118 protein-coding genes, 3 riboswitches and 2 other annotated features (1 of these 123 only partly in view) are annotated in these 113,604 nt (G+C 52.7%); of the genes, 72 read left to right on the top strand and 46 right to left on the bottom strand.

From position 1 onward, the window contains the following. The 3 genes from EVJ20_RS12255 to EVJ20_RS12245 all read right to left on the bottom strand — a co-directional run. Positions 1-1,199, bottom strand: the 5' portion of a protein-coding gene (locus EVJ20_RS12255) for a hypothetical protein (protein WP_131508323.1). Its footprint begins 25 nt before the window's first position; only the first 1,199 of its 1,224 coding nucleotides appear in the window; it begins with the start codon at positions 1,197-1,199; the stop codon falls past the left edge of the window. 14 nt (positions 1,200-1,213) lie between these two features. After that, a complete protein-coding gene (locus EVJ20_RS12250) occupies positions 1,214-2,476 on the bottom strand; it encodes a hypothetical protein (RefSeq protein WP_236636408.1) in 1,263 nt (420 codons plus the stop codon). 287 nt (positions 2,477-2,763) lie between these two features. After that, entirely contained in the window at positions 2,764-3,660 is an 897-nt protein-coding gene (locus tag EVJ20_RS12245) for an aldo/keto reductase (protein ID WP_070329277.1), read from the bottom strand. A 151-nt stretch (positions 3,661-3,811) separates the two neighbouring features. Here EVJ20_RS12245 and EVJ20_RS12240 point away from each other — a divergent pair, with 151 nt between their 5' ends. The 4 genes from EVJ20_RS12240 to EVJ20_RS12225 all read left to right on the top strand — a co-directional run bounded on the left by EVJ20_RS12240 (position 3,812) and on the right by EVJ20_RS12225 (position 5,865). Continuing rightward, a complete protein-coding gene (locus EVJ20_RS12240; RefSeq protein WP_070329276.1) occupies positions 3,812-4,423 on the top strand; it encodes a serine/threonine protein kinase in 612 nt (203 codons plus the stop codon). Positions 4,424-4,504: 81 nt separating this feature from the next. After that, on the top strand, positions 4,505-4,834 hold the full coding sequence (locus EVJ20_RS12235) for a four-helix bundle copper-binding protein (RefSeq protein WP_070329275.1): 330 nt from the start codon (positions 4,505-4,507) through the stop codon (positions 4,832-4,834). Between the two features lie 113 nt (positions 4,835-4,947). Continuing rightward, positions 4,948-5,460 (top strand): GNAT family N-acetyltransferase, encoded by a 513-nt coding sequence (locus EVJ20_RS12230; RefSeq protein WP_070329274.1) that lies wholly within the window; start codon positions 4,948-4,950, stop codon positions 5,458-5,460. Between the two features lie 66 nt (positions 5,461-5,526). Beyond that, positions 5,527-5,865, top strand: a complete 339-nt coding sequence (locus tag EVJ20_RS12225) for a zinc ribbon domain-containing protein YjdM (RefSeq protein WP_070329273.1) — start codon at positions 5,527-5,529, stop codon at positions 5,863-5,865. 40 nt (positions 5,866-5,905) lie between these two features. Here the strand turns inward: EVJ20_RS12225 and EVJ20_RS12220 are convergent, their stop codons facing one another. Continuing rightward, positions 5,906-7,363 carry an aldehyde dehydrogenase family protein gene (locus EVJ20_RS12220; RefSeq protein WP_131508321.1) on the bottom strand — a complete coding sequence of 486 codons (1,458 nt, stop codon included), beginning with the start codon at positions 7,361-7,363 and terminating at the stop codon, positions 5,906-5,908. A 166-nt stretch (positions 7,364-7,529) separates the two neighbouring features. On the opposite strand from EVJ20_RS12220, the gene EVJ20_RS12215 reads away from it, so the two are divergent. The 3 genes from EVJ20_RS12215 (at position 7,530) to EVJ20_RS12205 (ending at position 9,744) form a co-directional block, all read left to right on the top strand. Continuing rightward, positions 7,530-7,883 carry a PadR family transcriptional regulator gene (locus EVJ20_RS12215; RefSeq protein WP_070329271.1) on the top strand — a complete coding sequence of 118 codons (354 nt, stop codon included), beginning with the start codon at positions 7,530-7,532 and terminating at the stop codon, positions 7,881-7,883. Beyond that, complete coding sequence (locus tag EVJ20_RS12210) at positions 7,852-8,613, top strand: HAAS domain-containing protein (protein WP_070329270.1); 762 nt, start codon at positions 7,852-7,854, stop codon at positions 8,611-8,613. Before EVJ20_RS12215 ends, EVJ20_RS12210 begins: the two co-directional genes overlap by 32 nt. A 180-nt stretch (positions 8,614-8,793) precedes the next feature. Next, entirely contained in the window at positions 8,794-9,744 is a 951-nt protein-coding gene (locus EVJ20_RS12205; RefSeq protein WP_070329269.1) for an alpha/beta hydrolase, read from the top strand. A gap of 92 nt (positions 9,745-9,836) precedes the next feature. Here the strand turns inward: EVJ20_RS12205 and EVJ20_RS12200 are convergent, their stop codons facing one another. Continuing rightward, on the bottom strand, positions 9,837-10,685 hold the full coding sequence (locus tag EVJ20_RS12200; protein ID WP_161567017.1) for a GNAT family N-acetyltransferase: 849 nt from the start codon (positions 10,683-10,685) through the stop codon (positions 9,837-9,839). 72 nt (positions 10,686-10,757) lie between these two features. Here EVJ20_RS12200 and EVJ20_RS12195 point away from each other — a divergent pair, with 72 nt between their 5' ends. Next, positions 10,758-11,435, top strand: a complete 678-nt coding sequence (locus EVJ20_RS12195) for a YjjG family noncanonical pyrimidine nucleotidase (protein ID WP_131468408.1) — start codon at positions 10,758-10,760, stop codon at positions 11,433-11,435. A 3-nt stretch (positions 11,436-11,438) separates the two neighbouring features. Here EVJ20_RS12195 and EVJ20_RS12190 read toward each other — a convergent pair whose 3' ends face one another. Further along, a complete protein-coding gene (locus EVJ20_RS12190; RefSeq protein ID WP_131490311.1) occupies positions 11,439-11,885 on the bottom strand; it encodes an NUDIX hydrolase in 447 nt (148 codons plus the stop codon). Between the two features lie 54 nt (positions 11,886-11,939). Here EVJ20_RS12190 and EVJ20_RS12185 point away from each other — a divergent pair, with 54 nt between their 5' ends. From EVJ20_RS12185 to EVJ20_RS15255, 3 genes are read left to right on the top strand one after another with little or no spacing between them, the layout of a single operon-like run. After that, complete coding sequence (locus EVJ20_RS12185) at positions 11,940-12,542, top strand: pentapeptide repeat-containing protein (RefSeq protein WP_131504975.1); 603 nt, start codon at positions 11,940-11,942, stop codon at positions 12,540-12,542. Beyond that, positions 12,539-13,378 carry an aminoglycoside 6-adenylyltransferase gene (locus tag EVJ20_RS12180; protein WP_131504974.1) on the top strand — a complete coding sequence of 280 codons (840 nt, stop codon included), beginning with the start codon at positions 12,539-12,541 and terminating at the stop codon, positions 13,376-13,378. The genes EVJ20_RS12185 and EVJ20_RS12180 overlap by 4 nt, the downstream gene beginning before the upstream one ends. A 47-nt stretch (positions 13,379-13,425) precedes the next feature. Continuing rightward, positions 13,426-13,578 (top strand): hypothetical protein, encoded by a 153-nt coding sequence (locus EVJ20_RS15255; RefSeq protein WP_167615759.1) that lies wholly within the window; start codon positions 13,426-13,428, stop codon positions 13,576-13,578. An 11-nt stretch (positions 13,579-13,589) separates the two neighbouring features. Here the strand turns inward: EVJ20_RS15255 and EVJ20_RS12175 are convergent, their stop codons facing one another. Beyond that, entirely contained in the window at positions 13,590-13,985 is a 396-nt protein-coding gene (locus EVJ20_RS12175; RefSeq protein WP_131508319.1) for an ion channel, read from the bottom strand. Between the two features lie 108 nt (positions 13,986-14,093). On the opposite strand from EVJ20_RS12175, the gene EVJ20_RS12170 reads away from it, so the two are divergent. The 14 genes from EVJ20_RS12170 to EVJ20_RS12105 all read left to right on the top strand — a co-directional run bounded on the left by EVJ20_RS12170 (position 14,094) and on the right by EVJ20_RS12105 (position 28,395). Further along, a complete protein-coding gene (locus EVJ20_RS12170; RefSeq protein WP_236633714.1) occupies positions 14,094-14,933 on the top strand; it encodes a putative glycoside hydrolase in 840 nt (279 codons plus the stop codon). A 66-nt stretch (positions 14,934-14,999) separates the two neighbouring features. Further along, entirely contained in the window at positions 15,000-16,247 is a 1,248-nt protein-coding gene (locus EVJ20_RS12165) for a GAF domain-containing protein (protein ID WP_131504973.1), read from the top strand. Positions 16,248-16,251: 4 nt separating this feature from the next. Beyond that, positions 16,252-17,190: a tetratricopeptide repeat protein gene (locus EVJ20_RS12160; protein WP_070329470.1), complete on the top strand. Its 939-nt coding sequence runs from the start codon at positions 16,252-16,254 to the stop codon at positions 17,188-17,190. Continuing rightward, positions 17,172-19,019 carry a DUF2194 domain-containing protein gene (locus EVJ20_RS12155; protein ID WP_070329469.1) on the top strand — a complete coding sequence of 616 codons (1,848 nt, stop codon included), beginning with the start codon at positions 17,172-17,174 and terminating at the stop codon, positions 19,017-19,019. Before EVJ20_RS12160 ends, EVJ20_RS12155 begins: the two co-directional genes overlap by 19 nt. Further along, positions 19,016-20,434, top strand: coding sequence for a GT4 family glycosyltransferase PelF (pelF, locus tag EVJ20_RS12150; protein WP_131464805.1), 1,419 nt, complete (start codon positions 19,016-19,018; stop codon positions 20,432-20,434). Before EVJ20_RS12155 ends, pelF begins: the two co-directional genes overlap by 4 nt. Continuing rightward, complete coding sequence (gene pelG, locus EVJ20_RS12145) at positions 20,415-21,863, top strand: exopolysaccharide Pel transporter PelG (protein WP_070329467.1); 1,449 nt, start codon at positions 20,415-20,417, stop codon at positions 21,861-21,863. Before pelF ends, pelG begins: the two co-directional genes overlap by 20 nt. Positions 21,864-21,924: 61 nt before the next feature. Continuing rightward, positions 21,925-22,029: riboswitch (TPP riboswitch) on the top strand. Between the two features lie 81 nt (positions 22,030-22,110). Then, the gene (gene tenA / locus EVJ20_RS12140) at positions 22,111-22,785 is read left to right on the top strand and encodes a thiaminase II (protein WP_131464803.1); all 675 of its coding nucleotides are present in this window, start codon (positions 22,111-22,113) and stop codon (positions 22,783-22,785) included. Continuing rightward, complete coding sequence (thiM, locus tag EVJ20_RS12135; RefSeq protein WP_131464801.1) at positions 22,782-23,573, top strand: hydroxyethylthiazole kinase; 792 nt, start codon at positions 22,782-22,784, stop codon at positions 23,571-23,573. The genes tenA and thiM overlap by 4 nt, the downstream gene beginning before the upstream one ends. Next, positions 23,570-24,400, top strand: coding sequence for a bifunctional hydroxymethylpyrimidine kinase/phosphomethylpyrimidine kinase (gene thiD / locus EVJ20_RS12130; RefSeq protein ID WP_131464799.1), 831 nt, complete (start codon positions 23,570-23,572; stop codon positions 24,398-24,400). Before thiM ends, thiD begins: the two co-directional genes overlap by 4 nt. Next, positions 24,339-25,010, top strand: coding sequence for a thiamine phosphate synthase (thiE, locus tag EVJ20_RS12125; protein WP_370252133.1), 672 nt, complete (start codon positions 24,339-24,341; stop codon positions 25,008-25,010). The genes thiD and thiE overlap by 62 nt, the downstream gene beginning before the upstream one ends. A gap of 23 nt (positions 25,011-25,033) precedes the next feature. Then, positions 25,034-25,669, top strand: coding sequence for an SDR family oxidoreductase (locus EVJ20_RS12120; protein ID WP_131508317.1), 636 nt, complete (start codon positions 25,034-25,036; stop codon positions 25,667-25,669). Between the two features lie 129 nt (positions 25,670-25,798). Beyond that, complete coding sequence (locus EVJ20_RS12115; RefSeq protein WP_071398520.1) at positions 25,799-27,364, top strand: GGDEF domain-containing protein; 1,566 nt, start codon at positions 25,799-25,801, stop codon at positions 27,362-27,364. Between the two features lie 43 nt (positions 27,365-27,407). Continuing rightward, complete coding sequence (locus tag EVJ20_RS12110) at positions 27,408-27,857, top strand: OsmC family protein (RefSeq protein WP_016509231.1); 450 nt, start codon at positions 27,408-27,410, stop codon at positions 27,855-27,857. A 97-nt stretch (positions 27,858-27,954) separates the two neighbouring features. Further along, the gene (locus tag EVJ20_RS12105; protein ID WP_236636406.1) at positions 27,955-28,395 is read left to right on the top strand and encodes a GNAT family N-acetyltransferase; all 441 of its coding nucleotides are present in this window, start codon (positions 27,955-27,957) and stop codon (positions 28,393-28,395) included. Here EVJ20_RS12105 and EVJ20_RS12100 read toward each other — a convergent pair whose 3' ends face one another. Beyond that, positions 28,396-28,842, bottom strand: coding sequence for a DUF4385 domain-containing protein (locus tag EVJ20_RS12100; protein ID WP_131508313.1), 447 nt, complete (start codon positions 28,840-28,842; stop codon positions 28,396-28,398). It lies immediately after the preceding gene. A 68-nt stretch (positions 28,843-28,910) separates the two neighbouring features. On the opposite strand from EVJ20_RS12100, the gene EVJ20_RS12095 reads away from it, so the two are divergent. The 7 genes from EVJ20_RS12095 to rbsB all read left to right on the top strand — a co-directional run bounded on the left by EVJ20_RS12095 (position 28,911) and on the right by rbsB (position 35,282). Further along, complete coding sequence (locus EVJ20_RS12095) at positions 28,911-29,474, top strand: GNAT family N-acetyltransferase (RefSeq protein WP_131464791.1); 564 nt, start codon at positions 28,911-28,913, stop codon at positions 29,472-29,474. 163 nt (positions 29,475-29,637) lie between these two features. Further along, a complete protein-coding gene (locus tag EVJ20_RS12090) occupies positions 29,638-30,621 on the top strand; it encodes a LacI family DNA-binding transcriptional regulator (RefSeq protein ID WP_131508311.1) in 984 nt (327 codons plus the stop codon). After that, entirely contained in the window at positions 30,618-31,502 is an 885-nt protein-coding gene (rbsK, locus tag EVJ20_RS12085; RefSeq protein WP_070329457.1) for a ribokinase, read from the top strand. Before EVJ20_RS12090 ends, rbsK begins: the two co-directional genes overlap by 4 nt. After that, positions 31,502-31,891: a D-ribose pyranase gene (rbsD, locus tag EVJ20_RS12080; RefSeq protein WP_070329456.1), complete on the top strand. Its 390-nt coding sequence runs from the start codon at positions 31,502-31,504 to the stop codon at positions 31,889-31,891. The genes rbsK and rbsD overlap by 1 nt, the downstream gene beginning before the upstream one ends. 11 nt (positions 31,892-31,902) lie before the next feature. Continuing rightward, on the top strand, positions 31,903-33,381 hold the full coding sequence (locus tag EVJ20_RS12075) for a sugar ABC transporter ATP-binding protein (protein ID WP_131508309.1): 1,479 nt from the start codon (positions 31,903-31,905) through the stop codon (positions 33,379-33,381). Between the two features lies 1 nt (position 33,382). After that, complete coding sequence (locus tag EVJ20_RS12070; RefSeq protein ID WP_070329454.1) at positions 33,383-34,348, top strand: ABC transporter permease subunit; 966 nt, start codon at positions 33,383-33,385, stop codon at positions 34,346-34,348. 22 nt (positions 34,349-34,370) lie between these two features. Then, positions 34,371-35,282, top strand: a complete 912-nt coding sequence (gene rbsB / locus EVJ20_RS12065) for a ribose ABC transporter substrate-binding protein RbsB (RefSeq protein ID WP_131488947.1) — start codon at positions 34,371-34,373, stop codon at positions 35,280-35,282. A 40-nt stretch (positions 35,283-35,322) separates the two neighbouring features. Here rbsB and EVJ20_RS12060 read toward each other — a convergent pair whose 3' ends face one another. Continuing rightward, positions 35,323-36,720 carry a 6-phospho-beta-glucosidase gene (locus EVJ20_RS12060; protein WP_131464785.1) on the bottom strand — a complete coding sequence of 466 codons (1,398 nt, stop codon included), beginning with the start codon at positions 36,718-36,720 and terminating at the stop codon, positions 35,323-35,325. Between the two features lie 204 nt (positions 36,721-36,924). Between EVJ20_RS12060 and EVJ20_RS12055 the strand changes: the two genes are divergently transcribed. Beyond that, positions 36,925-37,809, top strand: a complete 885-nt coding sequence (locus EVJ20_RS12055; protein WP_131508307.1) for a MurR/RpiR family transcriptional regulator — start codon at positions 36,925-36,927, stop codon at positions 37,807-37,809. Here EVJ20_RS12055 and EVJ20_RS12050 read toward each other — a convergent pair. From EVJ20_RS12050 to EVJ20_RS12010, 9 genes are all read right to left on the bottom strand, one after another. Continuing rightward, entirely contained in the window at positions 37,802-40,330 is a 2,529-nt protein-coding gene (locus EVJ20_RS12050; protein WP_131464781.1) for a YfhO family protein, read from the bottom strand. The two genes, EVJ20_RS12055 and EVJ20_RS12050, sit on opposite strands and share 8 nt — an antisense overlap. Then, positions 40,327-40,638 carry a GtrA family protein gene (locus EVJ20_RS12045; RefSeq protein ID WP_328591042.1) on the bottom strand — a complete coding sequence of 104 codons (312 nt, stop codon included), beginning with the start codon at positions 40,636-40,638 and terminating at the stop codon, positions 40,327-40,329. Before EVJ20_RS12045 ends, EVJ20_RS12050 begins: the two co-directional genes overlap by 4 nt. 25 nt (positions 40,639-40,663) lie before the next feature. Next, positions 40,664-41,650, bottom strand: coding sequence for a glycosyltransferase family 2 protein (locus EVJ20_RS12040; protein ID WP_131439439.1), 987 nt, complete (start codon positions 41,648-41,650; stop codon positions 40,664-40,666). A gap of 132 nt (positions 41,651-41,782) precedes the next feature. After that, the gene (gene kynB, locus EVJ20_RS12035; RefSeq protein WP_131508305.1) at positions 41,783-42,409 is read right to left on the bottom strand and encodes an arylformamidase; all 627 of its coding nucleotides are present in this window, start codon (positions 42,407-42,409) and stop codon (positions 41,783-41,785) included. A gap of 12 nt (positions 42,410-42,421) precedes the next feature. Beyond that, positions 42,422-43,261, bottom strand: a complete 840-nt coding sequence (gene kynA / locus EVJ20_RS12030; protein WP_131464779.1) for a tryptophan 2,3-dioxygenase — start codon at positions 43,259-43,261, stop codon at positions 42,422-42,424. Positions 43,262-43,272: 11 nt separating this feature from the next. Further along, a complete protein-coding gene (gene kynU, locus EVJ20_RS12025; protein WP_131464777.1) occupies positions 43,273-44,550 on the bottom strand; it encodes a kynureninase in 1,278 nt (425 codons plus the stop codon). A 64-nt stretch (positions 44,551-44,614) separates the two neighbouring features. Next, positions 44,615-45,313 (bottom strand): DUF3169 family protein, encoded by a 699-nt coding sequence (locus EVJ20_RS12020; RefSeq protein WP_070329444.1) that lies wholly within the window; start codon positions 45,311-45,313, stop codon positions 44,615-44,617. Next, positions 45,310-45,516 carry a helix-turn-helix transcriptional regulator gene (locus EVJ20_RS12015; RefSeq protein ID WP_070329478.1) on the bottom strand — a complete coding sequence of 69 codons (207 nt, stop codon included), beginning with the start codon at positions 45,514-45,516 and terminating at the stop codon, positions 45,310-45,312. Before EVJ20_RS12015 ends, EVJ20_RS12020 begins: the two co-directional genes overlap by 4 nt. Before the next feature lie 130 nt (positions 45,517-45,646). After that, on the bottom strand, positions 45,647-47,161 hold the full coding sequence (locus EVJ20_RS12010) for a BCCT family transporter (protein WP_131508303.1): 1,515 nt from the start codon (positions 47,159-47,161) through the stop codon (positions 45,647-45,649). A gap of 166 nt (positions 47,162-47,327) precedes the next feature. Here EVJ20_RS12010 and EVJ20_RS12005 point away from each other — a divergent pair, with 166 nt between their 5' ends. After that, complete coding sequence (locus EVJ20_RS12005) at positions 47,328-48,176, top strand: Cof-type HAD-IIB family hydrolase (RefSeq protein ID WP_070329442.1); 849 nt, start codon at positions 47,328-47,330, stop codon at positions 48,174-48,176. Positions 48,177-48,782: 606 nt separating this feature from the next. Then, the gene (locus tag EVJ20_RS15250) at positions 48,783-48,944 is read left to right on the top strand and encodes a hypothetical protein (protein WP_167615757.1); all 162 of its coding nucleotides are present in this window, start codon (positions 48,783-48,785) and stop codon (positions 48,942-48,944) included. A 17-nt stretch (positions 48,945-48,961) separates the two neighbouring features. Here the strand turns inward: EVJ20_RS15250 and abc-f are convergent, their stop codons facing one another. Beyond that, positions 48,962-50,797: a ribosomal protection-like ABC-F family protein gene (abc-f, locus tag EVJ20_RS12000; RefSeq protein WP_131508301.1), complete on the bottom strand. Its 1,836-nt coding sequence runs from the start codon at positions 50,795-50,797 to the stop codon at positions 48,962-48,964. A gap of 328 nt (positions 50,798-51,125) precedes the next feature. On the opposite strand from abc-f, the gene EVJ20_RS11995 reads away from it, so the two are divergent. Beyond that, complete coding sequence (locus tag EVJ20_RS11995) at positions 51,126-52,043, top strand: DMT family transporter (protein ID WP_070329172.1); 918 nt, start codon at positions 51,126-51,128, stop codon at positions 52,041-52,043. Between the two features lie 37 nt (positions 52,044-52,080). Here the strand turns inward: EVJ20_RS11995 and EVJ20_RS11990 are convergent, their stop codons facing one another. The 4 genes from EVJ20_RS11990 to EVJ20_RS11975 all read right to left on the bottom strand — a co-directional run bounded on the left by EVJ20_RS11990 (position 52,081) and on the right by EVJ20_RS11975 (position 54,548). After that, positions 52,081-52,266 (bottom strand): hypothetical protein, encoded by a 186-nt coding sequence (locus EVJ20_RS11990; RefSeq protein WP_070329171.1) that lies wholly within the window; start codon positions 52,264-52,266, stop codon positions 52,081-52,083. Between the two features lie 16 nt (positions 52,267-52,282). Beyond that, a complete protein-coding gene (locus EVJ20_RS11985; RefSeq protein ID WP_131464771.1) occupies positions 52,283-53,194 on the bottom strand; it encodes a Gfo/Idh/MocA family protein in 912 nt (303 codons plus the stop codon). Between the two features lie 83 nt (positions 53,195-53,277). Then, the gene (locus EVJ20_RS11980) at positions 53,278-53,991 is read right to left on the bottom strand and encodes an anti-sigma factor (protein ID WP_131464769.1); all 714 of its coding nucleotides are present in this window, start codon (positions 53,989-53,991) and stop codon (positions 53,278-53,280) included. Then, positions 53,988-54,548: an RNA polymerase sigma factor gene (locus EVJ20_RS11975; RefSeq protein WP_131457549.1), complete on the bottom strand. Its 561-nt coding sequence runs from the start codon at positions 54,546-54,548 to the stop codon at positions 53,988-53,990. The genes EVJ20_RS11980 and EVJ20_RS11975 overlap by 4 nt, the downstream gene beginning before the upstream one ends. Before the next feature lie 169 nt (positions 54,549-54,717). Here EVJ20_RS11975 and tnpA point away from each other — a divergent pair, with 169 nt between their 5' ends. Both tnpA and EVJ20_RS11965 read left to right on the top strand, forming a co-directional pair. Next, a complete protein-coding gene (tnpA, locus tag EVJ20_RS11970; protein ID WP_083274143.1) occupies positions 54,718-55,116 on the top strand; it encodes an IS200/IS605 family transposase in 399 nt (132 codons plus the stop codon). A 4-nt stretch (positions 55,117-55,120) separates the two neighbouring features. Next, positions 55,121-56,197 carry an RNA-guided endonuclease InsQ/TnpB family protein gene (locus EVJ20_RS11965; RefSeq protein WP_131508299.1) on the top strand — a complete coding sequence of 359 codons (1,077 nt, stop codon included), beginning with the start codon at positions 55,121-55,123 and terminating at the stop codon, positions 56,195-56,197. Between the two features lie 251 nt (positions 56,198-56,448). Here EVJ20_RS11965 and EVJ20_RS11960 read toward each other — a convergent pair whose 3' ends face one another. Continuing rightward, positions 56,449-56,700, bottom strand: coding sequence for a hypothetical protein (locus EVJ20_RS11960; RefSeq protein ID WP_070329166.1), 252 nt, complete (start codon positions 56,698-56,700; stop codon positions 56,449-56,451). A 64-nt stretch (positions 56,701-56,764) separates the two neighbouring features. On the opposite strand from EVJ20_RS11960, the gene EVJ20_RS11955 reads away from it, so the two are divergent. After that, entirely contained in the window at positions 56,765-57,562 is a 798-nt protein-coding gene (locus EVJ20_RS11955; RefSeq protein ID WP_161568112.1) for an HAD-IIB family hydrolase, read from the top strand. A gap of 15 nt (positions 57,563-57,577) precedes the next feature. On the opposite strand, the gene EVJ20_RS11950 is transcribed toward EVJ20_RS11955, so the two are convergent. Next, the gene (locus EVJ20_RS11950) at positions 57,578-57,841 is read right to left on the bottom strand and encodes a hypothetical protein (protein ID WP_131464765.1); all 264 of its coding nucleotides are present in this window, start codon (positions 57,839-57,841) and stop codon (positions 57,578-57,580) included. Between the two features lie 174 nt (positions 57,842-58,015). Then, entirely contained in the window at positions 58,016-58,231 is a 216-nt protein-coding gene (locus tag EVJ20_RS11945) for a zinc-ribbon domain-containing protein (protein WP_236633483.1), read from the bottom strand. Positions 58,232-58,359: 128 nt separating this feature from the next. Here EVJ20_RS11945 and EVJ20_RS11940 point away from each other — a divergent pair, with 128 nt between their 5' ends. Next, on the top strand, positions 58,360-58,593 hold the full coding sequence (locus EVJ20_RS11940; RefSeq protein ID WP_070329164.1) for a hypothetical protein: 234 nt from the start codon (positions 58,360-58,362) through the stop codon (positions 58,591-58,593). 294 nt (positions 58,594-58,887) lie between these two features. Further along, positions 58,888-60,402 (top strand): UDP-N-acetylmuramoyl-L-alanyl-D-glutamate--2,6-diaminopimelate ligase, encoded by a 1,515-nt coding sequence (locus EVJ20_RS11935; RefSeq protein ID WP_328591040.1) that lies wholly within the window; start codon positions 58,888-58,890, stop codon positions 60,400-60,402. A 61-nt stretch (positions 60,403-60,463) separates the two neighbouring features. Here EVJ20_RS11935 and EVJ20_RS11930 read toward each other — a convergent pair whose 3' ends face one another. Then, positions 60,464-61,459, bottom strand: coding sequence for an MDR family oxidoreductase (locus tag EVJ20_RS11930; protein WP_131490294.1), 996 nt, complete (start codon positions 61,457-61,459; stop codon positions 60,464-60,466). 145 nt (positions 61,460-61,604) lie between these two features. Between EVJ20_RS11930 and EVJ20_RS11925 the strand changes: the two genes are divergently transcribed. Further along, positions 61,605-62,048: a hypothetical protein gene (locus EVJ20_RS11925; RefSeq protein WP_070329160.1), complete on the top strand. Its 444-nt coding sequence runs from the start codon at positions 61,605-61,607 to the stop codon at positions 62,046-62,048. Positions 62,049-62,066: 18 nt separating this feature from the next. On the opposite strand, the gene EVJ20_RS11920 is transcribed toward EVJ20_RS11925, so the two are convergent. The 6 genes from EVJ20_RS11920 to mgtE all read right to left on the bottom strand — a co-directional run bounded on the left by EVJ20_RS11920 (position 62,067) and on the right by mgtE (position 67,958). Beyond that, positions 62,067-62,276, bottom strand: a complete 210-nt coding sequence (locus tag EVJ20_RS11920) for a hypothetical protein (RefSeq protein ID WP_070329159.1) — start codon at positions 62,274-62,276, stop codon at positions 62,067-62,069. Between the two features lie 89 nt (positions 62,277-62,365). Continuing rightward, positions 62,366-63,070 carry an SDR family NAD(P)-dependent oxidoreductase gene (locus tag EVJ20_RS11915; protein WP_070329158.1) on the bottom strand — a complete coding sequence of 235 codons (705 nt, stop codon included), beginning with the start codon at positions 63,068-63,070 and terminating at the stop codon, positions 62,366-62,368. A 12-nt stretch (positions 63,071-63,082) separates the two neighbouring features. Next, entirely contained in the window at positions 63,083-63,472 is a 390-nt protein-coding gene (locus EVJ20_RS11910; RefSeq protein WP_070329157.1) for a GNAT family N-acetyltransferase, read from the bottom strand. Continuing rightward, positions 63,472-64,485 carry a serine hydrolase domain-containing protein gene (locus EVJ20_RS11905; protein WP_131508295.1) on the bottom strand — a complete coding sequence of 338 codons (1,014 nt, stop codon included), beginning with the start codon at positions 64,483-64,485 and terminating at the stop codon, positions 63,472-63,474. Before EVJ20_RS11905 ends, EVJ20_RS11910 begins: the two co-directional genes overlap by 1 nt. 186 nt (positions 64,486-64,671) lie before the next feature. Beyond that, complete coding sequence (locus EVJ20_RS11900) at positions 64,672-66,456, bottom strand: solute:sodium symporter family transporter (RefSeq protein ID WP_131508292.1); 1,785 nt, start codon at positions 66,454-66,456, stop codon at positions 64,672-64,674. A 143-nt stretch (positions 66,457-66,599) separates the two neighbouring features. Continuing rightward, positions 66,600-67,958: a magnesium transporter gene (gene mgtE, locus EVJ20_RS11895; RefSeq protein ID WP_131490291.1), complete on the bottom strand. Its 1,359-nt coding sequence runs from the start codon at positions 67,956-67,958 to the stop codon at positions 66,600-66,602. A gap of 335 nt (positions 67,959-68,293) precedes the next feature. On the opposite strand from mgtE, the gene arcA reads away from it, so the two are divergent. The 8 genes from arcA (at position 68,294) to cydC (ending at position 79,975) form a co-directional block, all read left to right on the top strand. After that, the gene (arcA, locus tag EVJ20_RS11890; RefSeq protein WP_131464961.1) at positions 68,294-69,523 is read left to right on the top strand and encodes an arginine deiminase; all 1,230 of its coding nucleotides are present in this window, start codon (positions 68,294-68,296) and stop codon (positions 69,521-69,523) included. Between the two features lie 16 nt (positions 69,524-69,539). Next, a complete protein-coding gene (gene argF, locus EVJ20_RS11885; RefSeq protein WP_070329153.1) occupies positions 69,540-70,568 on the top strand; it encodes an ornithine carbamoyltransferase in 1,029 nt (342 codons plus the stop codon). A gap of 53 nt (positions 70,569-70,621) precedes the next feature. Then, positions 70,622-72,097, top strand: coding sequence for an arginine-ornithine antiporter (gene arcD, locus EVJ20_RS11880; protein ID WP_131439395.1), 1,476 nt, complete (start codon positions 70,622-70,624; stop codon positions 72,095-72,097). Between the two features lie 15 nt (positions 72,098-72,112). Further along, positions 72,113-73,075, top strand: coding sequence for a carbamate kinase (gene arcC, locus EVJ20_RS11875; RefSeq protein WP_070329152.1), 963 nt, complete (start codon positions 72,113-72,115; stop codon positions 73,073-73,075). 181 nt (positions 73,076-73,256) lie between these two features. Further along, on the top strand, positions 73,257-75,599 hold the full coding sequence (locus tag EVJ20_RS11870) for a glycoside hydrolase family 31 protein (protein WP_131490290.1): 2,343 nt from the start codon (positions 73,257-73,259) through the stop codon (positions 75,597-75,599). 121 nt (positions 75,600-75,720) lie between these two features. Further along, the gene (locus EVJ20_RS11865) at positions 75,721-76,410 is read left to right on the top strand and encodes a Crp/Fnr family transcriptional regulator (protein WP_131464751.1); all 690 of its coding nucleotides are present in this window, start codon (positions 75,721-75,723) and stop codon (positions 76,408-76,410) included. Positions 76,411-76,538: 128 nt separating this feature from the next. Then, positions 76,539-78,263 carry a thiol reductant ABC exporter subunit CydD gene (gene cydD / locus EVJ20_RS11860; RefSeq protein WP_131508290.1) on the top strand — a complete coding sequence of 575 codons (1,725 nt, stop codon included), beginning with the start codon at positions 76,539-76,541 and terminating at the stop codon, positions 78,261-78,263. Then, positions 78,260-79,975, top strand: a complete 1,716-nt coding sequence (gene cydC / locus EVJ20_RS11855) for a thiol reductant ABC exporter subunit CydC (RefSeq protein WP_131490289.1) — start codon at positions 78,260-78,262, stop codon at positions 79,973-79,975. Before cydD ends, cydC begins: the two co-directional genes overlap by 4 nt. A 261-nt stretch (positions 79,976-80,236) precedes the next feature. Here the strand turns inward: cydC and EVJ20_RS11850 are convergent, their stop codons facing one another. The 3 genes from EVJ20_RS11850 to EVJ20_RS11840 form a co-directional block, all read right to left on the bottom strand. Continuing rightward, the gene (locus EVJ20_RS11850; RefSeq protein ID WP_070329148.1) at positions 80,237-80,761 is read right to left on the bottom strand and encodes a hypothetical protein; all 525 of its coding nucleotides are present in this window, start codon (positions 80,759-80,761) and stop codon (positions 80,237-80,239) included. Between the two features lie 148 nt (positions 80,762-80,909). Continuing rightward, positions 80,910-81,977 carry a diguanylate cyclase gene (locus EVJ20_RS11845; protein WP_131508288.1) on the bottom strand — a complete coding sequence of 356 codons (1,068 nt, stop codon included), beginning with the start codon at positions 81,975-81,977 and terminating at the stop codon, positions 80,910-80,912. A 77-nt stretch (positions 81,978-82,054) separates the two neighbouring features. After that, positions 82,055-82,390, bottom strand: coding sequence for a hypothetical protein (locus EVJ20_RS11840; protein WP_131508286.1), 336 nt, complete (start codon positions 82,388-82,390; stop codon positions 82,055-82,057). 88 nt (positions 82,391-82,478) lie between these two features. Between EVJ20_RS11840 and EVJ20_RS11835 the strand changes: the two genes are divergently transcribed. The 6 genes from EVJ20_RS11835 (at position 82,479) to EVJ20_RS11810 (ending at position 86,564) form a co-directional block, all read left to right on the top strand. Then, positions 82,479-82,658, top strand: a complete 180-nt coding sequence (locus EVJ20_RS11835) for a hypothetical protein (RefSeq protein ID WP_016510109.1) — start codon at positions 82,479-82,481, stop codon at positions 82,656-82,658. An 82-nt stretch (positions 82,659-82,740) separates the two neighbouring features. Further along, on the top strand, positions 82,741-83,691 hold the full coding sequence (gene msrA, locus EVJ20_RS11830; RefSeq protein ID WP_131508284.1) for a peptide-methionine (S)-S-oxide reductase MsrA: 951 nt from the start codon (positions 82,741-82,743) through the stop codon (positions 83,689-83,691). A 13-nt stretch (positions 83,692-83,704) separates the two neighbouring features. Further along, positions 83,705-84,997, top strand: a complete 1,293-nt coding sequence (locus tag EVJ20_RS11825) for a DUF2252 domain-containing protein (RefSeq protein WP_131508282.1) — start codon at positions 83,705-83,707, stop codon at positions 84,995-84,997. Between the two features lie 70 nt (positions 84,998-85,067). Next, positions 85,068-85,340: a DUF5327 family protein gene (locus tag EVJ20_RS11820; protein WP_131439374.1), complete on the top strand. Its 273-nt coding sequence runs from the start codon at positions 85,068-85,070 to the stop codon at positions 85,338-85,340. Between the two features lie 107 nt (positions 85,341-85,447). Further along, positions 85,448-85,813 (top strand): rhodanese-like domain-containing protein, encoded by a 366-nt coding sequence (locus tag EVJ20_RS11815; protein WP_070329175.1) that lies wholly within the window; start codon positions 85,448-85,450, stop codon positions 85,811-85,813. Between the two features lie 118 nt (positions 85,814-85,931). Next, entirely contained in the window at positions 85,932-86,564 is a 633-nt protein-coding gene (locus tag EVJ20_RS11810; protein WP_131464741.1) for an HAD family hydrolase, read from the top strand. Positions 86,565-86,601: 37 nt separating this feature from the next. Here EVJ20_RS11810 and EVJ20_RS11805 read toward each other — a convergent pair whose 3' ends face one another. Both EVJ20_RS11805 and EVJ20_RS11800 read right to left on the bottom strand, forming a co-directional pair. Further along, positions 86,602-88,014 (bottom strand): NAD-dependent succinate-semialdehyde dehydrogenase, encoded by a 1,413-nt coding sequence (locus EVJ20_RS11805; protein WP_131464738.1) that lies wholly within the window; start codon positions 88,012-88,014, stop codon positions 86,602-86,604. A gap of 115 nt (positions 88,015-88,129) precedes the next feature. After that, positions 88,130-89,767 (bottom strand): ABC1 kinase family protein, encoded by a 1,638-nt coding sequence (locus tag EVJ20_RS11800; RefSeq protein WP_016510103.1) that lies wholly within the window; start codon positions 89,765-89,767, stop codon positions 88,130-88,132. Between the two features lie 94 nt (positions 89,768-89,861). Here EVJ20_RS11800 and EVJ20_RS11795 point away from each other — a divergent pair, with 94 nt between their 5' ends. The 3 genes from EVJ20_RS11795 (at position 89,862) to EVJ20_RS11785 (ending at position 92,885) form a co-directional block, all read left to right on the top strand. Further along, positions 89,862-90,467: a trimeric intracellular cation channel family protein gene (locus tag EVJ20_RS11795; protein ID WP_131490285.1), complete on the top strand. Its 606-nt coding sequence runs from the start codon at positions 89,862-89,864 to the stop codon at positions 90,465-90,467. 12 nt (positions 90,468-90,479) lie between these two features. Continuing rightward, positions 90,480-90,845: a DUF423 domain-containing protein gene (locus tag EVJ20_RS11790; protein ID WP_016510107.1), complete on the top strand. Its 366-nt coding sequence runs from the start codon at positions 90,480-90,482 to the stop codon at positions 90,843-90,845. A gap of 462 nt (positions 90,846-91,307) precedes the next feature. After that, positions 91,308-92,885, top strand: a complete 1,578-nt coding sequence (locus EVJ20_RS11785) for a murein hydrolase activator EnvC family protein (RefSeq protein ID WP_131464736.1) — start codon at positions 91,308-91,310, stop codon at positions 92,883-92,885. A gap of 87 nt (positions 92,886-92,972) precedes the next feature. On the opposite strand, the gene EVJ20_RS11780 is transcribed toward EVJ20_RS11785, so the two are convergent. After that, on the bottom strand, positions 92,973-94,340 hold the full coding sequence (locus EVJ20_RS11780; RefSeq protein ID WP_370252057.1) for an amino acid permease: 1,368 nt from the start codon (positions 94,338-94,340) through the stop codon (positions 92,973-92,975). A 189-nt stretch (positions 94,341-94,529) separates the two neighbouring features. Next, positions 94,530-94,760 (top strand) — a binding site (T-box leader). Positions 94,761-94,815: 55 nt separating this feature from the next. After that, positions 94,816-95,041, top strand: a binding site (T-box leader). A gap of 56 nt (positions 95,042-95,097) precedes the next feature. Between EVJ20_RS11780 and trpD the strand changes: the two genes are divergently transcribed. Genes trpD through trpA form a run of 5 tightly spaced genes read left to right on the top strand, consistent with a single transcriptional unit; the run spans position 95,098 to position 99,323 of the window. Next, complete coding sequence (trpD, locus tag EVJ20_RS11775; RefSeq protein ID WP_070329136.1) at positions 95,098-96,087, top strand: anthranilate phosphoribosyltransferase; 990 nt, start codon at positions 95,098-95,100, stop codon at positions 96,085-96,087. Beyond that, positions 96,084-96,845, top strand: coding sequence for an indole-3-glycerol phosphate synthase TrpC (gene trpC, locus EVJ20_RS11770; RefSeq protein ID WP_131508280.1), 762 nt, complete (start codon positions 96,084-96,086; stop codon positions 96,843-96,845). Before trpD ends, trpC begins: the two co-directional genes overlap by 4 nt. Then, positions 96,821-97,393, top strand: a complete 573-nt coding sequence (locus EVJ20_RS11765; RefSeq protein ID WP_131508278.1) for a phosphoribosylanthranilate isomerase — start codon at positions 96,821-96,823, stop codon at positions 97,391-97,393. The genes trpC and EVJ20_RS11765 overlap by 25 nt, the downstream gene beginning before the upstream one ends. After that, a complete protein-coding gene (trpB, locus tag EVJ20_RS11760) occupies positions 97,375-98,559 on the top strand; it encodes a tryptophan synthase subunit beta (protein WP_016508329.1) in 1,185 nt (394 codons plus the stop codon). The genes EVJ20_RS11765 and trpB overlap by 19 nt, the downstream gene beginning before the upstream one ends. Then, positions 98,556-99,323, top strand: coding sequence for a tryptophan synthase subunit alpha (gene trpA, locus EVJ20_RS11755; RefSeq protein ID WP_131439350.1), 768 nt, complete (start codon positions 98,556-98,558; stop codon positions 99,321-99,323). The genes trpB and trpA overlap by 4 nt, the downstream gene beginning before the upstream one ends. A gap of 36 nt (positions 99,324-99,359) precedes the next feature. Here the strand turns inward: trpA and EVJ20_RS11750 are convergent, their stop codons facing one another. Then, complete coding sequence (locus tag EVJ20_RS11750) at positions 99,360-100,856, bottom strand: potassium/proton antiporter (RefSeq protein WP_131464728.1); 1,497 nt, start codon at positions 100,854-100,856, stop codon at positions 99,360-99,362. 154 nt (positions 100,857-101,010) lie between these two features. Here EVJ20_RS11750 and EVJ20_RS11745 point away from each other — a divergent pair, with 154 nt between their 5' ends. Further along, entirely contained in the window at positions 101,011-101,946 is a 936-nt protein-coding gene (locus EVJ20_RS11745; protein WP_131508276.1) for an ATP-grasp domain-containing protein, read from the top strand. A gap of 228 nt (positions 101,947-102,174) precedes the next feature. On the opposite strand, the gene hemQ is transcribed toward EVJ20_RS11745, so the two are convergent. Continuing rightward, positions 102,175-102,948: a hydrogen peroxide-dependent heme synthase gene (gene hemQ / locus EVJ20_RS11740; RefSeq protein ID WP_131490282.1), complete on the bottom strand. Its 774-nt coding sequence runs from the start codon at positions 102,946-102,948 to the stop codon at positions 102,175-102,177. Positions 102,949-103,285: 337 nt separating this feature from the next. Between hemQ and pta the strand changes: the two genes are divergently transcribed. The 4 genes from pta (at position 103,286) to EVJ20_RS15180 (ending at position 105,571) form a co-directional block, all read left to right on the top strand. After that, entirely contained in the window at positions 103,286-104,275 is a 990-nt protein-coding gene (gene pta / locus EVJ20_RS11735) for a phosphate acetyltransferase (protein ID WP_070329128.1), read from the top strand. Positions 104,276-104,352: 77 nt separating this feature from the next. Continuing rightward, positions 104,353-105,072, top strand: coding sequence for a DUF2711 family protein (locus EVJ20_RS11730; protein WP_131490281.1), 720 nt, complete (start codon positions 104,353-104,355; stop codon positions 105,070-105,072). 35 nt (positions 105,073-105,107) lie between these two features. Next, positions 105,108-105,407 (top strand): rhodanese-like domain-containing protein, encoded by a 300-nt coding sequence (locus tag EVJ20_RS11725; RefSeq protein WP_016508292.1) that lies wholly within the window; start codon positions 105,108-105,110, stop codon positions 105,405-105,407. Next, a complete protein-coding gene (locus EVJ20_RS15180) occupies positions 105,404-105,571 on the top strand; it encodes a hypothetical protein (RefSeq protein ID WP_161567604.1) in 168 nt (55 codons plus the stop codon). The genes EVJ20_RS11725 and EVJ20_RS15180 overlap by 4 nt, the downstream gene beginning before the upstream one ends. A 38-nt stretch (positions 105,572-105,609) precedes the next feature. Here the strand turns inward: EVJ20_RS15180 and folE2 are convergent, their stop codons facing one another. Continuing rightward, a complete protein-coding gene (gene folE2, locus EVJ20_RS11720; RefSeq protein WP_016508342.1) occupies positions 105,610-106,518 on the bottom strand; it encodes a GTP cyclohydrolase FolE2 in 909 nt (302 codons plus the stop codon). A 252-nt stretch (positions 106,519-106,770) separates the two neighbouring features. Here folE2 and EVJ20_RS11715 point away from each other — a divergent pair, with 252 nt between their 5' ends. Beyond that, positions 106,771-107,601 carry a TerC family protein gene (locus tag EVJ20_RS11715; protein ID WP_131458846.1) on the top strand — a complete coding sequence of 277 codons (831 nt, stop codon included), beginning with the start codon at positions 106,771-106,773 and terminating at the stop codon, positions 107,599-107,601. Positions 107,602-107,644: 43 nt separating this feature from the next. Here EVJ20_RS11715 and EVJ20_RS11710 read toward each other — a convergent pair whose 3' ends face one another. The 4 genes from EVJ20_RS11710 to EVJ20_RS11695 are packed head-to-tail and all read right to left on the bottom strand — an operon-like array spanning position 107,645 to position 110,607. After that, positions 107,645-108,178: a cupin domain-containing protein gene (locus tag EVJ20_RS11710; RefSeq protein WP_131508274.1), complete on the bottom strand. Its 534-nt coding sequence runs from the start codon at positions 108,176-108,178 to the stop codon at positions 107,645-107,647. 13 nt (positions 108,179-108,191) lie between these two features. After that, complete coding sequence (locus EVJ20_RS11705; RefSeq protein WP_131464717.1) at positions 108,192-108,809, bottom strand: methylthioribulose 1-phosphate dehydratase; 618 nt, start codon at positions 108,807-108,809, stop codon at positions 108,192-108,194. Further along, a complete protein-coding gene (locus EVJ20_RS11700) occupies positions 108,806-109,456 on the bottom strand; it encodes a 2-hydroxy-3-keto-5-methylthiopentenyl-1-phosphate phosphatase (RefSeq protein WP_131464715.1) in 651 nt (216 codons plus the stop codon). Before EVJ20_RS11700 ends, EVJ20_RS11705 begins: the two co-directional genes overlap by 4 nt. After that, positions 109,453-110,607, bottom strand: coding sequence for a 2,3-diketo-5-methylthiopentyl-1-phosphate enolase (locus tag EVJ20_RS11695; RefSeq protein WP_131508272.1), 1,155 nt, complete (start codon positions 110,605-110,607; stop codon positions 109,453-109,455). Before EVJ20_RS11695 ends, EVJ20_RS11700 begins: the two co-directional genes overlap by 4 nt. Positions 110,608-110,678: 71 nt before the next feature. Then, positions 110,679-110,781: riboswitch (SAM riboswitch) on the bottom strand. Positions 110,782-110,986: 205 nt separating this feature from the next. Continuing rightward, positions 110,987-111,089, top strand: a riboswitch (SAM riboswitch). Positions 111,090-111,170: 81 nt separating this feature from the next. Between EVJ20_RS11695 and mtnK the strand changes: the two genes are divergently transcribed. Beyond that, positions 111,171-112,325, top strand: coding sequence for an S-methyl-5-thioribose kinase (gene mtnK / locus EVJ20_RS11690; RefSeq protein WP_131508270.1), 1,155 nt, complete (start codon positions 111,171-111,173; stop codon positions 112,323-112,325). Continuing rightward, positions 112,322-113,356 (top strand): S-methyl-5-thioribose-1-phosphate isomerase, encoded by a 1,035-nt coding sequence (gene mtnA, locus EVJ20_RS11685; protein ID WP_131508268.1) that lies wholly within the window; start codon positions 112,322-112,324, stop codon positions 113,354-113,356. The genes mtnK and mtnA overlap by 4 nt, the downstream gene beginning before the upstream one ends. The last annotated feature ends 248 nt before the right edge of the window (positions 113,357-113,604 follow it).

The raw sequence follows: 113,604 nt of genomic DNA, 5'->3' as shown, positions 1-113,604 counted from the left end.
GTGGCGCTGTCCTCGGAACTGAGTTTGTAGTGGTTACCTTTGGTCGTGACATAGACGTCCGTCTTTTTGGAACGTTCATGGAGCGTCACGTCGAACGTTTGGGACTTAACGCCTTCGGCCAAGGTGAATAGCGGATATGCGGCCGCCTCACCGTTCCGGTTGACGCGTTCGGCCCGCTGCAGCATCTGTTTAAGCGTTTCTCCGTCGGCAGTGGTCGTCTGGATGGCGTCCAAATGATGAAGTTCGGTCTTACCGGAGAGCGACGTCTTATGGAAATAACCGATGGTCGCTTCCTCGACTTCTTCTGTCGTTGCTGCGTCGACTTCTGACTGTGTCATCATCACCGGCGGCTCATAAGACAACGAGACCGTTTGCTTGACCGTCTCACCGTTGACATCATACGTCAACTCCCAGAGCGGATACATGTTGCCGAATTGAAGCTCGTCAGGGAGAGGATAGACGGTTGAAAGTGTCGGGATGCCGCCATCTGGAACAGAATCGAGCGACCCGTATGCCATGTTGTTTTCAGAAGATTGAATCAAGAGTGGTTGGAGGACCCCCTCCATCTTGACGAGATAAAGCGACAGCGCCATCGTCTTCATGTTCGGGTCAAACGGATGAAAGGATGTCATCGCCTCTTCGCTCGTCTTCACTTCGAGAGCGAGTGAGGCGAAGAGGGGAGAATGCAGCGCAACAAACGGTGAATCGAATGGGATCAATTCGAAAAACGGATCGTCTTCAAGCTTGGTTTCGGTCGTTTGACGCATTGCATCGGACACGCCCACAGAACGCGGTCGGAGCGGTTCGGGCTCCGCTTCACGCCGAGCGGCCGGGAGGAGATCGGCATCGATCAGTTTCACATATTGGCTAACGTCAGTTTGACAGTAAGCGTATGTCGCCTCGTCGTCATGGAACACGGACATCGTCGTGAAGTTTGACGAAAAACGTGAGAAACTGCGATACGTCGCGTCATAGACGAACGGTCGGTCCGAGATGGAAGCGGCGCCGGTGTCGTCACAAATCGTATGCACGGCAATCTGTTCCGTTTCGTCGAGCTGCATCGACTGTTGGTCCGGTTCATAATGATAGCCGTCGAATAGGATGGGGCGAACTTTGAGGTCGAGCGCGGACTCTTGTTCTGTGCAACCGGTCAAGATGATTGTCGCCATGAGCAACGTTGTGATGCCGATGGTTCGCACGCCATTTGCCCCCTTTACTCCATGAATTGGGCCTGCCACTTGGCCGCATCGTCGCGGAGTAGCTGGAAATGAGACCCAGTCTTCGTATTCGTCAAAAACACGTCATTTCCTTCATAGCTGACGTCGAACGTTTGTGCACATATGCCTTCGAAGACGGTCAAATAAGGGGTCGAGGCAGGTGTGCCGGCTTTCGAGACGGCTTTCGCGCGCTCGATCGCATTGAAGATGAATTGCGTATCGTCAGCTGTGGCGTGGCTTAAAAACGGCTCGTCTTTCGATTCCGTACCGATCAAGGCGAGCTCGTGAAAGACGACGTGCCGGCGGTGGTCGAATTGTTGGCGCATTTTGTTCTTCAAGCTATCCCCGCGCAACAAGGTTTCTTCTTTATAGGTGATCGACACGACTTGTTTATGGGCTTTTCCATCGCGGGTGAACGAGAAGCTGAACAACGGATAGCGTTCGTTCGCTACGAGTGTCGATGGGAGCGCACTTGCTTGCCGGACTCCTAGAAAACGGTCGAACGTCGCGTCAGGTGGTCGGACTACATCGTGATAGAGCTCTTGGTTCGACGAGGTGTAAATGCCGTAGCGCTGTTCGCCATCAGCCGACTCGGTACCAAATCCAATCGAGAGAAACGGCTGTCTAGAAGATAAATCAATAGGGACCACGAGGGTCTCGGCTGCATCCTTTGACTCGAATGTGAACTCATATGAACCGTTGAACGGCATCGTCACGTGGACGAGCGTTTGCTCGAGAGCAGTCCGGAGCGGATACGGTTCGTTGCCGACCGGTTTGTCCATCTCGTTTAGAAATTGAAGTCGTTCGTGCGGTTGAGCGTTTCGCAGTTTCGAGATGGACGGATAAGTGACGGACAAGTCTTGAAAAGCGGTGAGACTGTCGGGAACGGATGCGACTTGTTTGATATAAGTGATTGTGCCTGCCTGACATTGCACATAAGACTGATTCTCCACTTCAAAGAATGTAGCGGTCGGGAACGCTTCGGTTGACGTTGTCGTCGTCAACGGCTGCGTCAACGTGACCGTTCCGACTAAACGGCGATCGCCGGCGGGAACGTTCGTGATCGCATCTTCTGGATAACAAGCATCGAGCACGTTCGTCCGGTCGGACTCGGTCATCTCGATCTGTTGCCCCGAAGGAAGCGTAGCGCGACCTTGATAATACTCTGGAGCTGTATGTAAACGAAAAGCATGTTCTTCCTCACATCCAAATAGGAATGACAAAATGGCAAGCGTACAGAAAAGCAGGTACTTTTTCACAGCGGTGCACTCCTTCGATGAATAACTTTCATCATTTTAGCACCAATTTTTTGTGACTTTAGTCTTAGGAAAACTAATGTGTTTTTTTAATAAAAAAGCGAAAAACCCGCTCGACTTGAACTGAGCGGGTCTGGTTTACACTTATGGATAAGAAATGGAATTTCTCGATTTGAATGTTGTCGATTTTTGACGAATGAACCTTGATATAGCGTCATTGCTAAAAAACAGACGGAAAACGTTGAAATGTAGTATGGGTTTTATAGGTATTTATTGGTTTTTATATTCCTTTAGTCGACGTCGCGACCGCGTGAAGCTTTCAAAATTTCGAACCATTCTTCACGGCTGAGCTCAATTTCAAGTGCGTCGACGCCAGTGCGGACTCGTTCAATTTTCCCAGAGCCGATGATCGGCATGATATTGACCGGATGTTTGAGCAACCAAGCATAGACGATTGAATCGATACCGCTAGCGTCATGACGGACGCGGATCTCTTCAAGCTTTTCACGAAGTGGCGCGTAGTCGTCTGCAGAGAACAACTGGCCTCCGGCGAGCGGGCTCCAGGCCATGAGCGGCATCCGCTTTTCGTGACATAGGTCGACAGAACCATCTTCGAAATGTTTCAACTGCATCGGCGAGAGCTCGAGCTGGTTCGTCACGAGTTTGAACGGTAACCGTGACTGCAGCAGTTGCTGTGTCGACGGTGCGTGGTTCGAGACGCCGAACGTCCGAACTTTTCCGCTCTGTTGCAACGTGATGAACGCCTCGGCGACTTCATCTGGATCCATGAGCGGGTCGGGACGATGGATCAAAAGTGTATCAATCTGGTCAATCCCGAGCTCGCTCAAAGAACGTTCGGTTTGGCTGATGATATGTGCTTTCGTCGTGTCGTAATGATTGAGCGTTTGGCCGGGGTTGAATGAGCCGGTCAATTTGATGCCCGTCTTCGTCACGATTTCGATTTGGTCACGAAGCGAAGGTTTGAGGCGCAACGCCTCTCCGAATAATCCTTCACACGTATACCCGCCATAAATGTCGGCGTGATCGAACGTCGTGATGCCGAGCTCGATACATTGCTCGATGAACGTGAGACGCTCCTGTGGGCTCATCTCCCATTCGGCGAGACGCCACATTCCGTGGATGATGCGTGAGAACGATAAGTCTTCCGTTAGTGCGATTCGTTGCATAATCGATTCCTCCTAATTGTCTGTCGCTTTCATTATACGGGTATTGTCCAACAGCGTCACTTTCTGCGCGCGAGCAGGGATGCTGAAACAGGGTCAATCGTGACGGAATCCGTTATGATAGACGAGAGACAAACAGAAAGAGGAGTTCTTCATGAATCGTTATGAAATTTATGCGGACGTGTCGTTCGAACAAGACGTTCACGAGACGCGTGCCACCGCTTATCACCAAGACCTCGAGCTGCATGGGATCGGACGGAGCGCCGCCGTATTTCGCGTGAAAGACACGCAACTCGTCATCAAAGTGTTCTTCCCGGGCTATACTCAAATCGCAGCGGAAGAAGCCGTGATTTATCGTACGCTCGAAGGGCTGCCCCAGTTCCCATATTTGTACGAAGTCGGGCCGAACTATATCGTCATCGATTATATCGAAGGTAAGACGCTGTTTGAGTGTTTGACCGAAGGGATTTGGATTGATGCGGCGTACATCGAGCAAGTCGACGAGGCGCTGATTAAAGCGCGGCAGCTTGGACTTACCCCGTCAGACGTACATTTGCGCAACATCATCCTCAGTCCGCAAGGCCGCATCTATTTGATCGATTTGGCCCGGTTCCGGCAAGGGCAACATATCGACCATCAATGGGAAGACTTGAAACGGATGTATCGGCTCTACCGGCTCCGCTTCGTGCCGAAACGATATTCCGAGCGGCTGTTGAACGGCATCGCCTATTTATACCGCACGTTTGTCAACGATCCGAGACGTTAGTCGAAGGTCGTTTTTCTTTTGGCGATTAGGGAACAACAGTAACGTATCGTTGTCGTGTCACTTAAAAAGGAGGACGTCCGAATGGCTCACCGAATTTATGCGAATGAACTCGAAACGTTGCATGACTGTGTGGAGACGTGTAACTACTGTCTTGAATCGTGTCTTGAAGAGCGCGATGTGAAGATGATGGTCGATTGCATCCGGCTCGACCGCGAATGTGCCGCTATGTGCTCGTTCCTCGCCGAGGCGATGACACGGGATTCGGCGTTCGTGCCCGAACTCGCACGGGCTTGTGCGGTCATGTGTAAGGCGTGCGCCCAAGAGTGCGAAAAACATAAGCACGAGCACTGCCAAGAGTGTGCGCGCGTTTGCTTCGAATGCGCTTCGATGTGCGACCGCTTAGCAGCTTGAGCGGAATACGGTCAGTCGACGCGGCTGACCTTTTTTTGTGGAAAATGCGTCGCGACGTGTGTTTTGAGAGTGAGATACGTATAATGAAGAAAACTCATGAAAGTGGTGTATGTATGATCCGTAATTGCCGTCGTGACGACCTTCAAGCCATCTTACATATTTACAATGACGCCATCGTCAACAGTACTGCCGTCTATCACTATGAACCGGTGACGCTTCAAAATCGAGTCGCCTGGTATGAAGATAAAAAAGCGTCCGGACACCCCGTCATCGTCTGGCAAGACGGCGACGTCGTCATGGGTTTCGCCACGTTTGGCCCGTTCCGTCCATGGCCAGCCTACCATTACACGATTGAACACTCTGTCTACGTTCATCCGGGCTATCGCGGCAAAGGTGTCGGCAACAAGTTGCTTCGTGAAATCATCCGCATCGCGGAAGCGCGTAACTATAAGACGATGATTGGCGGAATCGATGCTGCCAACATCGCGAGTATCAAAGCGCATGAAAAATTGGGCTTCGTTCATTCAGGGACGATCAAACGAGCCGGCTACAAATTTGGAAAATGGCTCGACTTGTCATTTTATCAATTGGATTTGACAGGTCCCGAAACACCGCAAGAAGGCTAAATGTTGTCTATCGATATTTCTGAAATACGGTATACTGGCAACAGTGAATCGAATGGAGGAATCAAGATGACAGAACTACCGAATTGCCCAAAATGTCAGTCGGCCTACGTCTATGAAGATGGCGCTTTGCTCGTCTGCCCGGAATGTGCTTACGAGTGGTCACCGAGCGAGGCGGCCGAGGCCGAGGCGGACGCTGAGGTTAAAGACGCGAACGGGAACGTGCTCCAAGATGGAGATGCGGTCACGGTCATCAAAGACTTGAAAGTGAAAGGTACGTCACTCGTCGTCAAACAAGGGACGAAAGTGAAAAGTATCCGCCTCGTCGACGGTGATCACGATATCGATTGCAAAATCGATGGGTTCGGCGCGATGAAGCTCAAGTCAGAATTCGTCAAGAAACTATGAAAAAACTGTTTCGGTCCACGGACCGAAACAGTTTTTTGTATTACGAGAAGAACGGCTTGTATTCACGGCGTTCATGCATGACAGATACCCATTGGAGCGTCGTGAACTCCTCGAGCACCCATTCGCCGTTGAAGCGGCCGAGCCCTGAGTCTTTCTCACCGCCGAACGGCAAGTGCGGCTCGTCGTTCACCGATTGGTCGTTGATGTGGATCATCCCGGTCTCGACGCGGCGAGCAAACTCGGTCGCCCGGTAAATTGAACCGTGGACGGCGCCGCTAAGACCATATGGGAGTTCGTTCGAGATATGGAGCGCTTCTTCGTCGTCTTTGAATGACAAGATGACGGCGACCGGTCCGAAGATCTCATTTTTGGCGAGCGGCATGTCGTTCGTGACACCGCTAAGGACCGTCGGCTCGAGCACGTTGCCGTTCGCTTTGCCACCGACGTGGAGCGTCGCCCCGGCGTTGACCGTCTGATCGATTTGGTCGAGGATACGATCGATTTGATCATGGTCGATGAGTGGTCCGACCTGTGTATCGGCTTCATTCGGATTTCCGAATTTAAGACCGCGGACGCGTTCGTTAAACCGTTCGAGGAACGTGTCATGAATCGATTCGGCGACGAGAATCCGGTTCGTCGACATACAGATCTGACCTTGATGGAAGAACTTGCTGTAGACGGCCGACTCGACAGCGCTTTCGATATCAGCATCGTCTAGGACGACGAAGACGTTGTTGCCACCAAGTTCAAGCGCGGTCTTCTTCAACAGACGTCCGGCCTTCTCGGCAATGCCTTTCCCGACCTCGGTCGATCCCGTGAACGAGATGAGTTTTGGGATCGGGTGTTCGACGATGGCATCGCCAATCTCAGAGCCGCGACCGACGACGATATTCAAGACGCCTTTTGGAAGCCCGGCTTCTTCAAACAATGAAGCGAACAGGAGCCCGCCTGTGACCGGTGTCGCCGTCGCTGGTTTGACGACGACGGTGTTGCCGGTCGCGAGCGCCGAGACGATCGAACGGACCGCGAGATGGAACGGGAAGTTCCATGGGCTGATGACGCCGATGACGCCGAGCGGCTTCCGGTAGACCCGATTCTCTTTGTTCGGTACGATCGATGGTTTAATCAGACCGTCCATCCGGAACGGGAACGTCGATGCCTCTTTAATGATTGCCATCGAGGCAGCGAATTCGCCTTCTGCCTTGATGCGGGTGCTGCCTGACTCTTTCACGAGCCAGTCGATGATGTCGTCTTTGTAGTGTAACGTCAGTTCAGCGAACCGCTCGATCAGGGCGCGGCGCTCTTGCGGCAGCATGACCGCCCATTTGCCTTGCGCTTCCTTAGCTACCTGATACGCCTTGTCGAGATCGGACTCGTCTGCTGACCGAATCGAGAACAGCTTCTCGTCCGTGAACGGGTTGACGTTGTCGATCGACTTGTCGCTCGAACCGTCTACCCACTGGCCATTAATGTACATCTTTGTAAAATCGGTATGCATAACAACACTCCTTTATTTTTTCTTCACCTTAAGAAGTATTCACCTGATTTAAAAAATTAAACCTTTCGATGCGCAACTATCTTGTTTTACAAAGTAGTTGCAATTGAAATCACCTTCCATTACTATTATGTATAACAAGATAGTTTGGAGAAAGTGAGGTCACGCCATGGCGATGAGTCAAATGTTGAAAGGGTTGCTCGAAGGGTGTCTGCTCGCCATCATCGCAAAAGGGGAGACGTACGGCTATGAGATGTCGGAGAAACTTCAAGCGTACGGTTTCACGATGGTGAGCGAAGGCAGTATCTACCCGGTTCTGTTACGGATGAAGAAAGAGGGGTGGGTCGAGACGGTTCAAAAACCTCTGCCTTCAGGAGGTCCGAAACGAAAGTATTACGTATTGACGGAAGCTGGGGAACAGGAATTAATGGCGTTCCGGAAGCGTTGGGCAGATGTGTCGAGCGGTGTCGACCGCGTACTAGGAGAGGGGAATGAACGTGGAACTTTCGAAAAAGAGTCGTGATTTTTTAGATGATTTGGCGGTCTATCTCATGTCGAGTGGGAAATCAGAACGTGAAGTGAAGGACGTGACCGAAGAATTGAAAGACCATTTAGAAGAAGCGGAGCGAGCAGGGAAAAGCGTAGACGATGTCGTCGGACAGAGCCCTGAGGCGTATATGCGCCAACTCGGGAGCGAGATGGCGTTTGACGTGAAAGGGGTAGTGAAAGTTGTCGGCATGATCATTCCGAGCGTATTCGCCTACATCATCATCGGAAACTTTATTCAAGGAGAGATGACGTTCTCGACGGTCCAACTGATCGGCTTCCCACTCGTCGCCGTCATACTTTTACTCGCCGTGACACAAGTGTTCCGTAAGATGTCGACCGGTTCGTCTCGCGGCAAGATGAAAACTGGGTTGACGTATGCCGCGCTCGGTGCATTGCCGATGACGCTATTCCTAGGCTTGATGACTTTCGACCTGCTCGTTGAGACACCGAAGATCACGTTTGGGACGGTCGGGCAGTTCGTGTTGTTCGGGCTAGCAGTGCTCACACTCGTCATCGTGTCGGTGTGGACGAAGACGTGGATCAATCTGATTATTCCACTTCTACTGTTTGTGCCGCAATATGTGTTCGCGCAAACGAGCCTGCCGCTTGAACAACAGTTGATTTTCTCAATGATGGTTCTGTTCGTCGGCATGGGAATCGTTATGTTCGTCTGGTGGAAAAAGAATCAACAGGAGGAAGTCTAAGACGTTTGTCATAGATGCTAGCTCGATTGTTAGGCATCGCTTGGACGGTCTTGTTCGTTATCGGTGTCGTCTTGGCATTCTTTTATCATTCTAAATTTCGAAAAGTGTGCGAGTCTGCTTAATGACGGGTTCGGCTGGGAATAGGAAACTGTACGCCAATAGAGAAAGAAGGGGTTCCCATTGCCAGTCAATCCGACGATTCAATTTTATTTGGATCAATTTAAAAATCAGATGTCACCCACATATGAGCAAATGAACCCACTCGAGTTAAGACGACAGGAAGATGCAGTGCTGACGAGGTTCCAGCATAAAGAGCACGTTCACGAAGTCGAGGACTTGGATCTCTCGCTCCCAGGGCGTACGCTCCCGATTCGGATTTATCGGTCAGGAGCAACGACCGCCCCGGCACTTGTCTACTATCACGGCGGCGGTTACGTCACCGGCAGCATCGAGACACACGATGCGATTTGCCGCACCCTCGCGAACGAGGCGGACTGTACCGTCATCTCGGTCGGGTATCGCCTCGCGCCGGAACATAAATTTCCAGCCCCGGTCGAAGACGCTTACGATGCACTCGTTTGGATCGGGGAACACGCTTCGGAATTAAACGTAGATGCGTCACGACTCGCCGTCGGCGGCGACAGTGCCGGCGGGACGCTCGCCACGGTCAGCGCATTGATTACGAGTGAGCGCGGGGGGCCGTCACTCGTTCATCAGCTCCTGTTTTACCCGGTGACCGGGACCGAAGAGAACTTGCCGTTATCTTTGATTGATTACGCTACCGGCTACTTGCTTGACGAAGGGTTGATCCGTTGGTTCCAGCAGCAATATTTTAATGACGAAAATGAGTTGACACATCCGTATGCGTCGCCAATTTTGTCCGATCGCTTAGAACAACTGCCTGCGACGACACTACTGACGGCCGAGTACGACCCGCTCCGTGACGTCGGTCGGGCTTATGCGAACAAATTGATCAGCCTCGGTGTCCCGGTGACGTATAAAAATTACGGGGGGCTGATCCACGGCTTCACGAACTACTATGCGTTCGTCCCAGAGGCGAAACGGGCGGTGAAAGAGGCGGCTCATTGTTTAAAAACAGCGTTTGAGAACCAAAAAAATATTCTTGGATAAGAGAAGAGGACCATTCTGACCTATTGTCGGAACGGTCCTCTTCTCTTATGAGTACGCTCGCACCATCAGACTCTGTTGCAAGGCGCGTTATTTCATGCTTTCGATAAACTCGGGAAGCGACAGCCTTCCGGGAAAAGGTGGCCGTCACTCATGCGGATCATCCATTGTCCGTCACGTGCACGTGCCGCACGTCGTTCGACATCGGGCAAGTCAGGTGTGAATTCAAAGACGATTTCCGCGATTCCATCAAAGGAGAGCCGTGCCACGACGTCACGCATATCGACAGGCCGAGGCGACAGTACCGCGAACAAATGCAGACGCGTGCGCTCAATAAAATAGATGACATGCACGTCGTCGAAGCGATAGACGTCCTCGTTCAGGCCTTGATAGAAACTGAACATCCAAATATGCATGTCGTCCGTCGTATAGAGCCGGGGTGAGTACGGGAGCGACTCCAGTTTGAACCGACGCCACCGCTCGGCGTCGACGTCGACGTGTTCGAGCGGGGGCGCCGAGCCCGACACGGAGACAAATAGCTCCGGTTCGCGTTGGACAGTGAACCCTTGCTTCTCATAAAACGTTTCGAGGCCCTCGTTACAAGCTAAAATATAAGGCAATCCATCGGCGTCATGTTGTTTGAAGAGGTGCTTGAAGACGCGGGTGGCGAGTCCTTGTCCTTGTCGGTCCTCGTCCGTCATGACCGTCCCGATTTGATACATCTCACGAGCGGTTCCGTCCGTCACGAGGGTCATCCGGCTCATGCTGACGTTCGAGATGATGTTCCGGTAGAACGTCAACGAATAACAGCGATAGCGGTCGGTCCATTCTCCATCCAAATACCATCCGCGAAAATCGATGCCGAACATTTCATCGGTCAAGTAGAAAAATGATTCACGTTCTTTATCTGAATACTCGAGATTGGTGATCGGTCGTTTAGCCATGGGACTCACTCCTTGTTTTGAACTTCTCGGCCTGTTCCTGTACATTAGAGGCAGAGAGGGGTAATTCAAATTATGAAACGGTATGAAGCTATTTTATTTGATGTCGACGATACGTTGCTAGACTTTAAACGGAGCGAGCACGTCGCCTTGGAGCAATTGCTCGCCTCACATAACGTCCGGATGACCGATGCGTTAAAACAACAATACGTGACGATCAACAACGGGCTATGGCGCGCGTTTGAACGCGGTGAGGTCGGACGGGAAGACGTCTTGATGGGCCGCCACACGCAACTGTTCGACACGCTCGGCATCACGATCGATGCGCATGAAGTCGAACAGCGCTATCGAGACCATTTGCACGACGGGGTGCACATCATCGACGGGGCACTCGAACTCGTGCAAACGCTCAGTGAACAGTATCCGCTCTATATCGTCACGAACGGTGTGACAGAGACACAGTTCAAGCGGCTTGAGGCGTCGGGGTTGCTCCCGTATTTCAAGGACGTGTTCGTCTCCGACGCGACGGGATCGCAAAAGCCGATGAAACCGTTCTTCGATTACGTGTTCGACCGTGTCCCGAACGTGTCACCAGAGCGTGGGCTCATCGTCGGTGACTCGCTGACGGCGGACATCGCCGGAGGACGCATGTACGGCCTCGATACGTGCTGGTACAACCCGCATGAGGTTGCGGCGACGGTCGAGACGACGTATGAGATTCAAGATTTGAACGAGTTGAAATCGATTTTATAAGGCTCAGCGGTCGATAAAGTGTGGTGGGAGCGACTGCGGCAACGCATAGAGCGTCTCCGGGAAGAGTCTCAGTTCACGGAGCGACTCGAGCGGCTGCCAACGATAGATGAGTTGATCTCCTTCTGGTCCGTGAAAGTCCCCGGTCCGGAGCGGTAGGTCACCCGATACATAAAAATACATGCCGATCTCGTGAACCGTGCGTTCTAAGTACGTGAAGAAATTTTCGGAGACGAAAGCGAACGTCGTTCCCGTCAGTGTCGCGTTGAGCTCTTCTTGCAGTTCGCGCATCAAAGCGAGTTCGGCTTCTTCGCCGATGCCGACGCGGCCGCCCGGCAATGCCCAAAAGTCATCATTCGCGTTCCGATGAATGAGCAAACGACCATCTTGGACCCAGATGCCGGCGACGCGGTAGTTGAACGTGCCTTGATCGGTCGGAAATACGATATCCATCTTTCATCACTCCATTCCTTTAGCTACAATCAGTATACGCCAAGGAGGCAGGACATGTTTCAATTAAATGAGTCTTACGAAGGACAAGATTTTCGCGAGTCCTCGTTCCGTGACCTTCAACTTTCACACGTGACGTTCGAGAACTGTCGGTTCACATACATCGACGCGACCGAGTTCGAGACCGAGCAGTGCCGCTTCATCAACTGTGACTTTACCGACTCGAAATGGAACGCATCGCGCCACGTCGGCAGTTCGTTTTTAAACTGTCAATTCAATGGGGCGAATTTGTTTTTAAGTGAGTTCGATCAATGCAAGATGACAGGTTCTTCGTTCGAGTCGTGTACGTTTGAGGGCGTGACCGTTCGTGGGGGCGACTGGTCGTTCGTCAATTTGCGTCACGCACCGCTCCGAAAAATGGATTGGTCGGATGTTCGTCTAGTAGAGGCTGATTTGTACGGGGCGGACTTGAAGGAGTCGCGCTGGACGAACGCTGCGTTGACACGTGCCGTCCTGCAGCATGCGGACTGTACGGCTGCCGACTTCATAGGTGCTGACATGGACGGGGTCGATTTCACGGACGTTGCGCTCAAAAAGACGAAACTCGACGTCATGCAGGCGGTCCAAGTCGCCCGTTCGCTCGGGGCCATCGTCGAATGAACAATAACCAGGTGCTCGAGCAGCTACTCGCTTTGGCGGAGGAGCGGGAAGACATCCGAATCATGGTGTTGAACGGATCGCTCGTCAATCCGCACGTCTCCCCAGACCGGTTTCAAGATGTAGATGTCACGTTTTTCGTTCTGGACGTATCATCGTTCATAACGGATCGATCCTGGATCGATCGGTTCGGCGAGGTGTTGATCATGCAGACACCGGACGAGTCACCGTCTCAAACAAGATACGAGCGGTTTGCGTTTCTCGTCCAGTTTGCAGCCGGTCATCGGATCGATCTGACCGTTCGTCCTGTTCGCGTCGTGCAGGAGGCGATTGCGGAAGATTCGCTCAGTCTCGTCATGCTCGATAAAGATGACACGGCAGGACGTCCTGTGCCGAGCGATGAGACGTACCGAGTCAAACGCCCGAGCGCGTTTGACTATGCGTCGTGTTGGAACGAGTTTTGGTGGGTGTCATTGTATGTCGTGAAAGGACTAAGGCGCAATCAACTGCTGTATGCGCTCGATCACGTGACGATCATGCGAGACATGCTCCGACAGATGATGGCGTGGGATGTCGGATATAGGACCGGCTTTTCCGCGAATATCGGGAAAGCTGGGGACGCTTTGGTGGACCACTTATCAAATCAAGCTTGGCAAGCATACTTACGGACATACCCGGTCGCGGATCCTGCGGCGATTGCAGCCGCGTTTGAAACGTTGGTCGAGCAGTTCTGCGTCTTCAGTCGGCGTGTTTCGGAGAAAAGTGGCAACTCATTTCGGGACGACGAGTCCAAGCGGATTCGTGACGCTTTTTCGACGCTTTGGACTTCAAACGATTAGTTTTTAGCCGAGTCGGGAAACCCACTCTATAGAAGGGGGAATGACGCTTGAATCCGTATACGACGTTCATCGCGCTCCTAGTGGGGAGTTTACTCTTATTTGTCGGCATCCGGACGAAGAAATGGCCAATCGTTGTCGTGGCCTTATTTCCGCTTGGACTCGTCGCATTTAACATGTTTTTACTTATCACCGGACGTTAGAAGACTGCTTGTCAGTCTTCTTTTTTGTACATCGATTTTACGAAAAACGCGGTCGGGAGCAAGATTCCGATTGCCGCTTCGAGTAGGGCGAACAGACGGGCCAGCCCAACCGGCAGTAAGTCACCAAATCCGATTGATAGAAGCGTGACGCCGCTGAAATAGAGCAGGTTTTGCCATGATGGCTCGACAGCGGTCATCGTCTCAAGTGACGTGACGAGAATGACCCCGTCCCACGACAACACGTAATAAACCAAGGCAAACCCAATCAACACACCTAACAAGCTGATGAAAAGGTGGCTAAATAATCGGCCGTCAAATCCGGTCTGCCGGTACGTCTGTCGGCGGAAGAAGGTATATACGTTCAGTCCGACGAATAAGAGGGCAACCGTCAGTAAAATCGTATTCATCTTCATCTCTCCTTTTTTGCTAAGTCATACTAAGTTGTTTCCCTGAACAATTGACGTCAAACGGACCTAATTGCACCATGAAGGATTCTGCGACAAGGAGGTGTCCGTGTGCGACGCTTTAGGTTGACGAGTTTAGTGCTGCTTCTGCTGCTAGGTGGATGTACCACGAAGACGCCATTTAATTTTGATAAAATCAGCTCGTACAAAATTTTTTACAACATTCCGACCGAGGCGATTATCGAGGATATGACCCGGTATGATCTCGTGATCATCGAACCGATTTGGTATACACCGGAGCAGATTGAAGCGATTCGTTCGAACGGCACGAAAGTGCTCGGCTATATAAACGTGATGGAAGCGGACACGTGGAATCGGGAACTGATCGGTCAAATGAAACAAGACGATTTTTTCTACCGGGACGGAGAGCGGATTTATTTTCCGAAATGGGATTCCTATTTGACAGATATCAGTTCGGACCATTTTCGGAAGATTTTGATGCGCGAGATTCAAAAGCAAGTCATCAATAAACACTTGGACGGTATCTTTTTAGACACGGTTGGAGATATCGACGATGTACACCTCGACTATCCCGAAGACTTGACTGAGCAATTGAACGGATTAGAAGCATTTTTAAAAGCGATTAAGCAGACTTACCCTGGGGTCCCGATTGTACAAAATTGGGGAATCGAAACGCTTGAACGAACGAGCGCTCCATACGTGGACGGGTTCATGTGGGAGGGGTTCAATTATTCGGAGATCACATCGGACTCTTGGTCGATGGAAATGTTGGACCGTATGAATGTGATTCAAGAACAGTATGGGATTGCAGTACTTACTGTTTCGGACCAAGAGGAAGCTATTAGTCGAGACTTGGCGGAAGCGAACGGGTTTATCCATTATCATGAACCGACTTATTATGATACATGGGATTTTCAGGAAGGGAATTAAGATAATTAGCAGGGGAATTTGCTGCGAGCGCCAAATAAGTAAGCATGACATTCGTGTTATGAAGCTGTGACTAAGCGTTGGGAGGGGATTATCATTCTATATGCTCAAGACCGCCCGTGGATTAAGTGGGCCGAAATTCTTGTCGTGTTTACTCTATTGATTGGAATCGATTTAGCTTTCAATTTAGGGACGATTCAAAATGATTTGAACCTATTTTATGTAGCCGCCATCTTATTTGCGCTACGTTACGGAACAACCTTTGGGTTGATCAGTTTCGCCGTCTTGCTTCTGTACAAAGTCCTCTACACCGGACTTGTCGGAGGCGATATCTTCTTACTGTTCTACGATACAAACTCACTTCTCACTCTTTTCTATTACTTCGCACTCACTGTCATCGTCGGCTTGTTTAGCACTTCATTTCGAGAGCGTTATGAAATCAGTCAGTTTCGCAACGAAGAACTGAAAGATGAAAACACGTATTTGAAAGAGACCGTCGATTTACTCAACACTTCGCAAACGACCCTTCGTCAAAAATTACTTCAATCGGAATACAGTTTAAATCAATTGTACGAACTAGCTGTCTCGCTTGACCTGCCACATCCTGAATTGATTCGTAGCGAGACGATTCGTCTGCTTAAAAAATATTTCTTGGCGAGCGACGTCGCCATCTATCATGTCGATCGATCGCAAAAGTCGATGCGTCTAATCATTCGCCAAGCCGAGAAGAAAGAGTTTCCACAAACCATTTTCTTAGATGAGGCGTCGAGCATGTTCAAACGTTTCTTCCAAGTCCAAGAGACGATGTTACGGCAACTCGATGATGACGACACAGATCCGATGTTGCTCGCTCCGATCGTGATTGACGGAGAGACGCGTGAAGTTGTCGTCATTAAGCGTCTGCCGCTCCGGAAATTGACGACAGATGACCTCCACGTATTAAATATCCTGTTCTCGTGGATCGGGACGCGAATCACAAACGCGCAAAACTTGATTCGTAAAGAGCAGCACGAGAAGCGCTACCCGGGCACATCGTTCTACAAGAAAGAGGCGTTCATCGAGATAGTGGCGCTTCAAGAACAAAAGAAACTTCATCACGATCAACCGTTCATCGTACTCGAGTATGCGCTCGATTATGAACCGGTCTCGCTCGAAAGTATTGAAGCGATCGTGCATTCGTATTTGCGAGAGATTGATATCGTCGGTTATGACCAAGACGAAAACAAGTTGTTACTCTTGCTCCCAGGAACGAGTGAGGAGAACCGTCAACGAATTTATGATCGGATCGAAGGGATTTTGATCCAGAAGGGAGTGTGAGTTCATGGAAGCCATCGACAGTTTAGTTTGGATTGGGCTCTATGTGATTCACGCAATCTTGGCGTTCGTTTTGTTAGTGGTGTTGAAGCGGAAAATGAAAGCGCTAGACTATGGGGTGGCAGTAGTCGCTTTATGCTTCGGCCTATTTTTACCTTTTGTCGCGGAAGTCGCAGTATATGCAATTTATCGCTTCGCAGAACGCTTCGATCGGAGCGGACTGATTGAAGATTACGATGAGTATATTGATTTTCGGGTCGTCAATTATGAGCAGATTCGGCACGATGCGAAAACAAGCTCTAGCCTGCTGCCGTTAGCCGATGCCATCAATTCAAAAGATCCGGCGATTCGCAAGCACTCGATTTTGACGCACGTCAACCAGTCCATCAATAACCAAGGGAAATACTTGCAGATGGGGCTTAATAGCACGGACAGTGAAACAGTCCATTATGCGGCCGCGACGATGAATATTCTCATCGATCAGTACGAGCAAGAGTTGAAATTGGCGAAGCATGAATACGATTTAGGAAACCCGGAAACGATTCGCCGGCTAGCGACAATTTACAAACGGATGATTCACAGTGAACTGATCACGGAAGTCATGTTGAAAGACAGACGTGAGGCCTGGTTAAAAGAGATTTTGACAGCGAAGACACTGTATCCGCCGTCGCCATGGATTTATGAGGATTTAAACGAAGTCTACATCACGTTAAAACGTCCTAGAGATCAGCTTGAAATATTGAAGGAGTACGTTCACCATTTCCCGGAACGCATCGAGTCCCATCTTATGCTCATCGATTTTTACTATGAACGGGAGCGGTGGACCGAGGTGAAGGCTGTCATGTTTATGATGCAAACACAATTTTCGTTAGACGATGTGCCTTATGAGCACCGGCTGTTGTTTGAAGAATGGAGTGATTCGACATCATGGAAAAACGAACTGTAATCTCATTCTCGCTCTTCATCGTGTTATTTCTCGTCGTCGTCGGTGCTATCCAATACTTGAGGATTCATTCCTTGCATACGTTGTTACCGAACGTTGCTGAACAACGAATGAATATCGACCAATTGCAAGGTGATGCTTCCGCTAAAACAGGAGAGCAACAACTTCAAGTTTACCTTGTCCGAGACGAAGGTGATTTGGCGGTCAATACGGCAGATAATTTATTGTATGGTTTGCGTTACGCCAAACTAGACGTTCGAGAAATTGATGCGGGTGCGGTCAGTTCGATCACGCCGTCTCCCTACAGCATCATCGTATTTACAGGAGAACAAACCGCGACATGGCCATTGCAAGAGACGAAACGGTTCGTCGAACAAGGAGGCAATGTCGTGTTCGCCAACCGTTTCAAAGACCCCGCTTGGAATGAAGTGACAGGTATCGAAGAAATCGGTGAATTCGTTCCAGACGTTTACGGTCTGAACTTCGAAGAAACGATTTTCCCGGGTTATGTCGACTTGAATCCACCGGACGATCTGTTCGTCCATAGTGTCGTCGACTTCGCAATTGCAGACGAAGCGAACGTTTTGCTGTCAGCGGAAGGGTTTCCCGTCCTTTGGGAATATGAGGTCGGTGATGGGAACGTTCTGTACTGGAATACAACGATCACCGATCAAAAGATGATTCGCGGACTGTTCGTCCAAACGCTCGGAACGTTACCGCCTGCGTTCGTGGGTGCCCAAGCGGCGATTAAGCTCATGTATATCGATGACTTTCCGGCTCCAGTCATGGACGGCAAGATGAAAGATGTCTCGGCGACACCACTCGATAAATCGGTCAAAGACTTCTTTGCCGAAGATTGGTGGAAAGACATGGTCGACATGGCTCAAGATGACGACGTCATTTATACGGGCGCGATGATCGGGACGTACGAAGAAGAGATGGAACTGCTAGATGATAAATTGATTAAACGCGGCGAGTTCCCGATGCTCTATTTCGGTCGAAAACTATTGGCGCAGGGTGGTGAAATCGGGTTGCACGGATACAATCACCAATCACTTGTCACGGCCGATGAACCGATCGATCCGACGTACGGATATATTCCGTGGAAAGACAAGGACGAGATGAAGCGTTCGCTGCTGCAGGCAGAGTCGGTATTTGCTAACTATTTCCCGGCAGAACAACTCAAATCATACGTCCCACCTTCGAATGCACTCAATCGTACCGGTGTCGACGCGATTGCTGAAGCGTTGCCTGAACTGCGGACGATTGCGTCACTCTATACCGGTGACCCGGAAAATGGTGATTTTGTCCAAGAGTTCGAATTTGATACGACACATACCGGAATCTATCATTTCCCGCGCATCACGAGTGACTACGGGGAAGAAAGAGGTTCGATCTTCCAAATGGTCGATGCGATCGCTAACTTTGGGGTGTTTTCACACTTTATCCACCCGGATGACGTCATCGACCCAGACCGTGCGTTCGGTCGCGACTGGGATACAATGTTCGCCAGTTTGAAAAAAATCGTCGATGATGTTAACGTCAGCTATCCCTATTTAGAGGCCTACACACAACACTATGCGACGGAAAAACTAATCACGTATCAAGAGGCAGACTTGAACGTCACGTTTGATGACGAGACCATTTATTTGACCGGGGACGGACTCGTCAATCCGTCACACTTCACCGTCCGTCTAAAAGTGGGCCAATCATTGGACACAGGCAAATTCGCATTCGGCACGGTCGAGCAGATGGAGGCGGACCGTCCACTCTATCTCGTCCAATTGACATCAGCGAACGCTGAAATCGCCATCAAGGGGGACCCGCAATGAAGATTGGGCTCGTGTTAGAAGGGAGTTACCCGTATGTGAGCGGAGGTGTCTCGAGTTGGACGCAGACGCTGATTGAAGCGATGCCGGAAGTCGAGTTTGAAATCATCTCGATTCAGCCATCGGTCAAGCGGCCAGAAGATATGAAATATGAGTTGCCGCAAAACGTGTCAGGAATCACACACCTTTATTTAAGCGATATGGATAAAAAGGCGAAGGGTCGAATGAAGCTCGACGCCGAAGACGAACGGGAAATTTCGGAATGGCTCATGTTGAAAAACCCGAACCGGCAAGCGCTTGGCATTCTCGGGAAACAAGTCCCATCAAGCCAAGCCTTCTTCTCAAGCGAGTTCTTTTGGAGAAACGTAAAATCGGCTTACGCAGAAGAAATGAACGGTGGCTCGTTCATCGATTATTTTTGGATGTGGCAGAGTATGTATATGCCGATCTTGCGTGTGTTGCATCAACCGTTACCAAAAGTCGATCTCGTCCACTCCATCTCGACAGGCTACGCCGGTGTCGTCGCATCTTACATGAAAGAGACGCAAGGTATCCCGTTCATTTTGACCGAACACGGCATCTACTCACGTGAACGCGAGGAAGAAATCCTTCAGTCTTATTGGATTCCGTCCCCTTACAAACCGAGATGGGTTCGCTTTTTCCATCACTTGTCACGCGAGGCGTATAACGCGGCCGACGAGATTATCACACTGTTTGAGCGGAATCGCGAATATCAAGAGTGGATTGGCGCGCCTAGCGAGAAGACGAAAATTATCGCCAACGGGATTGACGACCGTCATATCCACGCTACGCTTGAGCGAGCCGAGAATGATGTGTTCCAAATCGGGGCTATCGTCCGCCTCGTTCCGATCAAGGATTTGAAGACGATGATTTATTCCGCAAAAATCCTTCAAGAGCGCCATCGGCTGTTTAAACTGACGATCATGGGTCCGCTTGATGAGGACGAAGAGTACGCCGAAGAGTGTCGTCTACTGATTGAGCAGAGCGGGCTGACCGACTATGTCGAACTCGTCGGGAAAGTGAACGTACAAGACTGGTTGCCGAAATTTGATTTGTTGTTGTTGACGAGCATATCGGAAGGGCAGCCGCTTGCCATTTTAGAAGGGATGGCGGCTGGCATCCCTTGGGTGGCGACCGATGTCGGGGCTTGTTCGGAACTACTTTACGGACGCGCTGACGATCCGTTCGGTCCGGCCGGCTTCATCGTTCCTCCGGTCCATCCGGAAGCCATCGCTGACAAAGTCGAATGGATGATGGATTATCCGCGCGAACGGATGCGCTTCGGTAAAAACGGCCGCGAGCGTGTCCGTCAGTATTATCGATTGCAACAGTTCGTCGACCGCTATAAAGCCATCTATGAAGCGAGGAGGGAACAGTATGGCGGGCATCGGGTTTAAGTTACAAAAGCTGTTTCAAGAAGACTATTACTCTTCAAGACTGAAGGCGTACACGTTTTCCGGTCTCGTCACATCGGGCCCTTGGCTGATCGTCATCCTCGTTGTCGGTACGATTCAATGGTTGGCGTTTCAGATGCCGATGTTGTCACTCGAGGAACGGACACTGTTTATGCTATCCGTGTCTTACGCGTTCATTTTCTCGCAAATTCTATTTAGTTTTCAGCAGCTCGTCGTCACGCGATACGTGGCCGATTTGTTTTATGAAAAGAAAGCCCATGAGATCTTTCCTGTCTTCACCGGCATGTTAAAAGTGACGATTCTCGCTGCCGTCGTCATGTATAGCGTGTTTTGGCTGATTTCACCGCTCAGTTTCGCCTATAAGCTCGTCCTGTTCGTCTTATTCATGACCATCAACGTCATCTGGGTCATGTTCTTGTTCTTGAGCGCCGCCAAATTTTATCAAGCGGTCGCTTACAGCTTCTTGCTAGGCGGGGTTATTTCAGTCGCGAGCGTCTATTTGATCAGTCGTCTCATGGTCAACCCATCGAGCCTCGAGCTTCTGTTTGGCTTTACCGTTGGGATGGTCGTGACGCTGTTCGGGCTATTCTTCGCGATGCTTCGGACGTTTCCGCTCAGGTATGCGACGCGAGAGTTTTCATACTTCCGGTACTTTGATAAGTATCCGGACTTGTTCGCGATTGGTGTGTTATACGTGCTTGGGATCTGGGTGACCAACTTCATCATTTGGTTTGGTGAAGGTCGCATGGTGATTGCCGATTCGTTCGTGTTCAATCCGTATTATGACACGGCTGTGTTCTGGTCGTACTTGACGATCATCCCGACCCAGCTCTTGTTCGTCGTCGCTGTCGAGACAAGGTTTTACGAGCGCTACCGAACGTTTTACGGCTTGATCAATTATGGCGGGGCGTTACACCAAATTGAGAAGGCGAAGCAGACGATGACGACGGTGTTGAAAAATGAATTGATCCGACTTGGGCGAAGTCAAGGTGTTGTCACCTTGTTCGCGATCCTGATGGCGGGTGTGTTCGTCGGTTGGATTGGTGTCCCGGAAGAAGTCGGTCAAATTTTCCGGATGACGACGCTCGCCGCGTTCGCGAACGCGATGATTCTCGTACTGACGCTGCTCTTGCTTTATTTTGAGGACCGGCGTGGTGCGTTGTTCGTCAACCTATCGTTCTTCACATTGAACGCCTTGTTCACGTTGTCGTTACTATCGCGCGGGATCGATTGGTATGGGGTCGGCTTTGCGATCAGCACGACCATCACGTTCTTTATCGCAGGACTGCGCTTGATTTATTTTATGGGGAAGGTCGATTATTACGTGTTCGCGGCCTCGAACCGTCGTAAGCTCGGGACGGAACGGTTCTCGCATTTTGGGACCGCGCTCAACCGTCGCTTCTCGCGTTAAAGGGTTTGCATTTTTCAAAAAGATTGATATGATGTGGTCGAAGATGACCGAATTTCATAATGTTTGCCACTAGGGGAGTCGCTTGACGCGGCTGAGATGGACAAGGTCCAGACCCTTTGAACCTGATCTAGTTCACGCTAGCGGAGGGAAGTGGGCGAAACGTCCTTTCTCACACTCTTTGTGTATGGCCGACGCCGCTTCCGTTATGGGAGGCGGCGTCTTTTTTCATACAAAGGAGGAGAATACGATGACATTTACCGCACACATCCGCCAAGAGGCCAACGCCTTGTTTGAGGCGAGTTTCCACCATCCGTTCGTCCGCGCGCTCGGAGACGGGACGCTCGACGAGGCGAAGTTTCGGCATTACGTGATGCAAGACTCGTACTACTTGAATCAATTTTCGAAAGTACAGGCGAAGGGCGCTACACTTGCCCCGACGATGGAGCTGGCGAGCCGATTTTTGACGCACGCCCTCCACACGATCGAGGCGGAGCACGAGTTGCATCGGGAATTTTTTACGATGCTCGAGGTGAGTGACATGGAGTGGACGACGTTCGAACCAGCTCCGACGGCTTATGCATACGCGCTCCATATGCAACAAGCCGGCCCGACGCTCGGAGACGTGCTCGCGGCGATTCTTCCATGCTACTGGGTGTATTACGAGATCGGGGAGCGCTTGAAGGACGCAGAGCCAGACCATCCGATCTATTCTGTTTGGATTGCGACGTACGGTTCGGAATGGTTCCGTGAACTCGTCGAAGAGCAGATCGAGCGACTTGACGAATTGGCGGGACAAGCGACGGAGTCAGAACGGATTCGCTATCAGCAACTGTTTTTGAAAAGTTGCTACTATGAGCTCGCGTTTTGGGAGATGGCCTGGACACTCGAATCGTGGGAACTGCCGCTTGAGGTGGGACAATGAGGCCGGATCTATGGGAAGCCGTCCGGTTGAAGCGACCGCTCGTCCATAACATTACGAACACCGTCGTCGCCAACTTCTCGGCCAACGGGTTGCTCGCCATCGGTGCGTCCCCGGTCATGGCTGATGCGATCGAAGAAGTGGCAGACATGGCGACCGTGAGCGATGCCCTCGTCTTGAACATCGGGACGCTTGACGCAATGACCGAGGCGACGATGATCCGCGCCGGACAAGCCGCGAATCAGTCGGGCCGCCCTGTCGTCCTAGACCCGGTCGGTGTCGGGGCGACACCGTTCCGCCGCGACGTCGTCGAACGGATTTTGCGAGACGTCCGCGTCACGGTCATCCGTGGGAACGCCGGGGAAGTCGCCACGCTTGTCGATGCCGGTTGGACGACGAAAGGGGTCGACGCCGGAAGCGGCACACATCATCCGCAACAACTCGCTGAACGAGCAGCGAACCGATATAGCTGTGTTGTCGTGATTACCGGGGCGACGGATTTCGTGAGCGATGGTACGGTCACGCTAGAGATTTTGGGCGGTCATCCGCTCATGACAGAGACGACAGGCACCGGCTGTCTACTCAGTGCGGTCGTCGGTGCGTTCCTTGCTGTTGAACCGGACGTGATGACGGCAACCTCGACCGCGCTCACCGGATATGCACGATGCGGCGAGTTGGCGAGTGAAGCAGCGACGGGTCCGGGGGATTTCCCAATCCACTTTCTCAACGCGCTCGCTACCATGACGTCAACTGACCTGCCGAGCGACCGAATCGAGGTGTTCGCGCGATGAGGCCTCAAGTCTTGACCATCGCCGGTTCGGACTCTGGCGGGGGAGCCGGAATCCAAGCCGATTTGAAAACGTTTCAAGAATTAGGCGTATTTGGCACGAGTGTCGTGACCGCGGTGACGGCTCAAAACACGCGTGGCGTGCACGGTGTCGAAGCCGTCTCCGCCGACCTCGTCGCACGCCAGCTCGATGCAGTCGGATCAGACTTTATCATCTCGGCGTGCAAGACCGGGATGCTGTTCAATCGTGAGTTGATTGACGTCGTGGCGGACGCAATCGAGCAGCATCGATTTCAAAATGTCGTCGTCGATCCGGTCATGATCGCTAAAGGCGGTGCGACCTTGCTTGAACGGGACGCCGTCACCGCGCTACGGACGAGGCTGTTACCGATGGCGACGGTCGTCACGCCAAATATCCCTGAAGCTGAAGTGTTGACCGGCTTGACGATTTGTACGTTCACTGATCGTATGAAAGCAGCTGAGCGCTTGTTGTCTTACGGGGCAAACGTCGTCATGTTGAAAGGCGGTCATTTGGACGGTCCTCTCGCCGAAGACCTAGTCATGACGAAGACCGATACGTTTCGAATGGTGACACCACGGTTGCTGACGAAAGATACGCACGGGACCGGCTGCACGTTTTCGGCTGCGCTAACAGCGGAGCTCGCGAACGGGCATACCGTTACGGAAGCCGCGCAGAAGGCGAAACAGTTCATCCATAGTGCCATCGCCCACGGATTACAAATCGGCAGCGGGCATGGACCGACAAATCATTGGGCGTATAACAAGCACCCGAAGGAGGTGGTTTCCATTGAATCCATCGCCTATCGTTGAGCGGTTAAAGCTCTACTTCATCTGCGGCACAGCGGATACGTTTGATCTCGTTCAGACGGTCGAAACGGCGCTTCAATGTGGTGTGACATGTTTTCAATTTCGCGAAAAAGGTAAAGAGCCACTGTATGGGGATAAAAAAGAAGCGATGGCACGAGCGTTGCATACACTTTGTCGACAGTACCGTGTCCCGTTCATCGTCAACGATGACGTCGAGCTGGCAATCAAACTCGATGCGGACGGAGTTCATGTCGGACAAGAGGACGCAGCAGCCGAAGTCGTTCGTCGGCGAATCGGTTCAAAGAAGTGGCTCGGTGTCTCGGTCCACTCGATCGAGCAAGCCGCAACGGCTTCGAGATACGCCGATTATGTCGGAATTGGACCGATTCATCCGACTGTGTCGAAACAAGACGCGGCCGAAGTGAATGGAACGATGCTCATTCGGCAAGTGCGAGCCCGGTTTCAGCATTTGCCAATCGTGGGGATTGGTGGAATCATGCCTGAACACGTCGAAGCGATTCGACGTGACGGGGCTGACGGCGTAGCTGTCATCTCGGCCATTGCTTCTGCACCGGACGTGGCCATGGCCACACGGCGTTTCGCTTGTCTCTGAATTTTATTTGAGGAGGAAGACAGATGAACGTATTTGTAATTGGAGCGAATGGACAGATTGGAAAGCAACTCGTAGAACGATTGAAGCAGGATGGGAAGCACGAAGTCACCGCGATGGTGCGGAAACAAGAGCAGCTAGACGAGTTCAAAGCGAACGGCTATCAGGTGGTTCTCGGAGACTTAGAAGGTGACGTTGAGACGTTGAAGCAAGCGATGAGCGGCATGGACGCAGTCGTGTTCGCGGCCGGTTCGGGCGGCAGCACGGGAGCCGACAAAACGTTACTCATCGACCTAGACGGTGCAGCGAAAAGTGTCGAGGCGGCCCAAGCGAACGGCAACATCAAGCACTTCGTGATGCTCAGTGCCTTGAAAGCGGAAGATCGCTCGGCATGGCCCGATTCGATGAAACCGTACTACGTGGCAAAACATCATGCGGACCGTTTGCTCGAACAGAGTGGACTCGACTATACGATCGTCCGTCCAGGCGCACTCACAGACGATGCCGGTACAGGCAAAGTGAACGTCGACAACGTGTCGACGGGCGAGATCCCGCGGGCGGATGTCGCAGCGTTCTTGGCCCATGTCATCGGTCGACAAGAAGCGGCAAACAAAGCCATCGATTTGGTCAAAGGTGATACTGCAATCGAAGAGACGATATAAATCATGTGAGCGAGCGGATTCGAAAATCCGCTCGCTTTTTTGCGGTGATGTGTCAGCCCGTTCGAAAAAGGAATTGATGCGGCCGATAGAGAAAGTAAAGACGTATCTATTCAAGAAAGGGGTCTGTTCATGACCGCGTTATTTGTCTATATGGCCGCCTATTTACTGCCGGCCTTCTTGTTGAGCCATCTCGCGCTCGACGTCTTGTTACGTAACCCGCGACAAGTCGAGCATCGTCTGCTCAGCCTGTTCGTATTCGGTTACGCAATGCTGTTTTTGGCGGAGTTCGGCCGTCACTTGTCACCGATCGAAGCGAGCCCGGCGTTCGTTACCTATTGGTTCGGCAATGCCGGCATTTTGATCTTTATCTTTTCGGTCCATTTCATCGTCAAAGTGACGGGCGTCGGTGCGAAGATGCCGAAATGGGTATACCCGTATGCAATCTACTTACCGTTGATCCCGGTTGCTCTGACGTTCATTCGACAAGAGAACATCATCAACAGTCAACGCTTCGACCAAGTCGGGCTCTGGATTTATCCTGAATTCAACGTTTCTTATTTGACGACGATGACGATTGGGAACGTCTTTCACTTCCTGATTATTTTGTTGTTGGCGTATGCGCTCAAACGAGCAGAACGGCATGAACATCAACGGGTGCTGCGTCTACTCATCTTGACGGCGGTACTCGTCTTGATTTGGGACATCGTGTTCGGTTACTTCCAATTTCGTGGAGTCATTCCGCCTTATGCGTATATGTACGGCGGATTGGTCTGGACGGTGGCGCTCGTTTTGGCAATGAACCGGCTCGATTTTCTCGCCTCTTACGCCAAGCGCTACGGGACGTTGTACAACTTGAACCCGTCGGCCATTCTGCTCGTCGACGATACTGGTCGGATCGAGAGTGCGAACCCGGCCGCACGCATGTTGTTCCACACGGTCCGTGTCGTCAATGAACGGTTCGTCGACCTATTGCCGGAGAAGAAGCGTGAGGAATGGTGCGATCACTATACACAGCACTTCACGGCCCAAAAGAAGTTTTTAGAGTTCGAGACGAAGGTTCAGACGAAGACCGGACAAGAACGATACGTCGTCATCGATGGTGACTTCGTCTATATCGATCAAAAAATTCACGGCATGATTTTGATTCGCGATGTCCACACGTTCAAGGAAGCGGAGCAGTCGATTCGTTTTTTCGCCTATCATGACCCGCTCACGAAGCTCGCCAATCGTCGGGCTTTTTATGAACAAGCTGATCAAGCGTTGCTTCAAGCGGACAACCTTGCCCTCGTCATCCTCGACCTTGACGGGTTTAAAGGAGTCAACGACACTTACGGCCATCAAGTCGGCGATGACTTCTTGATCCACCTCGGCGTCCTGCTCGAAGAAGTGACACCGGACACCGGGCTCGCGTCGCGCGTCGGCGGTGACGAGTTCTACATCTATTTGACGGACGTGGAAGAAGCGGACATCGTCATGTTCGTGGAGCGGCTGCGGACGACGTTGGTGGAACGGCCGTTCAAACTAGGGCACGGGGTAATCCCGATTCGAGCAAGCATCGGCGTCAGTGTCGCGCCAGACCAAGGCATGGATTTGGACACGTTGATTCATAAGGCGGACCAAGCGATGTATCAAATCAAGCAGCAAGGTAAAAATGACTATGCGATTTACGACGACGCGTTACACGGTCCGACATAACGGGAACGGTAGTAGAGATGTGATTTCAAAAGGAGGAGATGGGATGTCAGAAAAACCATTAGTGACGATGCGGGCCGAGGGCGAAGCGACGAGCGTGAAGACGACGGTGCATGTGCGCGACCTAGAGCCGTTTATCGTCGATGAGCCGGAACGTCTCGGCGGGACCGATGCCGGACCGAATCCGCTCGAATACTTACTCGGGGCGCTATCATCGTGTACGACGATCATGATCGCCTATGTCGCGCAAGACCAGGACTTCAACTATGACGGTGTGACGTTCGCGACGGAAGGGACGCTCGACCCGCGCGGCTTCCAAGGCGTCGAAGGGGTCCGGACTTATTTCGAGAACGTGCACGTCAACATCGTGCTCGACACGACCGAGTCGGATGAACGGATCGAGGCGCTACAAAAAGGCGTCGAGGCCCGGTGCCCGATCCATAACTTGATGCATGCGGCCGACGTCGACATCACGGCGACGTGGACACGAAAATAACGAGAGGATGGGGCAACCCATCCTTTTTCTTTGGACAGAGACAGGGAAACACCAACTGTGGCACGAACAAGAACAGATGCGAGAAAGGGGGGAGGCTATGCACATTCGACCGATGACACGAGAAAACGCCCGCGCCATCCAAGCGTGGACGTATGAAGCACCCTATGATTTTTATAATCAGGACCCTTCGGCTGAAGGGTTAGACGAGTTAATGACTTATCATGCGATTCACGACGATGAAGGGTTGTTCGGTTTTTATTGCCTCGGACCGTACGCGCAAGTTCCGAACCCGACATACGCGTACGATGCCATCCATCTCGATATCGGATTGGGCATGCGCCCGGACCGCACCGGTAAAGGACAAGGTCGTTCGTTCGTCGAGACGGTGCTTGGCGCAGCAGAGCGCGAGGAGAAACCGCTGCGCTTGACCGTGGCCGCATTCAACGAGCGGGCCATCCATTTGTATGAACAGGTCGGGTTCCGTCAAGTCGCCGCGTTCATCAAAGGGCAGACGAACTTCATCGTCATGGTCCGTTGATTAGCCAAATTGTTTTTGATGGGCTTTCTTTCGCTTCAAATAATCCTTGTCCGCTCGGATCTGGTCCCAGCGCTCTTTGAAGATGCGGGCCGACTCGGCTTTCTCTTCATCGATTTGGCGGTCATGGATGTCCCCGTCGTCTTTATACTTGCGGCCACCTTTATAGTTGGCGTAACGACGGGCCCGGGTATGGCCCATCTGGATGAACTTCCGCGCCATGTCCATGCCGACGAAGTCATCGTTGGCCCGATACGCCTCGAACAAGTCCATAATCTCATCGGCGGACTGGCGGGCGATGTCCGGTGTCTTAAAGCGCCAGTGCGGCAAAATCTCACTCTTGTAAGGCTCGACGAGCAGCACACCTTGTTCACCTCGTCCGACGCGATACAGCTCGGGCTGCTCGCGAAAATCAATCGTTTCAAAATCTAAGTCGTAATCAAACGGCATCGTCATCCCTCCTCTGTTCCGTTGTTCCCGGAACTGAGGCGAGGGAAACGAGCGAAGGAGCAGCTGACATGATTCAATTAGACACAGAACGGCTAAGGCTCAGAGCGTTTCAGCTCGATGACGCCGAAGCGATGCATCGCTATGCGAAGAATAAGCGGGTCGGACCGATGGCGGGCTGGGCCCCGCACGAGTCCGTCGACGAGACGCGGGACGTCATCCGTATGTTCCAGCAAGATCAAGACGTCTGGGCGATCACGTTGAAAGCGACCGGCGAACTGATCGGCAGCATCGGTTTGCACGACCGGCGACCAGACCCGGATATCCAACACGACAACCAGCGCGAAATCGGCTACGTGCTCAGTCCGGATCATTGGGGGAGAGGCTACGTCCCGGAAGCGGTGCGTGAGCTGCTTCGTCACGGATTTGTCGACCTAGGCCTCGAACGAATTTGGTGCGGTTATTTCGATTTCAATGACCGGTCGCGTCGTGTCGTCGAGAAGTGCGGTTTCACGTATGCGTTCACGACGACGCAAGAGCTGACCCGGTTGGACGGGCGGACCGTTCGAAGTTTGGTCTATGTCATCACGCGTGATGATTATGACAACCGTTCATCTCTTAATGGAGGAATCTGAAAAACGTAAAATGACCAGGAGAACAGGAGCGCCTTCCTTGATGGGAGGGCGCTCCTGTTCTCATAATTCTTAGCTGATACAGATTAATTTTAAAAAATAGTTGATATGTAACCGGTTACACATTATGCTTGTTTTGTAAGCGTTACCAAAAAGGAGGTTCGAGATGGCGACAATCAAACAAGTTGCCAAACGAGCGAACGTTTCTGTCGCGACCGTGTCCCGTGTCATGAACAATAACGGATACGTAAGTGCAGAAGCGCGGGAAGCCGTCGAGCGGGCCATCGCCGAACTTGACTATGCCCCGAACCGAGTCGCGCGTTCATTATTTAAAAAGACATCGGGCTTGATCGGCTTGATTATGCCGGATATTACAAATCCGTTCTTTCCACAATTAGCCCGAGCGATTGAAGACGTGGCCAACCAGCACGGCTATCAGGTCGTACTTTGCAACACGGATGAGCAACTTTCAAAAGAGCAGACGTATTTGGTCGCTCTTCAGACGATGCATGTCGATGGACTGATTATTACGACGAACCATTCGGATAACCCGAACTATGAAAAGTTAGAACTACCGATGGTGGCGTTAGATCGTATCGTCAAGCCGGGGATTGATGCCGTCATCTCGAACGGGTATGAAGGTGGACGCCTCGCAGCGGAGACGCTGTTGAGCTGTGGGGCAACAAAGCTTGCTCACATCGCTGGGCCTAAGCACCTCCTAACGGTGAGACGACGGACAGATGGTTTTCTCGACGTGGCGGGTGAGCGGCTCGTCGGGATGACACATTCTAGTTTTGCATTCAAAGAGGCGCTCACGGCGGCACAAACATTATTTGACGAGTATTGGCCGTTCGATGGTGTGTTTGCCGCCAATGACGTCATCGCCGCCGCAGTATTGCAGGAAGCGGTGCGTCGCAACGTCCGGGTGCCTGAAGACTTACAAGTCATCGGGTATGATGGCATCGAGTTAGGTGAGATGACGTCTCCGCCACTCACGACGATTGCTCAACCGATCTATGAGATGGGGCGACTAGCGACCGAGCGGCTTCTTGATTTGATTGAAAAGAAAGAGACCGCTGCAAAAGAAATTTTATTGCCTGTCACACTGACAGAGCGACAGACGACGAAACGAAAGGGGCATGACGCATGAACCGAATTGTTGTCATCGGGAGTGTATCTATGGATTTGGTTGTCACGACAAATAAACGTCCGCAGGCTGGAGAGACGGTCATCGGGAATACATTTCAGACGGTACCCGGGGGAAAAGGCGCCAACCAAGCAGTGGCTGCCGCTCGACTAGGTGGTCAGGTCGAGATGGTCGGTTGCGTCGGATCCGATGAATTTGGGAATATAATCCGTCAAAATTTTAAACAGAACCAGGTCGGGACGCGTCATCTGCGAACGATTGGCGAAGAAGTGACAGGGACGGCGCATATCGTATTAGCAGACGGCGATAACTCAATCGTCGTCGTTCAATCCGCGAACAAGCATGTACGCTTCACCGACGTGGAGTTGGAGCAACTGCTTGATGACCAGACGCTCGTCTTGTTGCAACTAGAAATTCCGATTGAAACCGTCGAACAAGTGAGTACGTACTGTCATCAGCGAAACATTCCAGTCCTGTTAAATCCGGCGCCGTCTCAAGCGCTCACGAGTGAGTTACTTGAAAAGGTGACCTACGTGACGCCGAACGAGCACGAATGCCGCGATCTATTCGGCGACTTGCCGATTGAAGACGTATTGCGCCGTTACCCAAACAAATTGATTGTGACAGAAGGAGTAAGAGGTGTTCGTTTCTTCGACGGGAAGACGATTCAACATATCCCAGCCATCCTGGCGAATGTCGTCGATACGACCGGGGCGGGAGATACATTCAATGGCGCTCTCGCCGTTTCCCTCGTGGAAGGAAACAATTTAGAAGAAGCCGCGCGTTTTGCCGTCGTAGCTTCGGGCATGAGCGTGGAAGGATTCGGGGCTCAAGGCGGGATGCCGAACCGAGCCGACGTGATGAGACGATTGGAGCGAGTGTGATGAAAAAACATGGGATTCTCAATAGTCATTTGGCAAAAGTCTTTGCTGACCTGGGACATACGGATACAGTCGTCATCGCCGATTGCGGACTGCCGATCCCTAAAGGAGTAAAGCGAGTCGATTTAGCACTACGTCTAGGCGAACCGTCATTTCTTGATGTGTTGAATGCGGTTGAGGCTGACATGGTCATCGAACAGATTACGGTGGCGGACGAAGTGTTCACCGAGAACGAGCCGATTGCCAAAGCGTTGACCGAACGATTCGAAACGGTCAAGACATGCTCGCATGAAGCGTTCAAGCGTGAAGTCGAGCAGGCGAAAGTCGTCATTCGTACAGGTGAAGCGACACCGTATGCGAACGTCATTTTACACGCCGGCGTTTTATTTTAAGGAGGGGTTCGATGCACATCCAGTTGAAACGCATCCATAAGTCTTTCGGTCCGGTGAGTGTATTGAGAGGTGTGGACTTTGAATTGTTGCCTGGTGAAATTCACGCGTTGATGGGTGAGAACGGGGCCGGCAAATCAACGCTTATGAAAGTGATGACCGGACTTCACGCGCAAGACGAAGGGGAGGTCCAAATCGATGGTGCCGTGCGGCAGTTCAAACATCCGAAAGAAGCCGAACGAGCCGGCATCGCCTTCATCCATCAAGAGTTGAATATTTTGCCGGAATTGACGGTGATGGAAAACTTGTTCCTCGGTCGGGAGTTGACCGGTCCGTTCGGTGTCATCAAGCAACAAGAGATGAAGCGTCGCGCCCGAGAATATTTGGCCGAGCTGAACGTATTCATGGAAGTCGATGAGCTTGCTAAAAACTTGTCCGTCGGTCAACAACAGATGATTGAGATCGCGAAAGCGCTCATGACAGACGCGAAAGTCATCGTCATGGACGAACCGACGGCCGCCTTGACCGACCGTGAGATTCGGGCGTTGTTCTCGGTATCGCGTGCATTACGTGACCAAGGCGTGTCCATCATTTATATCTCCCATCGGATGGAAGAAATTTTTGAACTGTGTGACCGCATCACCGTTCTCCGTGATGGGGTGTCGATCGGGACGCATCCTATCGCCGAGACGTCATTTGAAGAAATCGTCAAAGAGATGGTCGGACGCGAGATCGGGGAACGTTACCCGGACCGGACCGCCACGATTGGCGACGTCGTCCTCGAAGTTGATAGTTTGATAGGTAACCGGTTCCACAACGTCTCGTTCGATGTACGGGCGGGTGAAATCGTCGGTTTCTCAGGATTGATGGGAGCCGGTCGGACCGAGGTGATGCGCGCCTTGTTCGGCGCCGACCGCACAAGAGGCGGTGTCGTCAAACTGAATGGAAAAGAAATAAAGATCAGACGGCCGGCTGATGCGATTCGTCACGGTATCGCGTTTTTGACAGAAGACCGAAAAGGCGAAGGGTTGCTCCTTGACTTCTCGTTACGAGAAAACTTGTCGCTACCAACGCTCGATAAACGGGCGAAGGGAACAATCATCTCGAGACAAGACGAGGAGCGCTTCGCGGACGGTTATTTGAAGAAGCTGCGTGTCAAACATCATTCGATGGAACAAAAAGTGAAGTCGCTTTCTGGCGGGAACCAACAAAAAGTCGTTCTAGGCAAGTGGCTTGGCGTCGAACCAGATGTGCTCATCCTCGACGAACCGACACGAGGAGTCGATGTCGGGGCGAAAAAAGAAATTTACACGATTATGAGTGAATTGGCAGAGGCAGGTGTCGCAATCATCATGGTATCTTCGGATTTACCCGAGGTGCTCGGGATGAGTGATCGAATCGTCGTCATGCGAGAAGGCATCGTCACAGGGACGTTAGCAAAAGACGAGGCGACGCAAGAAAAAGTCATGACATATGCGACAGGAGGACAATGATATGGAATTGAAAGCAACGGCTGCGCTAGGGCGACCGCAAAAGCTCGGATGGGGGCAAAAACTCGGTCCACTGTTCGGATTACTTGCTATCATCGTTGTGGTGACGGCTCTCGAACCAGGATTTCTCTCGTTGAACAACATCTTTAACGTCTTGCGGCAAGTTTCCATCAACGCCTTGATTGCGTTCGGGATGACGTTCGTCATTTTGACAGGCGGAATTGATTTATCAGTCGGGTCGATTCTCGCGCTCTCTTCGGCGTTCGTCGCCGGGATGATGGTCGATGGTCAACACGCTGTCATGGCGATCGCGCTCGGTTTGATTGCGGGTGCCGTGCTCGGTGCGTTTAACGGAGCCGTCATCACATACGGGAAAGTCGCGCCGTTCATCGCGACGCTGGCGACGATGACCATCTACCGAGGGCTGACGCTCGTATACACGGATGGCCGGCCAATCACCGGTTTAGGGGACTCGACTTGGTTTGAAATGTTAGGGCGCGGCTACTTATGGATTATTCCGGTGCCGGCGGTCACGATGTTGATTGCGTTCGGCATACTCTACTTCATCTTGAAAAAAACGACGTTCGGCCGCCATACGTATGCGATTGGCGGTAATGAGGAAGCCTCTAAACTGATGGGGATTGGCGTCAACAAAGTCAAAGTGATGATTTACTCGTTGTCAGGCATGTTGGCAGCGTTAGCAGGAATCATTTTAACGTCACGCCTCAATTCGGCACAGCCGACGGCAGGTACTTCATACGAGCTTGATGCGATTGCGGCTGTTGTTCTCGGGGGAACAAGTTTAGCCGGGGGACGTGGTTGGATTGTCGGAACATTGATTGGCGCTCTAATTATCGGCACGTTGAATAACGGCTTGAATCTTCTCGGCGTCTCGTCGTTCTTCCAACTCGTCGTCAAAGGGGCCGTCATCTTATTTGCGGTGCTACTTGATCGCAAACAAAATGCGTAATCATCGAAAGGGGAAACAGAAGATGAAAAAATGGACAGCTTGGCTACTCGTACTGACAATGGTCATGATGGCGGCTTGTTCGACGGAACAACCGGGAACAAGTTCGGAACAAGAACCAAAAGATGGGGACTTTAAGATCGGACTCTCCATCTCTACATTGAACAACCCGTTCTTCGTTGCTTTGAAAGATGGAGCTGAAGAAGAGGCGAAGCAACTCGATGCGACACTCACTGTGGCTGACGCACAAAACGATGCGGCGAAACAAGTGAGCGACGTCGAAGATATGATTCAAAAAGGCATGGATTTGATTTTGATTAACCCGACGGATTCCGAAGCGGTCGGAGCCGCTGTTCAAAGCGCGAACGATGCTGGTATCCCTGTCATCACGGTCGACCGGAACGCAGAATCGGGAGAAGTCGTCGCCCACGTCGCGTCAGACAACGCAGCTGGCGGGAAGCTCGCTGGTGAGTACATGGTTGAACTCGTCGGTGAAGGCGGGAAAGTCGTTGAATTAGAAGGTATTCCAGGAGCATCGGCCACACGCGATCGCGGTCAAGGCTTCAACGAGGCAATCGATGGAAAACTCGACGTCGTGGCCAAACAATCGGCAAACTTTGACCGGGCCCAAGGCTTAACGGTCATGGAAAACATTCTCCAAGACAATAAAGATATCGTCGCGGTGTTCGCGCACAATGACGAAATGGCACTCGGTGCGGTCCAAGCGTTGAGCAGTGCCGGATTGAGCGATGTCAAAGTCATCGGTTTCGATGCGACGGATGACGCGGTCAAGGCTGTTGAAGACGGAACGATGGCCGCAACGGTGGCGCAAAAACCGACAGAGATCGGAAAACTCGGTGTCGAAGCAGCCGTCAACTACTTGAAAGGTGAGACCGTGGAAGAAAACATTCCGGTCGACCTTGAACTCATCAAATAAGGCAACAGCCGGTACGTCCATGGGACGCACCGGCTGTTTTTTATGATTGTGTGATCGGGCGGAGCGCTTGAACGACTTCGTCTCTGATCGTAACACCGCTCGCTTCTAGTTCGGCGATTTTGTCAGCGAACTGAGGCAGATGAGCTTTATGGGCGATGAGTAGTTCATCAAGCACCCGTTTCGCGGTCTCGCCGCTCGGGATGAGCGGATTGATGATGAACGCTTGAAGAGCAAGTCCGTAATTCCCAGTCACAGCTGCTTCTTCGACGCACAGTTCCATGTTTTTCATGACTTGGAGCCAACCTTTTTCGGCTGGTGCGAGTGAACCGAAGGCGATCGGTTTCGCGCCGTTAGCACCAATATAGGCGGACACTTCGACGACGTCGTCGGGAGCAAGGTCGGGGACAGCACCGTTATTTTTCGTCGAGACGACGATGTGTGTGTTTTTATTCGCATAGATTGAGGCGATCGTCTCACAAGCCGCGTCCGAGTAGTGGGCGCCGCCCCGCTTCGACAGTTGCTCCGGCTTATGGTCGAGGTGCGGATCTTTATACAGTTCGAACAGCTCGGCTTCCGTCTGTTTCACTTGTTCGGCCCGTGTCCCGACAGCCGGATCTCGGTACTCCTCGAGCATGTGGGCGAGCATCTCCTCGGCGCGATAATAGTAACGGTGATAGCCGCACGGGATCATATTCATCTGATGCAGCTGCTCTTTGAAGAACGGCATGTCGTGGATATTGGCCGGGATGCCGGAATTACCATCGTACATCTTGTCGATGATATCGCGCGTCACATCACGACCAGTCACGTCATGCACGCGGTGCCAGTGGAAGTGATTCAATCCGGCGAAAGAGTAAATCAAGTCTCCCGGTTTCTTGCCGATCAGTTCCGGTTCGGCCATCATCGCGTTGACCGGGACGTTGCAAAGTCCGATGACTTTGTCCCACTTCCCGTAACGAATGATGGCGTCGGTCACCATACCGCTCGGGTTCGTGAAGTTGACGAGCCAGGCGTTCGGACAGAGCTGTTTCATATCTTCGACGATGTCGAGAATGACAGGAATGGTCCGGAACGCCTTCAAAATGCCGCCGGCCCCATTCGTCTCTTGCCCAACCATGCCGTAGGAGAGCGGAATGCGTTCGTCTTTGATCCGGGCGTCGAGCAAGCCGACGCGGAACTGGGTCGTGACGAAGTCGGCGCCTTGTAACGCTTCCCGCCGGTCGAGTGTGAGATGCACGGTGACGTCATAAGGTGAAGCGTCCCACATGCGTTGGGCCATCTGTCCGACAATCTCGAGCTTCTCTTTTCCCGCTTCGATATCGACGAGCCAAATCTCGCGGATCGGCAACTCTTCGTAACGTTTGATGAATCCTTCCATCAATTCTGGCGTGTAGCTGCTGCCGCCGCCGATCGTGACGAGTTTGATTCCGGTTGTCATTTCAATCTCCTCCTCATATAGTTCACAAAAAATTGAGCGGTGTGTAAATAGAATTGACTGCTTGATGTATTTTCTCATGTCCATTTCAGTATAGAATATAGAGAAATGAATACAATAGATTTACAGACAACTCCGAAAGCGTTTACAAAACAAAACAAAAAAAGAATGATTTTTGTGAATTTCATTCACGAGAGGAGACTAGATATGTTGTTGACCGAAAAGCTGAAACAAGATTTGTTCTCGCCGTCGGAACGAGGTGTCATCGATTATTTGTTCGCCGAACGCGAGCATATCCATGACCAAACGATGAAGCAGATTGCCGAAGCGACGTACACGCATCCATCGATACTAAGTCGAATTGCCACGAAATTAGATTTTTCAGGTTGGCTTGATTTGAAAATACAATTTTTAGAAGAAATTGAGTACTTGAACCGTCATTTTTCTAACATCGATGCCAACTATCCGTTCGCGGACGGGGATAGTTTGATGATTGTGGCGAACAAGATGGCGACGCTCAAACAGATGACAATCGAGGATACGCTATCTTTATTAGATCATGAGGCGTTCGAGCAAGCCGTGACGATGTTACATGAGGCCAGGCATATTAAAGTCTTTTCAATCATTCATAACTTGCTGCTCTGCCACGACTTCAAGTCCAAAATGAATCGCATTGGCAAGCAAGTCACACTTTGTGAGGTGGACGCCGAGTTCGAGGCAGCGAACTCGGATGAAACGACGTGCGCGCTCCTCATCTCCTATACAGGTGAGAGTGATTATACGGTCGGCCTCATTCCTTATTTGAAGAGCCGCCGGGTGCCGGTGCTCGCGCTTACGAGCCTCGGCGAGAACGCCATCTCGCATGAGGCGGACTGCACGCTCCGTTTGACGACGCGCGAGCGTCTCTACTCGAAAATCGGCAGTTTCACCTCGAACGACTCGATCCATTGTCTGCTCGATTTCTTATACGCCGGTGTGTTTGCGAAAGACTATGAGGAACATCTTAAATATAAGATTCAAATTTCAAAACGGTTCGATCATCGGAAAAGTTCGAGCGAAATCATGCAAGAAAAAGAGCATCCGTTCACGTGAACGGATGCTCTTTGCGGCGTAGATACAGAAGATAACCGACGAACAAGGCGAGACCAAGCAGGGTCATCGCAGTCGTGACGATGAAGAACGGCGGACGATACGTCAACGCGACCTCGTTTCGACCTTCGTCGAGAGCGATGGCGCTGAACGCGTAGTTCGCTTGCAAGACGTCGCGTCGCTCTCCGTTCACAGTTGCCTTCCACCCTCGTTCATACGGAACAGAGAGGACGGCATATGTCCCTTCGGTTGCGTCTTCAACCGTGAAGTCGATGTCAGGTCCGTCCCAAACGACCGGAATATCCGGGATAGAAGCCGATTCTTCAAGGGCGTCTTCGAGTGTCGCATAATCTTCCCACTCGATCGTCACGTCTTCAAGTACATACGTTCCTTCCGGTAGACGGAGCGGTACGTTTTTCTTGAGAGGTGTCCGGAGCGTCATCGAAGTGAGATTGGTCCGATAAATCGACGCTTCTGGTTTTCGAGTCGTCCGGTAATTCCCAAGCCGGATGAAGAAACCATCACCTTCAAGCTTGCGAATCTTGAACGAGACGTACAAATCACCCGTCGCCGAGTCTGGGACGTCCAGAATAAAGTCGACTCCGCCTTCTTCAGCGGTGACTTGGAGTGTCTCATCTTCCCATACCGCATTGACAGGCTCACTCACAAACGTAATCGTTTGCGCTGGGGACGGTGTTGCGGTTCCCTGTTCTAAGATGACACCCGACAGCATCGCTTGCTCACGCGTCAACATCGAGACATCTTTAAGCGCTTCACGATTGTACGTGTTTGATGTCGTCCGGACGAACGGCAAGCGGGTCTCGCTCTCATAAACGGCGTAACGTTCTGTTTCGGCAAGCAGTTGGAAGCCGTACGGTGCCTCGCTCGCGATTGTTTTATCACGCATCCAATAAGGAGTCGACAGCACATGATGTAAATTCGAACGGTTGCCGAGTGTCCCGTAACGGCTGACACTTTCCCGTCTCATATCAATTTCAAGGTCGCTCCAATAGAATGTGAGCAAATGTCCGTTCAAAATACTCGAGTATAGGCTCGTCCCAAGGAACGACTGGACGATTGGTGTATTGTTTCGCAACGGTATCATCCAGTCCACGCGTTCGAGCGGACCGGCTTTTTCACGGACGACGTCGATGAGTTCCCGTTGTTCAGCGCTATTGTACTGCTCACTCGTGACGAACGTCTCGTTCGTGTTGACGATCGCCATATCGTGAAGTACCAACTTCGTGTAACCGTTGAACACGATGAGACAAGACGCGATGATGAGGTACGGAGCCAACAATGGTTTAAGCCAAAACGATAAGACGGTTAAAATCATGAGGACAAACATACCGAACACGATTGGCCATGGCGCGTTACCGAATAGCCCAAAACCGAGATAAGCCAAAACGGTTACAACTGCTGTCTTGAAAAATGATGTTTTTTCGAAGCGCCAATGCGTCAAGCCGACAGCAACCATGCCGCCGATCGTGAAGCTCGCCAAATACTCCCAGCGATATTGCGGTGCCGAGAAGCCGTTGAAGAAGCTACCGACGTGCGGACTGAAATGGAGTAGGGTCAACAGTAGACTCATGCTCGCAAACAATCGGAACGTGACGTGACGGTAGAGCGGACGATAAAGAGCGAACAGTAGGAAGACGGCCGGTAGGATCAGCAGATTGCTATCGTATAACAAATTGTCGAGCTGAATCCAACGAAGCTCATGCTCGAGCGATGGTCGCTCATTTTGCAAAAAGCCATAAGTCGCCGGAATGAACGCAAACGAACTCAGAAGTAGGGCAATGACGCCAGATCCGCTATAGAGCAACCATTGCTGTTTACGACTGACCTGATCTTCGGGTAGGTGAATGAATTGTCGGAACAAGACATAGACGAGAACGAAGACTAAATTGATGTAGGCAAAGTAAAAGTTATTGATCAGCATGATGGCACTAACAACAATAAAGAAGTCGGCGCGACCGTTTCGGATGATGCGTTCGAGACCGATGACAAGGAGCGGGACCCACAAAAAGCCGTCCGCAAAAAACTCCCAAAACGTCACGTGACGGATGTACATGACCGACACACCATAAATGACGGCACCGACGAAAGCGTGGAGTGTGCGGACGTTAAACAACTGATACGCATAAGTCGCGAACACGATGACGACAGCGAGCCGGATGACGCTCACAATCAAGGCGAGACGCAACCACATGTCCAAGTCAGGTGTGACGAGTCCGAGCACATCAAATAAGGAAACGACGGCGACCGAGAGCCAAAATACGACTGACGTCGAAAAGTAGTAAGCGAGTTGTGTGAGGATACCGCCGCCGAAGCCGAAGTCCTCGGCATAGACGAGATTCCCTTTATGGAACGTTTCGTAAAGGAAATGCTTGAACGGGACCATTTGCGATAAGCCGTCATTCGGTCCGGCGATGAAGCCACCCTGTGATTGATAGTAGATGAAAAAAGCGTGGGCGATGGTCGACACGAGCAACGCAACACTGATGAGTTTGAACTGTCTCATATTGTCGATTGCTCACGTTTCAAAATTTTACTCGTGACGATGAACGTCGCCGGCACAGCGATAAAGATGGCAAACAACGGGGCAAACGTCGTCGAGACGTTCAGTTGTTCGACGAGCAAATAAATACACACCGTCGTGACTGTGAAGTTGACGACTTGCGTCAACGGAAACTGCAAAAATTTCCGTAGCGTCGGTTTGACTTTGAACGTGAAATAACTGTTCAAAAAGAAAGAGGCGATCATGCTGAGCGTGAATGCCACCACATGAGAGACCCCATAGCTGGTGTTCCATAGATGATGAAACAACATATAAATCAAATAGTAGTTAAGAGTATTAATTCCCCCAATGGCGACGAATCTTATAAACTCGGCCTTTCTCTTGTTCATTCGCACTCTTCCTTTGTATGTTAGTTTCTTGAATCAAGTAGGCCGGACGGCGTTTCGTCTCAAAATAGATGCGACCGACGTACTCACCGATGATCCCGAGGCTGACGAGCTGGATTCCACCAAGTAACAGGATGGCTGAGATGAGCGTGAAATAGCCTGGTGTGTCGATACCGTCTTGAATGATGTCAAACAGTGTCAACAGAATATAGAGCATCGACAGTAGTAAAATCAATACGCCTGAGTAAAAGCAAAAGCGCAGCGGTTTCGAATTGAAAGAGATCAACCCGTCGACACCGTAATTGAATAGTTGGCTAAACGACCATTTTGTCTCGCCGTTTTGACGGAGCACATTTTGATAAGTAATCGTCTTTTGTTCCATGCCAATCCACGAGAATAAGCCTTTTGAGAACCGTTGATGCTCGTTCATTCGTAAGAGAGCGTCGACAGCCTCGCGGCTTAGCAGGCGGAAGTCACCGACACCGTCCTCGAGTTCGACGTCGACAATTTTGTTGATAAGCTTGTAATACGTCCGAGAGGCCAGTTTTCGAGTCCTGCTTTCGCCGGCTCGGTCGCGCTTGGCGATGACTTGATCAAATCCTTGCTCGAAACCGGCAACCATGTCCGGAATCAGGGACGGCGGATGCTGTAAATCGGTATCCATCAAGATCGTCGCATCCCCCGTCGCGTGTTGTAACCCGGCCAGGATGGCTGCTTCCTTCCCGAAATTTCGCGAGAATGAGATGTAACGCACTTCAGGATGACGCTTAGCCAAATATTTAATTACATCAAGTGTACGATCCGAACTTGCATCATTCACGAATAAGATTTCATAAGAATAAGGAGTGCCGTCAAACTGTTCATGGATGGCGTCGAAGATGAGAGGAATGTTTTTTTCTTCGTTATAGGCAGGTAATACCATAGAAATCGTCTTCATACAAAAACACTCCTTTCTACACACTTCCGATGATTATCCATTCCCGAACAGTTGCAAACTCAAGCGTCAATGGTTCCTTTCACATAAAACAAAAACATCCACACCGTCAAAATGGAGTGGATGTAAGATCAGTTAGTCAATCGAGCGAAGCAATGCGCGCACCGGGCTACCGTCACCTTCCACGATTGGAAGCGGGACGGCGTTCAATTCGTAATCCCCGGGCACAATCGCATCGAGGACGAGCCCTTCGAGGATGTGGACGCCGTTCCGCGCGAGCGCGTGGTGGGCGTCCATGTCTTTACTGTCGATGGCGTCGACCGATGGCAGGTCGAGACCAATCAAATAAATACCGAGCTGTCCCAACCGATCGGCGAGGGATGGCGTCAGTTCCGGGATTTGGCTTGGAAATTCAGCTTTGTTCGGCCATCCGTCCGTCTTCAGGATGAGGCGCTCGACACCGGTCAAGTCGAATCCGTCCAAATCACTTGCTTCAATCTTTTGTCGCCCGGGCAAATGAATGACCCGGACCGGTCCGATGTAGAGCCCGGGGTCGAGGTCGATCACCCGCTTGCCGGCATCGTCGAAATGGAACGGGGCGTCAATATGTGTGCCTGTATGTAGACTCATCGTCACTTTGCCGACGTTGACGGAGCCACTGTCCGCCATCGGCCAAGCGATCTCGTAGTTGAACTTTGTGTCGCCCGGCCATGTCGTGATCGAGTCGTCGAGCGGCTGTGATACGTCAATCCATTGTGTCATCGTTATGTCTCCTCACAATTTTGTCCGGACGGTCCATAGTTCAGGGAAGAAACGGTGGTCGAGGACGCGGCGCAAGTAGTTCACGCCGGACGATCCACCCGTGCCCATTTTTTGACCGATGATCCGTTCGACCGTGCTCATATGATTGAAACGCCACATCTGTTGTTGGTTGCCGATGTCGAGCAACTTCTCTCCGAGTTCATACAAGTCCCAGTACGTGTTGACGTCCCGGTACACGGCGGCCCAAGCGTTCTCGACGCTCTCGTTCCACTCCCAGTCCTGCGTCACGTCCCGGTCGAGCACGTCCGCGTCGATATGCAGTCCGCGGCGGTGCATCTCACGGGCGGTCACGTCATAGATGCTCGGTGCTTGGAGTGATGCCTCGAGGAGCGGATAGAGTGCCTCGTCATGGGCATAGACACTGAGCGTCCGTGCGTTTTTAAAGCCGAGCGCGAATTCAATCTGGCGGTTCTGGTACGATTGGAAACCAGATGACGAGCCGAGCTCGTCACGGAACTCTAAATATTCGGCCGGTGTGAGCGTCGCGAGGACGCTCCACGATTGGATGAGCTGTTGTTGGATTTTCGAGACGCGGGCGAGCATTTTGAACGATCGTTCGAGCTCACCCGTTTCAATGGCGGTCACGGCCGCAGTCAACTCATGCAAGATCAACTTCATCCACAGCTCACTCGTCTGGTGGATGATGATGAACAGCATCTCGTCGTGGTGGTCCGACAGGCGATGTTGACTCGATAAGATCGGGTCGAGCTGTAAATAGTCGCCATACGACATGTCTTTTGAAAAGTCAGTTTGAATCGATTGCTCGACTTTATGTTCGATACGTTCACTCATCGTTAATCTCCTTAAGCTACGACTTCACGGACGTTCTCGAACGCCTCGTATTCTTTATTGTCCATTATTTCTTTCAAGATCATGACGACGTCGTACACGTCGGTGAACGTGTTGTAGAGCGCGACCGGTGCGAGGCGGATGATGTTCGGCGCTCGGAAATCAGGAATGACACGGTGTTGTTTGAGCGCTTTACAGATACGAGCCGCTTCCGGATGCTCGAGGCTCAAGTGGGCACCGCGACGTTTTTCATCGCGCGGGCTGCCGATGACGAAGCCGTGCGGTGCGAGCAGTTCATCGATCAATTCGGTCATATACGTCGTTAAAGCGAGCGACTTGTCACGAATCGCTTCCATGCCGACCTCATTGAACATCTCGAGCGCGCCGAGTTGTGGCGCGAGGCTCATGACGTGCGGTGTCCCGATTTGGAACGCACCGGCATGTTCAGCCGGTGTCATCGTGTGGTCCATGTCGAACTGCTTGTCTTTTCGTGATCCGAACCAACCGGCAAGACCTGGCGTCGTCCCGAAATGACGCTCGTGGACGAACAGCCCACCGACACTTCCCGGTCCGCCGTTCAAATGCTTGTAGTTGCACCAGTAGGCGAAGTCGACGCCCCAATCATGAAACGCGTGCGGGATGGCGCCGACCGAGTGGCATGCATCAAAGCCAATCAATATGTCGCGTTCGTGTGCGGCTTTGGCGAGACGGGCCATATCAAGAATCTGACCGCTCCGGTATAACACCGTCGGCAAGACGATGAGCGCGATATCGTCGGTCATGGCGGCGATGATATCATCCTCATTTAAATAACGACCGTCACGACTCGGCACTTGGACGAGATGTTCGGCCGGATCGAGGTCGCGTAGCAAGAGTTGGCTTTGGAGTGCGTAAATGTCCGACGGGAACGTCAGCGCATCGGCGAGAATCTTCGTCCGTTTGCCGACCGGTTTAAAGAACGTGGCGGCGAGCTGATGCAAGTTGACGGTCGTCGATCCGGTGACCATGACTTCATTGGTGCTCGCACCGATGAGCGGCGCGTTGAGTGCGGCCAGCTCTTCTGACAGATTGAACCACGGATGGCGCCCCGACATCCAGCCGTCGATTCCGAGTTCTTTCCAATCACTGAGCGATTCGAGCAACGTCTTCTCGGCTCGTTTCGATAACAGACCGAGCGAATTCCCGTCCATGTAGATCCCGTCCTGCGGCAAGTAAAACTCTCCCCGGTAGCGTGCGAGTGGGTCGCTTGCGTCTCGCGTCTCCGCATAACCGCGTGTGAAATCTTGAACCATCATGTATCCCCCTTAAATGTGTCGTTCAATTCTGTCAAAAGCGTAGCAAACCGCAAAGGTAGCGTCAATTTTTGGAGCGGATGATGTGTATATATTGAACGTTTGTAAATACCATAATCAATGTTACGACAAAAATTGAAAACAATTGTGAATCCCCCGTCACAATCGAATAGACGAGCAACAAAATAATCGCAAATGTCATAAGCGAGGTCGTCGAGATGTTTGTCTTGTACAAGCCTTGCAACATGACATGTTTCTCACCGTCATCGGAGAGGTCGAGCAATCGCTGTGCATAATCCGGATCTGACAGTTTTGGGAGGGAACGCTCTGGATACATGATTGGTAATAATGTGTTCAATGAATAGGTAAGGATTGAGCCCACCGCTAACGAGAGCAAAGTCGCGATGAGAAACGATGGCGATTGATCGGTCAATAAAATAAAGCTAGCCGAGGTGAGACTGAGGATAATCGTCAACGAGGATGCGAGCGAACCGTCACTATAGGCTTGATACATGTATCCCTCGGCCTCATCTTCTTCATCGCCGGTCAAAGGCTGTTTCGTCAGGCGACGTATACGTTGAACGCGGCTAAAACCCCAAGCAATCAGTCCGAGTAGCGAAAGAAGCAATAGCAATGTTAAAGGGAAGACAAGCTTTGTCAAATCGACTTGAATTGTTTCGTTGTTTAAATAGACATACATGAAGGTGTAACCGACCACTCCGCCGAGAAACATCTGCAGACCAAATTTGAACCATGATTTCATTGTAATTCCTCCTCGTCAAATTGAAATACTTCTTCAATGGGTTCCTCAAACACACGTGCGATTTTCACGGCAATCAATAAAGATGGCATGAATTCTTCACGTTCAATTAAACTGACGGTTTGACGTGAGATGTGAGCCCGCTTGGCAAGTTCAGTCTGATTCATGCCAAATCGAGCGCGGAGTTCTTTCAATTTTGTTTTCATAATCTTCACCTCGTTAAGGTTAATGTACACGATTATAATCAAAATGACAACTATAATAGTCAATATGAAATGTTTCATTGTCATTCATCACAAAAACCCTTTACACATTTAGAAGGTAAAGGGTAAGTGGCTATTTAATTTTTTTAAGGTTTTCTTGACGCAATAAGCTGAACAGCGTGTACACCATCAAGATTAGAATGATCGTGAACGGCAGGGCCGAGATCAAGGAAGCGGTCTGTAGCCCTTCGAGTCCGCTCGCGATGAGCAGGACAGCGGCGATGCCACCTAGCAAGATGCCCCAGACGATGCGAACGGAAAGCGGCGGGTTCAAGCTTCCGTTCGTTGTCATGCTGCTGATGATGTACGTCGCCGAGTCGGCCGACGTGATCAAGAACGTGAGAATCAATAAAATCGACAAGATAGACAGGATGAAACTGAACGGCAGCTCGGCGAACGTGACGAACAAGGCGCTCGTGACGTCCGCGTCGACTGCCTGGGCGATCGATGTCCCTTCAAACAAGTCGAGATGAAGGGCGGTCCCGCCGAACACGGCAATCCACATGAGCGCGATGAACGGTGGTACGACGAGAACACCGACGATGAATTCGCGAATCGTACGGCCTCGTGAAACACGAGCGACGAACGCTCCGACGAATGGCGACCAGGCGATGGCCCATGCCCAGTAGAAAATCGTCCAGTCCCGTACCCACGTCCCTTGTTGATAAGGTTGGAGACGGAGACTATAGCGGATAAAGTTTTGCAAATAGTCGCCAAGCCCGAGCGTGAACGTCTCTAAGATGAAGATGGTCGGACCGGCGAAGAAGACGAACACCATCAATACGAGTGCCGTTCCAAGGTTGATGTTACTGAGCCATTTGATCCCGCGATCGAGACCGGTCGTCGTCGACGTCAAGAACAAGGCGGTCAATACGACGATGATGAGGACTTGGACGAGTGCCGTGTTCGGCAACCCGAAGACGCTATTCAGTCCGCCATTGATTTGCAGGACGCCGAGCCCGAGCGACGTCGCGACACCCATGACCGTCGCGATGACGGCAAAAATGTCGATTGTTTGGTTGAGCGGTTGTTTGTAAGGCCGCTCTTTGATGAGCGGAGATAAACTTGTCGAAATCCGTCCATCTGTGTTCCGGCGAAACTGGAAGTAGGCGATGATCAATCCGACGATGGCGAAGACGGACCATTGACTGACGCCCCAGTGAAAGAACGAATAGGCCATGGCGAGTCGGGCTCCCTCGACTGTCAGTTCAGTCGTATCCGCATATGGGGGCGTGATGAAGTGACTCATCGGTTCAGCGACGCCCCAAAAGACGAGCCCGACCCCAAAACCAGCTGAAAATAACATTCCGATCCAAGTGAAGAACGGGTATTGTGGTCGGTCGCTGTCTGCCCCGAGACGAATCTTTCCGTACTTGCTGAAAGCGAGGAAGATTAAGAAGAGGACGAAAAAGAAGACGGCGAGTAAGTAGAACCAACCGAACGACCGGGTCGTGAAGTTGAAGATACTGCCGGCGATGTCAGCAAATAATGTCGGGCGAATCGCACCGAATAAGACGAGCAGGGCAATGATGCTCGCAGAGATGTAAAACACACGATTCAAACGCGGCTTTCCAGGTGAGATGTTCATAAAGAACTCCTTTCCGAACGGACAAATATTATTGAGAACTAATAATAAATTCCCTATTTTTGAAAGTGGGAAACCGGAGTTTTCATTTACTGTGCAATCTGACAGTTGAGACTGAGCAAATCAGGGAATTAGAATGGAGACAAACATGCTGAAAGGAGAGAATTAAATGAAATTGATTGCCATCGACTTAGACGGGACGTTATTGTCGCGCACCGGTGTCATCACGGAAGCGAACCAACAAGCAATCCGGCGACGCCAGGAGCGCGGTGATTTGGTCGCCATCTCGTCAGGACGCTCAATCCATGATATCGAGGAAATTTTGAAGCGGAGCGAGTTGACGTGCCCGATCCTTTCCGGGAACGGGGCGATCGCATTTTATGAAAATGAACGTATTTACTATCACGCCCTCCCGAAACAAGTCGTTCAGGAGTTATGGGACGTGGCGCATGAGCATGATACGTACGTCGAGTTTTATACGAACGCCGGTGTCAAAGTGTTGCGCACGGGTACCGACTTGTTAAAAGGCGAATTAGATGAGGTGTTGCCGCACGACCAGTCGTTCACCCGAGAGTGGGGCGAGCGGGAGATCGAGATTCAAAATGAACAGTTCGGCCTGACGTACGTCGATACGATTGATGAGATTGATTTTGAAGCCGATGAAGTGTACAAAGTGTTCATCTATTCGTTCGATCGTCGTAAGCTGCATAAGCTACGGAAGCTGTACGAGCCGCGGACTGATATTTTGATCACGACGGCGGGATGGACGAAGATTGAAATTGGACATCCGAAGGCGAGTAAAGGCATGGCGCTGAAGCAGCTCGCCGAGCATCATCAGATCCCGCAAGAAGAGATCGTTGCGATCGGGGACAACTTGAATGATATCTCGATGTTCGAGGTGGCGGAGACGAGAATTGCGATGGGCAACGCGGTCGATCCGCTAAAAGACATCAGTACCCATATTACGAAAGACGCCGAGGCGGATGGAGTCGCGTATGCGCTTGATCGTTATGTATGAGCTGAAATTTTGAAGAAATGGTGAACTAGGGTTCGTCGCTGGGCAGAACGGCTATTGTATTAATGTAGTCCTCATTCAACGTGTTGAGCTGAAAGGGGGCAACGAATGAAACAAAGATTCAGTCGTTGTTTGGCCGAGGCCGGCTCGGTGAAACGAGAGACAGCATGTCAGAAAAATCGACCTGTGTGACCGTCCTTCATATCCAATCTGTCGTCCACCTTGCGTATGTTAAAATGGCAAGGGGCAGACAAACATGATGCTTTGGGGAAGCAGACGTCAACAGGTATCGATTTTTCTGGAAACAGAGGTGAGCAGGACGAGGTTCGTGACAGATTTCATTTTTCACAGTCGAAGTGTCGGTAACATGCCAATCCGGAACCGATTTTTTGCTTCTGTGCCAGGCTATATCGACCTCTAGACGAACGCACGCTCAGAAATCATTGCGTGAATCGCGTCGATTTTCTAGCACGTATTTGACCAATCCGCTGGGACGGTCGATCGAGATGTTTCTCGATCGGGTGAAAGTCCGCTTTTTTAGAAAATGCTCACCGTTAAGCGCCACACGTGTGGCGCTTTTTCTTAGGTGATGAATGAAGGGGTGAATCTATGCCGAAATTGTACTGGCTCGGCACGTTCGTGAGCGGACTGCTGCTCATGTCAATCGGAGAGGCGAGCGCGGTGCCGCGCGTCGTCCCGTATTTTTTGATGGCGGTCGGTGTGACCGGCTTTTTAGTCCAATCCTGGTTCGAACAAAAACGACGCCGTTGACACGGCGTCGTTCGTCGTTAAATCGATTCAAGCAACTGATTGAGCAGCGTATCGATGTCAGCTTGGAGCGCATCGGCTTGTCGTTGCAGCGTCATCAGTTCCTCGACGTCGTTCGTGTCGTTCATTTGAGTGAGTAGACGCTGATGATCATCTTCGAGCTGGTTCAATCGTGCCTCGTCGGCCGCGGTATCGACGGGCCGTTGCGGTTTGGCTATTTTGGCTTTCGGTTGCGAGACGGGTTCAGCGATGTGAGGTTCAACCCGTTTTTCAAGCGCGTAGGCGACATTTCCCGGGAAACGGGTGATTGTTCCATCGAGCCAATACGTGATCGGGAACAGTTTGTTCAAGAAGTACCGGTCATGGGAAACGACGACGAGCGTTCCGGTGAAGCGGTCGAGTGCTTCTTCGAGCGCCTCGCGCGCTTCGATGTCGAGATGGTTCGTCGGTTCGTCGAGAACGAGCACGTTCATGTCCTCGTGCATGAGGACCGCGAGCATGAGCCGCATCTTTTCACCGCCGCTCAAATTGCCGACCGGTTTGAACACGCTCGCTCCATAAAACAAGAACTGGGCGAGCAACTGTCGTGCCTTGCCCTCGTCGACGGCGATCCGGTCTCGGAACGCCTCGATCAATCGATGCCCGTCGTCGAACTGGACGTGCTGGGACAAGTAGCCGATTCGGGCCCGTTCCGCCCGGCGAACATCTCCGGAAGTCGGCTCGAGCTCGCCTAGCAATAGCTTCAAGAGCGTCGACTTGCCGCTGCCATTCGGTCCAACGATGGCAATCCGTTCCCCGTGACCGGCGTAGAACGAGACGTTTTGAAACACGGTCTGATCATACGTGACAGAAGCGTCTGTCACTTCAAACACATCGCGCCCGGTTCGCCCGCTCGTGGAGAACGTGATGTCGGGCTGAATCGCCTCGAGTCGTGGTTTTTTGATCGTCTCAATCCGAGCGAGCGCCTTTTCCATTGATTTGGCGCGGCGGTAGAACTTTTCGTTCGGAGGATTGCCCTCGTTCGCCCATTGCCGCAACTGCCGGATCGTCTCTTTCATCTTCTTGATTTTTTTTTGTTGCTCGGTGTAGGCATGGAATTGGTCGAGCAACAGCTTCTCTTTTTGAGCGACGAACGAGCTGTAATTGCCGTCAAAACTCGTCAACTCACCGTCCTCGCATTCGACGATTCGTGTGGCGACGGCATCGAGGAAGACCCGGTCGTGCGAGACGAGCAGGAGCGTCGACGGGCTGTCCCGTAAGAACGACTCGAGCCAAGCCATCGCTTCTAAGTCTAAGTGGTTCGTCGGCTCATCGAGGATGAGCAGTTCCGGTTCTTGCAGCAGTGCCAAAGCGAGCCCGATCTTCGTCCGCTCGCCGCCGCTTAACGTGTCGAACGGGCGGTCGACAAACCGCGTGAGGCGGAGCCCGTCGATCATAGCGTTCACTTTGGAGTCGATCACATAGCCGCCGCTCTGCTCGTATCGGGTTTGGAGCGCTCCGTACTCATCTAATAACAGTTCAAGTTTATCGCTTGACGCCATCTCTGCCTCGAGCGCATGCATCGCCTCGCCGAGCCGAATCAGTTCGGCGAACGCGGTGTAGAGCACGTCGCGCCCGCTCTTGTCCGGATAGTCGGGCAATTGTGCCAAATAACCGATGTTGAGCCGTTGTGTTCGATAAATCGTGCCATCGTCCGGCGTCTCGGTGCCGACGATCAAGTGGAGCAACGTCGTTTTGCCGCTGCCGTTCCGTCCGACGAGTCCAATCCGTTCGCCTGCGTTCACGTGAAGATTGGCATCAGTCAGGACGGCGTGGCCACCGAATTGTTTTTGAATATGTTGCATGTCGATCAACATGTAAGTTCCTCCTAAAGTCGAGGCCTATCAAAAAAAACCGAGCGCAAACAAGCGCTCGGTAAGGAAGAGAGGCGCTTCGTCGTATTTTCAGCAATGTCTAAAACAGGACAGACGGGTCCTATGGTTAAGCAACATCGTGAAAAATCGCACGCAAAATGTACAAATGTTCAGTTGACCAGTGCGTACGTTCGACAAAGTTCACCTTTCTCCCTCCTTTCAATCATCGATACAACTAGTGTAAGCGATTTCTTGAATTTCGACAACGGTTGAAAAACAGGAGTTCATTCGATGGACGTCGTATTAGTTAGGAATCAAAGGAGGGATGAAGATGCGCAAGGAATGGCTCGGTGCCATCAGTTTGGCGCTCGCCGCTAGCATTTGGGGCGGGATGTACGTCGTCAGTAAGTATGCGCTCGGGTTCATCGAGCCGTTCACGCTCGTCTGGATGCGCTACGCCGTCGCGTTCATCGTCTTGTTCGCGGCATGGTCGTTGTTTGGTCGTGAACAAGTGAGGCGCGAGGATTTGAAATGGATCACGCTCGTCGGTGTGATCGGTTACGTCGCCTCGATCTCATTCCAATTCATCGGCACGAAGCTGTCCGATGCCCACACCGGTTCACTCGTGACAGCAGCGACGCCGGCGTTCATGGTGTTGTTCGCCCGGTTGATTTTGAAAGAGCAGCTCACACCTGTCAAAATTGGGTCACTCGTCTTAGCGACGCTCGGCGTCATCATCGTCGTCGGCTGGCACGTCGATGGGACGTATTTGCTTGGCAGCCTCGTCTTGGTCGGTGCCGCCATCACCTGGGCGCTCATGTCCGTGTATGTCAAAGTCGCCTCGCAAACGGTCTCGTCTCTGACGATCACGACGTTCGCGATTGGGATCGCCTTCGTCTTGATGACACCGCTCATGGGGCTAGAAGTCGTGCAGTCTGGCGTTCCAGACATGACGAGCGTCCTTTGGCTCAGCGTTTTATACGTCGGCATCATCTCGACGGCCGGGGCGTTCTTCTTTTGGAACAAAGGACTCGAACTGATGGATGCGAGCGTCGGGTCGTTGTTCTTCTTCTTTCAGCCGCTCGTCGGAGGTTATCTCGGTTGGCTCGTTCTCGGCGAACAGCTCGACCGAAACTTTTTCATCGGCGCTGCCTGTATCGTCACGGCCGTCACCTGGTCGACACTCGTCGAACGGCGCCAAAAGCGTCGCCTCGACGTGACGGCTTCATACGAACGAAACATTTTATAACACGAACGGTCGGCCCAATGAAGGGTCGACCGTCTTTTTAAAATCCGTGGTCATCCAATTTGTCCTGGTCGCGCTTCATCTCGAGTTCGAGCCGCTGGATCGCCAGCTTTTCTTGCTCGACTTTGAGCCGCAGCTCCTCGATGCGGGCTTTGCGCGTCTTGATGATCGTGTCCGAGGCGATGGCGATGACGGCGATGATCATGATGTAGAAAAAGAAATCCATCTGATTTTTCCTCCTCTCAGCGTCTGCTGAACAAGTCTGTGACTAGTTGTTGGGTGAGCAACGCCTCGCGTCCGTCCGTCAAAATCGGGGTATCGTCAGTCAGCGCCGTGATGAAGTGATCGATTGCTCCTTGGAAGCCGCGTTGCGTGAGCAACGTATCCCACGAACCGAACGTCTCGGTCGAATGCGAGCCGTGTTCGAAGCGATGGAGCGTCACCATTTCATCGACCGTCAACCGAAGTCCGTCCTTGATGGCGACGAGTCCTTCGTGATTGACGCCCGCCTTGCGGTGCATCGACGTCGTATGCAGGCCGTTTTCATCTTGCCAGACGTGACGTGCGAAATGGAGTCCGTTCGATGCGGTCGTCTCGATTTGTCCCGTCACGAGCCGTAAGTCGCTTCCGGCAAAATAGCGGAGCGTATCGACGACGTGCAAGTAATCGTCGAGTAACGTGAACCGGTAATCGTGTCCGCGCAAGCCGTCCCCCCGGTGCTTGACGAAGTCGAGCGAGTGGAACGGGGCCGCTGCCTTCACTTGATTATACATCGGGGCGAAGCGACGGTTAAAGCCGACCATCAGCTTGCGGTTCGTACGTTCTGCCGTTTCGACGAGCCGTTCGGCCTGTTCGACGGTTGCGGCGAGCGGCTTGTCGACGTACACGTCGACGCCTTGCGCGAGTAAGTAGGAAACGACCTCGTAATGCGTCTCGGTCGAACTATGGACGAACGCTGCATCGACGGACGAGGCGAGCGAATCGAGTCCCGTGAACGATTCCATCCGATATGCCCGACAAATTTCATCCCGTTTAGCCTGTGTCGGAGAGTAGGCGCCGACGAGTTCGAACGAGGTGCTGTTCGTCAAGATGGGCAAATACGCTTTTTGGGCGATGCCGCCGAGGCCGACGACACCGATTTTCGGTTTTCTCATATGTACCACTCCTTTCTCTCATCATAACGAAAAAAGAACCGGATGACACCTACGCTTCACGCGTAAAGTCATCCGGTTCTATGTCAGAGACTGGCACTTAACACGATGTCGCCCTCGGGTGTTTGATTGCCCCGTTCAGGCTCTTTCGTGACGGCGACCGTGTCCCAATCTGTCGCTGACTCGGTCGAGTCGAGCGTATAGATGACGGTACCGTTGCCTTTATCGTCTGTGACGAACGCACCGGTCGGAATCGGAGATCCGTCCTTGAGCAACCAGACTTGATACACTTCGTTCGCCTCGAGCGGTGCGAGGCCGTTCGTCTGGACGATGAGTTGGCGATCGCCGTCTTGTTCGGCCAAGTAGGCGACCCCTTCTGATTCGCCTTCGAGTGGCACCGTATCGGTCAAGGTAATCGCGGTCGGCTCGTCTTGATTCATCAACAGATAGCCGTTACCGACGAGTGAGAGGACGAGTGCGGCCGCGAGTGCGAGCGCTCCCCACGAAGACTTCTGCTTCTTACGGGTTTCCGTGAACGGTGTGACGGGAGCCGGTTCGGCTTTGACGAGCTTCGGTTCAGTTGTGTCTTCGGCAAAGACGTTGTCGAGGATGCGAGCCTTCATGCCGCTCGGTGGTTCGGTCGGTTCAGAGAGGAACGCGACGCCTCCGACGAGTGCCTCGAGTTGTTCGAGTTCTTCCTGGCACGTTTGGCATGTTGCTAAATGTGCCTCGAAGCGAATCCGTTCGTCTTCCGTTAAATGTTGGTTGAAATAGTCGATCAATTGGTCACAGGCGTTCATCGTTCCACCTCCTTATCTATATCGTCATGGGATAGATGTTTTCGTAACTGTTTCAGCGCTAATCGAATCCTTCCTTTTACGGTACCGAGCGGGATGTCGCACGCGTCGGCAATTTTCTGCTGGCTGAGACCTTGGAAATACATAAGCCGGACGACTTTTTGTTGCTCGACCGGCAACTCGGCCATCGCCGTCTCGATTTGGGTCCGTTCTTCTTGCCACTCGACCTCTGTCTCGACAGAAGGGGACGGGGAAGGAATCGCTTCAGCATATGATTCATCGAGCTGTAAATCGGGTTTGCGTTTTCGAATCAAGTCGATCGTGACGTGCCGGCTCATCGTGAACAGCCACGATTTGAACTTGCCTTTCGACTCGTCGTACACACCGCCGCCGCGCCACAGCTTGATGAAGACTTCTTGCATCGCTTCTTCGGCGAGGTCGCGGTCTTTCGTCAGTTGCATGACGAACGCGTACAAGATTCGTTCGTAGCGGTCATATAGTGTTTCGAGCGCTTGCTTGTCTTTTTTCCTGACGCGCTCATACAATTCAATATCAGTCATGGCGTTCTCCTTTACAGAATTTGCGAACGGGAAAGCCCAATCCTTTAGTGGTGGGATGAACGTGAGCTTGATTTCGGAGTCCCGCTAGTCGGAATTTCAGAAATCAACAAGTATGATCTTATCCCAAGAAAATGTATCACTCTAATAAAATTAATGATACGATAAACGTATGAACAATTACAGAAGAACCAAAACCACCGTGTCGATGATCCAATATCATTTCGTGTTCTGCCCGAGGTATCGCCGAAAATTATTCGATGACGATACGTTCGAGCAACGATTCAAAGAGATCGTCCGTGACGTCTGCGAAGAGCTCGACATTCGACTCATCGCCATCGCGTGTGATCGGGACCACACACATCTATTCTTGTCGGCGTTGCCATCCCTCAGCCCGTCTGACATCATGGCGCGCATCAAAGGCGTCTCGTCGAAGCGACTACGAGAGGAGTTTCCCCATCTCACACATCTCACGAGTCTTTGGACGAGATCTTTCTTCGTGTCGACGGAGGGAAGCGTCTCCAGTGAGACCATCAAGCGTTATGTCGAGGAACAAAAAACAAGGGGGTGACACCGTGTCGCAGACATTGACGGTGAACATCAAACTTCGTCCGACAAAAGAGCAACAATCGATCTTAAAGCGGATGATGCGCACCTACATCGGCACGACGAACCAGCTCGTCTCGGACATGGTGCAAGCTCGAGAAAGCTTAAAGCTGACGAGCAAAAACGTGAGTTCCGACCTGCCCAGCGCCGTCAAGAATCAGGCCATCCAAGACGCGAAGAGCGTGTTCAGGAGGGCGAAGAAGAAGGACTTCCAGGTCGTCCCTGTCCTCAAGAAGCCGTACTGCACCTGGAACAACCAAAACTACTCGTTCGACTTCGAGTCGATCTCCTTCCCGATCATGATCGACGGAAAGGTCAAGAAGACGGCAATCCGCGCCGAGATGGTCGACCCGGACAACCGGAACGCCACGCTCCTCGCCAACAAGCTCGGAACGCTCCGCATCATCAAGAAGTCGAACAAGTGGATCGCGCAGATCGCCGTCACGATCCTCACGACGGAGAAGGGGGGCACCAACGTGCTCGGGGTCGACCTCGGCCTGAAAGTCCCCGCCGTCGCATCGACAGATCGTGGCAAGGCGCGGTTCTTCGGGAACGGGCGTGAGAACAAGTATATGAAGCGCAAGTTTCGTGCGAAACGGAAAGAGCTCGGTCAACAGAAGAAACTGGATGCGATCAAGAAGCTGAACAACAAAGAACAGCGCTGGATGAAAGACAAAGATCACAAGGTGAGCCGTGAGATCGTCGACTTCGCGCAAGAGAACCATATTTCTGTCATCCGCCTAGAAAAACTGGCGAACATCCGACAGACGGCAAGAACAAGCCGTAAACACAACAAGAACCTGCACACCTGGTCGTTCTATCGCTTGGCATTGTTCATCGAGTACAAGGCAAAGCTCGAAGGGATCAAGGTCGAATATGTCAATCCGGCCTATACCTCTCAAACCTGTCCTTCCTGCGGCGAACGAAACAAAGCGAAAGACCGGACGTACGCCTGTCCGTGTGGATTCAAAAAACACAGAGATCTAGTCGGTGCGATGAACATCCGATACGCACCTGTGGTCGATGGTGACAGTCGACCAGCCTGAGAACCTATAGGGTCTGTCTCAGGAGGGGTGATGGCACACCCTCATCTGAAGGCTCGGACAAAACAGAAATGGACTGCGTTCGCACAAGCACTTCGGAATCCCACTCATCCTGAAGGGATGGGCTTGCGGCTTTAGCCGTGGGAGTGTCAATCATGAAGGGAGTCCCTTGTATTGATCTAACGGATGAAACCGTAAAATGGATGCCTATTTGATATGACTATTTTGTGAACAGTCGTATGTAACCATCGTGTTCAACGTGAACACGTGGAAGTTGCATCCCCGATTTGACGGAAGAGTCGTAAATTCAAGTAGGTGAGCAGCTGATGTGTCGCGTAGCTGAAGAGCGCCGCCGTGACGAGTGTCATGACAAGCGCGGGCCCGTTTGACAGCGACTGATGCCAGAACGGATACGTCCGCACGCCGGACAAAAAGGCGAAGACGAGGGCGAAACCGATCAGGATTCCGCTATACTGACAGTAGTACCGACTTAATCGATTTTTCATGTCGCTCATTCCTTTCGTCCTTTTACTATACGAGATGGGGTATGACGACACAAGGAGGATGACCATGAAACGATTTACGAACGAGGGGCGGACGTTCGTCTGTTTTGATTTCGACGAGACGTATTTCCCGCATGCGTGTACGGCTGAACAGCTCGAGCACTTGCGGCGGCTTGAAGATTTTCTCGAGCAGCACTCCCATCGGTTTTCGACGATGTGGGTGACGGGGAGCTCGCTTGAGACGATTGCTGAGAAGGTGAGGCGGGCCGACATGCGCTACTTTCCGCATCGGATCGCCTCGAGCCTCGGGACAGAGTTATACCATGTCACAACTGCAGGAGAACTCGAGCTAGACTCGAACTTCCAGTCACTGTTCCCGTCTGATTTCTCTCGCCGTGTCGAACAGGTCGTGACTCACCATGCGCTCACGATTGAGCCGCAGACGAACATGGGGACGAACGCGTGGATGCACAACTATTATTACTTCGGTGAAGATGAAGTCGAGCTAGAGCGTATCCAAACGGCCGCTCGTGATTTTGGGATCGCGGTCAACGTCAGTCGCTGCAATCCGCTCGCCGGAGATCCCGTCGGGGCGTATGATATCGACTTCATCCCACGCGGAGCCGGGAAGACCGCCGCGGTCGATTACGTCTGTACCCGCTGTGCATTTCAAGTGGGCGAAGCGTATGCGTTCGGTGACAGTGGGAACGACTTGGCGATGTTGAAGCACGTCGGTAACGGATACGTCCTCGGCAACGGGACGGAGCAAGCCATGTCTGAGCACGATCGTGTGACCGCGGGAAGTTATGCGGAAGGAATACTAGAGGTGTTGATGCGGTTTGTGCAGGAGACACGGTCGCACTAGTTCACTTCATGCACTTTAAGCGAAACGGAGTGCCGATTGTTGCGCGCTCGCGAGCAAATGGGACCGAACCGTTCTCGTGGAAAAATCAAATGAGACGTGACTGTGCCAAAGTTCGGTGAACACGGTCACGAGGGCGGCTTCCGCCAAGTCAGGGCGTGTCGTCAAACGCAGTGTAACGGCGTATAAGATTCGTTCGTAACGGTCGTATAGGAGTTCTAAAGCGAGGGCGTCTTTTTGTTGGATGCGTTCGTACAATTCGCGGTCGGTAATAAATGACATTGTAAACTCCTTCAGAGGGTCCAGTTCTCTCATGTTTTGGTCGCGGTGGTCAATCGGGTAAATAAGTAATGATTATATTTCACTAATCACCGCACCGTAAACGGTTACTTTGACCGCGGAGCACATTCAAAAACACCCGAAGAACCGTTTATGCGGGTCTTCGGGTGTTTTAGGTCAAAATGAATGATAGCAGTGGGGGCAAGTTTGGCTACTGCCCGGTGCCCGTTTGAACGTCTGTTTACAGTTCGGGCACGTGACGGTCTCGCTCTCTTGACCGAACAAGCTTCCGCGGTTGAATAAGACGTCTTTCAAGTTCGGCAACGCCTTGGCGGCAAAGATCATGGAAATAAATAAGAAGATGGCCAAAACGGCCAACATGACGTATGTCATGACGGGCGTACCCCTTTCACAAAAGATTCGTTTCTTCTAGCATACGGGAAATTACTCAAACGTACACCTTTAGATTAGAAATAAGAACAAATGTTCTGTATAATGAATGTAACAAAGGAGGGGGCAGGATGAAGGATGAAGTGACGCGTTGGATGCGGATGGGCCGGGTCGTCGAATTGATGTATGTGGATCGTCACGGGATCATCTCGAAGCGACGGGTCAAGTTGATGAAGCTACAAGGGGAACAAGTAATCGCATGGGACATCATGAAGCAAGCCCGGCGGACGTTTTGCATCGAGCGCATCCTCGCCTGCCTCCCGATGGTCGACCGGAAATTTGGAGGAGAAGAGGGAGTCGGATGACGCCACTCCCCAAATGTTCGGCGCCGGCAGAACGCGCACTGCCGCCTCTACTGATACGCTCGAACAACTCACGGCTTATCCGAGAATGAAGATCGCCGTGATGCATGGTGTCGGACCGAGTGTGTTTCGATTGTTAAAGAGTGCTTTCGCTGAACAAGGACTTCGGTTCACGGATAGCGAAATGAATTCCTAGTCCCGTTATGGGCTAGGAATTTTCTAGTTAGACGTATGTTTTCCTATGAAAGAGGGAAGTAATATATTTGTCATCTCTATTTCAGCCTAAAATCTAGTACCATGACGATAAGGTTTGTTAACCTAGCGACACCCATGAGAAAGGAAGTACACAGCATGAGGACGAAACATTTATCCGCCATTCTAGGAAATGAGATGGATGATATCGAATGTGATCCATGGGTGACCGGAATTGAAACAGATTCCAGAAAGGTCAGTCCAGGGAATTTGTTTATATGCATCCGTGGTTATACGGTGGACGGACATGAATTCGCCGAAGACGCTGTCTCTAAAGGAGCAAGCGCGGTGATTTCTGAATCTCCGCTTGACCTCGAGGTGCCAAACATTGTCGTTGCCGATACGAAACGAACGGCCGGAGTGGTGGCGAGCGCGTTTTACGACCACCCGTCCCATCGGATGCGAATTTACGGCGTCACCGGTACGAACGGGAAGACGACGACTGCTACGTTAACATATGATTTATTTCGTTTATCAGGACGTCCGGTCGGGATTGTCAGTACGATTGGAGCCCGTTATAAAGATAAGAAGTTAAAGACGCCTAACACGACGCCAGAAGCCGTCGTCTTGCACCGCATCTTGGCCGAAATGGCAGATGCCGGGGTGACCGACTGTGTCGTCGAAGTATCGTCGCACGCCATGATGGAAGGGCGCGTCGAAGGAGTCCGCTTCCATGCGGCGGCGTTTACGAACTTGACGCACGACCACCTCGACTACCACCGTTCAATGGATGAATACGCACGGGCGAAAGCGCGTCTATTCGAACAAGTTGAAACGACGGACGGCGACGCCATCATCTTGAACGCGGAAGACCCGGCGAGCGAGACGATGGCCGCATTCGCACCGACGCGGCGGAAAGTCATGTACAGTACGCACGCAGACGTCCCGGCCGATATTCAAGTCATCTGGCTAGGTCACACCGTCCGCATCAAAATGAACGCGATGACAATCGAAGCACCTGTTCACTTTATGGGATCGTTCAACGCTGCCAACTTGGCCGCGGCCATCGGTCTCGTCTCGACGTCGGAGCTCATGCTTCGCGCGATTATCGATAATGTTCCAGGGCTCACACTTCCGAAAGGTCGTCTCGAGCGGCTTGACACGGAAGATGCGGAGATTTATATCGACTACGCCCATACACCGGACGGGCTTGAAAAATGTCTGTCCACTTTACAAAAAGGGGAGCGGCAGCTCGTCGTCGTCTTGAGCGCGGCCGGAGACCGTGACCCGACGAAACGGGCTGAGATGGGACGCATCGCGAGCCGCTATTCGGACGATTTGATTGTGACGGTACACGATGTCCGAACCGAAAATCCGAAGCAGATCATCGACGGGCTGCTCGAAGGGGTCGACGCGGACACGCATTATGTGACGTTTGAAGCACGAAGAGACGCGTTGCACCACGCGGCCGTGCAAGCGCTCGACGGCAAGCGCATCGTCGTCGTCGGAAAAGGGCACGACCATGTCGAACGTGTCGGCAGCGAAGCGATCCCGTTCAATGAATCGGATATCTTGTTAGAAGAACTGAAAAAATTAAAAGGCCAAGAACCGGCCGTTTGAATTTCATTACCAAGCATACAGAAGAAGGGCTGAATCGTTGGATTCAGCCCTTCTTTGACGTTTAGTCGTTCATGCGGACGACGGTCCGGCCACTCAGCTCACCGCGCATCATCGCCTCGGCTTGACGCGGGACGTCATGGAGCGGGATCTCGTGCACCATCTGGTTGAGTACGTGCGGTTCGATCAGCTCGTGTAGACGCTCCCACGCCGTCACTCGTCTTGCGATCGGCTGCATGACCGAATCGATGCCGACGAGACGGACGCCTCGCAGGATGAACGGGTAGACGGTCGCAGGAAGTTCGTGCCCTCCAACTAGTCCACAAGCGGCGACGGTTCCTTCGTATCGGGTTTGGCTTAAAATATTTGCGAGTGTGTTACCACCGATCGAGTCGATCGCAGCATCGAACCGTTGGCGAGCGAGTGGTCGGGGGGTTCCTTCCAATTCACTGCGTGGTATTGTCTGTTCAGCACCGAGATCAGTTAAATAAGATGAATCTGTTTTTCCAGTCGAGGCAATGGCGTGATAGCCGAGTTTATGGAGCAAGGCGATCGAGAAACTTCCAACTCCTCCGGATGCTCCCGTGACGAGCACTTCTTGACCGGGATGAACGCCTTCGTGTTCGAGTGCCTCAATCGCGAACATGGCGGTCAGTCCGGGTGTCCCGATCGTGATGGCATCTCGCATGTTCATGCCTTTCGGTAATTTCACGAGCCAATTTCCTGGAACTTGTGCAAACTGGCTGAAGCCACCGAAATGACGCTCACCGATGCCAAAGCCGGTCGCGATGACTTCGTCCCCAGGCTTGAAATCAAGATGATCAGATTCGGTGACTTTCCCGACAAATTCGCAGCCTGGGATGAACGGATAATGGCTGACGATTTTGCCCGATCCGGTCAATCCGAGGGCGTCTTTGTAGTTGAGTGCCGAATAATGGACCTCGACGAGGACGTTGCCGTCCTCTTCTTTAGGTAGTGAGTCGAGCTCGACCTCAGTCACCTCGGAATGGAGTCGGTCGTCACGCTTGTCGAGCACGAGTGCTTGAAATGAGTCGTTCATTGTAAATTGGCCCCTTTCTGTATGGCAAATCTGTTCCCTTTGTATCATTACCCACTCTGGAAAATATATACGCGAATGTTTCGTTATAACGAGGTGTGGAATGGTACAATGTAGTAGATTCAATTAGAGTGAGGAGGAATGAAGCATGCGGCACGACGACTATGAGTTTGATGAAGAAGTAGAAGTAGAAGAAGGCGAATTGTTCAACGTATACGACATTCTGCCACCAGATGGAACTATTCTCGAAATGGCGACTGCCGAAGAGATGGTCCGCGCGGCGGAGCTTGAAGCGACACATAACGCGCTCGAGCGAATCCAAGAATCAAACTTCCAGTTGTCAGGAGTAACGTTTAAAGAGTTACTGACAGAGTTCGAACGATACGAGCAAGAATCGATGGAATTCTGGACGGGCGTATATAGCCGACTGCGCATTCCATGGGCATGGACGATTCGAATCGATGTGGCCAATGGCCCGATTCACGTCGTCAATGATCGTGACATCTTTATCGATGAGGCAGACTTCGAAGAGTACGATTTTGAAGAGTTTGCCGATGATGACTTTGAAGATGAGACCGATAACCAAAACTGAATCCAAAACGTCTTTCCCTTATTCAGAAGGGAAAGACGTTTTTTTGACTTCGCTCATGTCCATACGCATACGCATCACTTCCGTGGCACCGAACCAGAGTCCGACGCTACACAGCAGGGACACACCGCTCACCAACGCTCCGACGATCGCGATATCTCCAATCATCGTGAACGATAGCACGAGGCTGAATATCCCGAAAAACAGCAATCCTCCCGCTATAGTCTTCATACATCACGCCACCCTTTCTCATTTGATTTGACTCTAGTGTAGCCGGTCAAACGAGACAGGGTTGGTCTATTTTTATACCTGGTTGAAAATTAGATGAGGTCGTGGATGGTATACGTTTTTCCATTGACAAACGGCTTGTCGATCAACTGCTCGACGAGGACGCGGCCGACCGTCTCAGGCGAGCGGAGTTTTCCTTCCGTCTCGTAAGCTTGAAACTGTTCGACATCTTGAAACGCTTCTCGTGAAGACGCGCGGATCGTCTGTTGCATGGATGTGTCCATCACGCCCGGGTTGAACAAGGCGAGGCGATGTCTCGTTCCTTCTAGTTCGAGCGCGACGGTCTCACTAAAGTGGTCGAGTCCAGCTTTCGTGCCGCAGTAGGCGCTCCACCCCGAGATCGGACGTTTGGCGGCACCTGACGTCACGTGGATGAGCGAGACGGGCACATCGTAAGCGAGGACGGCGTTCGTGATCAGCATCGGGGCGAGCAGATTCGCCTGAACGTGAGCGGTGAGCTGCTCCGTGTCGAGGTGGCCGGCCCGATGAATCGGTTCGATCAACGCCGCATTTTGGATGATGAGTAGCGACGTGGCGTCAGCGATGTACGGCTTGATTTGGTCAAGGGCTCGAAGTGTACTCGATACGTCGGATAAATCGACTTCGATATGTTTGAACGTTAAATCGCGTGATTGCGAGCGTGATAGGTTGATGACGTCGTAGTTTCGTCTCGACAGTTCTTCAGCGACAGCACGGCCGAGACCGCGTGACGCACCGGTGACAAGGGCAAGTTTCAAATAAATTCTCTCCTATTCGTGAATCGTTTTTCGAAAACCGTAGAAGGGGCGGAAGTTCAAGCGTTCATAATACGTATGCGAGGAAGCGCTCGCGAGCATCTCGAGTCGTGTCTCAGGATAGAGTGCATGGACGTGTGTCAATAACCGTTCCCCGAGGCCAAGCCGGCGGTGCGAAGCAGCGATGAGCAACTCGCACACGTAAAGGCTGACTTTTGTGTCGGTCAAACCGCGAAGATAGGCGATCACGTGTCCCGTTTCAGACTCGATGACGAAAGCGATGTTCGAGCGGCGCCATGCTTCTTTTGTCAACTCATCTTGACGAACGAGCTGGTGCCAGCCCTCAGCTTCGTTCAACGCTTGAATCTGTTCAAAATCTCGTTCATCGTAAAGACGGATGATCATCAAGACGCACCCACTTTCACTTCAATCGCTTTCATCACATCAAACGCCCCCTCTGACTCGTTCGAACAGACGACAGAAGTGACTTCGAAAGCAGGGTAATAGGCGGAATGGAAGCTGACACCGGGATCGTAGCCCATCACGTGATATTTGAATACCTCTTCGTTAGGTTCGAGTTGAATCCAGACGCCATACCCGTAATGTCCGCCCCGGTCATTGACGGTCACGTGAGGTGTCAATAACCGCGTTGTCATCTGTTGACCGAGAAGACGATGCCTGAGCAACGCGTCCCATAGTTTGGCCATGTCGGCCACCGTCACGAACGCCCCTCCGTCCGAACCGCCTTTGACGGGAATAGAGTACTGATTTGTCCGCCATGAACCGTCCGGATTGTTGATATAGCCGAGCGCCGTATCGGCAGGCAGGGCGTCAAGCGAGAAGTAACCGGAGTCGGTCATGCCGGCCGGTGTGAAGACGAACTGTTCGATGTAATCCGAGAACGTCAATCCGCTCGCTTGTTCGACAATGAGACCGAGCAAAATGTAACCGGCGTTATTATAGTGGAATTCGCCGATTTCATGTTTCATTGACTGTTGCTGGAACATGGGCAAAAAGTCGCTCAATCGTCTTAGCTGATACATCGGACGTTGTTGCCATAACTCTTCAAAGTCGTCCATGACGGATTCATCAAAATAGTCCGGGATGCCTGACGTATGAGTGAGCAACGTTTCGACTGTCACACGTGTATCAAACTTAGGTAAATCAAGGGATAGACAGTCTCGGAGCAGCGAAGTGAACGCCAGCTTCCCTTGTTCGACGAGCTGACAGATGGCGATCGCCGTGAACAACTTACAGCCAGAGGCGATCCCGAACCGAGTCACGTCACGGTTTGGCAGTCGTTCGGAACGATTCGCATATCCTTGTTGTCGTTCAATTAATAGGTCGTGCTTTCGGACAGCGAGACATGTGCCTGAAAAAGCGGATGAGATTTCAAAATCTGACCAATTAGTATTCATGAGTGGACCTCCGACGTTTGGCTGTTCCTTTCCGTTTCTAAGTATGTAAATCATACCATTACACATTAACCTAAATAATGGAAAAATGATAGGTGTCATTCTTATGGTGAGGCGATTTTGCAGATGAAAAAACACCGTTCGAACTGATTCATTTCAGCAGGAACGGTGTTTTTGTAAAGAGGCAGGTCACCCGCCGCTCGCTTTTTCTTCGAGCTCGGTTTCGGTCGTTCCAAGGTTGTTCAAGTACACCTCGTATCTCGGGAGCCAGTACCGGTACGATACCCAGACGAGACCGCTCGTCGCGGCGAACAATGTCAGCGTCGCTGGCCAGAACCAGCCCGAGACGATCCCGTCCGCATAGGCAAGACCAATCGGAGAGAAGACGAAGTAGACGAACACCATCGAGGCGATGAGGATGATTGACGTCGAGATCGCATGACGCCAAGGTTTCACCCGACCGAGGTCGATCCGGATCGGCTTGATTTGTTGCATCGGACGCAGTTTGGCGAACAACAACATGATACTCGTCTCGATGACGAACAAGATGCCGTAGATGTGGATGAAGTTGATGCCAAGGTCAAATCCGAACCACTGTTTCATACCCCAGACTAAGAAGTAGTACGTGATGACGTGGAAGCCGATGACGATTTTAGCGGCGATCGGCGGCACGCGCTTGACGAGCATGCCAATCAAGACGACGACGAGAATCGGGATGTTGAAGAAACCGGTGAAACGGCGAATCAAGTCCCAAAGACCGTCCGGCGCGTACATCAAGTTCGGTGCGACGAAGAACGAGACGAGCGCGACGAACGTCCCGAACCATTTGCTGACCCGGATCAAGTCTTTGTCCGAGGCATCGGGTTTGAACTTCGGTTTATAAATGTCGAGCACGAACAGTGTGGCGATACTGTTCAGCAATGAGTTGAACGAGCTGAACACCGCGCCGAGCAAGACGGCGAGGAAGAAGCCCATGAGCCACGTCGGTAACAAATCGGCGATCAAACTCGGATAGGCGAGGTCTGCCTTGTCCATGTTCGTGCCGTATAAGTGAAACGCGATGATGCCTGGAAGCAGCATAAAGATCGGAACGAGCAACTTCAAATAACCGGTGAAGAGGACACCTTTTTGTCCTTCGGCGAGGTTTTTAGCCCCAAGAGCCCGTTGAATGACATATTGATTCAACGCCCAGTAGAACAAGTTCGCGAAAATCATTCCGGTGAAGATGGATAGGAATGGCACCGAGTCGTTCGATGACCCGATCGCGTTCAACTTTTCAGGGTTCGACGTCGCGATCGTCTTCATCCCTTCGACGACGCTGCCGTCACCGAGTGCGATAAAGCCGAGCGTCGGGACGAGGAAGCCGATGATGATGAGCCCGATGCCGTTGAGTGTATCCGACACCGCAACGGCGCGGAGGCCGCCGAAAATGGCGTAGATAGCGCCGATGATACCGATGAACCAAATGACGAGCCAAAGTGACTGTTCAAAGCTGATTCCGAGCAGTTCGGGCACGTCGAAGAGCTGAAGGACCGCGAGGCCGCCGGAATAGAGCATCGACGGAATCGTGACGCACATGTAACCGAACAAGAACAAGAGGACGGTCAAGCGCCGGACGTCCTCGTCATAGCGTTGACTTAAAAACTCAGGAATCGTCGTGATCCCGATGCCGAGAAAGCGTGGCAGTAGGAATAGTGCCATGATGATGGCGGCAATCCCGGCCGTCACTTCCCATGCCATCGCCGACATGTTGCCGGCGAACGACTGCCCGTTCAAGCCGATCAACTGCTCGGCCGATAAGTTTGTGAGCAGGAGTGACCCGGCGATGAAGAGACCGGTCAGCCCGCGACCAGCCAAGAAATAATCATCGGCGCTGTCGACTTTTCCTTTTGTCAGGCGATAGGATACGTAAGCGACGAGTCCCATGAATAAGGCTCCGGTCACTAATATGTATATAACTTGTTGAATCGTCACTATTTATCCCTCCTTGTATTACTTCTTATCTATAAGTACTTTTCGTAATTACCCGCCTGGCACGATAATTATTTCCCATCATCGCTTTTGTAAACAAACCGTAACAAAGCTCACACGAAAAAAGACACCTGAAACGTCAGGTGTCAGAAAAAGCGAAGCAATGAAGTGGCGACAGTGAAGTAGATGATCAATCCGAGATTGTCCACGACCGTCGTGATGAATGGACCCGAGGCCACGGCCGGATCGAGTTTCAGGCGGTTGATCAAGAGCGGGACGAGTGTACCGACAATCGTGGCAACGCTCAGTGAGGCGAAAATCGACAAGCCGACGATCATGCCGATCAAGGCGCTATCGTACAGGACCGTGATGACCCCGAAAATAACGACCATACAGGCGAGTCCAAGCAGGACACCGGTTCCGAACTCCCGGCGAATCATCTTGGCGACATTTTTCCGATTGATCGTGCCGAGCGCAATCGAACGTACGGCGACGACGAGCGACTGGGTGGCGGCGTTTCCGGCCGATCCCATGACGAGTGGCATGAAGACGGCGAGCAAAACGATCGTCTCGAGCGTATCTTCAAATCCACCGATCGTCGATGCGGTGATCATCCCGAGGAACATGAGGCTGATGATCCAAGGGGCACGTTTTTTCGCTGCCTCGACCGGGCCCATGTTGATGTCAGACGAGCCTTTCGTCGCGGACAGCTCTTCAAAGTCTTCGGTCGTCTCGCGTTCGATGACGTCCATGACGTCGTCGACGGTGATGATGCCGAGCAGGTGATCATCGCTATCGATGACCGGGAGCGCGAGCAAGTCATACTTTTGGACGGTTCGGGCCAAGTCTTCTTGATCGGCCATGACGTGGGCCGAAACGACCCGCCGCCCCATGATGTCAGCGATGAGATGGTCGAGCGGGGAAACGATCAAATCACGGAGCGACACAACGCCGACGAGACGTCGGTCTACATCGATTACATATAAATAGTAAATTGTCTCAGCTTCAGGACCGAGGTCACGCAACTCTTCGAGTGTCGCCCCGATCGTTTTGTCGGCCTGTAACACGATGAACTCGGTCGTCATGATGGCACCGGCCGTATCATCTGGATAGCGCATCAAGTCTTTGACCTCGGTCGCCTCGGTCTCGTCCATCTGTTCGAACAGTTCGTTCATGAAATCGTCCGGAAGTTCGGTCATGAGGTCGGCGGCATTATCCGAGAACATATCGTTTAAGACGCTGACCGCATACGGGCGTGGCATTTCTTGGATGAACTGCTGTTGTTCATCGAGCTCTAATTTTTCAAATAAATCGGTGTACTCTTCAGGTGATAAAGCGCTGTATACAAACGCCCGATCGGGTTGGTTAAGTTCGATGAAGATGTCGGCCTGTTCACCCGGGTGAAGTGTTAAAAACACGTCGCGGAAATCGACCGGATCCCCTTTTTGGATGAGCGCTGTCACTTGGGCTTCATGACGCGCGCGTTCTGTACGTTCGATGGCCATCGACTCACTTCCTTTTCTAAAGTCATTTTTCGTATCTTGTCGTTATCGTACCTTAATTTGAAAAGAAAAAATAATGGATTTTATTCACAGTTCATACATCGTGTATCCATCCTAACCGTTGCTCTCTCCTTGTTCATTGATTCACAACCGTTTGTTCATTCAGTTTGACTTATATTGTATCCATTTTTTTGTGAAATCGACCACAATCAGAACGTCGGAATTACCCGCCTCGGAATCGGGTAAGTTGATAATGTAAGGGTAGAAACACACCCGAATCACTAGGAGGAAGCGAGATGATATCGATGACGGATCAATTGACCGCACGGGATACAACGCTGAAACATCCGATTCACGTGTATTCAGAAATTGGTGAACTAAGGACTGTACTATTGAAGCGTCCAGGACGCGAACTTGAAAATTTGACGCCGGAGTATTTGGAACGACTCTTGTTCGACGACATTCCACATTTGCCGGTCATTCAAAAAGAGCACGACTACTTTGCGAGCGTGCTACAAAACCGGGGCGTCGAGGTGCTCTATTTAGAAAACTTGATGGCAGAGACACTATCGCTGCCTGGCGTACGTGAACGATTCGTCGCCGACATTCTTTCGGAATCAAAATCAAATATTAACGGTTCATACGAGACGCTCAAAGAGTATTTACTCGCTTATGATAACGAACAGTTGATCGAGACGGTCATGGCCGGTATCCGTAAAACCGAGATCAAGCGCGAAAAGCGCCGTCATCTGCACGAGATGATCGAGGACACGTATCCGTTCTTTCTCGACCCGATGCCGAACCTGTACTTCACGCGCGACCCGGCCGCGGCGATTGGGAACGGCTTGTCGATCAATCGCATGAAAGAACCGGCGCGTCGCCGCGAATCACTGTTCACGCAATATATTATGAGATACCATCCACGCTTTGCGAAGCATGATATCCCGATCTGGTCGGATCGTGACTATCGGTTCGCGATGGAAGGCGGGGACGAACTCGTCCTATCAAAAGAAGTCGTCGCCATCGGGATATCGGAACGGACGACCGCCCAAGGAATCGAGCGCGTTGCCCTCAACTTGCTCGCGAACGGGGGCACGTTCAAGAAAGTCATCGCCATCGAGATTCCGAAGTCGCGTGCGTTCATGCACCTTGATACCGTCTTCACGATGGTCGACCACGATAAGTTCACGATCCATCCTTTCATCCAAGGACCGGGCGGCAAGATGAACATCTTCGAGCTGACGTTGAACGCGGAAGGTGAGCTGCACATCACGCAACACACTGATTTGTTGAAAGTGTTGAAATCGGCTCTCGGCCTAGAGGAAATCGTGTTGATCCCATGTGGTGGGGGCGACCCCATCGCTGCGGCGCGCGAGCAATGGAACGATGGGTCGAACACGCTCGCAATCGCCCCAGGTGTCGTCGTTACGTATGACCGGAACTACGTGTCGAACGAGCTGCTCCGTTCAGAAGGGGTCGAAGTCATCGAAATCATGTCGAGTGAGTTATCACGAGGCCGTGGAGGCCCGCGTTGTATGAGTTGTCCAATTATCCGTGAAGATATTTAACGAGGAGGAGACACACATGTCCACAACGTTCAACTTTGATTTGAAAGGTCGTCATTTTTTATCGCTTAACGAGTTTTCGCGGGACGAACTGAACTACTTGATCGACTTATCAGCAGCGTTCAAACGTCAAAAGAAACAAGGGATTCCCCACCGGATTTGTGAAGGCAAGAACGTGGCGCTCTTGTTTGAAAAACCGTCGACACGGACGCGCTGTGCGTTCACAGTTGCGGCAATCGACCTCGGCATGCATCCTGAATACCTCGGGAAATCGGATATCCAGTTCGGAAAAAAAGAATCGGTCCGTGATACGGCGATCGTGCTTGGACGCATGTTCGACGGCATCCAATTCCGTGGCTTCGCTCACGAAACGGTGGAAGGTCTTGCACGGGATGGCGGGGTCCCGGTTTGGAACGGTTTGACGGACTTGTATCATCCGACGCAAATTTTGGCCGACTTCTTAACCGTCAAAGAACAAAAAGGTGATTTGGCTGGCATTCGTTTCGTCTACGTTGGAGATGGACGCAACAATATGGGCAACACGCTGTTGATCGGTGGTGCCAAAGTCGGCATGGACATGCGAATCTGTGCGCCGAAATCGCTCTGGCCGTCTGACGAGGTCGTCGATTACGCGCGTTCGGTCGCGGCTGAAACAGGAGCACGCATCACCTTGACGGAGAGCATCGACGAAGCTGTCGCTGATGCGGACGTCATCTATACCGATGTGTGGGTATCGATGGGCGAAGAAGCTGAATATGAAGAGCGGATCAAGCTCCTTCATCCGTACCAAGTGAATATGGACATGGTCGAGAAGACCGGAAATAAAGACGTCATGTTTCTGCATTGCCTGCCGGCGTTCCACGATTTAGAGACCGAGGTCGGGCGAGCGATTCATGAACAATATGGACTGAAAGAGATGGAAGTGACCGACGAGGTGTTCCGCAGCCGCCATTCATACGTGTTCGATCAGGCGGAAAATCGGATGCACACGATCAAAGCCGTCATGGCGGCGACACTCACCGATACGTTTGAATGGCTCGAACGCTGACGAACGAGGAGGCATGTCCTCCTCATTCGTACTAAACGGAAGGGATGAGTTATATGTCTACTAAATTAGATCATGACTCAAGTGGTTCGGCTGGTGCAAGTCCTGGCAAAAAAGATCAACGGTTAGGTCTTGGTGCACTGACAGCCCTCGTCGTCGGTTCGATGATTGGAGGGGGCGCCTTCAACTTGGCGGCCGATTTGGCCCAAGGCGCGAACGCCGGAGCTATTTTGATCGGGTGGGTCATCACCGGTATCGGGATTATCACGCTCGGTCTCAGTTTTCAGAACTTGACGATGCGTCGCCCTGACCTAGACGGCGGGGTATACAGTTACGCTCGCGCCGGCTTTGGCCAGTTCGTCGGCTTCAACTCGGCGTGGGGCTATTGGTTATCCGCTTGGCTCGGTAACGTCGCCTACGCCACACTATTGTTCAGTTCGGTCGGTTACTTCTTCCCGATCTTTGAAGGTGGTCAAAACATCGCCTCGATTATCGGCGCCTCCATCATGTTGTGGCTCGTACACTCGTTGATTTTACGAGGCATCCACGAAGCATCGATGATCAACATCATCACGACAATCGCGAAACTCGTTCCGATTTTTGCCTTTATCACCATCACCTTGTTCTTCTTCAATATCGATAACTTCACGTTCGACTTTTGGGGCCAAGGCGGCTTCTCGTGGGGCAGTGTGAGAGACCAAGTCGTGTCGACGATGCTCGTCACGCTTTGGGTATTCATCGGTGTCGAAGGGGCGGTCGTCTTGTCGGGCCGGGCCCGTAAGCGCTCGGACGTCGGGAAAGCGACCGTCATCGGCTTACTCGGTACGCTCGTCATTTACTTGCTCATCTCGATCATGTCACTCGGATTGCTGAACCCTGAGAGCGTGGCGAACGCTTCGCAACCGGCGATGGCGTACTTGCTCGAATCGGCTGTCGGACCGTGGGGCGCGATGCTGATCAACGGGGGCCTCGTCATCTCGGTACTCGGTGCTTGGCTTGGATGGACGTTGCTTGCGGCGGAAATCCCATTTGTCGCCGGTAAAGACGGTGTCTTCCCGAAATGGTTCACGAAAGAGAATAAAAATAACGCACCGGCCAATGCACTCTGGCTCACAAACGGGTTGATTCAGTTGTTCCTCTTCACCTTCCTGTTCTCAGACGCTGCTTATAACTTTGCGTTCTCACTCGCTTCGAGCGCCATCTTGATCCCGTATGCGTTCTCGGCGTTCTACCAAGTCAAAGTCGCCAAAAACGGGATTGGCTATGATGCCGGGGAACGTCGGACGCGTGACCTTATTATCGGTGCGGTCGCCTCGATTTACGGGATCTGGTTGATCTACGCGGCCGGTATCGACTATTTACTGCTCACGACACTTCTGTATGCACCAGGGACGCTGCTCTATATTAAAGCGCAGCGTGAGAACGGAATTAAGACGTTGACGAAAACCGAATGGATCGTGGCTGGTATCTTGACCGGACTCGCGATCTTGGCAGTCGTACGGATTGTATCAGGCAACATCTCAGTCATATGATCGGGGGAATCGAGCATGCGTAACAAACGAGTAGTCATCGCCTTAGGCGGGAATGCGATTCAACAAGGAAAAGATGCGACGGCGGGCGCTCAAATTCGGGCCGTCGAGGCGACGGCCCAGTCGTTGGTCGCCCTTATCGAAGAAGGCGTCGACGTCATCATCACGCACGGGAACGGCCCTCAAGTTGGAAACTTGATTTTGCAACAGGCGGCCGCGGACAGTGCGGCGACGCCGGCGATGCCGCTCGACGTCTGTGGGGCGATGACGCAAGGGATGATTGGGTATTGGTTCGAGAACGCCCTCACGAAGGCGCTTCGGTCGCGCGGCCTCGAACGTTCCGTCGCCCCGATCGTGACGCGGTGTGTCGTCGATCCGAACGACAGTGCCTTCAGTCACCCGACGAAGCCGATCGGTCCCTTCTATTCAGAAGCGGAAGCGTCGGTGCTCGAACGGTCGACAGGTCATGTGTTCAAAGAAGATGCGGGCCGCGGTTATCGCCGCGTCGTACCAAGTCCGTACCCGACAGCGATTTGTGAGCATACGGTCATCCGTGACCTCGTCGACAACGGCCACATCGTCGTCGCGTCCGGCGGTGGCGGGATTCCCGTCATCGACACGCCAGACGGATACGTCGGGGTCGAGGCGGTCATCGATAAAGACTTTGCCGCCGCGAAGCTCGCGGAACTCGTCGAAGCGGACATGTTGCTCATCTTGACGGCCGTCGAGCACGTCTACGTCAATTTCGGGACGACCGAGGAAGCCGCGTTAACCGAAACGACAAACGAGCAACTCGAGACGTATATCGCCGAAGGTCAGTTCGCACCGGGCAGCATGTTACCGAAAGTTCGGGCCGCCTTGCAGTTTGCCGAGTCGGGAACGGGACGCGTATCCGTCATCACGTCGCTCGAGCAGGCGCACGCTGCTGTCCGAGGAGACGTTGGGACGAGAGTCCGGCTCGCTGCGACGCTCCAACAATGATCAACGCCGTAGACATCTCGTCTACGGTTTTTTTTGTGCATAACGCGGACTGGCCGTTTTTGAACCGCGAACAAGGGGAAGGGTTGTTGTATGTCAAACCTGACATTGCTATCATCATCTGTGTAAACGGTTGCAATAATATGGGGGAAGGATGTGACGAAGAGCGGCAACGCTCGAACTTATGCGTCTATTTGAACAGGAGAACGTATACACAAAGCAAATGAAGCCACTTGCAGATGAACGTGCCGTCGTCCAAGGGAGCTGCTATCGCTTCACGGTATTGACGAGCCAGTTGATCCGGATGGAGTACGCCGAGGACGGTGTGTTCGAAGATCGACCGACCCAAGTCGTTTGGAACCGAGACTATGACGTCCCTGACTTCCGGATCATCGAGGACGAGAGTGAACTGCAAATCATCACCGATCACGTTCATCTGTATTATACGAAAGGACCGTTCGCGCCGAACACGCTCTACGTCGACGTGAAAGGGAACTTTAGTACGTACTATAGCCGCTACACGTTCAACGGCCCGGAACGGACGCTGAAAGGGACGGCCCGAACGCTCGATCATGTCGATGGAGCGACCGAGCTCGGGGAGGGGATCGTCTCCAAGCAAGGCTATGCCGTCATCGACGACTCGGACTCGTTTCTCATGACAGACGACCGCTTCGTTGAGCCGAGACGAAAAGGCATCCATGATTTGTACTACTTCGGCTACGGGCACGAATACAAGCAAGCGCTTCACGATTTTTATAAGCTGACAGGTCCGACACCTATGTTGCCGCGAAAAGCACTCGGCAACTGGTGGAGCCGCTACTGGCGCTATGACGAGACCGAATACAAAGGCCTCATGCGTCGGTTCAAAGAGGAAGACATCCCGTTCTCGGTCAGCGTCATCGATATGGACTGGCACGTCACCGACGTCCCTGAAGAGTACGGGAGCGGCTGGACCGGCTACTCATGGAACAAGAATCTGTTCCCGGACCCAAAAGGCTTCTTGACGTGGTTGAAAGAAGAGAACCTGCTCGTCACGCTGAACTTGCACCCAGCCGACGGGGTCCGGGCGTTCGAAGACCAATACGTGGCGATGGCCGAAGCGATGGGGCTCGACCCGTCGAACGGGGATCGCATCCCATTCGATTTCTCTGATAAACGCTTCATCCAAGCGTATTTTGAACAGATGCATCATCCGCACGAGGTAAACGGCGTCGATTTTTGGTGGATCGACTGGCAGCAAGGGTCGACATCGAAAATGGAAGGGCTCGACCCGATGTGGATGTTAAACCATTATCATGCGGCCGATATTTCCCGGGACGGAAATCGTCCGCTGATCTTCTCGCGTTATGCCGGACCGGGAAGCCATCGCTATCCTGTCGGTTTCTCGGGAGATACGCTCATCTCTTGGGCATCGCTTGCGTTTCAGCCTTACTTCACGGCGACGGCGTCGAATATCGGTTACGGTTGGTGGAGCCACGACATCGGCGGGCATTACCGAGGGTCGAAAGACGATGAGCTCGCCGCGCGCTGGGTCGCGTTCGGGGTGTTCAGCCCGATTATGCGCTTGCATTCGACGTTCAGTATCTTTAACGGCAAAGAGCCGTGGCGCTTCGGTCTCGAGTCCGAAAGGTCGATGAAGTCGTTTTTACGACTCCGCCACCAACTCATCCCGTATTTGTACACGATGAACCGGCGTAATCATCAGGATGCGCTCCCGCTCATCCTCCCGATGTATTACGATCATCCCGACGAAGAAGCGGCGTATGGCGTGCCGAATGAATACTACTTCGGCAGTGAACTCGTCGTATCACCGATCGTCGAGCCGATGAACAAGCGGCTTCACGTCGCGGCGACGAACGTCTGGTTGCCGACAGGCGATTGGTTCGACTTCTTTACGGGTCATCGCTACGAAGGTGATAAGTCGATCCGAGTGTTCCGTGGGCTTGACGAACAGGCCGTGTTCGCGAAAGCTGGAGCGATCGTCCCGCTGGCCGCTCATCGCTCTGGACGCAACGACACCGACAACCCGACCGATCTCGAAGTCGTCGTCTTCCCAGGGGCATCGAACACGTTCACGCTGTATGAGGATAACGGGACCGACCGGGCTTATGAGACCGGAGCTTACGCCGAGACGACGTTCACCCTCGACTGGGACGAGCGCAGCCTGCACGTTCATGTTACGGGTGACACGTCCGTCTTACCGTCAGACCGGACCGTCACATTACTCGTACGCGGGGTGACCGGTTCGGGTGAGTATAAACCGGAGACGCAGACGTTACGACTCGAACTCGGTAAAATTGATGAGGAAGTGACGGTGTCGCTCCCTGTCGAGGTGACGAACAACGGTCATCGACTGGAGCGCCTGTATCGCTTCATTGACCGCGCCGAGATATCTTACGATTTGAAAGACCGCCTCTACCGGATGGCGGCGTCGAAGACGAGACTCGAAGCGTGGCTGTTTGATCTCCATGCGCTCGAACTCGAACGCGATTTGCAAGATGCGATCATGGAATTGATGCTCGACTGAGGAGAGGGGGCAACCCCTCTTTTGTCTTGTCAGAAAAATGTCGGAATTTGAAAGCGTTTTCACAAGATGGGTCTCGTATACTAAAAGAAAGATGAACAGTTCGGGAAGCGAGGGATTGATCATGAGACAGCAATGGACAGTCGACGATTTAAGACAACTCGATATCTTCAATAAATGCACGAGCCGCGAGCTAGAGAGCTTGCTACCGCACGTATACTGTCGGACGTACCGCAAAGGGCAGCTTTTATTCATGGAAGGCGACCCGCGTGAGCGCGTCTACTTTTTAATCAGTGGGTATGTGAAGCTCGAGCGGTGCAATGAAACGGCGACCCATCAATACACCGACTACTTGAAGCCGAAGCAGCTGTTTCCGTACCGGGGACTGTTGACGGAAACGTATTACCAACATTCGGCGGAAGCGCTGACCGATATTGAAGTCATTTATATGCCGACGGATCGCTTTGAAGCGCTTGTCTCAAGAAATGCGACGATGCTCTTGCATATCGTCGGTCAGATGAATCGAATCCTTGACCTTCACGAACGCCGTGTTCAGGAAATCATCACGCCGAGCGCGAGCGACCGGGTGATCAATACGATCCATTACTTGATTGAAGACCTCGGAGAAAAAGAAGCCGACGGTGTGCGCGTACGTTGTCCGTTCACGACAGTTGAAATCTCGAGACTGTCGGGGACATCGCGCGAGACCGTGTCCCACATCTTGTCGCGACTGCGAAAAGAAGACATTCTCCAGTTCGACGCCCGTCAACTCGTGACGTTGCACCCTGAGTATTTCGAACAAGCGACACACTGACGCCACGCTGCATTCGTGGCGTTTTTTTTGCACGTCTCGATAAGCGAAGCGTTCGCTATGGACACTTACATCAGTTATAATTAGTGAGAATCATCACAAAGAAAAATTGTCATGCACGTTTAGAAAGGATGAACGCAGTGAAACGACTGCAAGCTCTCGCTTTGGCCGAGAAAGGACATATCGTCGGGCTCGTCATCGCCGCGGTGATGATCGGGTTGTCCATCTTGGCTCAGGCTTATTTGATCGTCGACGTCGTCGACCGAGTATTTTTAAAAAACGAATCGTTCCAAAGTGTCATCCCGTCTCTAGGTTGGCTCGTGCTCGCGTTGCTCGCACGTGCCTTGTTCGGGTATGTCTCGGGACGTATCGGTGCCAACTTGTCGGAACGGGCGAAGCGGACGCTTCGACGTCAACTGCTCGACCGCTACACATCGAATCCGATCGAGACGTCTCTATCCGGACAGTCCGGGAAGAAAGTCAGTGTCTATATGGATGCGGTCGATGAGGTCGATGCTTACTTTAGCCAGTACTGGCCCCAAGTCATCCAGACATCGATCATCCCGCTGCTCATTCTCGTCGTCGTCTTCAGTCAGCACTGGATCTCAGGTGTCATCATGATGGTGACCGCGCCGTTCATTCCAATCTTTTTCATCATCATCGGTATCGCGACCCAGAAGAAGTCTGAAGAGCAGATGGAGAAAATGAACCAGTTCTCGGGGAAATTTTTAGACGTCCTTCAAGGATTGACGACACTCAAGCTATACGGACGTGCCGAGCAAGAAGCGCAAGCAATCGAGAAGAGCAGTCTCGACTTCCGGGACGCGACGATGGTCGTCTTAAAGACCGCTTTCTTGTCAGGGCTCATGCTCGAGTTCATCTCGATGCTCAGCACCGGCGTCGTCGCTTTAGAAGTGGCGCTCCAGATGGTCGTTTGGCAAAACTTGACGTTTTTCGCCGGCTTCTTGATTCTCGTCTTGGCCCCGGAATACTATTTAGCGATCAAAGACCTCGGCAGCGCCTTCCATACGGGGCGTGGCAGCATGGGTGCGGCCGATCGCATCTTCGAGGTGCTCGACGCCCCGGACGATCGTATCGAATGGGGAGACAGACCGCTAACAAACCGGACGCCCGAACTCGTGCTCGATGCGGTCTCGTTCCAATATGAAGGGGGTCGCTTCACGCTCCACCCGCTGAGCGGGGTCATCCCGGCACGGTCACACGTCGCCCTGGTCGGCGCGAGCGGATCAGGCAAGACGACCGTGTTGAACGTGCTGTCCGGTCTTGTGAAACCGGACAGCGGCCGCGTCCTCGTCGACGGGGAGCCGCTCGAATCGTTCACCGATACGTCTTGGTACGGGACAATCGGGTATATTTCGCAAAACCCGTATTTGTTCGCCGGGAGTCTCGCCGCTAATATCGCCCTCGGTGAGACGGCGGACGAGACTGACATCATGCGGGCGGCTGAAGCCGCCGGCCTCGTCGAGGTCATCGCCAATTTGCCGGACGGGTTGAATACCGAGCTCGGAGAAGGCGGTTACGGATTGTCCGGTGGTGAGCGGCAACGCCTCGCCCTGGCTCGTGCCTTCTTGAAGCGTCCAGGTATCATCTTGTTCGATGAACCGACGACCGGTCTCGATTTGGTGACCGAGAGAATCGTTCGGCGCTCGATCGAGGAGTTGTCGCGTGACGCGACGCTTGTCACGGTCGCGCACCGTCTCCATACGATCAAGCAAGCGGACGCGATTTGGTTCATGGACGAGGGGAACCTCGTCGCGAACGGCACACATGAACAGTTACTCGCTGTCCCGGCCTACGCCGACTTGTTCACGTTACAGAAAGGGGTGAGAGGATGAACTCACTTTGGACGATCACAAAATGGATGATGAAAGAGAAAAAGGATATCATCCTCTCGATCTTCTTCGGTTATACGGCAGGCCTCGCGGCTGTCGCCTTGTTCGCGGCGAGTGGATATCTCGTGTCGCGGGCCGGCCTTGTGCCGCCCCTCTATGCGCTCATGGTGCCGGTCGTCCTGATCAAGCTGTTCGGCGTCATTCGGGCGGGGAGCCGCTACCGCGAACGCTTGGCGTCACACCGGGCGACGTTCACGATTTTAAGCGAACTGCGCGTCCGGTTTTATCGCCAGCTCGAACCGCTCGTGCCGAACATCTTCGCCAAATACCGGAGCGGGGACTTGCTCGCCCGTGTCGTCGGAGACGTCGAAAGCCTTCAAAACTACTTTTTGCGGGTGTTTTATCCGCCAATCATCTTAGTGCTCGTCTTCTTGAGCACGATCTTCTTCGTCACGTTCTTCTCGATGACGGTCAGCCTTTGGCTCGTGTTCGGGGTGTTCGTGACCGGCTTTTTGATTCCGATCTTGTTTGCCGGCATCCGAGCGAAGCATGACCAGGAAATTAGGGCCTTGCGCGGCGACTTGTCGAGCGGGGTGACCGAGATGATGTACGGGTACCGCGATTTATTGTTGCACGACCAGCTCGGCCAGACCCGTGACGACTTGCTCGCTCGAAGCGATCGTTACGCCGCCGCACAGCGCCAAGACGTGACGAACCAGTTCTTCAACTCGTCGCTCGTCGTCGCCGCGTCACTGCTCGTGTCGTGGGGCGTGCTCGCGATCGGTGCCTACCTCGTCGTCGATGGCGAACTGGACGGCCTGTTCTTGGCCATGCTCGTCATGATGTCATTGACCGCGTTTGAGAACGTGACACCGATGGCGGTCTTCCCGGGTCACTACGCCGATAGTAAACAAGCGGCAAACCGCTTGCTCGAGGTCGTCGAACCAAGTGATCACCTCGTGGCGGCAGAAGCGGCCCGTGACGACATAGCGCTTCAGACGGCACCTGACATTTCGTTTGAACGCGTAAGTTACCGCTATCCGGATACGTTCCGTGCCGTCCTAGACACAGTTGATGTGACGTTACCTCGCGGATCGAAGACCGTGATCGTCGGTCCGAGCGGGTCTGGTAAGTCGACGCTCCTGCAACTGTTGCTCGCGTTTGTAAGGCCAGAGACAGGCGAAGTACGAATCGAGGGTCAGCGCTTGAATGAGGTCACACAAACATCGGTCTGGTCTCAAGCGAGTGTCGTCATGCAAGAGAACCACTTCTTTTTCGGTACCGTCCGAGACAACTTGGCCCTTGCTGGAGACTTCTCCGATGACGAGATGGAGCTGGCGCTGCGAAGCGTCCGCCTCGGTTTCGCGCTCGATGAGCCAATGCTCGAGAAAGGGGCGAACTTGTCCGGAGGGGAACGGCAACGGCTCGCCATCGCCCGGGCGTTGTTGAAGAACGGGTTGCTCTGGATTTTAGATGAAGCGACGTCGGCGTTAGACGCGCGGACCGAATCCGATGTGTTCGCTGAAATCTTCCGGAAGGCGGACGAGGCGACACTCGTCATGGTCAGCCATCGTCTGACCGGGCTCGAACGGTTCGACCAAATCATCGTCATGGAAGCAGGTCGCATCATCGAGTCAGGGTCATACGACGACTTGATGCGCGCCCGCGGCATGTTTTATGAGTTGAAACAAATTGAACAAGATGTGTTCGCCTGAACGAAAAAAACGAGCGGCTCCGTCGGAGAGCCGCTCGTTTTTATATGGCAAATCTGGGTGCAACAAATGGGGGTCGTCGCAATGCTTTCAAAAAGAGTGTCGTGGAGGGGAATCCACGGGCCGTAACAAGTTTGGGGAACGGTTACGTCCAGCTGTGGCAGCTACAACTCGAGTATAAGTGATAACGATTCTCATTGTCAATTAGAAAAATAAAAATAAACCGCAGACGGGATGTCTGCGGTCGAGGTCATACGAGTCGAGTCAGTTTGACGGGACGCCTTTACTGAGTGTAAAGCGGATCAAGCTGAACAAATAACGGATGTAGAACAAGGCGAACGCGTAAAATACAGCGACTGCCGGTGCGTTCAATTCGACACCCGGGATGTTCATGAGAAACTCCAAGATGAGAATCGACAGCAAGAAGACGTAGAGTCCAGCATCGAGATAGAGCGGCATCAGCTTGCCGCGTTGATGCCAAAACGTCCGGACGAGCGGGGCGACGATCATCCCGATGATGCGCTCGGCGAAGCCGATGCTAAGCACGGCGATCATAAAGGCGGCTACCGTCTCGAACGTCACAAGTTTTGAGAAGGCAAACATGGACATAAGCAGGAGCGGCCCGATGAAAATCATCATCGAAAGGGACGTGCGTAAAAAGATGAGTAGGTTCTGTTTGATTGTGTCGACTCCCCCAAAGAGCGACTGTCGGAACGTCTTGCCACGTTGATAGTCGAGGACGAACGATCCCACGAACATCAATCCGAATAGCGATAACAATATTGTCATGAAATGTGTTTCCCCTTTTTCTAGTCAAATCTATGATTAATTATGTTTATTCTAACCAAAGTCTAGCCTAGTGTACCGATTCGCTAGTTGAAAGTAAAGCGGGAAAACTGTCAAAGTTAGTAAAGTTTTGAGAACGTTATCGGCTTCATCAAGCCAAAATGAAACGGTTTCGTCCAGATTCTTTTGCGTGGTATAACGCTTCGTCGGCATGCTTCAAAACGCTATCGACTTCGATATCGTTCGAATGGCAGGCTCCGAGCGAGACCGTGATGTGAAGCGTGCCTGCACTCGTCTCGAATGGGAACGTCGAGACTTTTTCTCGTATAGATTCGGCGAGACGGGTCACTTCGTCCTTTTTGGCGTTCGGCATGACGATCAGAAATTCTTCACCACCGAAGCGACCGACGAGATGTCGGTCGTCACTTTCGGTGACGAGCAACATGCCGAGCTCGCGTAGTACGTCGTCCCCGACATCATGACCGTACGTGTCGTTGACGCGTTTGAAGTGATCGATATCGACGAGGATGAGGGCGTACGCTTCCGCCTCGACGGTCAAGTTGGCCATCGCCTCATTCAACAGACGGCGGTTGGCGATGCCGGTCAAAGCGTCGGTACGGGCGAGTTGCTGCTGATGCTGAACGTTCTCAAAGTGGCGTCTCAGCTCTTGGAGCAAGCGATAAGCGGCACAAGCCCCGGCGTAGATCATAACGATATAGACGAATAAAATGGGATAGAACAGCTCGAGCGGGAGGGCATAGTAGAGCGCCGACCCGAACGCGGCGACGCTGATCGTCGTGAAGACAAGGAGCGTGTTACGGGTGTTGTCGAGCTTGAGCCGCAACAGACTTGTCGGCAGTACGAGTGCGACCATCGTCGCGATAGCTAAGTAAAATCCGACGTATTCGCCATCCGTTATCATGAAAAAACGACCGATGAGAAACAACATACCGGCGACGACACCGCTCATCCATCCGCCGAACAAGACGGCGAGCATAATCGGGATGGAACGAAGGTCGATCAATATTTTTTCGAGATGAAGCGCGTTCGCGAGCAAAATCAAGGCGATGAGACCGCTCTGGATACCGAGCAGGATACGCAACTTTAAAGGTGACTGCGGCGTCATTCGAGGCCGGTTACGAAACGGCAAGAACGAGATGGTGAACAGGGTGAACAGAATACAAAGGTTGATGAAAAAAGAGTTGATGATGGTGAGCATACACGTGTCCCCTTGTACGAGATAGAAATCATTAATTCAAGTATGACAACTGTGAATCGCGATGAATCGTCAAACTGTTACCATTCACGCCATTCCTCCGTGACGTCTTCATTGGTTTCATACCCGGCGATGGCTGCACCGGCTCGGATGAAGTCGTACAGCTCCTCACGCTCGAGCGTCTCGATAAAATGGTCGTGCTCTTCGTCGAGGCCGTTCAAACGCAGGACGACATCGCGGACTGCCGATAGGATCGAGGATTCTGTGCCGTCGGAATGGGTCAAAGCGCTCGTATAACGCCGGAGCGCGGCGTCGACAGCGAGGATTGCTGACAGCGTATAGACGTCGTCGCCTTCGTTCAGCCGGTCTTCCCACAACAAAGTCGGGCGGTTCGCCCACAACTGGTCAAAATCCATGGATGGGTCCTCCTTCTGGCCGTGATTGTATCTTCCTCTCTATAATAGCAAAAAAGTTTGGTATGATAGATGAAAAGGGGGACTGTCCGTGCGTTATTGGGATCATTTTAAACGAGCGTTCATTCCGATCGCGCTCATCTTAATCGGTTTAGCCATCTTTTACACATTATCGGCACGAAACAACCTGGTGTTGACCATACTCGGGGCAGCGATCGTCGGTGTGATTTTATTTTTAGTGATGCGCCATATGAACCGGGTCGAAGACTGAAGACGAGAACACGTTTGGGGTTCTCGTTTTTTGTTGTCGGCGTGCTTTTTTGGGTACACTACATAGTAAGGAGGGATTCATTATGGCAAAAGCTACATTTGCGGGAGGCTGTTTTTGGTGCATGGTCAAACCGTTTCATAAATACGAAGGTGTCGAACGAGTCGTGTCCGGTTACACAGGCGGACACGTCGACAATCCGACATACCAGCAAGTCTGTTCGGAGACGACGGGTCATCTAGAGGCGATCGAGGTGACGTTCGACCCGGAGGTCATCTCATACGAAGAGCTGCTTCGGATTTACTGGCGACAAATCGATCCGACAGACGGGGGCGGACAGTTCAACGACCGCGGCGAATCGTATCGACCGGCCATCTTCTATCATTCGGAAGAACAACGGGACGCGGCCGAACGCTCGAAGCAAGAAGTCGAGAATTCGGGACGGTTCGAACGTCCGATCGAAGTCGAGATCCGTCCGGCCAAGACGTTTTGGGAAGCCGAGGACTATCATCAAGACTACTATAAGAAAAATCCGTTCCGCTACGAGATGTATCGGGTCGGCTCGGGTCGCGCCAAGTTTGTGAAAGAGGCGTGGAGCGATAAGAAACAAAAACAGGAACTGAAAGACCGTCTGACACCGATGCAGTTCAAAGTCACGCAAGAGAACGGGACCGAACCGCCGTTTCAAAACGAGTATTGGGATGAGGAACGGGAAGGGCTGTACGTCGATGTGATCGATGGTACGCCGCTCTTCACGTCCCGTGACAAGTTCCAGTCGAACTGTGGCTGGCCAAGCTTCGCGCGGCCGATCGAAGAGAAGCAGCTCGATGTGAACATGGACACGACGCACCACATGGTCCGGACGGAAGTGCGTTCGAAGCATGCCGACAGTCACCTCGGTCATCTATTTGACGATGGTCCGAAAGAACTCGGCGGCTTACGCTACTGTATCAATTCGGCTTCGCTCCGATTCATCCCGAAAGAAGAGCTCGAGTCTGCGGGATACGGGGAATACAAACATCTATTCGACGCATGAAGGGGAGACAGCCATGTTCACATCCGTCAAACAACAAATTCGCCGTGATACGATCGCGACGGTTCTAGATTATTACGATCATTCGATCCGAAACCTGACCGAAACGGCGCGGCGTGAAAAGTACGACAAGATGAGTACGAGCCCGTTCTCGTTCTTTCGCGGAAGCTCGCATTTGTTCTATTACGATTTTGCGAAAGTACCGCTTGCTTTCGACACGAGCGAGGCCTATCCGACGTTCATTCAAGGGGATCTTCACTTTGAAAACTTTGGGGTGTTCGGAGACGGGGCTGGGACGATCCTTTATGATGTGAACGACTTTGATGAGGCGTACCTCGGTTCGTATTTGTTCGATGTGCTCAGAATGGCCATTTCTGTCGACTTGTTCGCCGCCGAATCGGGCTTCGATTCCAACGAAGCGATTGAAGTATACGCCGAGACGTATGCGCTCGCCATCAGACGGTACGCGAAAGGGAAAGACGAAGACGTGCAGTTCACGAAAGCGAATACGTCTAAAGCCATCAAAAAAGTGATCAAGAAGGCAGAGAAGAAGCAAGACGCGTTCATGTCGGAACGGACCGAAGTCCGGGACGAAGAACGTTACTTCGCGACGAGCGATGACTTAATACCGGTCAGCGAGAAGACGGCGACGAAAATCAAACAGGCTTGGCCTGAGTATTTGAACTCGTTGTCGGGAGAGCATCGCCATCACGCCGATCATTACGACATCAAAGACATCGCCATTAAACGCGAGAGCGGGACGGCCTCGATCGGGCTCGAACGTTACTATATCTTGATCGAAGGGGCCGACGAGGAACATGACGAGGACGTCATCTTAGAGATGAAGCAAGCGCAATCGGCCGTCCCGTCCTTGTTTTTGCCGACCCATCCGTTGTTCGAGGACGGCCTGTCCCATGAAGGTGCGCGGGTCATCGCTGCCCAACGTGCCATGGTGCATAGCCAAGACCCGTATCTCGGTTACTTCACGATCGACGGCAACGAGTATTATGTGCGGCAACGTTCGCCCTACAAACGGAAAGTGAAAGCGAAGCACATCAAGAACGAATCGTCGCTGATCGAAACGTTAAAAGTCCAAGCCGAGATCACGGCGAAAATCCATGCCCGGGCCGATGCGGACGCGAACGTTCTCGAGTATGAGGCGAGCGAACAGATTGCGGAAGCCATCGGGGACGCGCTGCCGTTGTTCGTGCGTCAAATCTCACGCTGGGCCCATTTTTACGCCAACCAAGTCCGTTTCGATTTCGAGGCGTTCACATCATGGGTCGAGACACGGTCTGAATCCGACTGAGCCGAGCAAGACACTTGCGGCGAGGGACAGGTTTGCTTCAAAATGAGAGGGAAAAGGATGTGTTCGACCTATGATCACTGAGCAACAAGTCATCGCGCAAATGAAACACGTGATGAGTCAAATCGAACAGTCGAGCGGAGAGACGCAAAAGCGCCATCTGGCCAAGTTGATGGGTTACTGTGAGCTCATGTTGGCGGAGACGACACCCGCCGCACCGGTCGCGCAGGCACCTGTCGTCTCGGCGGAGCCGAAGCAACCGTTAGACCGGCAAATGGCCGCATTCCTCGGCATCCCTCTAGAGGATGAGGACGAACCTAAAACCGATTCGCTGCTCGATTTCTAAGCTGTGCCCTCGTGGCATGGCTTTTTTTATGAGGCGTCCACATTGACTTATATACCATAGGGGGTATAATGGAGATACTAAAACTTTTAAACAACGGAGGCGTGCCCATGCTTGATTTTTTGTTTGTCGCAGTGGTGATCGGATTGATTTATTTTTGGTGGACGAAGCGAAACAGCACGAAAACAGTATCGACGGACGAGTTGAAGCGAAAGATTGCGGAAGAGCGCAACATTCAACTGCTCGATGTGCGGGAGCCGCACGAATATAAAGGCGGGCACATTAAACAAGCGAAAAACGTACCGCTCTCAGGGTTCGGTAACGCGGCAGCACAATACCCAAAAGATAAAGAACGTCCCGTTTACGTCATCTGTCAAAGCGGGATGCGGAGCCAACGGGCAGCGGCGATGCTGAAGAGTGCGGGCTATACAGACGTCTACTCGGTCAAAGGCGGCATGAGCTTCTGGCGCGGCTGAGCAACAACCGGTTGAACGATTTCGTTCAGCCGTTTTTTTGTGGGCTGATGTTTCTACTTTTGATTTGGAGGCGAGTCTGCTACGGTAGGAGAATAGGAAAGAGAGAGGGGATACCGACATGGCAGTCATTTTATTCGATATCGATGGGACGCTCGTCGACACGACCGTTCCGATGACGAAAGCGATTCACGAGGCGCTCGAACAGCTTCCGCATCTTGAAAAGCCGAGCGAGGACGCGGTCCGGTCTGGCTACGGTTTGGCTGGGGACGCCTTTTGGGAGCACGTCATCCCGGAGGCGACGCGTGAAGAAATCCGTCTCATCCGCAAACTTCGTCACGAGACGCTCGAGCAGGCGATGGCGGGGCAAAACGTCTTGTTTGACGGCATCTACGACATGCTTGAGACGCTTCGCGCGAACGGGCATACGTTGACGACGGCAAGCAACTGTGGCGTTCACTATATGAACTTGATCCTCGATACGCAAGGCATCCGTCAGTTCATGACGGCACCTGAATGTCTCGAATCGGTTGGTGGCGAGAAGAAGGCCGATATTTTGACGGCGCACCGCCTGCGCCACGGAGATGCACATTATGTCATGGTCGGTGACCGCAAGTCGGACGTCGAAGCGGGCCGGGCCCATGATTTCCCGGTCGTCTTGACCGGATTCGGCTTCGGGAACGAGGACGAGTGGGCGCTCGCCGATTATGTGATCGCGACGCCAAACGATTTGGTGACGTGGCTCGACAACTGAAAAAACGCCTGTTGAAAAAATTCAACAGGCGTTTTTTTTATAGTCCAAGCGAAATATATTTCACTTCTAAAAACTCTTCGATGCCGTGATGACCGCCTTCACGGCCGAGACCGCTCTGTTTCCATCCGCCGAACGGCGCTTGCGGGGTCGAAGGCAGGCCATCGTTGACGCCGACAATCCCGTATTCGAGCGATTCCGCCAAGTAAAGGGCCTCGTTAATATCTTGTGTGAAGATATAAGACGCGAGGCCGAACGGCGTGGCGTTCGCCCGCTCGATGACTTCGTCGAGCGTGTTGAACGAAGCGATCGGGGCGACGGGCCCGAACGTCTCCTCGTTCATGCAGAGCATATCTTCGTTCGCATAGCGGACGACGGCCGGGCGGACGAACAAGCCGTCAAGCTGTTCGCCGCCCGTGATCTCACCCCCACGGATTTGGGCGTCCTCGAGGTGCTTCATCACTTTCTCGACCGCAGCCTCGTCGATGAGCGGACCGATGTCGATGCCGTCGTCGAGCCCGTTCCCGACCTTGAGCGCTTGCACGGCCTCGATGAACCGCTCCGAGAATTCGTCGACGATCGAACTCTCGACGTAAATCCGATTGGCGCAGACGCATGTCTGTCCACCGTTACGGAACTTGGTCGCGATTGCTTGCGGGACGGCCTTGTCGAGGTCCGCTTTCGCCGTGACGATGAGCGGGGCATGGCCACCGAGCTCGAGCGAGATCTTCTTCATCGTGTCGGCGGCACCGCGCATGAGCGTCTTGCCGACTTCGGTCGACCCGGTGAACGTCAGCTTGCGCACACGTGAATCGTGCTGCCAAACGTTGACGATACGAGCGGCACTGCCGGTCACGAGATTGATGACACCTTTCGGGAAACCGGCCTTCTCGGCCAATTTGACGAGTTCAATCGCTGTGAGCGGTGTCGCCGAGGCCGGTTTCAAGACGACGGTGCAACCGGCTGCTAGAGCCGGTGCCAATTTGCGGGTGATCATCGCTGCCGGGAAGTTCCATGGCGTGATGGCAGCGATGACGCCGACCGGTTGTTTGATCGCGAAAATACGTTTCTCGTTTGAAGAAGCAGGGATCGTCTCACCATAGACGCGTCGTCCTTCCGCGGCATACCACTCGATGAATCCGTTGGCGTAACGGATTTCGCCGATCGCTTCTTTCAGCGGTTTGCCTTGTTCTTCGACCATCGTTCGCGCGAGCGCTTCCGTCTCTTCATCGATCAAGCGATGCCATTCGAGCAGTAGGGCGCCCCGGTCTTCGGCTGTCCGCTGCTGCCAGTCTTTTAAAGCGGCCTGGGCCGCGTCGACAGCGAGGCCAGCCTCGGTCTCGTCACTCTTTGTCACGGTTGCTATTACGTTACCGGTCGCCGGATTTCGGACCTCGATCGTCTCATTCGTCTCGATCCAGTCACCGTTAATGAAGTTGTTCTCAGCTCGCATCGTGTTCTCCCCTTTCATCTAGGTCACATTGTAAAAGTACCCGATTTCAAAAAACATACACAATTTTACAGCGAGGCACGACAAAAAACCGTCACTCGCTTGAGTGACGGACTGATTAGACACGAAAATCTTGACGGGCCAAATGGCGAATCTTTCGACCGAGGCGTCTTGAATTAAAGTAGGCGACGACGGCGACGACACCACCCGACCAAAATAGCCATTCGTCAGGTCGGATGTAGCCGAACAGACCGACGAGCAATCCGAGAACAATGACACCCGAGTTGAACGTCTGGCGATGGAGCAATTCTTTCGATTCGAGCTCGCGTTGGAACATCGCCTGCTCAGACAACCGTTTCCGGGTCGGCTCTTTCAAATAGTTCTCGAGCAACGGCGGTACGTTCAACAGTTTCTTGCCGTAGTTGAGCGCCGTCATGACGTAGCGGTTTTGGATTGTCGTCCCGTCTGATTCGAGCCATTGAATCACGATTGGTTTACCGAGCGTGAACAAATCGATTTTCGGGTCGAGAATCTGTAAAATCCCGAGCAACGTCGAGGCGGCACGACCGAAGAAGGCGAACTCGGCCGGCAGTTGAATCGGCTCGTTCTTCACGAGCAGTTGGATATCTTGGAGTACTTTTTCGATCAATTTCGTATCGACCGTATTAATGTCGGTCTCTAAATAGAATGTGACCGCTTTTTCGATCGCTTGGCGGATGTTATGTTTATTCGCTGTCGGCAACAAGAAGCGCAAGTCTTCGAGGGCATCGACGACACCGTCGTAATCGAGCGAGATGAACGCCTGCAAGATCTTCCGTATCGTCGCCATATCTTGCGCGGTCGACGAGCCGACCATGCCGAAGTCGAGCAGGATGATCGTTCCGTCGGCCCGGATCTGGACGTTCCCAGGGTGAGGGTCGGCGTGGAACTGTCCGCCGAATAATAGTTGTTCCGCGGCCATCGTAAATAGTCGTTCGGCGAGAGCGGAGCGGTCGATATTGTTTTCTTTTAAGAACGCAATATCGGTGATGCGACGGGCGTCGACCCAATCCATCGTCAATACCCGATTCGTACATAAATGGTCGTAGTAGCCCGGGATATAAACATCTGGATTTTCAGCATATTTCGCTTTGAAATACAGCGCGTTTTTTAATTCGGTTTGGAAATTTAGTTCATCCCCGATGACAAAAATCATTTGGCGATATAAGCTATCTAAGTCGGTCGATTTGGCGAGCGGTGTCCGTTTGAGCATCGTCGTGACGATTCGCATCGCTTTGAAGTCGGTACGGATGATTTTTTCGATGTCCGGGCGCTGGATTTTGAGCGCGACCCGTTTCCCGTTTTCAAGAAGCGTGGCCCCGTAGACCTCGCCGATCGAGGCGGAGGCGACGGCGTCGATGCCGACGTCTTTCACGACTTGGGTGTACGGTACGCCCCATTCGGCTTCGAGGATGGCACGAGACTTGTCCCAACCTGACGTCGGTACGCGGTCGACGAGCTCTGACAACTCATTAAGGACGGACGGCGGCAGCAAGTCGGCCCGGATCGACAAAAATTGACCGAGCTTGATCAACAGTCCCTCTAGGCGGAGCGCGTTACGTTTATACTCGCGGGCGAGCTGCAACATGAGCGCCTCGTACTCTTCCGGAGAGGCGAGACCCTGCTGCTGTTTGCGAGAGAACGAATAAATCTTAATGATGAATCGGGCGAACATTGTGACGATGATCCATATGCGGAACAAGGCGATTCGTTTCATAAAAATACCGACATCCTTTACAAGCAGTCGCTCGACTGATCTGATTTTTTGTATCTTTACTTTACCATATAATGCTTTCGAGAAAGGGCAAGGGATGTTTATGGAGTGGGAATTATTGAACGTCGTCGGAACGATTGCGTTCGCGGCGAGTGGAGCCATCATCGCGATGGACGAAAAGTACGATATTTTTGGAGTTTGGTTGCTCGCTTTCACGACGGCTTTCGGCGGTGGGGCAATCCGTAACGTCTTGCTCGGCAACCCCGTCAGTTTGATTTGGCAACAAAACGATTTATTTATTCTCTGTTTTCTCGTCGCGCTCCTCATCTTCCTGCTCCCGAGCGTCGTCTTGCCGCATTGGGAAAGATGGGGCGTCATCGTCGATGCGATCGGCTTGGTCGCATTCTCTTTCCAAGGGGCGCAAGTGGCCATCAAATTGGATTTGCCGTTGTCAGCAGCGATTGCGGCAGCCGTCCTGACCGGAGTCGGCGGTGGTGTCGTCCGCGACTTGCTCGCGGGGCGCAAGCCGCTCGTCTTGCAGGCGGAAGTGTACGCGATTTGGGCAATCATCATCGCGGTCGTCACGTACTACTTCCGGCTCGAAGGCGGACTTCCGGTGTATGCGTTATTGATTGTCGTCGCGGCGCTTCGAGTGATATCCTACTATCGGAAGTGGAATTTACCAGCACGAAAAGTGAGATAAGGGGGAAATCATATGAAATTATTACTCATTACCGGTGCTGCCTTGATGGCACTCGGTGTCGCGCTCGGCGCGTTCGGGGCCCACGCATTGAAAGAGCGTCTGGCACCGAACATGCTCGCGAACTGGCAGACGGGGGTCTTGTACCACATGATCCATGCAATCGGCATCATTGCGCTCGCTAGTATTTTGACGAAAGTTAGCATCAGTCAATTCAACACAGCCGGTTGGCTCATGTTTGCCGGCATCCTGTTCTTCTCGGGCAGCTTGTATGTCATGGCACTTACAGGCATCACGAAACTTGGGGCGGTCACACCAATCGGCGGTGTTCTTTTCATCGCGGCGTGGGTGTTCGTCATCATCGGTGCGTTCAAACTTTAACGAAATGTCCATCGAGCGTTAACACTTCGTCTGTATGATTAGACGTGTGAGCCCCCTCGATTTCACACCCGCAACGAACATTCGGTCAGTCCTGTCATCTTCGCCTTGAGCGAGAAGTCAGACTGACCTTTTTTACGTTTTTTGGAAATGGATGAGTTTAGAAAAAATGCTGGAATATGCTTTTTTGAAATAAGGTAAATGATTTGCTATTTTCAGCTACTATGACAGAAACGTTTCAAGCCATAAAAAATCGAAAAAACGTTGAAATACAAAGAAGAGGGAATGCCAACGGCTTTCCCTCTTCTTTGTCGTAATCAAAGTGAAATATAACTTTAACAGGAAAACATTCGACACTTCGATATAATTAGTCGTGTTGAAACTGAAAAATTAATCGTTTTTGTTACATAGCAAAACGACGAACTTAAATAGAATATGTAAAACTAGCCCGTCAAATTAGAAAGGATGTCTGCATTGATCAATTGGAAACGTACGATCTCGACACTTACGCTGAGCGCCTTGCTCCTCGGCACGCACTCGGTAGCCGATGCCTCGACGACAATCAAAGAGAAGCAAGAGCAACAGAAAAAAGTTAAAGAACAACGCAATAGCGTCAAACAGAATCAATCGAATACGTCTTCGAAAATCGAACAGAACACTAAAGAAATCTCGAAGGTACAAGAAGAAGTCAATAAAATGGACGCTCAGCTTCAAGACATCATCTACGACGTAGCGGCGAAACGCCAAGAAATCAAACGTACCGAGATGAAGATTGAAGATCTCGAAGCGGACATTAAAGGTTACGAGAAAAAGATGATTGCTCAAGAAAAAATGATGAAAGAGCGGATGGCCACGATGCAAACGAACGGTGGCGGTTCAATCAACTGGGCAGAATTCATCTTTGGATCAAAAAACTTCTCTGACTTGATCACACGCATGATCACGGCTGGTACGATCCAACGTAGCGACCAAGAGTTGTTCAACGACTATGAAGCGACACGTCTGTCTCTTCAAGAAGCACAAGCCGCACTCAAAGCAGAGCGGGCCTCACTTCTAGAGCAACAGAAAGCACTCGAAGCGCGTCAAGCCGAACTCGAGAAGAAGATGAAACAGCGTGAAGCTCGCATCAAAGAACTCGAAGAGAAAAATATCGAATTTGAAACGCAAATCTTCGACCTACAAGAAATCGAAGCGACGTTGATCGCTCAAGAAGAAGCGATTGCAGCTGAAATCGAAGCACAGCGCCGTGAAGAAGAAGAAGCGCGTCGTCGTGCGGAAGAGGCAGCACGTCAAGAAGCGGCTCGTAAAGCTGAAGAGGCACGCCAAGCTGAGGCTGCCAAAGCAGCGGCCGCGCAACAAGCCGAAGAAGCGAGAGCTGAAGCTGCACGTCAAGAAGAAGCGGCTAAAGCTGCTGCTGCACAAGCTGCTGCTCAGAAAAAGCAGAACAGTAATACTAATTCCCAGTCATCGTCGTCTTCAAACCAAACGACACAAAATAATGTGACAGCTTCTAAACCGGCTGCACCACCGGCACCTAAGCCTAAGCCAGCGCCAAAGCCGGCACCAAAACCGGCACCGGCTCCTAAACCGGTACCGACTACGCCGACAGCTTCGGCACCGGCACCATCGAGCGCGAAATTCATTCAACCGACGACTGGTCGTTTCTCGCAAGGTTTCGGACCGGCAAGCGGACAGTTCGGCTATTCGTTCCATAACGGTGTCGATATCGCTGGACCAGTCGGTACACCGATCCGGGCCTCGGCAACTGGAACGGTCATCCGGGCCGGATGGGGTGGCGCTTACGGGAACCACGTCATGATCGCCCACGTCATTGGCGGTCAAGTTTGGACGACTGTCTATGCGCACATGAACTCGGTATCCGTCAGCGCTGGTCAGCGTGTGACGCAAGGATCAAACATTGGAACGCTCGGGAACACTGGAAACTCTTCAGGCCCGCACCTTCACTTTGAAATCCACCAAGGCAGCTACTCGTACTCGTCTTCGAGCGCCGGCAGCACCGTCAACCCACGTCAGTTCTTCTAATCCTAAACAAACGAGCACTCGTCAATCGCGACGGGTGCTCGTTTTTGCGAAAAAATAGTGCCCATCCATTGCGGATAGGCACTATTTTTAGTTAGCTTGCTCGATGTCGTCTTGTTTTGTGTCAGTCTTACGGAATCGCTCGCGAACGAGATAGATGATCGTTAAGCCGACCAACCATGGGATCCCGAACTTGAGCAAGATGTTGAAATCGGTAAACCATGTCGTGATCATTAAGCTGAGCAGCAGCCCGGCACCTAGGAGCGGTAAGAACGGATAGCCGATCATACGGACAGGGAGTTTACGCCCCGTCCACTTTTTGCGGAAGAATAAGTGTGAGACGAAGACCATGAACCATGTGAAGATCGCCCCGAACATCGAGATGCCCATGAGGAACGGATACGACGTCTCCATGAACACTTGAAGCAATGCCGCGAGGACGATTCCGCCTGTCGAAACGAACAAGGCAGGCATCGGAATCCCGCTGGTGCTTACTTTTTTGAAGATACGCGGTGCGTCGCCAGCTTCTGCGAGTGAGTACATCATGCGCGTCGAGGCATACAATTGCGCGTTCATCGCCGACAAGGCGGCGACCAAGATGACGAAGTTCAAAATGCTAGCCGCGCCAGGCACGTCAAACTGCTGCATGACGAGGACGAACGGGCTTTGATCGATACCAGCCTGCTGCCATGGGATGAGCATGAGCATGATGGCGATCGTGATCAAATAGAAGAACGTCAAGCGGAAAACGGTCGCCCGCAGCGCCTTCGGTACGGCGCGGTCCGGGTCTTTCGCCTCGCCGGCCGTGACGGCGACGAGCTCTGTCCCGAGGAAACTGAAGAGCGAGATGAAAATTGTCACCCACATGCCGTAAAATCCGAAAGCGAAGAACCCTTCATTTCCGGTCGTGATCGATTCGATTGGTGAGCCCGGTTGGCCGAACAGTGCGGCCGCACCGAGGACGATGAAAAGAATGATGGCAGTGACTTTGATGAATGATAACCAGTATTCGGTTGTCCCGAACGTATGGACGTGCCGAGCGTTGACGTAGATGAGCAATCCGCCGAACACGGCGACCCAGACGAATCCGTTCACATCCGGGAACCAGTAGCGCATGTAAATCGCGATTGCGCTCACTTCGACCCCGATTGCGAGGACGTTGGCGATCCAGTACGAGTAACGGACCAAGAAGCCGGCGAGCGGATGGACATAACGCTCGGCGATTGTGCCGAACGAGCCTGAAGTCGGATGAGCGACGGTCATCTCGGCGAGACAACCCATGAGCAAGAGGACGATAAACGCCCCGATGGCGTAACTGACGAGCACGCTCGGTCCTGCCGTTTGGATGGCGAGGCCGCTTCCGAGGAAGAGGCCCGTTCCGATGGCGCTGCCAAGCGAGATCATCGTGAGCTGTCGGGTCGACAGTTCACGTTTTAGTTTACTAGTTTCCAAAGTCAAATCTCCTTTAGTTGAGTGAAGTGTTGTTGGGGACGACTATAGCAGACAAAAAAATCACGTGTCAACTTGCGACGTTCTGAAACATGCGGTCGATTCGTCCGCACTTATAGAAGCAAAGTTTTTTTGCACACTTTTGTTTGACAGGATGAATCGGGAACGGTATAGTACGAGTTAACTTAACTGAAACGAACAAAGGCGTCGACGAAGAGAAGTAACGACGGTCCCCGCATGACAGAGAGCTGATGGTTGGTGTGAATCAGTATGTGGGACGTCGCGAATGGACTTCCGAGCTCTAAACCGAAATTTTTAGTAGGCTTTAGCGGGTTACCCACCGTTATCACGGGGAAGCGGATGATTGTCCGTGAAGCGGGTTCTATATGAACCAACGAAGGTGGCACCACGGGGTTACTCGTCCTTCTCATAGCGTGAGCTGTGAGTTGGACCGAGTGACCCTTTTTTGTTTTTCAAATTGAATCTTAAATCGATGATTGAGAAGAGTAGCGTGAAGAAGTCTCGTACAGAGAGTCAGGGGTGGTGGGATCCTGACCGAGACCGTCACGTGAATGGGCTCATGAGAGCACGGCTGAATGTTAGTAGGCCGTGACGGCTTCCACCGTTATCAGGATACGATGTGATAGCATCGGAAAGTGGGATCGATTGATCCAACGAGAGGTGGCACCGCGGTCCATACCGTCCTCCATACGACAGACGTCGTATGGAGTTTTTTTATACCCAAATCGCTTAAGGAGGAACGGACATGTTAACACGACTACTGACGAACCAAGTGACGACGACCGAGATGAAACAGGCGGCTTCCGAGTTGTTTCAAGCTGATGAAACGCAAATCACCGAGGTGCTTCTCGCATTGAAAGCACGCGGCGAGACGGCCGAAGAGATGGCGGGGCTGGCCGATTATATCCGTGAGGCGGCGACGTTCCCGGAGACGACGCTCCCTGTGCTCGACGTTTGTGGGACCGGCGGTGATGGAGCGAACACGTTCAACATTAGTTCGACCGTCGCGTTCGTTCTCGCCGGACTTGGTATCCCGGTCGCGAAACATGGGAATCGGAGCGTGTCGAGCCGGTCGGGTAGCGCCGATGTGCTCGAGGCGTTGAATATCCCGATCGTCCAAAGTGCTGACGACGTGTTAGCTGAACTTGAGCGGACGAACTTGAGCTTCTTGTTCGCCCAACATGTCCACCCGATTATGAAACATGTCATGCCGGTGCGAAAACGGCTCGGGACGGCGACGATCTTCAATCAAATCGGTCCGCTGACGAACCCGCTCAAGCCGAGACGGCAATTGATCGGCGTCTACCATCCAGACTTGATTGAGAAGATGGCTACGGCGATGCGCCATCTCGGAGTCGAACGGGGCATGGTCGTCCATGGGGCCGGCGGACTCGATGAGGCGAGCCTCGTTGGTGCGAACGAGGTACTCTTCTTTGACGGAGAGCAGACGGCACGATATCAAGTCGACCCGCGAGACGTCGGGTTGATGCGGGCACCGCTGTCGGCGCTACAAGGTGGTACACCCGAAGAGAATGCGAAGACGCTCGTCGCCGTTTTGAACGGCGCGGCAGGACCGGCGCGTGACGTCGTCTTGTTGAATGCGGCACTCGCGTTATGCACATACGGCGCCGTCAAGACGTTACGTGAAGGTGTGGCCGAGGCGAGCCGGAGCATCGACGAGGGCCACGCCGCCCGCGTCCTTAAGCAACTACAAAAAACGGAGGTGGGCGCATGAGCTACTTGACGAAAATTATTGGGACGAAAATCGAAGAGGTCAATCAGATGCAAGACGTCACGGTCACGGCGACAGAGCCGATCTCGTTACAGCGGCTGGTCGCGGACGGGTTTCATATCATCGCGGAAATTAAGCGGGCGTCCCCATCAAAAGGCGTGATTCGAGCCGAACTGGATGTGGGCGAGCGGGCTCAGGTTTACGAACGGGCCGGTGCGACGATGATCTCGGTGCTGACGGATACGACGTACTTTAACGGATCGTTCGATGACTTACGCAAAGTCGCTGACGCCGTCGATATCCCGGTCCTGTGTAAAGACTTCATCATCGATGAACGGCAGCTCGACCGGGCGAAAACGGCCGGCGCGAGCGCGGCGTTGTTGATCGTCGCGGCGCTACATCCGACTCGTCTGCACGCGTTGAAGCAACACGCACGCCTGATCGGCCTCGACGTGCTCGTCGAAGTGCACGATGAAGCCGAGCTCCAGACGGCGCTCGAACTTGAGGACGTGCTGATCGGCATCAACAACCGGAACTTGAAGACGTTCGACGTATCGCTTGAGACATCGATTGAATTGATGAAGCGTTATCCGAACGTGGCGTTCGTCAGTGAGAGCGGAGTCAGCACCGGCGAATCAGCGAGCCGACTGCGAGACGCGGGAGCCAAAGCCATTCTCGTCGGAGAGGCGCTTATGCGACAGGATGACCCGACGGCGTTGATTGAGGAGCTGAAGACGTGTTCGTTAAAATATGTGGATTAAAAACAGAAGCAAGCGTGACGGCGGCGGTTGAAGCCGGGGCCGATGCGATCGGCTTCGTGTTCGCGAACAGCTCACGCCAAGTCGATGTGACGACGGCGAAACGGCTACGGCAGTTGATCCCGAATCACGTCCGTGTCGTCGGAGTGTTCCTCGACCCGACGCTTGAGGAGGTCGAGACGGCGATCACGTGTGGATTGACGGATATCCAACTGCACCGGCGCACGTTGCCGCTTGAGACGTTCCGACAGTTCAATCTGCCGATCATCGAAGCGAGTAGCAAGACAGAGGCAGATATCGTCTTACTGGATGCACCGACGCCCGGAAGCGGGGAGACGCTCGACTGGTCACAGTTGGAACGCCCCAAGCGAACGTTCTGGCTCGCCGGTGGTTTGACGGCCGACAACGTGAGACAAGCGATGCATGACGTACGGCCTGACGGGGTCGACGTCTCAAGCGGTGTCGAGACAGATGGAGAGAAAGATATCGATAAAATTCGCACGTTCATCAGACGTGCCAAGGAGGAAACACCATGTACACACAACCAGTGAACGGAAAGTTTGGCCCGTACGGAGGAAAGTATATACCGGAAACACTCATGCAAGCAGTTGAAGAACTCGAGGTGGCTTATGAGGAAGCGAAGTTAGATCCTGAATTTCAAGAACGCTTCGACGAGTTGCTCAGCGAATACGTCGGACGGGAGACGCCGCTCTACTATGCGGAGAACATGAGTCGACGCCTCGGGACGAACGTCTACTTAAAACGTGAGGATTTGAACCATACAGGTGCCCACAAGATCAACAACACGATCGGGCAGGCGCTTCTCGCCAAGCGGATGGGGAAACAGAAAATTGTCGCCGAGACCGGTGCCGGACAACATGGTGTGGCGACGGCGACGGTGTGCGCGCTGCTCAACTTAGAATGTACGATTTTCATGGGTGAGGTCGATGTCGAGCGGCAAGAGTTGAACGTGTTTCGGATGGAACTGCTCGGGGCGACGGTCATTCCGGTCAAGTCAGGCAGCCGAACATTGAAAGATGCGGTCAACGAGGCGTTACGCTACTGGGTCAAACACGTTGACGATACGCACTACGTCATGGGCTCTGTACTTGGACCACACCCATTCCCGACGATGGTACGTGACTTCCAAAGTGTGATCGGAACAGAGACGCGGCGTCAAATTTTAGATAAGACCGGACGCTTGCCGGATGCCGTCATCGCTTGCGTCGGTGGTGGCAGCAACGCCATGGGGATGTTCTACCCGTTCTTGAATGACGAGGATGTCGCCTTGTACGGTGTCGAGGCAGCAGGAAGCGGCGTCGATACGGACAAGCATGCGGCGACGCTCACGAAAGGTGAGGTCGGCGTGCTCCACGGCTCGCTCATGTACGTGCTCCAAGATGGGGCCGGGCAAATCCAAGAAGCGCACTCGATCTCGGCCGGCCTCGATTATCCTGGGGTCGGACCAGAACATAGTTTCTTGAAAGACATCGAGCGTGTCCGTTACGCGGCGGTCACCGATGAGGCAGCGTTAGAGGCATGTATGTCACTCAGTCGACATGAGGGCATCATTCCGGCACTCGAGTCGTCACATGCGCTCGCCTATGCCGAGACGCTCGCCGCGACGATGGACGAGGACGATTTGCTCGTCATCTGTCTGTCAGGCCGAGGCGATAAAGATGTGCATACGATTCGAGAAAGGGTGGGACGGAAATGAGCTTAGAGACAGCGATTCGAAATAGAGACGGGGCAGCGTTCGTCCCTTACATCATGGCCGGAGACGGCGGACTCGATCAACTCATTCCGACGATCGAGCGGCTTGAAGCGATGGGCGCGACGGCGATCGAGCTCGGGATCCCGTTCTCAGATCCGGTAGCGGACGGGCCGATCATCGAGGCGGCGGGGATGCGTGCTCTCGCGAACGGCGTGACGCTCTCTAGTGTGTTGGATTATTTAATAGAAGGAACTGAGCGTTTCTCAGTCCCGATCGTCCTCATGACATACTTGAATCCGGTGTTCCGGTTCGGAATCCAACCGTTCTTCGACCGTGCGGCCGCATGCGGCGTCAGCGGTGTCATCATCCCCGATTTGCCGTTCGAAGAGAGCCTCGAACTATTCGCAGGGATCGAACGGAACGGGGTCGCGGTCGTCCCGCTCGTCACATTGACGAGTAACAAACAACGAATCGACACGATCTTAAGTCAGGCCGAGGGGTTCGTCTACGCGGTGACGCTCAAAGGGACGACCGGAAAAGTCGACGCGTTCCCGGACGAACTGCTCGCCCATTTGCGCTCGTTGACAGAACGGTCTCCGGTCCCGGTACTCGCCGGATTCGGTGTCCATCGGGAAGACCAAGTACAAGCGCTCGGTGAGGCGTGTGACGGGGTCGTCGTCGGCAGTTTCATCGTCGAGGCGCTCCACGCCGGACGCGAGCAAGACGTCGCCGATTTGATCGCAGCGGCGCGTCGAGTCAAAGCATAGAACAAGGACCGTGCCTCGGGCACGGTCCTTGTTCGTTCATAGCTCGACGCGTTCAAGCCCGTCTTCGCCGAACTTGCGATCGAGTTGGTCGTGACGATACGTCGAGGCGAGGACGTACAATAAGTCGCCCGGCTCAATTTTCGTTTGACCCGTAGGCGGGATGAGGTAGTCTTTGCGGACGATCGCATTGACGACCGTGTTCGGCGGTAACGTGATGTCGGCGAGCGTGCGTCCGATCATCGATGACGTTTCTGTCGCCACATACGGAACGAGCTGATGCTGCGACTGTTTACTCGACACGAGCGCGATCGTATACGGTGAGCGAATCTTATCCGGCCCGAGCAGGTTCAGTCTGGCCGCAAGCGGTGTGAGCGTCGTTCCTTGAATCAACGCGCTCGTCACGACGACGAAGAAGACGGCGTTGAAGATGAGTTGGCTGTTGTCGATCCCGGCGATGAGCGGAAACGTCGCTAGCACGATCGGGACCGCTCCTTTTAGGCCGGCCCAGGAGATGAACAGTTTTTCCTTATGCGTGAACGGCATCGCGATCGTCGATAAGTAAACGGCGATCGGACGGGCGACGAACATGAGGAAAAATGAAATCAACAGCCCTTTCCAAATGAGTTCTGGGTCGAACAGTTGTTTCGGATAGACGAGAAGCCCGAGGATGACGAACATGATAATTTGCATGATCCAAGCGAGCGCCTCCGAAAATTGGACGATGGTCACTTCGTGGGCGGTGTGGGCGTTCCCGACGATCATCGCGGCAAGATAGACGGCAAGCAAGCCGCTGCCGGCGAAATAGGCGGCCACTCCATACGTCATGAACGCCATCGAAATCATGAGGACGGCGTGCAGGCCGCTCGACTCAAGGCGCAAGTGATTGAGCATGAGCCGTGACAGGTTCCCGAGCATGTACCCGGCGAACGCCCCGACGATGATCTGGAGGATGAACATCCCAATGCCGTCCCAAATCGTCGTGTCCGGTTTCAACATGAAGTCAAGAGCGAGGATTGTCAAAAACATCGCCATCGGGTCATTCGTGCCGGACTCGGCTTCGAGTGTCGCGCCGACTTTCGGCGCGATATTCTTTCCTTTAAAGGCGGCGAATACGGCGGCAGCATCGGTCGAGCCGATGATGGCACCGAATAGGAAAGACTCAATCCAGTCAAAACCGAATACGAAACGAACGGCTACGGCGACGAATCCGGCCGTCAATAAGACCCCGATCGTCGCGAGCGAGGCGGACGGAGCGAGGACACTCCGAATCGAGGCCCATTTCGTCTGCAGACCACCTTCGAACAAAATAACGATCAGAGCGGAGATTCCGATCATCTGGGCAAGGTTCGAGTCATCGAAGAAGATTAAGCCGGTGACGTCACTGCCCATGACCATGCCGATCCCCATGAACAGAATCAACGCAGGAAGGCCAAAACGGGTGGACACGCGCGTGGCCAAAACTCCCGCGACGAGGAGGAGACCGAACAAGAGGATTGAAACGTCTGTACTTAAAATAGGTGCAGTCAAACACATCACTTCCCTTTGAAATTGTCACTTTTCACATAGATTATTAAGTTCATTATACCATGAAACCGTTATGAAATAAGAATGAACGTATCGTCAATTATGCTAATTGGAATAGTCGGATATCGGTGTGGTACATTAGGAGTATCAAAGGGGGATTCATATGGCTAAAATTCACGTCTTGCATGAAAATAATGAGTGGACGGACCATCTCGTCAAACGGCTCGAGGAGTTATCGCTTCCATATGAACTGTGGCATTTAGATGAAGGAATCATCGATATTGAAGCGACGCCGCCAGATGGTGTGTTCTATAACCGGATGAGTGCGTCGTCACATACGCGCGGGCATCGCTACGCGCCAGAGCTGACGGAAGGGGTACTTGCCTGGCTCGAGGCGAACGGACGGACCGTCTTCAACGGGACACGGGCGATTCGCCTCGAAGTGAGCAAGGTCAACCAGTATACGGCGCTTCGTCAAGAAGGGATCCGTGTGCCGAGGACGATCGCTGCCGTCGGAAAAAAACAAATCATCGAGGCGGCCGAGAAGCTTGGCATGAGCCCATTCATCACGAAGCATAACCGGGCCGGTAAAGGGCTTGGCGTGCAGCTGTTCCATTCGATTGAGGCGTTGAAAGGGTATGTGTACGGACCGGCGTTCGAGGACTCGGTCGATGGCATCACGCTCATCCAACAATATATCGAAGCGCCGAAACCGTTCATCACGCGCTGTGAATTTATCGGCGGAAAGTTCCTCTACGCGGTACGGGTCGACACGTCGGAAGGGTTCGAACTATGCCCGGCGGATGCGTGCTCGATTGAAGACCAATTCTGCCCGGTCGGCGAGACGCCGCCGGCCAAATTTGAAATCGTCGACGGGTTTGCCGATCCGATCATCGATCAACTAGAAGCGTTCTTGGTAAAAAATAATATCGCAGTCGCGGGGATCGAGATTATCGAAGACCGTGACGGTAACGTCTATGCGTACGACGTCAACACGAATACGAACTATAACTCGGACGCGGAAGCGAAGGCAGGTCAATACGGCATGCTTGAATTAGCGACGTGCCTTGGCGACGCGCTTCACGCGAAGACAAAATAAGGGTCAGGCTTTCGCCTGACCCTTTCGCTGTGTATGTTGTAATTGTTGTTCAAATCGAATTTGGACTAGCTCTGCTGTCGGGGTCATTCGTTCAATGAACGAATCTAAACGTTTTGCAGTGTCTCGATCTGATTCCTTGAACACGCGCATCGTTGTTCACCTCATTGATCATTGTTGTAAGTGCCTCTACAACGATGTTTCCCGAGGGGGTCGATGCGTAAACCTCAATCAACCGAGGAATGTGCCGAGTTCTTCTTTTGGAAGGATGTTTCCGACGTAGAAGTCACCAAACTCCCCATATTTGGCGCTGACTTCATCGAAACGCATCTCGTAAACAATCTTCTTAAATTGGAGCGAGTCTTCCGCGAAGAGCGTGACGCCCCATTCCCAGCCGTCAAATCCGGTCGATCCGCCGATGAACTGCTGGATCTTGCCGGCATAGCTGCGGCCGATCATGCTGTGACGGTACATGAGGTCTTTCCGCTCGTCCATCGACAGCGTATACCAGTTGTCCTCGTCACGGCGCGCCTTGCTCATCGGATAGAAGCAGATGTGGGCTGCTTTCGGCAACGTCGGGTACAAGCGCGAGCGGATGTGCGGGTTCTCGTATGGATCTCCGTCACCAGAGCCACGGTACATGCCGAGCTCGATGACCGAGACGTAAGAGTACGATGGGATCATATAGTCGTACAGTTTCGTCTTACGAAGGGCGAGTTCGACTTGCTCGAGTTCTTTGAACGTCGGACGAAGGACCATGAGGACGACGTCCGCTTTTTGACCGAGGATTGAATAGAAGGCGTGACTGCCTTCTCCGCGTGTTTCGACGTCTTCAAGCGAGGCGAGGAAGGCGACGAACTCCTCAATCATTTCTTGACGCGCCTCTTTGTCGACTGCTTTTAGGCGTGTCCAATCGATCGAGCGGAAATCATGGAGCGTATACCAACCGTCTAATGTGGCGGCTGCGTGCTGTGTTTCGGTTGTCGGTGCTGGACGTTCTGACATGAAAAAACTCCTTTCAAGACTTGGCTTCGCTGTTTATTTTACCACAGACACTTTACCGCCTGGCAAATTTGGCGCTGTCTGTGAGGGTAATCACAATCGAGACCGGGGAAAGGAAAAAGCGGACACAGAAATGTAAACGGCTTCACAGCAACCTGTATCAGTCATAAATACATAACTGTTCTATTCATATAATGACTGATTTCAAGCGATTTATGACGATATGGGCAGAATAGTTTATTTTAAAAAAAGGACTGTGTATAATAAAACACGCATACGGACAATTGTGTCCTAAAGAGAAAACATAGATATCTTCCAATCGAAAAGGAGTTCACTTACCATGAAATTATTTGACACGTTGAAGCAAAAAGTCAGCCCGATTCGTCCGACCATCGTCTTAGCAGAAGGCGTCGATGAGCGCGTCCTTGGAGCTGCAGTCCGTTTAAAAAATGACGGCATGGTCAACCCAATCGTCGTCGGTCCGAAAGCGGACATCGATGCAGTCGCAGCGAAACACGGCTTTGATATCTCGAACTTGACACAGTACGACCCAGCGACATACGAAGATATCGACACGCTCGTCGAATCGTTCGTCGAACGCCGTAAAGGCAAAGCGACGGCTGAACAAGCTCGTGAATTGTTGTCGTCAGATGTGAACTACTTCGGTACGATGCTCGTCCACACGGGCAAAGCGGAAGGTCTCGTCTCGGGTGCGATGCATGCGACGGCCGACACGGTCCGTCCGGCACTTCAAATCATCAAGATGCAAGAAGGCATCAAAAAGACGTCAGGTGTATTCATCATGGTACGTGACGATGAGCAATACGTCTTCTCGGACTGTGCGATCAACATCGCACCGGATGCGGCCGACCTTGCCGAGAACGCCTACTTGTCAGCGTTGACGGCGAAGACGTTCGGCATCGAGCCGCAAGTCGCGCTCCTCAGCTTCTCGACGAAAGGTTCGGCGAAGTCGCCTGAAACCGAGAAAGTCATCGAAGCGACGCGTCTCGCCAAAGAGAAAGCGCCAAACCTTCCAATCGATGGTGAGCTTCAGTTCGACGCAGCGTTCGTCCCGAGCGTGGCAGCGAAGAAAGCACCGGGCTCTGACGTCGCCGGTAACGCCAACGTGTTCGTCTTCCCGAGCCTCGAAGCCGGGAACATTGGCTACAAGATGGTTCAACGTTTCGGCGGATTCGAAGCGATCGGACCAATCTTGCAAGGTCTCAACAAGCCAGTCAACGACTTGTCGCGTGGCTGTAATGAAGAAGACGTCTATAAATTGACGCTCATCACAGCGGCACAAGCGATTGACGAGCGCAACGAAGCGTAAGTCAGAAGCATCTTCCCACAGCGGAGGATGCTTTTTTTGATGCGTAGTTGTAAACTATTGGAAAAGGAGGCGGTCACATGGAGGAGATTGAGGGAGCCATCACTTTACCGGAAGGACATCGCTACGCCATGTTCGGCGGTGGAGATGATTTTCCGATTAAAACTTACTATGAGGGCGTGTTTGAAGAAGTGTTCGTCGCGTACCATCCGTTTCTCGGACCGATAGAAGATCCTAAAGCAATTGACCGATATGTCGAGATGAACAAAAACGAAGTGGAACAGCATTTTCGTGCCGTCGCATGGGAAGATATGCGCCGCCAACTTGGTTTTGAAGACGTCAAACGTATCGATCACGCACTCCGAACGATGATTGGGGCGTTGAAACCGCATGCCGAAGATAAAGAAGGCGCAAATCGAATCATCGAATTTTGCGAGCGCGAGAATTTACTCCCACCTGGCGAAGGCGAGCTGTCTGATTTCTTAAAGAATCGGGTATTAAGGGCGCTTCTGGAGACGGGAGAAGAATGGATATGGAGCGGCGACGAGTTTTGTACGGAGCGCCATCTTATCAACATTCGAGAAGTTCTTGCAGCCGATACATGGGACATGAATCATCGCACGTTTTTCGGCTATCAGCATGATTGGCTCATCGTACCGCCATGGGATAGCCACTTCACTTTATTTTGCGGCAGTCAGTCTTGGGTAAGTGACATGGTCGAACGTTGTGGTCTGAAAGGTTTCTACTGCGATGACGAGACGACCATCAATTGGAGTTTGTCCGACACGAAACTGAGGTAAACTAGTAGGGGATAACAATTTAAGGGGGAAACAGCATGCAAAGCATCCATGCAACCGAATTACGTGAAAAGCTTGAGAACGGGGAGTCGCTCCACATCATCGACGTGCGCGAACAAGACGAGTACGACGCGGGCCATATCCCGAACGTGCCGCTCTATCCGCTGTCTGAATTCCCGGGCGTGACCGAGAAGCTCGCGCAAGACAACGTCTATCACGTCATCTGTCGCTCGGGCGGACGCAGCCAGACGGCGTGCGACTATTTGGAATCGGAAGGGTTCAAAGTCGTCAACGTCGAGGGCGGCATGCTCGCTTGGGACGGTGACGTCGAAGCGTGATGCTCGACAATCCGTGGGTCGTCATTCCGCTCTTGATCGTCCTCTATTTGACGGTGTACGCGTTCGTGAAGCGTCTCGACTGGAACAGATGGCGCACCATCTGGGCGGTGTGGATCGTCCTGATCGTCCTTTTGTTGACGATCCGCCTCATACAAAGTGTGTAAAAAAACGAGTGAAGCCAAGTACATGGCTTCACTCGTTTTTAGTTGTCACGTTTATCGAACGTGATTGACGCGATCGCGTCGTGCTGGTGGATCGACTCTTCGTTTCGGCATTCGACGAAGAAGTTGACGACTTGTTTCATCTCGTACAAGTCGGCTGCAATCAAGCGGACCATATCTTCTACGAAACGTGGGTTTTCGTAAGCGATTTCTGTAGCCCGTTTCTCATCCGGACGTTTTAAGACCGGGTGAAGTGGTGCCGATGCGTTCGACTCCGCCGCATCGAGCAATGCGAGTCTCCAGTCGAAGCCGTCGAGCGACGCTTCGTCAAGACCGGCTTCGATTGTGATGTAGCCGCGCTGGTTATGGGCGCTGTATTCGCTGATCTCTTTTGAACATGGGCATAGCGTTGTCACGTTGATGACGAGGCCGACCGTCACGCTCGCCATACCTGTCTCGAGGTTGTATGTCACGTTGTGCATGACGTCGGCGTTCATAAGACCGCTGAGGCCCGTCGCCGGTGCTTTTCGGCTGAAGAACCATGGGTAGCGGACCGTCAATTGACCTTCCGTTTGTTCCATGCGCTCGGCGAGTTCTTGGGCGAACTCGATGAGCGAGCGGTTTGATAACGTCCAGCCTTGCGTATGGTACGCGTCGAGCTGTTCCGTCAAGCGGGACATGTTGATGCCTTTCCGATCTTGGACGAGTGATGTCGTTAATTCAAACGTTGCGACCGTCGCTTGGATGCCGTCTGGAGTTTCGATGTTGACGGGATGTTTGACGTTCGAGATCCCGACGCTGTCGAGTGCGAACAAGAAGTTCTTAGGTGTATTTTGAAGATCGACCATTTTATCTTTTTCTGTCGGTTTCGTACCTTTGACCGGCGGGACCGAGCCGAATAGTTTATGTCGTTCTGCTTTAGTAGGTAAAGCGACATGGCTTGTAGACATAATCGGATTCTCCTTTTTTAAGAGGGCAAATGACCGCCACTCGTTCTTGTTAGGATTTTATCACGAAATGGATACAAACTGGGTATCATTTTGCTTCGCGAACGTGCTTTGAACCTGCTCCGCGGAAAAAACTTCAGACATTGAATAAAAGAAGATTGATTTAATTTGCGCACGGGAATAAAATGTTCCTGTGAACTTAAAAATAGATCACTTTTAAATATGAAGGAACACAAACAAAAAGGGGATGTTTTAATGGATTGGCAGTTAATCCTGCAGTACGCCTGGATCATCGTCGTACTCGTCGGTCTTGAAGGGCTACTATCTGCAGACAACGCGCTCGTGTTGGCCGTCATGGTCAAGCACTTGCCGCGGACAGAACAGAAGAAAGCGCTATTCTACGGTTTATTAGGAGCGTTCGTCTTCCGCTTCATCGCATTATTCTTAATCTCGTTCTTAATCAACGTCTGGCAAGTCCAAGCACTCGGTGCCCTTTACTTGATCGGGATGAGCGCGCGACATCTATATATGACGTATAAGGCGCGCAAGATGGATCCAAGACAAGACCTCGCTGCCGAGGCGAAAGAAGAGACGGCAATTACCGAGAAGCCGGTCACGAAAAAAGAGTTTTGGTGGACGGTCGTAAAAGTCGAGTTCGCCGACATCGCTTTCGCGGTCGACTCGATCTTGGCAGCGGTCGCACTCGCAGTCAGCTTGCCGCCGCTCGGTCTTGGAGAGATCGGTGGAATCGACTCAGGTCAATTCTTCGTCGTCTTGACGGGTGGACTCATCGGGGTCATCTTGATGCGATTCGCGGCCCGCGTCTTCGTGAAGTTGCTGCATCAACGTCCGACACTGGAGACGGCCGCCTTCCTCATCGTCGGCTGGGTCGGTGTGAAGTTGACGGTACTCGTCCTCGAACACCCTGGCTTCAAGGAATTGATTGCCGGTACACCGTTCGCGTTCATGGGTCTTCCAGACGGTTTCGTCCACTCGTTAGGTTGGACACTGTTCTTCTGGTCGGTCATGGTTGGGATTGCTGTTTGGGGTTGGTTCTCTTCCAAACCGACAGCGGTCAAGCATTAAAAAAAATCCTGTCTTTCGCGTATGCGGAAGGCAGGATTTTTTGTTAGGCAGTCACGTCTTGCTTCTCGTAGATCGGCACCCAGCCTTCTGTTGTCACGAAGATGCGGACGGCGACGACTTGGCGGTCGTCTTGGAGCGTGAAGTAGTGGCGCGTGTTCACCGGGACCGAAATCAAATCGCCCGGATTGAGTTCGATGTTGAAGTAGCCACGTTCGGCGTCGTCGATGGCGAAGATGCCGTGCCCGCTGACGATGAAGCGGACCTCGTCGTCCGTATGATGGTGTTCCTTTTGGAAGTTGACAAGCAGTTCGTCCAAGTTCGGTGTCGCGTCAGACAGCGAGATGACGTCGGCCGTTTGATAGCCGCGGCGCTCCGACACGTCTTGAATCTCGTCACGGAACGTTGCGAGGATGGCTTGCTTGTCGTCGGCCGTCAGTTCGTAGTTTTCTTGAAGCGCGATCGGAAGTTTAGCGATGTCCCACTGCTCATACAGAATACCGCGCGATTCTAAAAATACGTTCACTTCAGATTGGTCGACGAGACGTTCTTCGGTTTGTTGGAAATAGACAGTTGCCATAGATAGTTCCTCCTTATGAATGGACGCCTAAGGCGCGTAGTTTTAACGTGTAGCTGAACAAAAATTCGTATGCTTCTAAATAACGTTTCGCCGCAGCCGGCGTCTCGCCCCAGACCGTGATGCCGTGATTACGGATGAGGACGGCACCGGCGCTTGAATGGACGTGAGGCGCGAAGGCGGCCGCGAGCGTCGGGATGTCGGCATGATTGTCGATGATTGGGACCCGGACGACCGCGTCCTCTTCCCAATACCCGAGTGCCTTGATGATCTCTTGCCCCGTGAAGACGACCTCACCGTTCACGGCATGGAGCTCGGAGATGACGTTGTTGTCGACCGTATGTACGTGGAGTGAACACGCCGCCGCGGTCTTGTTGAACACCTCGACGTGTAACAGCGTCTCAGCGGACGGTTTACCAGTTTGTTCGCCAAGTAACCTGCCGGCCGCGTCTACGAGGACGAAATCGTCCGCGGTCCGTTTTCGTTTATCGCGTCCGCTCGCCGTGACGAGGAAGGTCAGCGGGTCGTCGGAGACACGAATCGCCAAATTGCCACTCGTTCCGGGGAACCAGTCGCGCGCGGCGAGTTCGTCTTTAATGTCGGCGAGTTCAAGCCAACGTGCGGTCACGCTCATACGTGCACCTCCTTCATGTGATGGGTGATGTCGTCGAACGTCTCGAACGGGGCGTAGGCGATGCCTTCTGCTTCACAGAGCGTGATGAGTTGCCCACGGGCGTAGACGAAATCGGCCCGTTTGGCGATCTCGAAGTCGGTCACCGAGTCACCGATGACGATCAAGCGATCAACGGGATCGACGATCGTCCGGGCGATTGTCGGTTTGCAGCAACCACAATCATTCGTGCAATGCGCGTCACAGGCGTAGGGCCAGTCGACGCGTACCGTCTCGCCTGAGAAGTCGGCGACGTTACAGTAGATGTGGTCCGGCGCGACGTGGTCTTGCAAGATCGGGTGTACGAAAAAGTCCATGCCGCCGCTGACGACGTCGAACTTCCAGCCATGTTCTCGGATCTCTTCCAAAAATGCTGGGAAACCTGGGCGCAAGGTGATGCGGTCCAGCAAGTAGTCACGGTACGCCGAAGCGTCAGCGCTCGGCAACAGCTGGAACATCTGCCCGACCCCGGAGCGGATCGAGATGTCTTGAGCGAGCACATCGTCTTTGAGCGCGTGCCATTCGGGCGGTGCGAACGCCCGCATCAAAGCGATGATGTTGTCCTCGGCCGTGATCGTCCCATCGAAGTCACACAAGATGTGAATCGTCATTGTTTTGACCACGCCTTTAACGCGGCCTCGAGCTCGTTCGTCTGGCTCGCCACGCCCAATACTTGCTCAATCGCTTGTCGGAACGCCCGGGCCCCGGCGGCCGCGCCGTCTGGGTGACCGTGGATGCCGCCGCCGGCGTTGATGACGACGTCTGTGCCGAAATCACGGATGATGTCCGGGACGAGCCCCGGATGGATACCGGCCGATGGGACCGGTAGAATCGGTTTCGTCCAGTGCGGCCGAGCACTGCCATCCCGAATCGTGAACGCCTCATCAGACGGTGTCGCAAGTGAACCGTATGGGGACGGGAACAGCGTCAAGTCGGCCCCCGCGAGGCGGATCAATTTTCCGAGCAAGAGCGAGTGGCTGATCGAGCCGGTCAAGGCCCCGGCGAACGCGGGGTGCGCCAAAATCGGGACGTTAATTGTTGGATCGCTCGCGAGTTCGCGGAGTGTGTCGAGCCCGTATGTATAGACGTTGAACAACAGTGCCGTCGCGCCCGCCTCGATCAAGCGGAGCGCTTGGTCACGCAGCCCGAACACCGGACCGCTGAGCGTGATGGCATAGAGCGAACGTTTCCCGGTCGTTTCGAACTGTTCTTGGATGACGGCCGCCCCGATTTTAGCTCGTTCAAGCGACGGAGTGAGCGGGTTGTCGTATAGGATTTCATCATCTTTGACGATGTCGATGCCGCCGGCGAGCTGGTCTCGAAGTTGCTGTTCTAAGAAGCGTAAATCACGGCCGATGATCCCTTTAAAGATGCTCATGACGAGCGGGCGATCATGTACGTCGAGCAACTCACGAACGCCTTGAACACCGAACTTTGCTCCGGGGAATTCAGATGCAAGCGTTTCGGGTAACGTTAAGTCGATCAAGCGTACCGAGTCATCGAGCGATAATTTCCCGAACGTCGTCGTCAAGATGGATGAGAAGTCGGGCGTGACGTTATGGAGCGGATAACGGATTGTGAAGCGGCTCGTTGTTTCCGTATGCGTCGTTGAGACGACCTCGCCCCGATACGCCTTTAATTGTTCTTGCTCTAGGTGAGGCAGTTCCGTCCACGTGCCGACGGTCAGTTCGAGGGCGATTTTCTCGGCGACAGTCGCGACGCGGTCCGTCCGGCTGATTTCATATGTGGCAGTAATACTCATGTTCGTTCCTCCTTCCGGTCAAACAAAAAATGACCCCATGCCGAGGCAAGAGGTCATCATAAAAAAATGAACTCTTATCTCTCAGCTTACGCTGCAAGAATTAGCACCGTGCCCAATCGGGTCGGTTGCTGCGACATCATCGGGCTTGTCCCCTCCGTCTGCTCTTGATAAGAATGTATTTTGAAGTTGTGAAATTTAATTGAATTTTGTCACACAATATCCGGTTCGTCAATTCCTTTTTTTGAGAAAAAAAGTTTGAGTTCGTTGTTACCATATATGCATAAAAAAAGTGACCGTTGCTCCAGCAAATTGCCGTTGACAAAGGTGGGGTCGAGTCCGTAATATTCATCACAACAAGTTCACACAATCGAATACGACACTCTTATCGCGAGTTGGCAGAGGGAATTGGCCCGATGATGCCGCAGCAACCGACCAGTAGGCACGGTGCTACATCCACCAGACATACGTCTGACAGATGAGAGGAACAACCGTTACGGCTGTGCCTCTTTCTCGCGGAGAAAGGGGCTTTTTTTGTGGGGAATATACCGAAAGGGGAAACAGACATGGCTTATCAACCATTTACAGAACAGACAGTCGTCGAGCACGTCAGAACGTTAGGGTTACTCGAAGATGGGGGCATCGCGCATTGCGAGGAGATCGGGGACGGCAACTTGAACCTCGTCTTCCGCATCCGTCAAGGCGAAACGAGCCTCATCGTCAAGCAGGCGCTACCGTATGCGAAAGTCGTCGGCGAGAGTTGGCCGCTCACACTTGAACGGGCGTGGATCGAGCAGCTCGCGTTGCGCGAATTCGCCAGCGTCGTCCCGCGTTTCGTCCCGGTCGTTCTCGGCAGTGACCGAACGCTCGCCTACACGATTTTAGAAGACTTGTCTGACTTTGATATCGTCCGGACGGGCTATTTGGAAGGGAAAACGTATCCTGAACTTGCCCGTCACATCGGTGAGTTTTTAGGACAGACGTTGTTTGAGACGTCCGACTATGCGGCCGGCCCGATTGAGAAGAAGCGGAAAGAACGGGATTATTACAACCCGGAACTATGCGATATCACTGAAAAACTGATCTTCACCGATCCGTACAAAGATGCCGAATCGAACAACATCGAAACCGCGCTCCGTCAGGACGTCGAAGCGCTTTGGCGTGACCAGAAATTGAAAGTGGAGGTCACGAAACTGAAAGTCGGTTTCGTCACGAAACACGACGCGCTCTTGCACGGGGACTTACATACAGGCAGCATCTTCGCGACGCAACAAGAGACGAAAGTCATCGATTCGGAGTTCGCTTTTTATGGACCGTTCGGCTTTGACATCGGGCAAATTGTCGCCCATTTGACGCTATCGACGTTCCATGACCCACTCAAACGGTTCGAGCGGTTCACCGACGTATTGACGGTATGGGAGACGTTTGAGAAGACGTTCCGGACGAAGTTTGAGACGGCGGTCGAACCGTTCAACACGGACGGGTTCGTCGATGAACTACTTCAAACCATCTTTAGCGACACGATTGGCTATGCCGGATGCGAACTGATTCGCCGCACCATCGGCCTCGCCGGAGTCAATGACCTCGAGACGTTACCGGAAACGGTCCGGCTCGAGCGGAAACGGGAAGCGCTCACGCTCGGCACGACGCTCATTAAACAGCGCCACGATATCCGTTCGATCGATGAATTAGTGACGCTGTTAGCGGGGGTACGCGTATGACAGTCCAAAACATTCGCTTCGAACCGTCCCGGGACGAGCTCGTCATTTTAGACCAAACGTTACTGCCCCATGAGGAGCGGTACGTGACGATCGCGACGCTCGAACAGGCGGAGCACGCCATCGAGACGTTACAAGTCCGAGGCGCGCCGGCCATCGCCTATTTCGGCGCATTCGTGCTCGCGAAAGAAGCGGTCCGGCTTCAAGATGACCCGGACTTCACACGCCGGCTCGACCTCGTCGGCCGTCGGTTGATCGCGACGCGACCGACGGCGGTCAATCTTCAAAACGTGATCGAGTCGCTTCTCGGATTCAACGTCGGAGACGACTTTGAAAGAATCGCGACTGACATCAAACATCGGGCCATCGCGCTGTTCGAGCGAGACGTCGACACGTATCGGGCCATCGGGGAGCATGCGCTCACGGTGCTGCCAGCAGGGGGGAACGTCTTAACGATCTGTAACGCCGGGGCGATCGCGACGTCGCGTTACGGGACTGCGCTCGCTCCGTTTTACGTCGGGAAAGAGCGAGGTATCGCGTTTAACGTCTTCGCTTGTGAGACGCGGCCGCTCCTCCAAGGGGCACGCCTGACCGTCTGGGAACTCGACCAGGCCGACATCGACGTCACGCTCATCACCGACAATATGGCCGCTTGGACGATTCAGGCGAAAGGGGTCGACGCCATCATCGTCGGCGCTGACCGCATCACACGGACGGGTCACGTCGCCAATAAGATTGGCACGCTTCAGCTCGCCGTCCTGGCTAAACATTACGGGATCCCGTTTTACGTCGCGGCCCCGCATTCGACGTTCGATTTGACGGCGGACGATGTGATTCAAATCGAGGAGCGGAGCGCGCTAGAAGTGACCCATATCGGCGGACAACCTACGGCGCCGGTCGGGATCACCGTCTTTAACCCGGCGTTTGACGTCACACCGCCTGAACTGATCACCGGACTCATCACCGAAGCGGGCGTGTTCGAGCCGAATGAAGCAGCGATCACACACCATGTAGGGGGAACGGTTCACGTGTGAAACAGCAGCTCCGTGCTTGCCCGAACGATGAAGTGTGACCGTCTTGGTATGAGACGGGAATGGCCAGATTTACTTAGTCGACAAAGGCACCGGGCAGCAGAAAAGCCCTCAGAATCTATCCGAGGGCACTGAAAAACTTCAAATAATTTTGAGCAGAGGAGCGTCATCCCGGATGGGATGGCGCTCCTCTGCTTTCATTTCCCTTCAAGCCGCCCTGTCCGGCACGCCGCTTTCCTGGGGGCGGTCAG

The sequence above is a fragment of the Exiguobacterium sp. SH0S1 genome, assembly GCF_004337165.1.
Taxonomy (GTDB): Bacteria; Bacillota; Bacilli; order Exiguobacteriales; family Exiguobacteriaceae; genus Exiguobacterium; species Exiguobacterium aurantiacum_A.
This window is presented reverse-complemented; position numbering and strand designations above follow the sequence as displayed.

Bases quoted from the DNA above. Each gene is read 5' to 3' on its own strand.
- EVJ20_RS12245 (WP_070329277.1), bottom strand. From the start codon at position 3,660: ATGCAACGAATCGCACTAACGGAAGACTTATCGTTCTCACGCATCATC.
- EVJ20_RS12240 (WP_070329276.1), top strand. From the start codon at position 3,812: ATGAATCGTTATGAAATTTATGCGGACGTGTCGTTCGAACAAGACGTT.
- EVJ20_RS12235 (WP_070329275.1), top strand. From the start codon at position 4,505: ATGGCTCACCGAATTTATGCGAATGAACTCGAAACGTTGCATGACTGT.
- EVJ20_RS12230 (WP_070329274.1), top strand. From the start codon at position 4,948: ATGATCCGTAATTGCCGTCGTGACGACCTTCAAGCCATCTTACATATT.
- EVJ20_RS12225 (WP_070329273.1), top strand. From the start codon at position 5,527: ATGACAGAACTACCGAATTGCCCAAAATGTCAGTCGGCCTACGTCTAT.
- EVJ20_RS12220 (WP_131508321.1), bottom strand. From the start codon at position 7,363: ATGCATACCGATTTTACAAAGATGTACATTAATGGCCAGTGGGTAGAC.
- EVJ20_RS12215 (WP_070329271.1), top strand. From the start codon at position 7,530: ATGGCGATGAGTCAAATGTTGAAAGGGTTGCTCGAAGGGTGTCTGCTC.
- EVJ20_RS12210 (WP_070329270.1), top strand. From the start codon at position 7,852: ATGAACGTGGAACTTTCGAAAAAGAGTCGTGATTTTTTAGATGATTTG.
- EVJ20_RS12200 (WP_161567017.1), bottom strand. From the start codon at position 10,685: ATGGCTAAACGACCGATCACCAATCTCGAGTATTCAGATAAAGAACGT.
- EVJ20_RS12195 (WP_131468408.1), top strand. From the start codon at position 10,758: ATGAAACGGTATGAAGCTATTTTATTTGATGTCGACGATACGTTGCTA.
- EVJ20_RS12190 (WP_131490311.1), bottom strand. From the start codon at position 11,885: ATGGATATCGTATTTCCGACCGATCAAGGCACGTTCAACTACCGCGTC.
- EVJ20_RS12185 (WP_131504975.1), top strand. From the start codon at position 11,940: ATGTTTCAATTAAATGAGTCTTACGAAGGACAAGATTTTCGCGAGTCC.
- EVJ20_RS12180 (WP_131504974.1), top strand. From the start codon at position 12,539: ATGAACAATAACCAGGTGCTCGAGCAGCTACTCGCTTTGGCGGAGGAG.
- EVJ20_RS12175 (WP_131508319.1), bottom strand. From the start codon at position 13,985: ATGAATACGATTTTACTGACGGTTGCCCTCTTATTCGTCGGACTGAAC.
- EVJ20_RS12160 (WP_070329470.1), top strand. From the start codon at position 16,252: ATGGAAGCCATCGACAGTTTAGTTTGGATTGGGCTCTATGTGATTCAC.
- EVJ20_RS12155 (WP_070329469.1), top strand. From the start codon at position 17,172: ATGGAAAAACGAACTGTAATCTCATTCTCGCTCTTCATCGTGTTATTT.
- pelF (WP_131464805.1), top strand. From the start codon at position 19,016: ATGAAGATTGGGCTCGTGTTAGAAGGGAGTTACCCGTATGTGAGCGGA.
- pelG (WP_070329467.1), top strand. From the start codon at position 20,415: ATGGCGGGCATCGGGTTTAAGTTACAAAAGCTGTTTCAAGAAGACTAT.
- tenA (WP_131464803.1), top strand. From the start codon at position 22,111: ATGACATTTACCGCACACATCCGCCAAGAGGCCAACGCCTTGTTTGAG.
- thiM (WP_131464801.1), top strand. From the start codon at position 22,782: ATGAGGCCGGATCTATGGGAAGCCGTCCGGTTGAAGCGACCGCTCGTC.
- thiD (WP_131464799.1), top strand. From the start codon at position 23,570: ATGAGGCCTCAAGTCTTGACCATCGCCGGTTCGGACTCTGGCGGGGGA.
- EVJ20_RS12120 (WP_131508317.1), top strand. From the start codon at position 25,034: ATGAACGTATTTGTAATTGGAGCGAATGGACAGATTGGAAAGCAACTC.
- EVJ20_RS12115 (WP_071398520.1), top strand. From the start codon at position 25,799: ATGACCGCGTTATTTGTCTATATGGCCGCCTATTTACTGCCGGCCTTC.
- EVJ20_RS12110 (WP_016509231.1), top strand. From the start codon at position 27,408: ATGTCAGAAAAACCATTAGTGACGATGCGGGCCGAGGGCGAAGCGACG.
- EVJ20_RS12105 (WP_236636406.1), top strand. From the start codon at position 27,955: ATGCACATTCGACCGATGACACGAGAAAACGCCCGCGCCATCCAAGCG.
- EVJ20_RS12100 (WP_131508313.1), bottom strand. From the start codon at position 28,842: ATGCCGTTTGATTACGACTTAGATTTTGAAACGATTGATTTTCGCGAG.
- EVJ20_RS12095 (WP_131464791.1), top strand. From the start codon at position 28,911: ATGATTCAATTAGACACAGAACGGCTAAGGCTCAGAGCGTTTCAGCTC.
- EVJ20_RS12090 (WP_131508311.1), top strand. From the start codon at position 29,638: ATGGCGACAATCAAACAAGTTGCCAAACGAGCGAACGTTTCTGTCGCG.
- rbsK (WP_070329457.1), top strand. From the start codon at position 30,618: ATGAACCGAATTGTTGTCATCGGGAGTGTATCTATGGATTTGGTTGTC.
- rbsD (WP_070329456.1), top strand. From the start codon at position 31,502: ATGAAAAAACATGGGATTCTCAATAGTCATTTGGCAAAAGTCTTTGCT.
- EVJ20_RS12075 (WP_131508309.1), top strand. From the start codon at position 31,903: ATGCACATCCAGTTGAAACGCATCCATAAGTCTTTCGGTCCGGTGAGT.
- EVJ20_RS12070 (WP_070329454.1), top strand. From the start codon at position 33,383: ATGGAATTGAAAGCAACGGCTGCGCTAGGGCGACCGCAAAAGCTCGGA.
- rbsB (WP_131488947.1), top strand. From the start codon at position 34,371: ATGAAAAAATGGACAGCTTGGCTACTCGTACTGACAATGGTCATGATG.
- EVJ20_RS12060 (WP_131464785.1), bottom strand. From the start codon at position 36,720: ATGACAACCGGAATCAAACTCGTCACGATCGGCGGCGGCAGCAGCTAC.
- EVJ20_RS12055 (WP_131508307.1), top strand. From the start codon at position 36,925: ATGTTGTTGACCGAAAAGCTGAAACAAGATTTGTTCTCGCCGTCGGAA.
- EVJ20_RS12050 (WP_131464781.1), bottom strand. From the start codon at position 40,330: ATGAGACAGTTCAAACTCATCAGTGTTGCGTTGCTCGTGTCGACCATC.
- EVJ20_RS12045 (WP_328591042.1), bottom strand. From the start codon at position 40,638: ATGTTGTTTCATCATCTATGGAACACCAGCTATGGGGTCTCTCATGTG.
- EVJ20_RS12040 (WP_131439439.1), bottom strand. From the start codon at position 41,650: ATGAAGACGATTTCTATGGTATTACCTGCCTATAACGAAGAAAAAAAC.
- kynB (WP_131508305.1), bottom strand. From the start codon at position 42,409: ATGACACAATGGATTGACGTATCACAGCCGCTCGACGACTCGATCACG.
- kynA (WP_131464779.1), bottom strand. From the start codon at position 43,261: ATGAGTGAACGTATCGAACATAAAGTCGAGCAATCGATTCAAACTGAC.
- kynU (WP_131464777.1), bottom strand. From the start codon at position 44,550: ATGGTTCAAGATTTCACACGCGGTTATGCGGAGACGCGAGACGCAAGC.
- EVJ20_RS12020 (WP_070329444.1), bottom strand. From the start codon at position 45,313: ATGAAATCATGGTTCAAATTTGGTCTGCAGATGTTTCTCGGCGGAGTG.
- EVJ20_RS12015 (WP_070329478.1), bottom strand. From the start codon at position 45,516: ATGAAAACAAAATTGAAAGAACTCCGCGCTCGATTTGGCATGAATCAG.
- EVJ20_RS12010 (WP_131508303.1), bottom strand. From the start codon at position 47,161: ATGAACATCTCACCTGGAAAGCCGCGTTTGAATCGTGTGTTTTACATC.
- EVJ20_RS12005 (WP_070329442.1), top strand. From the start codon at position 47,328: ATGAAATTGATTGCCATCGACTTAGACGGGACGTTATTGTCGCGCACC.
- EVJ20_RS15250 (WP_167615757.1), top strand. From the start codon at position 48,783: ATGCCGAAATTGTACTGGCTCGGCACGTTCGTGAGCGGACTGCTGCTC.
- abc-f (WP_131508301.1), bottom strand. From the start codon at position 50,797: ATGTTGATCGACATGCAACATATTCAAAAACAATTCGGTGGCCACGCC.
- EVJ20_RS11995 (WP_070329172.1), top strand. From the start codon at position 51,126: ATGCGCAAGGAATGGCTCGGTGCCATCAGTTTGGCGCTCGCCGCTAGC.
- EVJ20_RS11990 (WP_070329171.1), bottom strand. From the start codon at position 52,266: ATGGATTTCTTTTTCTACATCATGATCATCGCCGTCATCGCCATCGCC.
- EVJ20_RS11985 (WP_131464771.1), bottom strand. From the start codon at position 53,194: ATGAGAAAACCGAAAATCGGTGTCGTCGGCCTCGGCGGCATCGCCCAA.
- EVJ20_RS11980 (WP_131464769.1), bottom strand. From the start codon at position 53,991: ATGAACGCCTGTGACCAATTGATCGACTATTTCAACCAACATTTAACG.
- EVJ20_RS11975 (WP_131457549.1), bottom strand. From the start codon at position 54,548: ATGACTGATATTGAATTGTATGAGCGCGTCAGGAAAAAAGACAAGCAA.
- tnpA (WP_083274143.1), top strand. From the start codon at position 54,718: ATGAACAATTACAGAAGAACCAAAACCACCGTGTCGATGATCCAATAT.
- EVJ20_RS11960 (WP_070329166.1), bottom strand. From the start codon at position 56,700: ATGAAAAATCGATTAAGTCGGTACTACTGTCAGTATAGCGGAATCCTG.
- EVJ20_RS11955 (WP_161568112.1), top strand. From the start codon at position 56,765: ATGAAACGATTTACGAACGAGGGGCGGACGTTCGTCTGTTTTGATTTC.
- EVJ20_RS11950 (WP_131464765.1), bottom strand. From the start codon at position 57,841: ATGTCATTTATTACCGACCGCGAATTGTACGAACGCATCCAACAAAAA.
- EVJ20_RS11945 (WP_236633483.1), bottom strand. From the start codon at position 58,231: ATGACATACGTCATGTTGGCCGTTTTGGCCATCTTCTTATTTATTTCC.
- EVJ20_RS11940 (WP_070329164.1), top strand. From the start codon at position 58,360: ATGAAGGATGAAGTGACGCGTTGGATGCGGATGGGCCGGGTCGTCGAA.
- EVJ20_RS11935 (WP_328591040.1), top strand. From the start codon at position 58,888: ATGACGATAAGGTTTGTTAACCTAGCGACACCCATGAGAAAGGAAGTA.
- EVJ20_RS11930 (WP_131490294.1), bottom strand. From the start codon at position 61,459: ATGAACGACTCATTTCAAGCACTCGTGCTCGACAAGCGTGACGACCGA.
- EVJ20_RS11925 (WP_070329160.1), top strand. From the start codon at position 61,605: ATGCGGCACGACGACTATGAGTTTGATGAAGAAGTAGAAGTAGAAGAA.
- EVJ20_RS11920 (WP_070329159.1), bottom strand. From the start codon at position 62,276: ATGAAGACTATAGCGGGAGGATTGCTGTTTTTCGGGATATTCAGCCTC.
- EVJ20_RS11910 (WP_070329157.1), bottom strand. From the start codon at position 63,472: ATGATCATCCGTCTTTACGATGAACGAGATTTTGAACAGATTCAAGCG.
- EVJ20_RS11905 (WP_131508295.1), bottom strand. From the start codon at position 64,485: ATGAATACTAATTGGTCAGATTTTGAAATCTCATCCGCTTTTTCAGGC.
- mgtE (WP_131490291.1), bottom strand. From the start codon at position 67,958: ATGGCCATCGAACGTACAGAACGCGCGCGTCATGAAGCCCAAGTGACA.
- argF (WP_070329153.1), top strand. From the start codon at position 69,540: ATGTCCACAACGTTCAACTTTGATTTGAAAGGTCGTCATTTTTTATCG.
- arcD (WP_131439395.1), top strand. From the start codon at position 70,622: ATGTCTACTAAATTAGATCATGACTCAAGTGGTTCGGCTGGTGCAAGT.
- arcC (WP_070329152.1), top strand. From the start codon at position 72,113: ATGCGTAACAAACGAGTAGTCATCGCCTTAGGCGGGAATGCGATTCAA.
- EVJ20_RS11870 (WP_131490290.1), top strand. From the start codon at position 73,257: ATGCGTCTATTTGAACAGGAGAACGTATACACAAAGCAAATGAAGCCA.
- EVJ20_RS11865 (WP_131464751.1), top strand. From the start codon at position 75,721: ATGAGACAGCAATGGACAGTCGACGATTTAAGACAACTCGATATCTTC.
- cydD (WP_131508290.1), top strand. From the start codon at position 76,539: ATGAACGCAGTGAAACGACTGCAAGCTCTCGCTTTGGCCGAGAAAGGA.
- cydC (WP_131490289.1), top strand. From the start codon at position 78,260: ATGAACTCACTTTGGACGATCACAAAATGGATGATGAAAGAGAAAAAG.
- EVJ20_RS11850 (WP_070329148.1), bottom strand. From the start codon at position 80,761: ATGACAATATTGTTATCGCTATTCGGATTGATGTTCGTGGGATCGTTC.
- EVJ20_RS11845 (WP_131508288.1), bottom strand. From the start codon at position 81,977: ATGCTCACCATCATCAACTCTTTTTTCATCAACCTTTGTATTCTGTTC.
- EVJ20_RS11840 (WP_131508286.1), bottom strand. From the start codon at position 82,390: ATGGATTTTGACCAGTTGTGGGCGAACCGCCCGACTTTGTTGTGGGAA.
- msrA (WP_131508284.1), top strand. From the start codon at position 82,741: ATGGCAAAAGCTACATTTGCGGGAGGCTGTTTTTGGTGCATGGTCAAA.
- EVJ20_RS11825 (WP_131508282.1), top strand. From the start codon at position 83,705: ATGTTCACATCCGTCAAACAACAAATTCGCCGTGATACGATCGCGACG.
- EVJ20_RS11820 (WP_131439374.1), top strand. From the start codon at position 85,068: ATGATCACTGAGCAACAAGTCATCGCGCAAATGAAACACGTGATGAGT.
- EVJ20_RS11815 (WP_070329175.1), top strand. From the start codon at position 85,448: ATGCTTGATTTTTTGTTTGTCGCAGTGGTGATCGGATTGATTTATTTT.
- EVJ20_RS11810 (WP_131464741.1), top strand. From the start codon at position 85,932: ATGGCAGTCATTTTATTCGATATCGATGGGACGCTCGTCGACACGACC.
- EVJ20_RS11805 (WP_131464738.1), bottom strand. From the start codon at position 88,014: ATGCGAGCTGAGAACAACTTCATTAACGGTGACTGGATCGAGACGAAT.
- EVJ20_RS11800 (WP_016510103.1), bottom strand. From the start codon at position 89,767: ATGAAACGAATCGCCTTGTTCCGCATATGGATCATCGTCACAATGTTC.
- EVJ20_RS11795 (WP_131490285.1), top strand. From the start codon at position 89,862: ATGTTTATGGAGTGGGAATTATTGAACGTCGTCGGAACGATTGCGTTC.
- EVJ20_RS11790 (WP_016510107.1), top strand. From the start codon at position 90,480: ATGAAATTATTACTCATTACCGGTGCTGCCTTGATGGCACTCGGTGTC.
- EVJ20_RS11785 (WP_131464736.1), top strand. From the start codon at position 91,308: ATGTCTGCATTGATCAATTGGAAACGTACGATCTCGACACTTACGCTG.
- trpD (WP_070329136.1), top strand. From the start codon at position 95,098: ATGTTAACACGACTACTGACGAACCAAGTGACGACGACCGAGATGAAA.
- trpC (WP_131508280.1), top strand. From the start codon at position 96,084: ATGAGCTACTTGACGAAAATTATTGGGACGAAAATCGAAGAGGTCAAT.
- trpB (WP_016508329.1), top strand. From the start codon at position 97,375: ATGTACACACAACCAGTGAACGGAAAGTTTGGCCCGTACGGAGGAAAG.
- trpA (WP_131439350.1), top strand. From the start codon at position 98,556: ATGAGCTTAGAGACAGCGATTCGAAATAGAGACGGGGCAGCGTTCGTC.
- EVJ20_RS11750 (WP_131464728.1), bottom strand. From the start codon at position 100,856: ATGTGTTTGACTGCACCTATTTTAAGTACAGACGTTTCAATCCTCTTG.
- EVJ20_RS11745 (WP_131508276.1), top strand. From the start codon at position 101,011: ATGGCTAAAATTCACGTCTTGCATGAAAATAATGAGTGGACGGACCAT.
- hemQ (WP_131490282.1), bottom strand. From the start codon at position 102,948: ATGTCAGAACGTCCAGCACCGACAACCGAAACACAGCACGCAGCCGCC.
- pta (WP_070329128.1), top strand. From the start codon at position 103,286: ATGAAATTATTTGACACGTTGAAGCAAAAAGTCAGCCCGATTCGTCCG.
- EVJ20_RS11730 (WP_131490281.1), top strand. From the start codon at position 104,353: ATGGAGGAGATTGAGGGAGCCATCACTTTACCGGAAGGACATCGCTAC.
- EVJ20_RS11725 (WP_016508292.1), top strand. From the start codon at position 105,108: ATGCAAAGCATCCATGCAACCGAATTACGTGAAAAGCTTGAGAACGGG.
- folE2 (WP_016508342.1), bottom strand. From the start codon at position 106,518: ATGTCTACAAGCCATGTCGCTTTACCTACTAAAGCAGAACGACATAAA.
- EVJ20_RS11715 (WP_131458846.1), top strand. From the start codon at position 106,771: ATGGATTGGCAGTTAATCCTGCAGTACGCCTGGATCATCGTCGTACTC.
- EVJ20_RS11710 (WP_131508274.1), bottom strand. From the start codon at position 108,178: ATGGCAACTGTCTATTTCCAACAAACCGAAGAACGTCTCGTCGACCAA.
- EVJ20_RS11705 (WP_131464717.1), bottom strand. From the start codon at position 108,809: ATGAGCGTGACCGCACGTTGGCTTGAACTCGCCGACATTAAAGACGAA.
- EVJ20_RS11700 (WP_131464715.1), bottom strand. From the start codon at position 109,456: ATGACGATTCACATCTTGTGTGACTTCGATGGGACGATCACGGCCGAG.
- EVJ20_RS11695 (WP_131508272.1), bottom strand. From the start codon at position 110,607: ATGAGTATTACTGCCACATATGAAATCAGCCGGACGGACCGCGTCGCG.
- mtnK (WP_131508270.1), top strand. From the start codon at position 111,171: ATGGCTTATCAACCATTTACAGAACAGACAGTCGTCGAGCACGTCAGA.
- mtnA (WP_131508268.1), top strand. From the start codon at position 112,322: ATGACAGTCCAAAACATTCGCTTCGAACCGTCCCGGGACGAGCTCGTC.